A 115343-nucleotide genomic window follows, 5' to 3' on the forward strand; every position below is an offset into this window, starting at 1 on the left:
TTCTTCCTTCGTGACGCGGGTAGCTTCACCGGGCGTCTTCACCTACAGCATGACAAAAGGAGCGATCAATACCTTTACGCTGCTGCTGGCTAAGCAGTTGGGGAACCGGAATATTACGGTCAACTCCATCCAACCCGGCATCATCAACACCGAGATGAATGAAGGAACTTTGAGCGGTCCCGACGGACAAAAATATGCGGCAGGCCTATCCGTTTTCAACCGTTGGGGAGAACCCGGAGACATTGCGGATATCGCCGCCTTCCTCGCTTCTCAGGACAGCCGCTGGGTAACCGGTCAGTTGATTGACGCAAGCGGCGGTTCGCATCTTTAAAAGCCGGGCAAGCCTATCTAGCAACAACATATATGATATATAAAAGTATGGATATTAAAACATGGAAAACAACACGAGTGCAGATCAATACGTGTTGTTTTCCATGTTTGCATTGGACTATTTCGGTTGATCGTATTGTTAGGTCGCTTCCACAATATAATTTTTCGTCACTTATGGTATAGTTCACCGTGTATGTTCTTCAACTATCCTGCCCGTTAGCTAAATAGGCAGCCAATGATTTCGGCTGCCTATTGTCATAGTGCTATCGTTTCCAGTTAGCGGAATGACCTGTCTGTAAACTATGATATGGTTCAGCGCTGGCTGAAGGGGTAAGTGTTTAAGGCTATCCTGAAAAGGATGGATTTTTCATTGAAGAACATGCCTTACTAAGCTAACGTTTTTGCACGTACACAATGTTGAAAAGAGACTGAACCTTTTATTCGGATTCCATCCGCAATAATGTCAAGAGATCATCGAAGATTCCAGGTGTTGTGAATACGACATCTTCACCATAGAGTTCATTAGGGATGCCATCAGGCACCGCTTGTACATGGCAACTCATTGCTCCAGCCTCCCGTGCAATCAAGCCTGCAGCGGCTACGTCCCACGGTGAAAGACTTTCCGTATGCGCATCTAACTTTCCGGACGCCACATAACAAATGTCTACTGTTGGTGCGGCAAAACGCCTAATGTCACGACAGTTTCTTCTGAGTCTGTTCACTCTTTCGATTGCTGGCTGCACTTTTGCTGGATCATGCGGAAAACCAGTGCCAATGACAGCATCTAGTAGCGAAGTACATTTACGAATTCGTAAACGCTCACCATTGCAATAGGAGCCTTCCCCTTTAATCCCCACATAAGTACAGTTCAAATCTGGCGCATATACTGCTCCTGCCAGCACTACGCCATCAAGGGCAAAAGCCAACGAAACGCCGTAATGCGGCAGGTTCCGAGAAAAATTAACTGTGCCATCTAAGGGATCAATCACCCACACTGGACCGTCAAACTTGAAATTATCCCAGTTATGTACTCCATCTTCCTCCGAAAGAATTCGATGACCTTGAAATGTCCCCATTATGGCTTCTTGAATGATTCTTTCCGACAGCAAGTCAGCTGATGTCACAAGTTCACCCGCATCCTTGTAATTCACTTCAATTTTTTCCCGGCTGCGCAATTCGGAAATTCTATCACCCGCTTTTGTTACAACCTGTTCTGCAAACAACGCTAATTCTCGAAGGTCGAACTTCATTTTGTTCCCATTCCTCCTTACAGTGCTTAATCTTATTTTCAGACATAGATTATATTCGTGCCCCTGTACCACATCCCTTTTTAAGGATTCATTTTCAGGAGGACTACTTCAACCAACGTAGAACTGAACTGGAAGACGGAGCTGGACATCAATTCAACATAGGTGAGAACGGCATCATCGTCTTGCTTGAAGTTGATCCTTATCATAATTAACAGCAAGTTTTTCGGGTGGGGGACGGGCAAGATTTGCTTGCGAGGTATGAGATTCAGGACACAGTAAGGCTAGTTAAACAAAAGCAGCCGATCGTGTTGAAATCGGCTGTCTTAATGTTTTTGAGCTGTCGTTTCCCGTTAGTCATACATGCAGCGCTTGCGCTGCACCAGAGATGATGAAAATGGGACTACAAATTTGTCTATACTGCTACTATGACTGGGAGAGGAAGGTGGATAAGCTATGGTGCCTACGAGCCTATCCGTTAGTCTGACTCCAACGATCACGGTGCATCACAGATTGTCGCTCCCTATCGGGAAGCACTCATGGGAGATTAATCCTACTCTGATTGTTGCACCAGCCTCTTACCTAATTTGAGCTTAATGAAAACAAGGAGCAGTTCTGCCGTGGCAAACTGCTCCTTGTTTGATTCAACTATCCTTCATCTTTAACTCAAGGATTTACTTTGTTTCGGACGAATCAGATTGTTCACTACGGAGGACTTCATGCGTTATTTTCAATTGGTTCTGTATTTCAAACAGCCATAACCCTCCCCCTTTTTTTTAATAGTCTTTATTTGACACCATTCAAAATTTAGGAATAGCTTCTTTTTGTGCATTTGAAATAAAAAGGGAGTATATTGTATTTTTGTCGAATTTGCAGTAATAAACATATGAGAAGTAATGAATACAAACAAGTGTTTCCTGTCACGTCAATATACATAAATCAATGCATACAAGTTAGACCAGTTAAAAAAATCGCGTTTCCGTCCTAGCTTCGACACGCTGCAGAAAAAAAACAAACCCGCCAGCATGTTTTAGCTCGGCGGGTTATTATGCCCGCTTCTCAAACCTCACCGAATAAAATAAACACCAACTAACCTCGTCTTACGTTCTGCACACTGTCATTCGCACTCATAATATTAGATACATATCGCTGATGTTCAGAAAATGATCAGAGCTTTGGGGTTTAATAAGAGAGTATTTTGATAATCAGGGCCTCTAGCCCCTCTAAAGGAGGAAAGAATGGATCAAGAAAAAGCCATAGATGATTTTGCCAAGCATTTGATTGAACAATACCCCGGCAAACATGATGGGAGGTTCCGCCGGGCTGCAGTTCTTGGCCGGATAGAAACCATGTCGAAAGCGATGCGGGTACACATTCACTTCAAGTTCTCTCCGACCTGCAAGCCGTTTTATTGCCCACCTAATCGTAGGTATAGCCATTCGTTTTGTTGGATGCGTATCGGTAACAAATAAGGCTTTACAGGAATCCTCACGGCTGGCCAGGTACTTCTTTAACCATACTTTGCACTCTGTTGTAAAGTAAACTTCTCTTCTCTTTGCTTCGATCCCTTGCCATTAACGATTGCTGAGCAGTTCTCCCAGTTTAGATCTTCGATGTTGATCTTTTCTACCTCCCCAATCCGGCAGCCGGTGCTGTAGAGAAACTCAAGCAGTGCTCTTTCCCTGAGTGACTCACATGAGATTTTCAAGTGTATGACGTCTTCCTCAATCAAAAACTTAGGAATGCGCTTATCTAATTTGGGTTCTCTCAACTTTAGAGAAGGATTTGAAGTCAGATACGTCTCTTCATAAGCATAGCGGAAAAGAGAACGAATAAAACGAATCCGATGACCAAGGCTGTTTGGCTTCAAACGAACTGCTTGTTTTGTCAAGTACTCCTTCAGTATGGTTAACGTTACCTCTGTGACATCGAGATTACCTAGCTCCAGCACTAACATCTTGTGCTGTAAGGCGTATGCTTTTAATGTTTTTGGACTGAACCCTTGAATGCGTTAGTCGGCCTCATACAAACTCCACAACTCATTTAAATTCATTACAAAACCTCCCTTTAGAAGCTATTAAATCTAGTTTGCTTCTAAGGAGAGGTTTTAATCTGCCCGCTGTATTAAACTAGCGTTTCCAGTTAGTTTAGTGAATCAAAGGAACCTCCTCCCTTCTAAACAGATAACCTTTCTAGGTACCGCGCTACAAGGGCCAGTCTCAATTTCACAGTGAGTGAGGCTATAAGGAGAGGCAAAACTGTTTCCCCATGAGTCACCCCCTACCACTGAACCTTTTGATCGCTTCCTCGGTCACCGGCTTGAAGAGGTTAATGAGGTTGCCGTCGGGATCACGGAACAACACAGCACGGTTCCCCCACGGCATCGTGGTCGGTTCCTTTACCCACTCGTCGACAAACGGCTTCAAGCGCTCGTATTCGGCATCGACATCATGGACGAGGAACTCGAGTATGACAGTGCGATTGTCGGCCGCCACTGCGGAACCAATGCCGAACAGCGGCACAGTATGGGAGTGACCGATCGCCAGGGTGCACGATGGCACAACGAGTTCGGCAAAGGCTGCCGCGGGACGTTCCGCTGAAACACCCATGACTCTCTCATAGAACTCAACAAGACGATCCACATCGTCGGTAATGATACGTACAGAAGCAAAATTCATAAAATACCATCCTTCCTATAATAAATGATACAGTATCTTATCAGGGCAAGAACAAGCTATCCACCCCATTATGATTACCTAATCGATAATAAACTAACGCTACTGACAACGTTATGTCAGTAGCATTTTAACATTTTCGGGTATTCTCTCTGCTAAAGTTGATACCCGTTTATATATTCTGCCTGTTAGCTTAATGAAGCGCCCACCAGTCTAATACTTTATTTTCTCAGTCTACAACTTTATTTTCCGAGTCTAACGCTTTATTTTTCAGTCTAATACTTTATTTTCTTTGAACATCAGGACTAAAAACTACATTATTACGTCTCAAAAAACCCCCTTATTATTACCATTAGTTAAATATTTTAGATAATAATCTAACTGACCCCAGTTAATAACAGTTCTTTCTCAGCAATTGGTTCACCATTCTCATAATAGGAAAGAGTATCTTCTATAATCGTAAATGCTTTTCGGTCCCGCCAAAGCTTACAAAGGAGCTCCGGCAGAAAGGCCGGCCCCAGCTTTTGGATTGTGATTGTTTGTGGATCTTCGCGTTCATTGAGATATATTGACAGGTCTGCATCCTCGATACTTCCTTCAGGGTCTAAGGAGACGCCGACCAGAGACGTGAAAATATTTTTCTTACACCTCAACTTGGTGCAGGAGGGTGTTTTACCGTTCGTCGTCTTCTTTATAGGTATCCAGATTAACAAAGGTAAGCCAAATAATGGTATAAAGAGCAATTTTATCTCAGTTGGCCAATCCTACATCAACCGTTCCGAGTTCAGTGCTTGGGTCAAGTAGGCGAATCAACATGCACAATTTAGACCAATACATGAGATGTTTTGGATTTTATTTTCATAAAAAGGAAACATAAACCATTATTTAGCGTCTATAAAATGGTAATAAAATTTTGGAGGTAGATTACACAATTGATGAGAATTGTATCGGGAATGATTATGATTAGCATGGTTATGTCTTTACTCGTTGGGTGCGGGAATAAAACAGATGACCAGCCAAAAAGCGAAAATGTTGCACAAAGCGAACATAAAGTTGAACCGAGTAGTACCACTCAAGGTAGTGTGAATGGCACACCAGCAGCCAGCAGTGATACAAATGAAAGTAATGAGTTGTCACGTTATTATGTTCCAGAGCAGGGGCAGGTAGGAGAGGTAAGCCAAAAAGAATTTGTTTGGAAATTGGATGATCTCACTCTTACCGCCAAAAAAACTTCAGATTCAATTACGTCAATGCAAGTGAAAAACGATGGCAATGAATATGATGTAGAAGTTCCGGAATTTATACAGCATAATATTAGCAATGTCGTTTCTGTTGCTTTATCTGCAAGCCATAATTATGTAGCCATCAATGTATTAGCAACTAATATAGGTCACCAGTTAATTGTACTTGATCTAACCAACGGAAAAAGCAGTTATATGAACAATGAAATTGATAAGGGGGAAAATTATGAATCGATTTATACTTATAACTGGTCTCCCAAGGATAACAAACTCGCACTTTCATACGGTTATTTAGGCTCATGTTCCTTGGCTGTTTATGATTTTGACAACAAAAAATTAATTAAATTGCCTGAGAAAGAACCATATATCGAAACACCATTCATTTTATGGGATAAGGACAATGATGGGATTGACTTTATTAACGAATATCCTTCAAATCAATATATGTTATATCGATACACAATGGGATCAGATCAGGTAAAAGTTATAACAGAGATATCAAAAAGTGAATTGTCAAAATATGATGGTTTAATTCCTGCTGTTGAAAGAAAATAAAGTTATAGACTGGATATGTTGGTCCCACGCGGCTTTTCGAATAATAAAACCGTCAGAGTAAAATAAGTATTAGACTTGGCCCAACTATAAAAACAGCGGTAGCCGTGGACGAGAAAATAAAGTCCTAGACTGCCGCTGTTTTGTTGAGCTATCCGTTGAACTAACGTTTCCCGTTAGCGTATCGAACTGTCTGGCCCAGTTAGACATATTTTGTCAGCCAATAGGTCCTGTTGAGTCTGATTACTCTGTCTTTAAGTTGTCTAGTTCATTAAGATATCAACGATTAAGATCAAAAGCTTTTTCTAGAGCAGCCGTATCTTCAAAGATTTGAAAAAACTTTATCTTCTCTTGTTCTATTTCACAAATGATTGCCCAATCACTCTCGAACACTTTCCCAGTTACGTTGACCTTAATGCGGAAATTCCCCCATGCACACGCCGCTTCCTGATTACCAATAAGTTTGTTTAGGACAAATCTCTCTATTTGCTCTGTTTCTGCTAATATTTTTAAATATTTTCTAACACCTTCTTTACCATGAAATGTACCATATAAAGGAATTTCCTTAGAGGTTTCTTTTTTAAGAATAATAAAATTCGCTTCCTCATGAACCATTTCAATCACTTTATCAATCTGTTTGCTTCCTAGTGCTTGAAAATAACTTGTTAGCACTTGTTGGGCACTTTGCATGATCTACTAATCTCCTTTCGGTATAGGCATAAGCTTTGCACACACCTTATTAACATATTTCACCATTATCCTGCCCGTTAGCCAACCATGCAGCGCAAAATCAGCGCTGCACCACAGAGAATGAAAATTTTCGCTTGGTATTTTATACTGGAAGTACGGCTGGGAGAGGAAGGTCGATGAACTATGGTGCGATTAGAGCCCATCCGTTAGTCTGACTCCAACGACCACGGTGCACCACTGAATGTTGCTCCCACTGGGAAGCACTCATAGTAGATTAATCCTATTCTGGTTGTTGCACCAGTCTCCAATCATGATGCCGTAGAAAGGTTGAATGGCGTGGATGTAATTATTGAACGGGCGTGCGGTATGGATGTCCATAAAGACAATATTACTGCATGCATCATGACACCTGAAGGAAAGGAGATTCAAACATTTTCAACTAAAACTGTATTTCTTCTTAAGTTAGTGGACTGGATTAAGGAGCACAGCTGTACTCATGTCGCCATGGAAAGCACAAGTGTTTATTGGAAACCTATTGTAAATTTAATTGAGGCTGAGGAGATCGAATTTCTGGTTGTTAATGCCCAGCATATGAAAGCTGTGCCTGGACGCAAAACCGATGTTAAAGATGCAGAATGGATTTGCCAACTCCTTCGCCACGGACTGATTAAAGCCAGTTTCATTCCAGACCGTAATCAACGTGAGTTAAGAGAGCTTGTTCGTTATCGTCGGAGTATCATCGAAGAACGTGCCAGACAGCATAATCGAATCCAAAAAGTATTAGAGGGAGCTAATATTAAGCTTGGTTCCGTTGTCTCAGATATTATGGGAGTTTCCTCTAAAAACATGCTTTATGCGATTGCTGAAGGTATAGATGATCCTGAGCAACTGGCCAACATGGCCCTTCGGACACTAAAACGAAAAAAAGACGAACTCGAACTTGCCCTCCAAGGATACGTAAGCCCCCATCAACGCCTAATGATAAAAACCATTCTAACTCACATCGACTTTCTAACTCAACAAATTGATATGCTGGATCAAGAAGTTGCACGGCGAGTAAATCCTTACCAAGAAGATATTGAACGATTAGACTCAATTCCAGGCATATCAACACGAATGGCCGAACAAATCCTGGCTGAAATCGGTACTGATATTAAAAACCAGTTTCCAAGCGCAGCTCATATGTGTTCCTGGGCAGGACTTGTTCCTGGCCATAACGAAAGTGCGGGCAAAAGGAAATCGGCTAAAACCAAAAAGGGCAATAAATATTTGAGATCAGGCTTAACCGAAGCAGCTCATTCCGTAAAAGGATCTAAGAATTACCTTGGCGCACTGTATAGGCGTACAGCAGCGCGAAAAGGAAGGAAACGAGCAGGAATTGTAGTCGCTCATGCCATGTTGAGAATCTCCTATTACCTTCTAACTCGTAAAGAAATGTATGTTGATCTAGGGGAAGACTACTTCGATAAGCAAAGGGAACAGTCCATTGTGCGACATGTTTTACGCAGACTTGAAGGACTAGGCTACTCCATTACTATCACTAAACCAGAAGGCTCTTGATCTATATAAAGCTGCAATAAAAAGCTATTCAGGCGCTCTCCCCTTTAAAAAAACGAACGAGTTGCGTCTTCTTTAGTGCTGCCTTTTTCCACACTTTGGTGCAATGAATTTTCATAGTAGTTCAATCAAAACCACCCGTCAAACGGGTGGTTTGCTCTGAGGCTATAAGCCTCTGGTGCCGGCTAGCGTCTAAAGGCGCTGGCTTTCACTTCGTTCAAGCTACTATGCCTTTGCCTCTTTTGCCTACCCCTGAAGGGGTGCTTGGACTACCGGCTACCCCTTAAAGGGGTTTCGTACTCTTTCACACTCAGCTTATCCAGCGCAATATCGTGAATTTCCTGCTCTTGGATGTATTTCTTAATTGTTGCCTCGTTGAGTCCTACGGTGCTTACGTAATAGCCTTCCACCCAAAAATGACGATTTCCATACTTATACTTTAAATTTGCATGCTTATCGAAGATCATCAGCGCACTTTTCCCTTTTAGTTATCTCATAAAGCTAGATACGCTCATTTTCGGTGGGATACTGACCAGCATGTGGATATGATCTGGCATGAGGTGTCCCTCGATAATCTCTACCCCTTTATAGCCACAGAGTTGCATTAGGATATCACGGATACTTTCCTTGTATTGATTGTAGATCACCTTTCGTCTATACTTTGGGGTGAATACGATATGGTATTTGCACATCCATTTGGTGTGTGCCATGCCTTCTCTGGCTTGTGCCACAAAAAACCACCTTCTCCTTTCGTTATACATAGTAGCTTGAACACTCCTATTATAACGCTCGCATCAGGTGGTTTTTTGCTATAAGCATCACTACACCACCCGCATAGCGGGTGGTTTTTTGTTTCGCGCGTTTCACGCACTCAACTGCCGATTTTCCTTAACTTACAGGAAATCGGCTCTTCTATTTAAGGAATTTACTCAGTCTCTTTGAGCAATCTTATAGTCTATACTAATATCACCACCATTAGGCGTTGCTGAAGCTTTAAATTTATATTCGCTAGCGAAGTGACCAACTGGAGCAAAAATGTGGCCACTCTTACCTGGCGCGAAAGTGGCTTCAGATCCTCCATTAATTGTAATTTTAACGCTTACATCCCCAGTATTATTAATCCAGAAATTTACGTTTTTCCCATTAGCACTTGATAATTTGTATGAAGTCGAAAATCCTGTTCCTGAATAAGAGCCACTTGAAACATCCATGTCAAAAGGTTTAATCACTCCACTTTCAGTTACATAATTTTCCGACGAACTTTCAGTCGACTGCGCAAAAGTCGGTAAAGTACCAACTCCAGTAATTAGAACAACTGCAAGAGTAGATGACACTACTCCTTTGAAAACGGACTTAAGATTCATGATATAATCTCCTCCAATATTATGTTTAAAATCCATATTTTAGATTTATATCACATACGATACCATAGAAAAACATTCCTTTAAATACTTTATATACTCTATTCTTGACTTGTTTCGTTAAGAGAGTGGACAGATGAGTTGTATTACAATTTCTGAGACAAGGGGGCAAAAAAAAATTATTATGCCTGCAGTTCTTCTTTTGATCTACGAACCACAATTATACCTCCAATTAACTTGTTCTTATATTTTAAAAGATCCTTCCGGATCTCTAAGCACAAAAAAAGCCCTGCTTCACATTTAAATAAGCAGTGAGCTACGACTCTGAGTACAACTCCTTCATTCCAGGTAAACTGGATCTCCACGTAGTAACCCGAACAATGTCTATGTTCAAATCGATTTCATTCCTGCAGACTCTTTTGAATCGCGCAGATCTCCGTCTCTGTCGAATTCTTATCGTCAGAGAAAATTAGTAGAGGGCTTAGCTTAGTATTGCCATTTTCCTGATAAAGGCGAAGGCAGTCTAAACTAAGCCTAATTGAGTCGGCGGGAACTCCGTGGCTGAGAAGTATATAGCAATCACATAAAAACGATAAGGGGATAGAAAATATGAAAAAGATTTGGATGAAGAGGATTTTGGCGGTAATCATCTTTTTGACTACATGGGGGGATCGGGGGGATCGGTTGGATCTGCAGAAACTGGGATCCAAATTAGATTTCCCACCCTAGAAGTCTATGTAATTCACTCGGATCGAATCGACTCCATTTCCGTCTTAGCAGCTCTACAATAGCCGCTGCTTCCCCGGCTAACAGAGACTTATATTCGTAAAAAGTCTCGCCGCCGCTCTCCCAAGCCCTAGGTACAAAAACGGCTGGTCCACAGACACTTACCTGAACCGATCCAAAAGACAATGTGAAATTAACCGGCTTGCGGGTAAGAGCTGCTGAATCTCCAACAGCCATATATAAATCATTACCAAGCTTCCTATGACCGCGCCAGGACTCCCCAAATAGCTCTTGCCCATATCCGCCATACAATGACGGAATATCCTTAATTACCGGTTCCTGTCCCGGCAGCACTTCTACCACTTTATTCATATTCAACCACCTTTCGCAGATTTGATAAGGCTCAGAACACTGTCAATTGTACCCCTATCTAATCCGGATAGCCAAGCAATCGTATCATGCTCTTCTTTTATAAGGCTTCGCCCTATGCACTACACTTCCTTTCATGTGACAATCAATCTTCCACGTATTCCCTCACAATTTTGTAAAAAGTATTCTTCTTCAGATTCAGCCTCTTCATAAATTCCACAGCCGAAAGCTCATTATTTTCCCAACTTTTATAGTGCGCATCCCATCAAAACCGATGGTTCCCTGTGGATGTGGGGGAAACTACAATGGACAGTTAGGTAACGGCGACAAGAGCTTTGAGGATGAGACATGGGTTGTTTTCAGCGATGCCAACAGGCACGAGATCGAACTGGAATTAAACCATTTGGGGAGATATAAAATCCGGCACAGCGCATATGAGACTTTCAATCAGCCGACTATTGATGAGTTTTTGACAGCTGCCGACCGAAGATCTGCAGACTCATCTGCACAGCATATTGACGATACGGTTTAGTTCGTCAGTAGTCGGAATCGAATTTTGCAAAATCCAGATCTAGAAAAGTTAAGACTGGTACTTTTTTACTATATAATTAAATGTAATATGTGTATAAAATATTATTTAATACAAAATATTACATAAGGGCGATTTGTGTTGCTAGGATTAAAAAAATTGTAACTGTTCAGCCTGTTATGATCCTTATTTGACAGATAGCACAAATAGAGGTACTCCATTACGGAACTACCTCTATGGAAACAGGAATGTACAGACATGTAATTTAAAAAAGTAACTATCTAAAGGCGGAATAGTTACAAATAAATTTAATAAGGAGTGCTTGATCATGCATCTTAAGTCCGTTTTCAAAGGAGTAGTATCATCTGCTCTGGTAGTTTGTCTAATTGCTGGAACTAGTAGTATACCTGCTTTTGCGGAGTCGACTGAAAGTTCGTCGAAAGATTATGCAGCTAAAAGTGGCAGTTATTCAGGAACTGAATTTCAGGCTACATATCCATTAAAAAAGAGTAATGGGGCAAAAGTAAACTTCTGGATTAAAAATACTGGGAATGTAAGCGTAAGAATCAAAATTAATGGAGATCAGAAAAGAACTCTCGCACCAGGTAAGAGTGGCCACATTAGTGCTCCAGTTGGTTCCTTAAGTAGCGAATATAAATTTAAAGCTGTACCAACGCCTAATGGTGGTGATATTAGTATAGACTATCGTATTGCTCAAAGAGATTAAATTTGATGCTTAAGATATTTTTAGTTTTTTATAAGGCTCCTGAATCCGAGATGGTAATTTGGTAATTCAGTGCAGACATAGAGTAAAAAAAGAGTACGTACTAGACTTGAGGAGCTTATGCAAAATGCTCATGGATGAAAGCTAGGAAAATAAATACCTAAATTAATCAAAACCACCCGTCAACGGGTGGTTTGCTCTGAGGCTATAAGCCTCTGGTGCCGGCTAGCGTCTAAAGGCGCTGGCTTTCACTTCGTTCAAGCTACTATGCCTTTGCCTCTTTTGCCTACCCCTGAAGGGGTGCTTGGACTACCGGCTACCCCTTAAAGGGGTTTCGTACTCTTTTACACTCAGCTTATCCAGCGCAATATCGTGACTTTCCTGCTCTTGGATGTATTTCTTAATTGTTGCCTCGTTGAGTCCTACGGTGCTTACGTAATAGCCTTCCACCCAAAAATGACGATTTCCATACTTATACTTTAAATTTGCATGCTTATCGAAGATCATCAGCGCACTTTTCCCTTTTAGGTATCTCATAAAGCTAGATACGCTCATTTTCGGTGGGATGCTGACCAGCATATGAATATGGTCTGGCATGAGGTCTCCCTCGATAATCTCTACCCCTTTATAGCCACAGAGTTGCTTCAAAATGTCTCGTTTACTCCTGAATCCGAGATGGTAATTTGGTAATTCAGTGCAGACATAGAGTAAAAAAAGAGTACGTACTAGACTTGAGGAGCTTATGCTAAATGCTCATGGCACAAACAGCCTTCCCGAAGGAAGGCTGTTTTGTGTGACGTCCCGGAAGGGATTCGAACCCCCGACCGTGCGCTTAGAAGGCGCATGCTCTATCCAACTGAGCTACCGGGACAAAAGTGAAGTAATTGATTCCTAAAACATATGTATTCACGCAACGTTCTCTATTATACCGCATTCAGATTTTTTTTTCAAGGCTGCAGCAATATAATTTACTAAAATGCGGCGAAACAGCAACGGAAGCACAGCAGATCAGCCTATCCTCACCAGTCACCCTCCCACAGCATTTCTGTCCCCGGGGCAGAATCAGCAGCGGTCAGCCGCTCACCCTAATCCGTTCTACCCCCGGGGCAGACTGCGGCAGTTTTGCCGCATCCAATCGCCGATTTCAGGAGTCACTTGTGGAAATGCTGTTCCAGCTGCTTTTTCAAGTCGCCGAAGATAAGCAGTTCGCGCTGGAATTTGGAGCGTTCATCCTCGGGGCTCATAATGATGCTGCCAGTAAAAGCACTGGCCGTCACATCCTGAAAAGCGTCATGCAAATTGTTATCAAACCAATCGGTCGCAGTATTTGCGTCATTCGTCAGAATGCGCACAATTTCATATCCTTCCTCGCGCTGGTCTTCAACAATGTACACCAAAAGTGCGGAATCGCCTACAGCTCCCGGCAATACGCCCACTTCTGCACAAGGCGCGCCGTCGTATTCGGTCATTCTGCGGATTTTGGCGTCTTTAATATAATACACTTGTCATCCATCCCTCCTGGCAAATTTCCCTCTCCCTTAGTGTTCGGATAAGGACATACATTTTATCCCTTCCTTCGGCATATATCTGTATTACTTGGCAAAAAAGAAACAAGTGAAATCGGCTGCGCCGTCCTTAAAGGACCGCATCCATTCAGCGAGAAATATAAGGATAATTTATTGCGTGGAGCATATAAATTCTTATATTTGGACAACAATCGCACAAAAGAGAGGATGAACCATCATGTGCGGAATAACCGGATTTATCCAGTGGCGCGGCGACCTCACACAGCACTCGCAACTGCTCGTAAAAATGACTGAAACCTTGGCCAACCGCGGGCCGGATGCGGCCGGAACCTGGATTTCAGGGCCCTGTGCCTTCGGTCACCGCAGACTAAGCGTTATCGATCCCGAGAACGGCGCACAGCCTATGATCGCCCGCCATGACGATAAGGTGTACGCTATTGTGTACAACGGCGAATTATATAACGCCCCCGAGCTCAAAAAGGAACTGAAACAGCGGGGACACCATTTTCTCACCGAGTGCGACACCGAAGTTCTGCTGCACGCCTATATGGAGTGGGGACCGGACTGCACCGGGAAGCTGAACGGAATCTTTGCATTTGCCGTCTGGGACGGTCTGCGGGACCAGGTATTTTTGGCACGTGACCGCCTGGGTGTGAAACCCCTGTTCTATAGCCGGGTGGACGATGTTTTTGTCTTCGGCTCCGAACCTAAAGCGCTGCTCCAGCACCCCAAGGTACAACCGAAGGTAGGACCGGAAGGACTGGCGGAAATCTTCATCATCGGTCCGGCCCGCACTCCGGGACATGGGGTATACAAAGATATATTCGAGCTTCGTCCAGGTCATGCCATGATTTATAGCCGGGAAGGCCTGCGCAGCTATGCTTATTGGAAATTAGAAAGCAATCATCACACGGAAAATGAAGAAGAAACAGCCTCCAGAGTGCGTGAATTGCTGCAGGATACACTGGAGCGGCAGCTTGTCTCCGACGTTCCGGTCTGCTCCCTGCTGTCCGGGGGGCTTGATTCCAGCGCACTGACCGCGCTCGCTGTGGATTATTACAACCGCACCGGTCAAGGCCGGGTGGATACCTATTCCGTCGATTATGTCGACAACGACAAGCATTTCAAAAGCCACACCTTTCAGCCCGGCGCAGACGGTCCGTGGATTAAGCGGATGGTTGATGAGTTGAACACGAATCACCATTATGTAGCCTTTGATACACCGGAGCTGGTAACGGCGCTGGACAATGCCCTGGAATCCCGCGATTTGCCGGGGATGACGGATGTGGATTCTTCGCTGTATCTATTTTGCCGTGAGATTAAAAAGAACGCGACCGTGGCCATCTCCGGCGAGGCGGCGGACGAGATTTTTGGCGGGTATCCCTGGTTCCACCGGGACGAGATGCTCTCCTCCGGCACGTTCCCCTGGTCGGTAGCCCCCAAAATGCGTGCAGGTCTATTGTCGCCGGAAGTGGGGGAATGGATACGTCCACTGGAATATTTAGGTGACAGATACAGCGATGCGGTAGCGGAGGTGCCGAAGCTTGACGGCGAGACCGGCAAGCAGGCGCAGATGCGCGTAATGTCCTATCTTAACATCACCCGCTTCATGCCGACACTGCTGGACCGTAAGGACCGGATGAGCATGGGTGCAGGACTGGAGGTCCGCGTGCCGTATTGCGACCACCGGCTGGTCCAGTATGTATTCAACATCCCTTGGGAAATAAAAACCGTAGGTAACCGTGAAAAAGGCATTCTGCGCAAAGCACTCGAAGGCATCCTGCCGGATGATGTGCTCTACCGTAAAAAAAGCCCTTACCCCAAAACCCATAATCCGGCCTATTTAAATGCCGTTCGGACTCAGATGCTGGGCATTCTGGATGATTCCACTTCGCCCATCCTGCCGTTGATTGATGCAGCCAAGATCCGTGAAATCGCTGCCTCTCCCGAATCCTCCAGCAATCTGCCCTGGTTCGGCCAGCTGATGTCCGGCCCGCAGCTGTTCGCTTACCTCGCCCAGGTTAACCTGTGGCTGCGCAAGTATAACGTATCTATCGGGTAAATTGCTAAGCTCTCTGCTCTCTGCACATCCAATAACTGCAAACAGCAAGCCCCCATCCGGAGGCTTGCTGTTTGTAGTTTCCTATTATAAGAGGCTTGCTCAGAAATTAAAATTATCCGGGTCCGGACCGAACCTGTGGTTCTGGTTCAGGTTCTCAATCGCCTTAACGTCATCGTCGCTAAGCGTGAAGTCGAAAAATCCGGCGTTCTCTGTGATCCGCTCTGCATGAACCGATTTGGGAATGGTAATGACACCCTGCTGCAGATCCCAGCGCAGGACAATTTGAGCGACAGTTCTGCCATATTTGCCGGCCAGCTCTTTAAGCAGCGGCACATCCAGATTGCCCTGCATCAGCGGACTCCAGGCCTCCAGCTGAATGTCATGCTGGCGTGTATATTTCAGCAGCTCGCGCTGGGTCAAGAGCGGATGGAACTCCACTTGATCGACCACAGGCACCACACCTGTATCGTCGATAATATCCTGCAGATGATGGATCTGGAAGTTGCTCACCCCGATGGATTTCACGAAACCTTCCTTTTGCAGATGAATAAGCGCCTTCCAGCTCTCCCGGTACTTGCCGGCGACCGGCCAGTGAATCAGATACAGATCAATTACATCGAGTCCCAGCTTGCGGCGGCTGACTTCAAACGCTTGTAATGCGGATTCATAACCTTGATCAGGATTGCGCAGCTTGGTCGTAATGAACAGTTCCTCCCGGGGCACTCCGCATTCACGGATGGCTTGTCCGACGCCTTCTTCATTATTGTATCCAGCTGCCGTATCAATGCTGCGATAGCCTGTTTCCACTGCTGCTTTTACCGCGTTGATAACTTCCTCACCATCTTTGGTCTGCCATACGCCCAGTCCCAGCCACGGCATAGTTACTCCGTCATTTAATGTAGGTCCACCCGAAAACGGTCCGTTCAATTCACTCATCGTTAACCCTCCAAGCCTAATGATATTGATCTAACTTCCTTAACCTTAAAAGAGGCCGCATAATCAGCCGATGACCAAAATCAGTATAGCAGATTACTCCCCAGGTCCAAAATACCGCTCTGGACAGGTAAATCAGAATAAAAAATAAGTGCAGTCTGATTTCACAGTCTGCACTTATTTTAGAATACGCTTATTTGTCGATCAGCTTGAAATCGTCAAAATGGAATTCCGGGGATACGATGCAGGAGACCAGCACCGGCTCGTCGCCGAGCACACGGGCTGCCTGCCATACTCCCGCCGGAATAACCACCTGCGGCTGCTGGCCGGCGGCGATGTCGAGACCCAGGATAACCTCGGTAACATCCTCCGGCTTGTCACCGCTGCCTCCCAGGCTTAACACAATCGGGCTGCCGGAATGCCACAGCCAGATTTCGGAAGACAGTACCGTGTGCCATTCCGAAGTTTCGCCCGGATGAAGCAGGAAATAAATCGAAGAAGCTGAGGCTCTGGAGCCCGAATAGCTGCTTCCCAGTGTTTCTTGCGGGATATCAAAGGATGATTTCCAAAGTCTTTTGTACCATCCGCCTTCAACGTGAGGCTGCAGCCCCAGCGCTTCGACCAGCGGAGAAATTTCTTTTTGCGTCACAGTATCGTCTCCTTAAAGTTTTGCGAAGCAAAACTGGCTTCGTAAGCTTACGCTTAAGTTTTGCTTTTACTTTAACGGAATGTGCCGCAATTGTCTAATCCGCTTCCGTTTATTTGCTGTCCTTGCTCGCCTTAAACACCTCGGCAATGGCCCCGAGACTGCCCAGCGTTTCAACGGCGCTGGTCGGCAGGAACACCTTGTTGGCAGGACCCTTAGCGATTTCGCCTAACGCTTCAAAAGATTGATAAGCCAGCACACGCTCATCCAGCCCTGCGCTGGCGATCAGTGCGATCCGCGTCTTCTCCGCTTCGGCGACCGCCTGAATCGCTTTGGCCTGGCCCAGTGCTTCCAGCTCCTGCGCCTGGCGGAAACCTTCCGCTTGACGGATACGCGCTTCCTTATCGCCTTCCGCTTTCAGAATCTTGCTCTGCTTATCCCCTTCAGCACGCAGGATCATATCCTGTTTGGCGGCTTCCGCCTCCAGCACAATCGCCCGCTTGCTGCGTTCTGCCTTCATCTGCTTATCCATCGCTTCCTGAATGTCCAGCGGTGGCTTGATATCAATAACTTCCACACGCTCGATCCGCACGCCCCACTTTTCAGTCGCTTCATCCAGAGCCAGGCGGATATCCGAGGAGATTTTTTCCCGGCCGGACAACGTTTCATCCAGCTCCAGCTTCCCGATAATCTGCCGCATCGTAGCTGTGGAAATGTTGCGCACACCATATACATAATCGGAAATTCCATAAGTCGCTTCTTCCGGACCAACCACCTGATAGAAAATGATCGTGTCGATCTGCACCTGCACGTTATCCTTGGTGATTACGGTTTGCGGCGGCACATTGGCCTGTTGAATCCGCAAATCATGGTAGGTCCGCACCTGATCAATAATCGGAATCAGAATATTCAGACCCGGTGTAAGCAGCCGGTGGAATTTACCGAGACGCTCCACAACCCCTACCCGCTGCTGCGGTACGATTTTGATCGTAAGCGCGATAAAAACGACGACGACAGCAATAACAATACCGATAATTGCCCATTCCATTAGTACTTATCCCCCCATCGTTCTACTTCGATAATCGTGTTGCCTCTTCGGATGACACGGACTGCCTGATCTTTACCCAGAGCTTGAACCGAGGTTGCGCTCCAGGTGTCACCGCCCACTTTGACTTGCCCGTATTGTCCCGGCGCAATCGGCTCGACGACAATACCTTGTCTTCCGACGATCTCTGTCCCTGTATCCTTAAAGCCCCGTGAGTTGCGGAATCTCGCGACCAGCGGTTTGGTGAAAAAGGTCAGGACGAGGGCAACCAATGAACCGACGACCACCTGCAGCAAAATCGCCTCAGGAAACACAAGTGAGATCAGACCAGCTGCCAGAGCACCTATGCTTAGCCAGAGAAGATAAAAAGTAAGCGCAAACATTTCAATCACAAACAGAACGCCGGCTGTAATCAACCAAACTATCCAAGCCTCCATCGGTGAATCCACCACCTTCCGCTATATACTACTATAACGAAATAAACGGCATAGCGTTGCATTAGTTTTATCAGGGCTGGGACACAGCCATGCTTTTTCATTATATTTCAGCCTGTGGAAGGTTATGAGCACCACAATCAGCCTTCTTCATATAAATCCACACAATTCCCACATTATACAGGAAGACGGGCTGGTGAATATGACATAATAAAAAAGCTTACAGATCGAGGCGCAGCCTTCTCCGCAAGCTTTTTTTGCTGTTCAGATGGAATTTAGTGCTAAATCAGCTGCCATAGAGCCTGCGTTACCGCCGGTTCCCAACCTTGCAGCGAGGTATGCGACTGCAGGCAGATGTACGTATTGCCGCTGTAGCTTACCTTATCGCCTGCTGTATAGGCCACTCCTGCTGCCCAGGCAGATCCCCCGGGCGTTGCCGTCGGGCTTACTGTAGCTGTTGGCACGAGTGTTGCCGTTGACACTGGCGTTGCAGTCGGACTCACCGTAGCCGTTGGCGCCGGCGTGGTGTTGCCGCAGGTGCCAATCACTTTCCAAACCCCGAATGCACCGCTCAGATCAGGGCGTTCCCCCTGTGTCCACCACTGGGCTTCATACAGCACACCTCCATAGGAAGCCTGCTGGCCCTTGGTGTAGATGGTTGCCGCGTTCCAGGCCGCCGCTGTACATTGCCCCGGTGTTGCCGTTGGCGTTGGTGTTGGTTTCACAGTAGCTGTTGGTGTTGGTGTCGGTGTTGATGTCGGTTTCACTGTGGCTGTTGGCGTTGATGTCGGTGTAGCCGTTGGCGTTGACGTAGGTTTCACTGTGGCTGTTGGCGTTGCAGTTGGTGTTGGCGTCGGCACCACTCCGCCGCCCAGATCGGTGTTCAGCTTGTTTTGCAGTGTTTTGTTGCGGTCGCCGCTGGTCTCCCAGAACATCGCTCCTGCCAGGCCTTTGGTTTTGATATAGCTGGTTTTATAGCCGATGGACTCGGCGTCATCATAGCTGATGAAGGTTTGTGTAGACGGATTGTAGAGATAAGGAACTTTTGAAGTGTTGTTCCAGTAGCGGGTATAGCCGTTTTTGTTAATATAGTTAGCTTCGAGATCGTAGAAATCATAGTTTCCCTTTTCCCATGTGCCTGTGGACGAAATACCGGCCGAAACCTGATATTGCCCGTTTCCTGTACTCGGCGCACCACCCCAGCCGCGTCCGTAAAACGGCATGCCCAGGACAAGCTTATTCGCCGGGACTCCGCTTGCGAGATAGCTTGTGACAGCCTTGTCGATATTGTAATTCGCCGGATCGGTCAGACCTGATGAGGCTGCTGCCGGGTCATAGTAGAGCGGAGCATTGTGTCCTGTAGTCGTGTTCCAGCTGCCGTTGAAGTCATAGGTCATAATGTTGATCCAGTCGACAACAGCAGCAATGCCGCTAAGGTTGTTATTCTGAACGTAGGCAGGGCTTGCACCAGAGGCAATGGTCAGCAGGTAGGTTTTACCGTCAGCGGTTCCGGCCGCATTCAGCTTTTCACGGATTTTCTGCAGCAGCAGCACGTAATTCTGCTTATCCTCCGGACGGTAGCTGTTGCCTGCAAGGCCTCCGCTGACCGGGTATTCCCAGTCCAGATCGACACCATCCATTTGATATTTGCGGATGAAATCGACTGCGGAATTTGCGAATACTTCACGGGTCGCTGCCGTAGCGGCAACATCCGAGAACCGGTTTGACCAGGTCCAGCCGCCGACGGATATCACCGTTTTAAGCTTCGGGTTCTTTTCTTTCAGTTTCCATAGCTGCTTCAGATTGCCTTTAATCGGATCATCCCACTTGTCATCCCCAAAGCTTTTCTGGGCATCAATCCAGGGATCACCCAGCACTATCGTTCCATTCGGAACACTGATCGTTTGGCCTTGCTCATTTTGACAGGTCCAGGTGACCGGATTGGGTCCGCTCGGGTCAGGATTGCCGTGAACCCCGTTCCAGCATATATCGGCAAACGCATAGTTGATTACATTCATTTTACTGGGATCGATATCCGTTACGTTGTAGGCTCGCCCATAGGCAGCCCAGGAAGCATAATAACCGACGAGCTTGTAGCCCGCAGCCGCATTTGCAGTTTTGACACTGGTGCCTAGCGTTGAAAAGAGTGCAATCACAAGAGCAACGGCCATACCAAGCGCAAAGGTTTTACGAAATCTGCTGTTTGTCGACCTCATTTTCATTTACCTCCTCGGTTCAATGCATAGCCAGCAGTCCTCTTTACAGACAAAGCTCCCCAAAGTCACCTCCTGGTTCGGATTCACCTTCATCCAGTGTCTCTATCAGATTCATGAGATCAGGATGGTAGATTAAGCACACAAAAAAAGCGCAAGAAAAAATAATCTGTGCTCTTAATCTCGTATTGCTGTTCATGGGTTGCAATCCCGGTAATGTTGTCCGGGACAATGCTTATGCCTACAAAATAGTTGGGAGGGATGGTGTACATGGAATAGGAGGATTCATAACATAAGAAGGATGAAGGCAATCTAATTGTCATATAAAGCACAGGATTAAGCTAGGGGGAAATTTCCATAGTCAGGGGGGAATATCATCTAATTTCCAGTTTTTTCGGCAGTATCTGTCCCCTATTTGAGGAAGGTTTAGAATTCCGGTGACAAAGGTGTTCCCTTACGCTCCGACAGTTCAAGAGGTGATGGTATCCTTTGCCACCAGATGCGATTATCCTGTCAACTACTGCATTTCCAGCTCTGCATCACTCCAGTGAAGCTGGACGCCATGTTCTAGTAAGAGCTGCTGGTAAGCCTTGCGATGGTCATCCGATCCATGAACCTCACGCGGCAGAACTTTATTTGTAATGGCGTAAGAGGCCAGAAGTCCCGCAGCTTCACCAATGTTCCATTCGGTTGGATGAAGGCGGTAGCAGCCGTTTGCGATCTGGGTCATTGAGATATTTTTGCAGGCCGGAAGCAGGTTCGTGACGCGAATAGGGATCAGTGAGCCCAGCGGAATTTCATACGGATGATTGGGGATGTAGAACGTGCGCTGGGATACGGTCGTGGGATGAAGATCCAGATGATAACTTCCAACGCCCACACTGTCCTCATAACGCATAGGTCCCGCTTCACCGCGCAGCTCCTTGCTCACATCCAGCTCCGTCACCGTGTAGAGTCCGCGGATCCTTCTTGCCTCACGGATGTAGGGAGACTTCGCAAGCCCGTCCTCTGTCCCAAGTACATCTCCCCGCAGCCTCACCCCCGGATACCCCTTCCCGCCATCCAGTCGGGGCGCTTCCGTCTGAAGCCAATAGACAAGTGACAATGTCAGCTGTCTGGCTCCTTTCAAATGCCGTTCACGTTCCCCGGGAGGCACTCCGATCAGCGGACCGGCATAATAATCGTTCAGCGCCCAGTTCAGCAGGGTGACTTCACCGTCATTGAGCGGCAGGCTCCAGACCGTAGGATCGACAATCCTCCGGTAATCCCACAGCGATACAATCCCCTCGTCATTGGGAAACATGGTGAATTGCTTCAGCTTCGTCGTATCACTGGCATCGGAGGCGTACCAGCTGAGAATGGGATACATTGAAAAGGAAGGCACATATTGAAGCCAGTAGTCATAGTCCTCAGGACGTTCTATCGTAAAATCACCGCCTGGTACATAATCGACGGCAGCGACATGGGTAATCGACTGCATATCGAGCGGGTCCGCTTCATCCAGCGCATGCGGTTCCCCTGTCTCATGGCGTGATTCAGCGCCGCTTCGATACTCCACCCCCGCAAGCGGCAGCAGATCGCCGCATTCCGTCGCATCCAGATAATACGCCCCTTTAAGCTTGATCTCGGTTCCTTTCACGGTATGTAAGACCATCACCGCCGTAACCTCATCGCCTGCCGTCTCGGCATGAACGGGAACCGTATAATAGAGCACTTCAATCCGTCCCGAATGTACATAAGGAGCCAGCATTTCATGCAGAACGCTGAGTGCAACCTTCGGCTCATGGGCAAGCCGGCTGACCCAGCCGTTCCCAGGATTGAGCAGCGGATTGTTTCTGGCAGACTCCGTAAGCGGATAGTTCCGTCTGTAATACTCCCGCACCCTGTTGCGGAACTCCCGGTAGGTAGCCGTGCTGCCGGAGTTCTCGATCCAGCGGTGCTCATCCGGCGGAACCGCCTGTGAGGTCAGCTGTCCCCCCAGCCAATCCGTTTCCTCAGTTAGGATTACGCGCAACCCTGCCTTGGCTGCGGCGAGAGCCGCGGCAGTTCCTCCAAGGCTCCCGCCGATGATGATCACATCACTTTGTTTCACTTGTCCGAATGTCATGCGGTATCCTCCTCCTCATATCCGTCCGGCAGCTGCCGGAAACAATCCAATGCAAGCTTGGCTGCGCCGAAGCAGCCTGCCCGGTTCCCAAGCTCCGCCGCTGTAAGGATGCCGGAAAGTCCCTCGCCTTGCAGCCTGTTTTTTAGCAGCGGCCACCAGACGTCCCGGTCATGAATAACCCCGCCGCCAATCACGATAAGCTCCGGATCGAGCGTAGCTCCAATATTGTCCAAGACTACCGCCAAATCAGAGGTGTAATGTTCGAGAACCTGCAGGGCATCCTGATCACCCCGCCGTGCGTCGCTCATAAGCTCCGCTCCATGTTCATACGCCCGGCCTGTCAGTTCATTCCCGAGCCGCAGCAACGCGGAACCCGAGATGTATTGCTCTACACAACCCCGGCGGCCGCAATTACAGAGCCGGCCGCCGGGAAACAGGACACTGTGCCCGAACTCTCCGCCGCTCCAGCGCTTTCCCCGGTTAAGCAAGCCTTGAATCATAAGCGCTCCGCCTACTCCGGTACCCAGCGTGAGCATGACCAGATTGTGCCTTCCGCGGCCTGCTCCCTGCCAGGCCTCGCCCAGCAGTGCAGCGTTCGCATCATTATCGGCGGCTGCAGGCAATTTGTAGGTATCCTCCGCCCAACCGGCAAGCTGAAGCCCCTGCCATCCGGGTAAATTATCGGTGGCATACACCACTTCACCCGTGTCTGTATTTACTCTGCCCGCCGAAGCAATCCCGATGGCCTGAACCGGACAGGCTTTTAGCAGTTCGCAGACCACAGCATTCAGCTTGCCGAGTATTGCCTCCCGGCCCTGCCATGCTTCCGTATCGCGACTGGCTTCCGCCCATACGTTTCCGATCTCGTCGAGCACCAGCCCTTTAACGGCTGTCCCTCCGATATCCACACCGATGACCCGTCTCATCCTCGCATCCCTCCTAATAGCTCTCGTATCTTTCGATGGAGAGCCAGATGTATTGAGGCTGCGGCTGCACCCTCAATAAATACGGTCAATGACAGCTCTTGCCGTCCGTTCCTTCATGTTCTTCGTCTCATCTGTATGCCTGCGTTCCAGTCCCTCACAGATCAGGTCGATAATGAACAGCTGGGAGATCTTCGCACCGATGGACCCGCCTTCCAGAGGCGACTCTTTACCGGCAGTGAGAAGAACGATATCAGCAATAGACGCGATGGGGGACTTCGCGTAGTTGGTCATGGCAATGATCTTCGCCCCGTTCTGCTTCGCCTTCATTAACATATCATTGGTATCCAGAGTGCTTCCGGAAACGCTGATGCCGAAGGCGATATCCCCTTTGCCCATCGTTACTGCCATCATCGACTGGATGTGGCTGTCCGCTATGGCCTCAACCCGTCTGCCGATACGCAGAAAGCGATTTTTGGCATCCAGTGCGGTAATCGCCGATGAGCCTACCCCAAAAAACTGCACATGGCGCGCCGCATCAATTTGATTAACGGATTCTTCAAGCTGTCCGCGGTCCAGCATGCTCAGGCTGGATTGGAGGACATCAACCATAGATTCGTAAAGATGCGTCGGATAATCCCCGTCTCTGCCTTCACGGCCGGACAAGGCTTGCTGCTTTGGCAGCCCTTGGGCAAGCATAAGCTTGAAGTCCTGGTAACCCTTAAATCCGATTTTGCGGCAGAAGCGCATAACCGTGGTTTCACCGGTGCCGGCAAAATCCGCAAGCTCCGTAACCGAAAAATAGATGATATTATCCGGATGCTCAAGTACACAACGGGCCACCTTCTGCTCTGATTTGGTCATGGAAGGATAATACGTATTAATCCGATCCGTCATTTCCATCGTTAACAGCCACCTTTCTAATTGCTGCCATAAATCGCCCGGTAATCAGCTGGGGTCTTGTAATGGCTGAACCCACAACTACCGCATAAGCTCCAAGCTCCAGAGCCTGCTGCACCTGGGCGGGTTCATTCATTCTGCCTTCCGCAATAACCGGGATGGACAAACGATCAACAGCGCTTTGCAGCAGTTCAAAGTTAGGCCCTTCCTGCTGCAGGGAATACGTCGTATAGCCCGAGAGTGTGGTCGAGACGCAGGTGACCCCCAGCGCTTCTGCATGGACAGCCTCCTCCAGAATCGAAATGTCGGCCATCGAAGCCGTGCCGCTCCGGTGCAGAAAAGCGACGATTTGCTCCAAGGTGCTGTCTCCCGGTCTCTTCTGCCTTGTCGCATCAAAGGCGATCATATCGGCCCCGGCCTCCAGCAGTTCGTCAATTTCTCTTAGTGTTGGTGTGATATATACTTCCGAACCCGGATAATCCCTCTTGATAATGCCGATAACCGGCAGCGAGACGGCACTTTTGATCGCCCGGATGTCTGCGGAGCCATTTGCCCGGATGCCTACAGCCCCTCCTTCCTCGGCGGCGGCTGCCATGCGTGCCATGATTTCAGCACCATGCAGCGGTTCACCCGGAAGCGCCTGACAGGATACAATTAGTCCATGACGCAGCTTCTGCAATATCGTATTCAGGGTCCCCACCCTCTCTCTAGTAGTCTATTGTTCCTTGGATTCCCCGGCTGGCACAAAGCGAACGGAGAGCCCTACCTCAAACATCCGGTTCCAAGGCATGTAGCAGTCTGTAATCTCTACCGTGCCCCCGGGACCATCGATTCTTGACGCCAACTCCTGGCGCAGCCGCTGTTCAACCAGAGCCGAGACCTTTCCCCGCTGCCCGTCGAGCAGATATTTGCCGCAGCCCAGCTCCTCGATTGGACCCTCACTAAGTTCCCCGCGGACGACTGAGCAATAGCATACATCCTCAGCATACCGGAGACCAAGGAAGTCCAAATGCTCTTTTGTGCGCCCGTAATGCAGATAGATCATAGCCTGCGAAATGACCGTCCCCAGTGTGTTGGAGCTTGTATTCCAGGCGGCATAACCTGCGAGTTCAAACAACATTCCCTTTTCCCGCAGCATCTTGACCAGCTTCTGGTCACCGCCATTGGCATAGCCGACATCGGCAACGGCAACGGGCTTGCCTTTATGTTTCATTATATAATCGCCGTATTCCACAAGCTCCATCAGGTTCCGGTACACATCATAGCTGAAAAAAGACTGATGCTGCGATACCGCTTCCATCATTGTCTCTCCCGGCGTATTCAGCAGCAGCACAAGATCCGCCTCCCGGGCACTCGAAGCAATCAGGCCTCCAGCAGCGGTAATCTGGTACTTCAGCGTCTCATAGAAAAAGCGGTCCTCGAACAACGGAGTGACGAATGCTCCCTGCACCGAAGACAGCCTCGGATAAATGAGCGGCACTGTTCCTGTAGTTTTATTAATCATCCGTGCCAGCAGCGTGCAGCCCACCTCGTCTGCACCGGGGTACATATAGGCTTTAAGCTCCAAATCAAGCTCCGTAATCCGCGCGCGGACCTTCTGCTGGTCTTTGGCTGTATGCCCGAAGGGTGCCGAGTCATCCTGCGGGAAAATCAGGAACTCGATAATACCATCCTTCACCAGCTCCAGCACCAGTTTATTCGCTTCAATATTAATGCTGCGCCGTGCGAGGTAATCATCCAGTATTTCCTGCGGAAGCCGGGCTTCAATCTCAGCAAGCTCCTGCAGTTCCTCTCCTGATGCGTTGCCGAGCTCCTTGCGGTGGCCAATAAAACCTTTGCGGAAAATTTCCCGGCCCCAATCGGCATAATAATCCGGCTCTTCGTCGGACAGCGAATACTGCGGGCAGCGCATAATAAGCTGAAAGGCATAAATGACCAGCTTCGGGTGCAGCCGTTTGAGATCCCGCAGTTTATCAAGTTTTGCGGCAAGCTCCTCCAGCTGCAAGCTATGCAGTCTGGAGGGGATAATCCCTCCGTACAGCAATGTATCCAAAGCGACCACCGCACCGTCCGCCTGGGAGCAGGCCTCTTCAAACCATCTCCATAATCCGTCCGTATCTCCGGGACGCTTCTTCAGTCCCATCAGCTGCATCGGGGGACGCTGCACCTCAAAATCTGTTCCCCTAGCCAACAGAGGGGGGAACTCGTAATTACAGGGCCGCTCATCCAGCGGCACAAATGCGATTGTGTATGAATTCGCCATTCTTACCCCATCCTTTCTATCTGATCATTGAATCCCCTTGCAGGGTCAGCCGGTACCCCTTCTTAGCCTTTGATCGCACCTGCGATACCTTCCATATAATATTTCTGGGTAAATAGAAAGACTACAATAATAGGAATGACCGATATCATCGTCCCTGCGGCAATCCAGCCGAAGTTATACGAAAATTGGCCGTTCAGGTACGTAAGCGCGGCAGCCAGCGGATATTTCTCGGGATCATCCAGGATGACAATCGGCCACAGGAAGTTATTCCAGAACGCCATGACTTCCAGCAGCACAATGACGGCAATCCCCGGTTTGACCAGCGGCAGAACGAGCTGCCAGAAGATGCGGAGCTCTGAAGCGCCGTCCATTTTCCCTGAATCCCTGATATCCGACGGTATGCCCAGAAAGGTCTGGCGCATCAGAAAAATATTGAATACCGACACAGCGGCTGGAAGCACAACCCCCAGATAGGAATTGCCTAAGTGAAAAGCCTGAATGGTCAGATAATGCACAATCATTGCCGTGGAGGAGGGAATAATCATGGTGGCGATCAACAGTGTGAACACGAAATTCCGGCCTTTGAAATGAAAGACTGCCAGCGGATACGCCGTCGTACTGGCCAGCAGAACATTAAACACCACCCCAAGCACAGCAATAATGACCGTATTCGTAATATAGCGCGGAAAGGACATGAACTGCCAGACCTGCACGTAGTTATCAAAATCAATGAACGTCGGCAGAATGGCCGGCGGGCTGGAGAACACATTTCTGCCGGGCATCAGTGACACACTGAGCAGCCAGAGGAAAGGGCCCATCATGAACAGGGCCAGCAAAATTAACAGAAGGTAAATGACGGAATAACGGACTCCATTTTTCAGCTGTTTGAATGATCTGCTCGTTGTGTTCAATATGAATTCACCCCGCCTTTCCGGTTAAAGCGGAACACCAGAATGCTAAGCGCCCCTATAATAACGCTGACTATCAGACCAAGCGCGGATGCATATCCGAAGTTGAACTGCTCCAGTCCCTTTTGAAAAATATACACGCTGGAGGTCAGCGTCGAGGTTCCCGGCCCGCCTTTGGTCAGAATGTATACCTCATCGAATACCCGGACCGCCCCCATAACCGAGATTAGCGTACAGAACAGGATATGAGGTCTCAGCAGAGGAATCGTCACATGCCCAACGAGCCTCAGGGGACCCGCCCCATCTACTCTGGCCGCTTCATACAAATCCGAGGGAATACCCTGAAGACCTGCCAGATACAGCATCATGTAATAACCGAGACCTTTCCACATGGTGATGAACATCAGGACATACAATGCGGTGCTGCTGCTCGACAGCCACGAGACCTGCCCGTCGATGATTCCGGCTTGGATCAGCAGATAGTTAACCACACCATTGTTGCCCAGCAGCCAGCTCCAGATGAGCGCAACTGCAACCATCGAGGTCACAACCGGAATATAATAAGCCGCCCTGAACATCTTCACACCCGGAAGACGGCTGTTTACGAGAATAGCCATCAGAATGGAGATGACCTGAATAATCGGAACAATAAGGACATACACCAGCGAATTCCATAACGAGACGGTAAAATTGTGATCCTGAAAGGCTCTAATGAAATTCTCGAAGCCTACATAACGAGTCTCGGCAATGACAGAATAATCGGTAAATGCAAGCGGAATTCCGTAAAGGATCGGCCAAAATGTAAAAATGGCGAGAAACACAAGGCCCGGCGTCATAAACGCCCAAGCGCTGAAAGATTCCGAGCGCACCCATCTCTTCATTCGATATTCCTCCCTCCCTCTGTACTGCAGCATATAAAGGGGAGGACAGCGCCTCCCCGCATCTCTAAGCGGTTTACGAACCCTGTTTAATGATTCCGTTCACTTCTTTTTCCACAGCATCCAGCGTTTTTTTGATATCTGCCCCGTTGAGCAATATTTCCTGCAGTCCGCGGGCAAGCGCGGAGTTGATATCGGAGGCGCTTGGAACGCCGACCATATAATCGGTAGCCTTATCCAAACTTTGCGATGAGACAACCTTGGCTTCCGCTTCAAGCGTGCCGTCAGATTGGGTGAAGAATGGATCCGTAATGGAAGCTTTGGATGATGGCAACGTATTGGCAACCTTGGAGAAGGCTGTCTGATTGTCCGCATTGGTCACAAAAGCTGCAAATTCAACAGCCTGCTCCGGATTCTTCGATTTTTGCGGCACAACCAGATCCATGGAATTAGAGAGCCGGAGGTTGGCTTTGCCTGTAGGCAGTTGAACCGCAATCGTGTTCGCATATACTTCCGGCGCCGAGGTCTTGATAAAGTTGATAAAGGTCGGGCCCGACAACTGGAAGGCTACCTGTTCACCGGAGAAATACTGGATCTGCTTTGTGAAATCCGCATCTTCCTTCAGGACCACGCCTTCTTTCATTAGATCGCGCATTTTGGAGATCATGGCTTCAGCTTCCGGCGTATTGAAGGCTGCGGCCGTCTTATCTTCATTCAGAATGGAGATTCCATCAATCGGAAACAGCTTGGATACGAGCTGCTGCGCATATCCGGCGGCTCCGGTCTTTTGATGAACCTGACGGGCCCATTCAATCAGCTCATCCCGGGTTTGCGGCGGATTGGACGGATCCAGACCGGCTTTTTCCACAAGCTTTTTATTCATGAACAGAACTTCCGTGCCTGTATACCATGGAAGCGCATAGGCCTTGCCGTCAAGCACGGTAGAGTTGTAGATCCCTTCAAAATAAGAACCTGCTTCTTCCGCTGTAAGATGATCCGCAAGATTCAGCAAAGCACCTTTGCTTCCCAGCTGGCTCGCAAATTCTGTGTTCAGATTCACTACATCGGGGCTTTTGCCGCTGGCCGTGCTCGTCAGCAGCCGTTGTGAGATGGCATCGTAAGGATAGTCTTTCCATTCAATCGTTACACCGGGGTGGCTTTCCTCGTATTTCGCAATCAGATCATTGAAATAATCATTGAAGGTAGGCTGAAGGGCAATCGTCCAAAATTCCAATGTGACAGGCTCCGATTTGGGCGTATCGGTCTGTTCAGCAGAAGGTTCTGCCCCGTTCGCAGAAGTGGTTGGAGCAGGAGCATTCCCATTCCCTCCACAGCCGGCCAGCAGCATAGACAGCGCCATCACGACTAGCAGTGACAGAATAAAGCCTGATCTGTTAGTTCTCACACAAAATCCCCCTTAATAGTGGTATAAGACGAGAGCCTCAATCATGTTACCTTTTCTCACTCAGCCCTCTCTTTCTTAGGAGTATAGCAGATAAAGGAAAAATAATGAAGTATTTTTTCATAAAAATAAATAAAAAAGAAATAATCTTTCTTTTCTGGTGTAAACGGTTTCAATTCTAGGTATATCAGGGTAATAATAAAACAACCCGTCTGCAAAATTCGCAGACAGGTTGTTTTCACTTAACGTATAGGAGAAATTTATTCTTGCGACTTTTTCACCACATGTCAATTTACCTGCCGCAATATTATCAGATCAGTATTAATTTGTCCTGCTGGCTCTTACTGGCGGAAAGCCGCAAGCTTCTCGGTCAGCAGCCGCAGCGCCATCCCCCGGTGGCTGATCTGCTGCTTCTCTTCCAGCGTCAGCTCCGCCATTGTCTTCTCAAATTCCGGCAGATAAAAAAGCGGATCATAGCCGAACCCGCCGCCGCCGGCAGGCTCAGAGGTAATCCAGCCCTCTACCCTGCCTTCAGCGGTAAGCTCTTGTCCATTTGCAGGATCGTACAGCGATAACGCGCAGACGAACCGGGCCGTGCTGAGCAGCGGCTGGCCGGTATCCTCGCCCTGCTTCAGTTCTTCCAGCTCGTTCAGCAGCTTAAGGTTGTTCTCACCGTCCTCTGCGCCTTCACCCGCATAACGTGCCGAGTAGACTCCCGGCCTGCCGCCAAGGGCATCCACACAAAGACCGGAATCATCCGCCAGAACGGGCAGTCCCAAGGCATCGCCTACGGCTTTTGATTTTTTCAGCGCATTTTCGGCAAAAGTAACCCCGTCTTCCACTACATCCGGCAGAGCGGGATAATCAAACATACTTTTGACCTCCAGCCCAAGCGGTGCAAAAGCATGCTGGAATTCGCGCACCTTGCCTTTATTTTTCGTCGCAACAATCAGAATTCCGCTGGCGGTCTTCATACTACACCTCTCGGCCCGGCTGGCCGGACGGTATTTTGAGGGCGATGGGACCAAGCACTTCTTTTTGCACGTCGATCAGCTCGTAAATCCCCTTCTCGCCCAAGCCCAGCAGCTGGTCCAGCTCCTGACGGGTGAACGGCCGCTCTTCGCCGGTGCCCTGCACCTCCACAAAAGCGCCTCCGCCCGTCATGACCACATTCATATCGACCTTGGCTTTGGAATCCTCTTCATAGTTCAAATCCAGCAGCGTTTTGTCGCCAACCACACCGACGCTGATTGCCGCCAGATAGTCCGTAATCGGGAATACGCTCAGCTTGTGCTGGAGCGCAATTTTGTTGATCGCAAAAGCCATCGCTACAAAAGCACCCGTAATAGAAGCCGTCCGTGTGCCTCCGTCCGCTTGAATGACATCGCAGTCCAGCGTAATGCTGCGCTCGCCGAGCGCCTGCAAATTAACAACCGAACGCAGCGCCCGGCCAATCAGACGCTGAATTTCCATCGTCCGCCCGGTAAGCTTGCCGCGCGCCGCTTCACGCTGGTTGCGTGTCTGCGTGGCCCGGGGAAGCATGGAATATTCGGCGGTCACCCATCCCTTGCCTTGTCCTTTAAGAAAAGGCGGGACCTTCTCGTCCACCGTTGCCGTACAGATAACTTTGGTGTCCCCCATCTCAATGATTACGGAACCCTCCGCGTATTTATTCGTTTGGGTTGTTATTGTCAGCGGCCGGAGCCCGTCGTCGTTACGTCCGTTTGATCTCATGTTTTCTGCCTCCTGCATCTTTGTGTAGCTAAAGTTTGTGTGCTGCCTGCCGGAAATCACTGCATTTCTTAGATTTCCGCAGAAACGGATAACATCCCGGTTAAGGACGTTATCCGTTTCTGCTTGGCAAACTTTATTCTACCAAAGAGTAGGCACAAAAGCATCTTTTCAGCCTGCCGGATGCATTTTATAACGGCAGCTCGTTCACATATTCCGGAGCGGAAACCGGCTTGCCGTAATCAACATTATTGCTTCCGGTGACTGTCTCCTTGCCGTTCAGGCGAATCTGGACGGGAGCATCCTCAGCATTTTGCGCGACTGTCAGCACTACGGATTCCAGAAACTCATTGGGAACATTTTTGCCGTCCGCAAACATATCGTCGGTCAAAGAGACTGTAACTACACCATTCTGCCCCGCTTTCACCGAGTCGAGCACAGTTTCCTGGGTCATTACCATCTCCAGTCCGTTTCCGGATTCCGGTCCGGCAATTAATTCGTTCAAGGCTGCTTTCAGCGGCTCTTCTCCCGCGGGTACAAACCGGGTTACAGGCACATAATACTGATGAACGCCATCAGGGGCTGCAGCGGAAAAATAAACCGTAACTGCGCTGGAATTCATCAGCGGTGTTCCATGCTTCGGCAGATTAATGCCCATGCTGCGTGTCAGCGCGCGGTCCAGCGGGATGCCGAGCAGCGGCATTTCCGTCAATTTCTTGCCTTCCACCCAGAGCTGCACGCCCTTGATGCCCTCCTGGCCGGTTAATGTCCAGGTAATTGCTTCGAGAATTTTGCGCTCCTCCAGCGGATCGTAGTCGTTAAAGGTAGAGTTGAACTCGACAACGGCCAGCTTATCTTTATCCACGGAGACACTCTTCACTTCCGTACCGGCAGGAAGCACACCCTGAAAACCTTCAGGCAAAGACGAAGCATAGGCTCCCTTGCTGACCAGTGCCGTGAGCGAATCCTTCAGCATGGCAGAACTCTCGCCTTTAGGCAGGTTAAGCGATACAGGGGCAAGCAATCCGTTGCCATCTTCAAGAAAGACGGTTGTCCGCTCCCCGGCCTCTGCCGGTGCGGCTGCTTTGGCATCCTTATCAGCTACAGCTTCTTTTTCTTCCGAGGCAACCGGTGCGAACACCCCGGAATCCAGCTCGGTAGTTCCGCTAACCTCCAGCATTTGCGCCTCAACTTCTCCCGGCGGCGGATCAACCGCTGCCGACTCTGAGCCAAACAGACCGCAGCCGGACAGTGCAAGTGGAACCGTCAGCAGACAAACCGCCGAAAGATTGCGGATTTGCTTCATATGTTTCATCAATAATTACCCCTTTCAAGGTTAATACCAGATTGTACTGCTATGTATACGAGCCCTCTGTCCAAAAAATAACAACGGCTTATCCTAAATTATTGGCCGTAAAATAATTGGCAGGGAAGTCACTACACTTCCACTTCACAGAAATAGTGCACCTGCTGGACATTGACTGCCAGAATCTGTACAATCTCACTACCTTCAGATTTTTTCGAAGGGAAAGAAAAGGAAATGATAAGAGGCAATAAAACTACTACTTACTATGAGGTGACAGATGATGGCTGATGCAAAAATCCCTTACAGTCTCAACAGCAAGGCCGTTGCGGAAGCAACTAAAGTCTGGATGCACAAACGCGGAGTGACCGTTACAGAAATTGCCGAGCTGGTCATGCTCCTGCAAAAGAAATATTATCCGAATCTGACGATGGAGGAATGTGTCCATAACGTCGAGATGGTGCTCAGCAAACGTGAAGTGCAGAACGCAGTGCTGACCGGCATCCAGCTGGATGTACTGGCAGAGGAAGGCAAGCTGCTTACTCCGCTGCAGGACATGATTGAGAACGATGAAGGATTGTACGGCGTCGATGAAATCCTCGCTTTTTCCATCGTGAATGTGTACGGAAGCATCGGCTTCACCAATTATGGTTATGTAGATAAACTGAAGCCCGGCGTGCTCGAACGGCTCAATGACAAAACGACCGGAGAGATCCATACGTTCTTGGATGACATCGTAGGCGCTGTAGCCGCTGCCGCCAGCAGCCGCATCGCCCACCGCAAACAAGCCGAACGCGAACAGGAGCTTGGCCTGCCCCATGCACCCGAGGATGTTGAAGAAGCCGCCAAGAAACCAGCGGCTGGCAGCGACTTGCCGGAGTGAGCATCAGGGATTAATTCAAGATTCCTTGAAGAATAGCAGCAACTATAAAAAGCCATGCCACAGTGCAGCGGAAATATCGCGCTCACTCTGTGTCATGGCTTTAAGTATTGTTCTCTATTAGCTTTGTTGCGCTATTGCTTGCTTATTCCCGCCAGCCCCGCCCTCTTCACTCCGCGCGCGGCAACGTCCTGCCGCCGCTTGAGCTTAAAGCAGCTCTACGGGTTCAGAGCAGCGAACAACGTGCTGCCACCCGTCCCGGGAGCAGGCTCTATTACTGCCGCCCGCTCCCGGCGCACCAGCTCGGCGAGATGCGCCAGCGTCTCGCCCATGGCAAAGCGCAGCTGATGCGCGCTGGTTACGCGGCTGCGGAACATAGCCTCGCAGACGGCGAATCCGCTCAGCGGGCCTTCACCCAGCAGGGCGGCTGTGGCATCCAGCCGCTCCTCGTGATGGCGGAGCAGGCTGTCCAGCCGCTCCGCAAAGCCGGCGAACGGTTCCCGGTGCCCCGGGAACGCCACCGCCACCGGGTAGCTGCGCAGCGCACGCAGCCCCTCCATGAAGGTCAGCAGCGGCTGCGGATCGCTGCCGGGCTGCAGGCTGACATTGGGCGAGATTTGCGGCAGCACAGCATCGCCGCAGAGCATAAGCCCGCTGCCGCCGTGATAAAACGACACATGTCCCGGCGCATGCCCGCCGGTAACCAGCGGCTGCCACTCACGGTCCCCCATCGGAAAAGGGGTGGCAGCATTTATATAGGTTACCTCCGGCTGCGGGGTTACCTCGGGAAGGAAGCCCTCCAGATGCTCCCTGATCCCCTGAATCAAAGGCTCCGGCATCCCATGCCGGAGGAACTGGAGCGGCAGCGTCTCGTTCAGAGTGGCCTCCGCTCCCCAGGTCATCCGGGCTTCCGCATGAGCCCGTTCCGATATCCACACCTTGCTGCCGCTGCGGGCTTGCATCCAGCCGGCCAGTCCGTAATGGTCGGGATGATGGTGTGTGACAACAACACTGTGCACCTTGTCCCAAGAGAAGTCCAGTTCCTGCATAACCTCCTGCCAAGCCAGCTCCGCCTCAAGCGTATGCGGGCCGGGGTCAATCACCGTAAAGTTGCCGTCCCGGTCTGGCAGTAAATAGCTGTTCACCTGGCGCAGCGGCGGAGCCATCGGCACCGAAATCTGGATAATGCCGCTGTCTCTTATCTTGATTTCCGGCTTTCGCATGGAATCTTCGCCGCCTCCTCTAAGTCTTCTTCCCGAAACCATCTAAGTCCGGATCCCCCGGAAGATCATCCGGGTTGAGCTTTCTGCATCATAGTCGCTTTCATCGTAGCAGCCATGCACAGCTTCGAGGTGCAGTTCTGCGGCTGCGATCATCTTGCTGAACTGTTCCAGCGAATAGAGCTTTACCCGTTCATGGTAGCGGCGGGGCGTCTGATCTGTTTTGGAGGTAAGAATGATGTCTTTCATCACATAACCGTTTTCGATCCGGCGTGACTCATCGATGAGATTGTCTCCATCCTCACGAATGGAATGTGGTACAAGATGGCGGATCACATAAGCAGGGTTAAGGAAATCTATAATAAACTTGCCGCCCGGCTTAAGCATCCGGTGAATTTCCCGCAGTACCTTCACCTGTTCCTCATCCTCTTCAAAATAACCGAAGGAAGTAAACAGGTTAACCACTGCGTCAAAACCGCCATCCAGCGGCAGTTTCCGCATATCGGAGCGTATCCAGGTCACCGATCCGGCTCCCTTCTGGGAACGCGCCTCCCTCAGCAACGCCTCGGATAAATCTACACCGGTAACCTCGTACCCGGCCTCCGAGAGTGCCAGCGAATGACGCCCCATCCCGCAGCAGAGATCCAGCACTTTGGCGCCATGGGGAAGCGCAAGCCAGTCGATCATCTTTTCCACTTCGCGGCGTGCCCCTCCGAAGTCCCTGTGTCTGTAGACAATTAAATAGTCTTCTCCAAAGCTCTCTTCATACCACTCACTCATGATTTCTCTCCTCCCTCAGCACCTGCAAAAACCTCTCTATGTATGCTAATGTACCGCAATTGTAACCCCTTTTGCCGGCAAACTCAAAAAAGAGTCGCCATTTCGCCATACTTCCCGCGCCATGGCAACTCTCTGCTTATTCAACGTTGACGCTGCAGATATACCCTTGCCTCATAAGGACGAAGCTTCAGGTTCCTTAGATCTTCCTCTTTGGAAGGGGCATAATTGGAGATCAGCAGCTCCAGCTTCTCCGGCTGGAATTCACCCGGAAGCTCGAACACCGGCTCCTGGCCATAAAAATTCAAAATCACCAGCAGCCGCTGCTCCTCCAGCGTACGGGTATAGGCATAAATCTCCGGATGCTCCTCCAGCAACAGTCCATATTCACCATAAACGATCACCTGATGACTTTTCCGCAGCTCAATCAGCTTTTTATAGTAGTTAAAAATTGAATCGGGATCTTTGACTGCACTAGCCGCATTTATCTCCTTGAAATTGGAGTTCACTCTGATCCAAGGCACACCGGTTGTGAAGCCCGCTTCTTCTCCATCATCCCATTGCATCGGTGTGCGGGCGTTATCCCGGCTTTTTTGGTGTATGGCGGCCATAATGTCGGCTTCGGGTACGCCGTTTGAACGCTTTTCCTCATAATAATTGAGTGTTTCCACATCCCGGTATTCGTCGATGGATTTAAAAGCCACATTCGTCATGCCGATTTCTTCACCCTGATAAATGTAAGGCGTACCCTCCAGCATATGAATAAAGGTGGCCAGCATTTTGGCCGAAGGAACACGGTAGAAGAGATCGTCGCCAAACCTCGATACCGAACGCGGCTGGTCATGATTGCATAAATAATTGGCGTTCCAGCCCCGGTCATGCAGGACGGTCTGCCAGTTGCTGATGATTTTTTTGAGCTCCGTCAGGCGCCAGGGAACCACATCCCACTTGCCTCCGCCCGGTGAGGCGGCATCCAGATTCATATGTTCAAACTGAAAGGTCATGTTCAGCTCCCGGCGTCCGTCCCCGACATAATCCAGCGCCTGCTCCGGCCCGAGGCCCGAGGTTTCGCCAACCGTCATAATATCGTAGAAGTACAGCACCCGATCATGCAGATTCTGCAGCAGTGTGTGCACATGCGACAGGTTAGAGAACATATCATAGGCGCGCACCGTCGGCGTTCCGCCCGGATTATGCGCATCAGGGTAACCCTCCGCCTTCACAATGTGGGCGATCGCGTCAAACCGGAACCCGTCGACCCCTTTTTTCAGCCACCACTGCACCATTTCATGCAGCTTGTCGATTACCACAGGATTTTCCCAGTTCAGATCCGGCTGATATTTGGAATACAGATGGAGATAATACTCGTCCGTCACCGGATCCAGCTCCCAGACCGTGCCGCTGAAATAGGATTCCCAGTTGTTTGGCGGACCGCCGTTTTTGCCTTTTCTCCATATATAAAAATCCCGTTTGGGATTATCCTTCGAGCTTCGCGATTCAATAAACCACGGATGCTCATGGGAGGTATGATTTAGCACCAGATCCATCATCAGTTTCATGCCGCGCGAATGCATCTCACTGAGCAGCCGGTCAAAATCATCCATCGTCCCGAATTCCTTCATAATGTCGCAGTAATCACTAATATCATAGCCGTTGTCATGGTTTGGCGATTTATAAATCGGACACACCCAGATGACATCGACACCCAGATTCTGCAGGTAATCGAGTTTGGAAATAATCCCGCGCAGATCGCCTATGCCGTCACCGTTGCTGTCCATAAAACTGATCGGATAAATCTGGTACACGACGCTTTCTTTCCACCATTTAGGGTTCACTCCGGTTCCCTCCGCTTCCTTCAATTCCTGTAGTTTAAGATCCTGTCTCCGGCGAAACCGGCGCGGCTTCGCCCGGACATATTAATATATCTTAACCACACTGGAAGAAGACGATAACAACTCTCTTCTGTTATATGAATTATAAAAGGTGAAAAGCTCCTTTCGGAAGTCTTTCCACCCTTTTATCGAACTGTATAATCCCGGACATACAGTGTATGAATATACTAACTCAATTGCTTAATCACAATAGATGCATTCACGTTGGCTTGTGTGCCGCCAGCCAACGTCTGCAGCGTGACTGCTGCGGAGGAGCTGTGATTTCTCAGGGTCAGTACATCGCCGGAAGAAAGGGCGAATATGGCCTGCCCCGTGTTCTGCTGCGTACCCGCACCTGAGCCGTACACGGTGCCCGGAACGAGCGCGCCATTTACGAATAAGGCAAATTGACTTGGTTCTACACCCGATACTGAAAAATTAACTTCATAAATGCCTGCATTCGCAACCGAGATTGTAGTCGTTCCCGGGGCATGTGTAATTCCAGGTGTAAGGAACCCGTTGGTATCAAAAGAAACATCCGCCTCGATCGGCACAACCTGCGCTCCGAGGTTATACACATATCCGAACTGGGCTATCCCCCCTGCGGCACCCGTTGCACCCGTTGCTCCTGCTGGGCCCGCTGCGCCGGCAGCTCCTGTCGCTCCGGTGGCTCCCGCTGGTCCGGCAGGACCTGCCGGTCCGGCAACTCCGGCGGGTCCCACTGCGCCTGCGGCTCCCGTTGGACCTACAGGTCCCGGGGCTCCGCCTGGCCCTACGGGTCCGGGCGCTCCTGCGGGTCCGCCTGGTCCTACAGGTCCGGGTGGCCCTGCTACTCCGGCAGCACCTACGGGACCCGTTGGTCCTGCCGGTCCTGCTGGTCCTGCGGGTCCGCCCGCGCCTACAGGGCCCGTTGGCCCTGCCGGTCCCGGGAGGCCTACCAACCCGGCGGCTCCCGCGGCTCCGGCGGCCCCCAATGCTCCGGCGGCTCCCGCTGCACCCAATGCTCCCGCTACTCCGGCAGCACCAAGTGCTCCTGTCGCGCCAACTGCACCTAAAGCGCCGGCGGCTCCAGCGGCGCCCAATGCTCCCGCTACTCCGGCAGCACCGAGTGCTCCTGTCGCACCAACTGCACCTAAAGCGCCAGCAGCTCCGGCGGCGCCCAAAAGTCCGGCGGCTCCGGCAGCGCCTAATGCTCCAGTCGCTCCCGCTGCCCCGAGTGCTCCGGCGGCTCCGGCGGCTGCGAGCGCTCCAGCGGCGCCTACAGCACCGAGCGCTCCAGCTACACCTGTCGCTCCCACTGCCCCTGCTGCGCCGGCGGCGCCGAGTGCTCCCGCAGCTCCGGCCGCACCTGCTGCACCCAGTGCTTCTACAGCTCCTGCCGCTCCCAATGCTCCAGCGGCTCCAGCGGCGCCTAATGCCCCCAAGGGAATATTAACGCGAACGATTTGCTTTTTGACGATAATTTCCTTACAGTGGCATTTTCGGTTTACTGCACATTTTGTTTTTCGATGTTTTTTTCTTGGCAAGGGGCAAGCCATATCCGGTTTCTTGCATCCCCGCTCCTTAGTCTTATGCTCAGAGCGACCCATCCTCAACACCTCCAATAGACTTTATGTATACTACTCCATTCACCTATTGAAGGGCATAGACATCCGTCTCGTAGGCAATTATATATTTTTGCGTTTTTAGCCTTGTCACCTCCGTCTTCAGCTAATAGAACCGAACTCTCGGCGACAGCAAAAAAAAGGACTATTCTATTGCAGATTCTGCAATGAAAGTCCTTTAGTTTCAAACGAGATCTGTATTATTCCTTCTACCCGCAAAATCCCCAACCTACAGCAAACCCACCATCTTTAATCCTTCATAAATCCCGTTCTCGCTGACATGCTTGGTGACATAAGGAGCCACGGCCTTAACCTCATCCTCCGCATTGCCCATCGCGATGCCATGACCGACAAATTGCAGCATCTCTACATCATTGAGGCCATCGCCAAAAGCATAAATATCTTCCTTCTTCACCCCGAGATGCTTCATCATTTGGGCAATGCCGTTAGCCTTCGAGCCGTTGCCCGGCAAAACATCCATACAGAGCGGATGCCAGCGGATAAATTTGAAGCCGGGGTAGGCTTCCGCATACATATCCTGACTCTCCTTCGGGCAAAAGATCATCGCCTGATAAATTTCATTCAGCAGAAAATACTCCGCATCATGCGTCGGAAAGGCCAGCTTCAGCGATCCTATGCTCGTCTGAATATACTCATGCTCCGCAACGTTCACCTTCATGTCAATGGCATCAATATAGGCTACCGGCTGATCCTGCTTCTCGGCGAACAGCGTAAGCTCCTTCAGGGCAACCGTATCCAGCGGATTGCGGTAAATCACTTCCCCCTCAAAAACAACATATTGTCCGTTAAGCGAAACATACGAATCGATCCCCAGCTCTTCCCGCAGATCCTCAAACATGTAGGAGGCTCTCCCTGTAGCGATGGCCACATGATGGCCCCGTCGCTGGAGCTCCGCGATAGCTTCCTTGGTGGAGGCAGGCACCTGCTTATCCTCATCATAAATCGTACCGTCAATATCAAAAAAAATCGTTTTTGTAGTCATGGCTCTCCATCCTTCTTGCTTTCTCTATGAATCAATCCTGCTCAGATTGTAGTTGCTTACAGTAAGCTATGCAAGTTTTCAACAATAAACGCTGTTTTTTTACAGCAGAAGAACGTTCTGAACAATAATACCCGCCAAAAAAAGCAAGCAGCGTTCCGCCTCCACAAAGGAAGCGGTATGCTGCTTGCTTCATCACTTGCTCCAGGTGCTCAAACCGCATTCTGGGCCCGCTGCTGTTCCTCCATCAGCCACTGCACCAGCAAATACTCCGGAACGGTGTCTTTTCTGGCCTCCGCGTATACGCGGACCCGTTCCAGCAAACGCCCCGCCGTGTCGGCATTCACCTCAAGTCCTCTCTGTTCCAGCACATGGATTACACCATTGCTCCCGGAATGTTTGCCCAGCACGAAACGGTGCGTCCGCCTTACCTCCGCAGGATCAAAGGTCTGATACGTACTTTTCTGCTTCATCAGCCCGTCCACATGGATTCCCGACTCATGCGTAAATGCCAGCTGCCCCACAATCGGCTTCGCATCGCCGACACTGCGCCCGGAGGCGGCAATAACCTTATCCGCCAAACCCTTAAGCAGCTCCATCCGCACACCGCTCTCCCCGCCGTACAAATGCCGCCAGGCCATGGCAACTTCCTCCATGGCCGCGTTGCCCGTGCGTTCGCCAATGCCGGCTACGGTGGTGCTGGCCCAAACCGCACCTGCGGCAATGCCGCTAAGTGTGTTGGCGCATGCCAGCCCGAAGTCATTATGGCAGTGTACTTCCAGCTCCACATCCGCGGGAACCGCGCCGAGCAGCGTGCTTACCCGCTCCGCCATCTGCCCGGGATGATGGGCAGATACGGTATCCGCATAACGGAACCAGCGGATTCCTTCTTTATACAGGCTGTTCACCAATTCAACCAGGAAGTGCATATTCGCTCTGGAGGAGTCCTCCATCCCTACTGACACCGTCATTCCCAGCCTGAGTCCATGCTCCGCCGCACGAAGCAGCTTGTTCAGCCCCTCAGCCGGCGTCAGCCCAAGCTTGCCCTGAAGCTGAATCTCCGAGACCGGAATGGACACATGGCTCCAGTTCACTCCGGTACTGCGCGCCTTGTCGATATCGCCAAGGACCGAGCGGTTCCAGGTCGTAAGCTTCATGGGAAGCCCCAGTTCGGCGATTGCCGCAATATCCTCCTGCTCCCGCTTGCCCATGGCAGGAATGCCTACCTCTGCCTGCTCTACTCCGCACTCCGACAGCAACTTTGCGATTTCCAGCTTTTCCGCCCTCGTGAATGAAACTCCAGCCGCCTGTTCACCATCCCTAAGTGTCGTGTCACATAGCTTGAGACTTTTCACGGTTTACCTCCTTCTCCGCAGCAAGCGCAATTCGGATTACGGGTAAGCCCAACGCTGTAACAGGCGAAGTCGAGTGAGCTGAAGCGATGCATTACGCCCGCATAAGTTGTCCCTACCCTTGTAATCCATTTTACGGCTTCCAGTGCTGCCAAACAACCCGCAATTCCGGACGTAGCTCCCAAAACTGGAAACCCGAACGGTTCCCACTGCGGCTGCAGATCTGGATATAGGCATTCCAGGCAGGGCGTTTCCCCGGGAACAACAGTGGTAAGCGAAATTTCAAAGCCGTACATCGCAGCTTCCACCATGGGCGTCCCGGTATCCACACAAATGCGGTTCAACGTATATCTCTCCGGAAAATCATAGCGGGCGTCAATCACAACATCGGCGCTCTCTACCCAGGGTTTAGCAATCTTATATTCAATTTTGGAATTATGCCCTTCGATCTCCACATGCGGATTCAGCCGCTTCAGCTGCGCTGCCGCCGTGCTTATCCGTTCCATGCCCAGGTGATCGCTGTCCATAAGAATCTGCCGGTTGAGATCCGGTGCAAGGATGATTCCCTCATGGGCCAAAATAAGCTTGCCGACGCCAGCCGCTGCCAAATACAGTGCAGCCGTTCCTCCAAGTCCGCCGATTCCGGCCACCATAACCGTCGCTTCCTTCAGCGCCTGCTGTCCGCTTTCTCCAAGCAGCTTCAGCTGCCGGGCATACCGTTCCAGCTCCAAACCTCCGGCAAGCTGCTCCATCCCCGTCTCCCCCCTGCGACTGATATTCGTTTACTGGCTAGCCCTCCAGGCTAAGCAAACCGTGCAGGGCCGTAATTTCCTTATATTTATGCAAAAAAACCAGCCCTTCCTCCACACACTCCACCCCGTAGCGGATCAGCTTCTCTTCCGCCGTGAACGGAAAGGGGAAACCGGCCCGCAGGCTTTTGAGAACGAGGATCACCCGGCCGGTGTACAGCAGTCCGCGCCCGAAGCCTTCTCCATTAATCTCGGCGGTGCTCTGTACGATAACGCCGCTTTTTTCTTCCATCACGCCGGCGACGGCCTGAAAGACGAGCGGCACCTGATGCCGCACTTCCGGAGATACGGCACAGTTAAATTCCGACTTGCTTTTATCCTCGGCGGAAGCCAGAAACTGCTTGGCGATCTTTGCCTGCGGCGTAAAGGAAGCGTATTTGCCAAAGAAGTCTTCCGTATCCAGCAGATAGCATAAACGCCGGACAAAAGCATCCGCCGTATCCGGTTCCAGCGGCTTGTGGCTGGAGCGGCTGCGGCGTTGTATTGCCGCGCCTTCTTGTGCCGCTTCTCCTGACAGACTAATGTTCGTCTTAGCCATGGGTTCCATCTGCTCCCTCCCCTTCGCCTTCTTCTTCCGCCCGCAGCACCTTAGCCAGCCACATGGGCGGTTTGCCCTGAAGCATTTCCACCAGCCGTTTCACCTGCTCATCAATCGGACTGCCAAAGGGTACCTTCACCGGCATAATCTTGCGGCGGGTGACCCTCGCCGCTGCGGAGGCCCCGATCTGCATAATGAAGATCAGGGTACAATCACCTATCGCCTCCAGGCGGCTGTCGATCCTGCCTGCTTCATCCTCATTGAGCAGGGCGGGGAGCTTGCGCAGCTCCAAGAGCTCTCCGCCATTTTTGGCCACATTGTAAACAGCGAACATTGGACTTTGCCCGAAATGGGCATTTACACGGTTTCCGTCATCTGTGGCGAACGCTACCTTCACGGCGCTCAGCCTCCCTTCGCATCAACAAATTCCCAGCTTTATTACTCCATTCCATAGCACCCCTATAGCCGACCGAAACGGACATATACGCCCCAAGCTCGCTCCAGACCGGAAAACCAGCTGCCAGAAATGCAGCTTCAATACGTTCTGCTCCTGCGATCCCATGCGAGTTGCTGATCCATAAATCCGCGTCTTTTCCGAGCACCTCAGCATCATCCAGATCACCTACCCATACCTCCCGTTCCATACCTGCAACAATCGGAGTCTCATAGGATGCAATCAGCGACTTTTGTTCCATGCCCAATTCCTCAAGCCAGCTTGAGACGGAATACAGATGATCCGGCTCCAGCGCAGCCACCACCGACATTCCGGCAAATTGGAAATGTGCATCCAGCATGCTGTCAAGCAGATTCTCCCGCTGCCAGCAATAACGGAGCGGCACCGGCTCGCCGCTGATCTGATGCAGGAAATGCAGCAGATCATCTGTTGCCTTGAGTCCCATGGCTCCACTAAATACCTTGTAGGGTGTGCCCAGTGCATTGTGCAGCCTCCTGGCCGGACGTTCCATGCTGGCTCCGACGGCAATCGTAAGACCGGACTGCAGGCTCTGCAGCATGGAATCCAGCGGCACACCGCCTCGGGTCAGCGGGGAAAACCCGGTCAGCAGATGGCCGGACAGCGAGGTGGATATATCCGGTACAGCAATAACGTCAAATCCGAAGGAGGAGATCATTTCCTTCAGCTCCATCACATCTGCAGGTGTCAGAAAGGAACCCGGAAGCAGCGTAATCTGGCGGGTATTTACATTCCTTGAACCCCGGTGTCCAACCTGCTGGATCATCTCGTCGATCATTGCCTCCACTGTAGTGCCGAACCCTGACTCCAATGAGCCCCGAAAGTCGGGCAGCACGACAGAGAACGCCAGCCCGCCGCGCATATTGCGTTCCCGCTTATACATCTTGAGCAGGCTTTGGTAGTCCACTCCGGCCACATCGGTCAACTCCGTTCCCACAATGCCGATAATATCGGGCCGGTGCTTGCTCAGCACAAGATTGAGCGCCTCCTCCAAATTGCGGTTAGCATCGAAAATAACATCCATTTCCTGCAGCGCCGAGGTCTGTACGGCGATTGGCTCGCGGAAATGCCGGGTAAGCAGCGCTTTGGGAAAAGCGGAACAGCCTTGGGAGCCATGGATCAGCGGCATGGCGCGATAGCAGCCTTGAAGGGCCAGAACAGCCCCCAGCGATTGGCCAATCTTGATCGGGTTGACCGAGGCGGGCTTTTTTCTCCGGTTAACGGTCATAGGGCGGGGCCTCCTTATCCCATGGAGCAGGACTGGAGGCCAGCTTCCAGATTGGATTCGCCAGGGAATACGTCAGCTCCTTGGCCAGCCGCAGCAGCCCCTCATACCCGGCGTAAGCCTTGTGCCTCTCCTGGTTGATATCAATAAAAGGAATTTGCTCCTTCATCGCCACATACATATTGCGCCCGCCGGCGATCATGATATCAGCTTTACGTTCCCGTACAGTTTTGAGAATCCGGCTCGCACCGCCTTCCGGAATATATTCGGTGTCATCCCCTACCCGGTCGGCAATACGCCGCACATCATCCTCTGTGCTTTTGTTCGTGCCCACTCCAACCACCTGAACACCCAGTTCTTTAAGTGCGGAAATCACGGACCAGCTTTTAACACCGCCGGTGTACAAAACCGCCTTTTTCCCTTTCAGCAGCTTGCGGTACGGACGCAAATCCAAGGCCAGCCGGCTTTCTTCACGCTCGGTCAAACGGTCGACCCGGCGCTCCATTTCACGGTCATTCATCAGATACGCCATTTGGCGCAGGGAATACGTCGTTTCCTTGGCCCCGTAGAAAGAGCCCTCGAAATAAGGAATGCCATATCTCGACTCCATCTCTTTGGCAAGACCGAGCAGCGCGCGGCTGCAGACCACCATATTTACCTTGGCACGGTGCGCCCAGGTAATCTCCTTATATCTGGCATCTCCTGTAATACGCGAGGTTACGGCGATTCCGGCACTGTTCATCAGCTTCTCGATATCCCACATTTCACCGGCAATATTATATTCACCGATCAAATTGACACCGAGCGGAGTTCCCGGCTCCGGTTCACCTGTCCCGATCACATACTGCAGCAGAGCATCACCCGCCAGCCGGTTGCCCAGATTCTTGCTGCCGACAAAACCCGGGCTGTTCACGGGAATAATAGGGATATGCAGACGTTCCCCTGCCTCCTTGCACACCGCATCCATATCTTCGCCGATCAGAGCCGTCACACAGGTTGAATATACAAATATTGCCGGAGGCGCAAAGCGCCCGGCAATATAGTCGATACTTTCCTTCAGTTTCTTTTCCCCGCCAAAAATAATATCGGAATCGTTAAGATCCGTAGCGAAGCCATACTGGGACAGAGAAGGCCCGCTGGACAACGCCCCTCTGCTCTCCCAGCTGTTCCCGGCACAGGCAATCGGACCATGGACAAGATGCGCGGCATCCATAATCGGCAGCAATGTGATTTGGGCTCCGTCGAAGGAGCAGCCTCCGGCCGCTTCACCCGGTTTGGGCCGCGGACAAGGCTTGGATTTGGGGGAGAGGCTCCCGCAAGCCTCGGAATCAAATTCGTCTTTTCGCACAGGGTCCATCGGCTCTTCATCTCCTTCGTTAAAGGTGGATGCTTACTACAGGCAATCCTGCATCTATGAAACAGGAGAGCGACTATCCGGGGAAAACGAGAACGCCGGGAACTTAACTATTTTATATTCATAGAAATTCATGTGTTTTCTCTTACCGTACCAGATCAAAGTTGAACCCGGAATGGTTGCGGTCAAGCTCATCCAGAACAGTATTTACGATCAGACTGAGCAAATTCAGTGCACCTTGGTATCCAAGAACCGGATAACGGTGCATGTGATGACGGTCAAAGATTGGGAACCCCACCCGGATCAGCGGCACATTTGCATCCTTGGCTGCGAACTTCAGATGCGAGCTGCCGATCGCCAGATCCACCGGATCGTTCAGCAGCAGTGAACGCATATGCCACAGGTCTTTGCCGATATAAACGGCAGCTTCCGAGCCGTACGGACTGGAGGCCAGCAGCGCCTCGGCTTCCTCCTTGAATTTCACATCATTGAAGTCCACATCCCCATTCGAGCAGACGATATGCACAGGCTCCATACCGGTTTCCAGACAGAACCCGATGAGTCCGATGAGCAGGTCGGGATCACCGACCAGTGCCACCCGCTTGCCATGAATGTAAGGGTGGCTGTCCATAAGGGCGTCTACTACCCGGCCGCGTTCTTCAGTAAGCGATGCAGGCACCGGAAGACCTGTCAGCTCACTGATGGTATCCAGCAGCTTGTCGGTTCCTGTAATGCCGAGCGGTGTGGACATCGCAGCGACCGGCTGCTTCCAGGTTTCGCCGATATAATCCTGCGTCTTTTTGAGCGTGTATTTCTGCAGCGACAGCGTAGCGAGCGCGTTAGCGGCCAGAGGCACATCATCAAGCTTCGTTCCACCGTAATAATATTCGTATTCTCCCGTAGCCGGAGAGTCATAGTTGCCGCTGTGATCGCCAAGGAACGTATATTTGGTATCAAAGGCATTCAGAATTTTACGAATTTCCGCAAAGTTGCCGGTGTATGGCTCGAAACCGAGCATAACATTCAGCTTCTCCCCCGTTTCTTCGCCGCTTCCCGGTGTAGCCTGAATGCCTGAGCGGTCATACAGATAGCTGAGGATTCCTTTCAGCATCGAATCATACCCGGTGATGTGTGATCCGACAAAGCTTGGCGTGTTGCAGAAAGCAACCGGGAAGTCTTCCGAAATCACACCCTTTTGACGGGCATTGCCGATGAAGGAGGACAGGTCGTCGCCGATAACCTCGGCCATACAGGTCGTACAAAGCGCAACCATCTCCGGTTTGTAGAGGGCAATACTGTTCTCCAGGCCGTCAATCAGATTGCTCATGCCGCCAAATACAGCCGCATCCTCGGTCATGGAAGAAGAAACAGCAGGGGTAGGCTCTTTGAAATGACGGCTTAGATGGCTGCGGAAATAAGAATTGCAACCCTGCGAGCCGTGCACGAAGGGCAAGGTCCTCTCAAAACCGAGCGCGGCCATGATCGAGCCAAGCGGCTGGCAGGCTTTATGCGGATTGATGACAACCGCTTTACGGTTAAAGTTCTTCTCCATATACTCCGCGGATTGAGAGTACGCAAGTGCTTCAGCTGTTTCCTGCTCGCTGCAGGGCGCTTCGAACTGCCTTTTATTCTCCCGCTGCTGCACGAAGCGGTCTTCCGAGAACAAAGAGTTATAATCCGGAATCTCCAGTCTGTCTTTACTCATATGCTCGCCCCCTCTGCCTGGACTTTTTCCTTCTTGCTAATCAGATTCCACACCGGGCTGTTCACGGTCATATCCATGTCTTTGGCAAAAATCTTGAAGCCGTCGAAGCCATGATACGGACCGCTGTAATCCCAGGAGTGCATTTGGCGGAACGGAACCCCCATCTTGTGGTATACATATTTCTCCTTAACCCCCGAGCCCACAAGGTCAACATTCATTTTCTGTGCAAGCTCTTCCAGTTCATACGCCGTTGGATCATCCATAATGATCGTGCCTTCCTTCATCATCGGAAAGGTCTTCTCGTAATCATCTTTATGGGCAAATTCATAGCCGGAAGCCACGATGTCCATGCCGAGATCCTCATAAGCGCCGATCGTATGGCGGGAACGCAAGCCGCCGATCATCAGGAGCACTTTTTTATTTTCCAGCCGCGGTCTGAATTTATGAATAATGGCATCCATTTCCGGTTTATGCTTCGCGATCATCTTCTCGCAATTCTCCTGGATCGTCTCGTCAAACAAAGCGGCGATGGCGCGCAGGCTCTCATATGTTTTGGAAGGGCCGAAGAAGTTGTATTCCATCCAAGGAATACCGTAGGCCTTCTCCATATGCTCAACCATGTAGTTCATGGAGCGGTGGCAGTGAATCAGGTTAAGCTTCGCTTTATGGGCAATTTCCAGCTCATTCAAGGTACCGTCGCCGGACCACTGGGCAATGACGCGAAGACCCATTTCTTCCAGCAGGATACGGGAAGCCCAGGCATCACCGCCGATATTATAATCGCCGATAATATTGACATCATAAGGGCCGGTTTCAGCCAGTTCAGCTTTGCCGAGCACGAAGTCACGGATTGCATCGTTGGCAATATGATGGCCCAGGGACTGGCTCACACCCCGGAACCCTTCGCAGCGCACCGGAACGATCGGCATCTCCAGCTCGTTGGCCATTTTTTTGGATACTGCTTCAATATCATCGCCGATCAGACCGACCGGACACTCGGATTGAACAGAAATCCCTTTGGCGAGCGGAAACATCTCGGTAATCTCACGCATAATCACTTCAAGCTTCTTATCTCCGCCGAACACGATGTCCGTCTCCTGGAAATCACTTGTAATCTGCATGGCGGTAAAATTGTCGATCCCAAGCGTCCCGTTGGCATAATTGCGGCGGGTCCCCCAGCTGTATTGGCCGCATCCGATAGGGCCATGGCTGATATGAACCATATCCTTGATCGGTCCCCATACGACACCTTTAGACCCTGCATAGGAGCATCCGCGCGGCGTCATAACGCCGGGACGGGATTTAATATTGGACTTCAGCGCACATGTGCCGCAGGTTTTCGCTTCTTCCGTATTGATCTGAAAATGCTTTTCCCGGTCTTTCTTCGCTTTTTTGGGGTAGGCTTCCAGCACTTCTTCAACCAGTTTTTTATTCGCCTCGATATCCAGTCCCATTTGCTGACCCTCCTTTTCGTGGTGCAGGAAGCCTAAGCCGCCTGCGTGGTTTCTCGTGCCACAATGAGCGATTCCGGTGAATCAGCCGTCTCTCCACTCCCGTTCACCGGATTTCGCGTAAACTCCCGCCTGCTGCTTATTGGCCGGAAGCCTGCAGCTTCTGGATGGCTGCTTCCTCGTCTTCGATGATGCCGAATTCCATCAGCAGTTCCTCCAGCTCTTCCATCGTAATCGGGGTCGGAATCGTCAGCATTTTATTGTTCAGAATCTTCTCCGCCAGGATTTCATATTCCTTGGCTTGAGCATGCTCCGGATTATATTGGGCAACGGTCATTCTGCGCAGCTCGGCATGCTGAACCACATTGTCGCGCGGCACAAAGTGAATCATTTGTGTATTCAGGCGGCGGGCAAGCTCCATAATGAGCTCGTCTTCACGGTCCGTGTTGCGGCTGTTGCAGATCAGGCCGCCCAGTCTTACACCGCCGCTGGTGGCATATTTCAAGATACCGCGTGCGATGTTGTTGGCAGCGTACATGGCCATCATCTCCCCGGAACAGACGATGTAAATCTCCTGCGCCTTGTTCTCGCGGATCGGCATTGCGAAGCCGCCGCATACAACGTCGCCCAGTACGTCATAGGATACGAAATCCAGATCGGAATAAGCGCCTTCCTGCTCCAGGAAGTTGATTGCCGTGATGATCCCACGTCCCGCGCAGCCTACGCCCGGTTCAGGTCCGCCGCATTCTACGTTAATGATGTCGCCGAAGCCGGTTTGCAGTACATCATCCAGTTCCAGATCCTCTACGGAGCCAAGCTCAGCCGCCAGATGAAGCACGGTTTGTTGAGCTTTGGTATTCAGGATGAGGCGGGTGGAGTCGGCTTTGGGATCGCAGCCTACGATCATAATTCTTTGTCCGAATTTTGTAGCCAGCTGAGCCAGGGTGTTTTGTGAAGTTGTCGATTTACCGATACCGCCTTTACCATAGAAAGCGATTTGTCTCATTTTTCATCATCCCTTCGAAATGTTTATATTTTCAAAATAAGAGCTGTACTTGACGCTTTCGAGAATAGCTTCCTGTATTCCACCTTTGCGGACGAGAGGCAATACTCCGGCTTTGTTCAGGCTGACCCGGGGGCCTTCGCCGATACCGGAGCAGAGAAGAATGCGGCAGTCACTAAGAATGGAGATGATTTCCTGCAGCGTGGCGGCTTTATCGCCGTTGCAATCTGCTTTGCCGTGGCAGTACGCCTGGATCTTACGGACACCGAGCAGCTGTACCTCCGCTCCGTCGGTATCGTACACCAGGAATTCGGTCGCATGCCCAAAATGCTGATTGACCTTGTCACCGCCTCTAGTAGCTACAGCGACTCTAATCTTGGGAGCATTCTCCTGCATGTGTCTTGCTCGCCTCACTTTGACGCGCTCGCGGATTTTGGCATCCAGATCATGTTGGAACTGCGCCCTGGCTGCTTCATTGATTGCCGGATCGTCCTCCATCGCCTCCAGCGGGAAATCCTGGTTGCGGTCCTGGCCCAGCAGTCCAATGGCATCGGCCCGGCATTGCCGGCAGTGGCGCATAACCTTCATGCCGTCACGTCCAAGCAGCTCCTGCAGATTGTGCAATTCCTTGGGACGGGGTGCTTTGCGTCCGTCCGCTTCATACTGGCTGCCCGGCGCGATAATCAGCGGAGTTACATTATGCAATGTGGCTCCGAGCTCTTTTACTCTTTTGGACACTGCAGGCAGATGATGATCATTGACGCCCGGAATCATAATGGAGTTAACCTTAACCAGAATTCCGAGCTTCGCCAGCATTTCAAGACCTTGAAGCTGGCGGCTGATCAGCAGCTCCGCCGCTTCTCTCCCTTCGTACCGCACTCCCTCATCGAATACCCAAGGATAGATTTCGCGGCCGACATCCGGATCAATGGCGTTGATGGTAATCGTGACATGGCGGATGCCCAGCTCGATAATCTCATCCACATGCCGGTAAAGTGTAAGTCCATTCGTGCTAAGGCATAAGGACACATCCGGCACATGTCTTTTGACCCGGGCAAACGTATCGAAGGTCTGCTCCGGATTCGCCAGCGGATCTCCAGGTCCGGCTACACCAACCACCGAGAGCTGCATAAGCTGCGCTGCAACCCCTTTTACCTTGCGTTCCGCCTGCTCCGGCGACAGCACCTCACTGACCACGCCCGGCCTGCTCTCATTCACACAGTCGAACTTGCGGTTGCAGTAATTGCACTGGATGTTGCAGGCGGGAGCAACCGGGATGTGCATTCTGGCATAAAACCGGTGGGCTTCCTCGCTGTAGCAAGGGTGGCGGCTAATCTCCTCCTCTGCTTCATTTGCTATACACGACGACGGCTGCATTTTTCCCACCTCCTGAAAGTTTTGCGAGCTTTAACTCCCTTGAATCGCTTCGAGTAAAACTCGCTTCGGAAGCATATGCTTTGTTTTGCGGAGCTTAACATCCTGAAATCTTTACACTTAGAAGACTTTAAGCATGATCGGAATTAGTATGTTATATTTCATAACTCCAAACTTACTCAACCGCTTTGATTAATCTCATAATATTTTCAAACCCCCACATCGTCAATTGTATTTAAGCTAAAATAGCCTTATTTTTCCTTACGTTTGCAGTTTCGTCATACTATATGTAAGTTTACATTACATATATGTATCATGTTTCCGTTTCCATCTAAGTTATTTTTCATTGAGAATTAATTTCAGGAAGCATTGACATTAGTCTTCCGGTCATATATGATACTTTTAGATCAATCCTGCAACCAATAAAATTTAATATATCCCGTAAAGGGGAGTAGCTGTTAAATAAAGTCGTCAATACGAGAATATGAGGATATTCTCCGGCTTTATTGGCAATGAACTATTGTTAGCGAGACCTTTACCAATCAGGTTACCTTTATTCCAAAGGATAATCTGTTTGGTAAAGGTCTTTTTTATATAAATTTGGTTACACTATTGGTATTGCAGGGTTATTTTTAATATGTTCATCCAAATGAGGGGGAAACAGCAATGGATTGGGGATTATTATTGGAGTATGGCTGGGTATTGCTCGTTCTTGTAGCACTGGAAGGACTACTCGCCGCAGACAACGCACTTGTCCTGGCAATTATGGTAAAACATCTTCCCGATGAGGAACGTAAAAAAGCCCTCTTTTATGGATTGGCAGGGGCATTTGTCTTCCGGTTTGGTTCACTTTTTGTCATCTCGTATCTCGTCGATATCTGGCAGGTACAAGCCATCGGCGCACTCTATTTATTGTTTATCGCGGGGAATCATATTTTCCGAAAAGTGCTGTTCAAGAAGCCGGTCACTGACGAAGCTGCTGAGAGCGGCTCATCGGCTGCTGTCGATAAGAAGAAAAGCGGCTTTTGGTTTACAGTATTTAAGGTTGAAGTTGCTGACATCGCTTTTGCCGTCGATTCCATCCTCGCAGCGGTTGCCCTTGCGGTAGCACTTCCACCGAGCGGACTGGGCCACATCGGCGGCCTTGACGGCGGACAGTTCCTCGTCATCTTCGCTGGCGGATTTATCGGACTGATCATTATGCGTTTCGCGGCTTCCTACTTTGTTAAATTGCTGCATTCCCGTCCGGGCCTTGAAGTTGCTGCCTTCTTCATCGTTGGCTGGGTAGGGGTTAAGCTTGCAGTAATCACCCTGGCTCACCCGTCGCTGGGTGTTCTGTCCGAAGACTTCGCCCACAGCACCTGGTGGAAAGCGACCTTCTATGTAGTGCTGGTTATCATTGCCGTTACGGGATGGTTCATGAGCAGCCATAAAGTTGAAGAGAACGTTGGAGAAAACCCGGTTAAAGAAGTGGATAAACAACTGGGTAAATAAGCTTTAAAATACAGCCACAAACAATAACCCGAAAGATACACCTTCTGAACAGGTGTTCATCTTTCGGGTTATTGTCATTTATCCACGTTTTTGCTATTAATCAATAAAACCGAGCTGGATGGAGATCTCGTGTAGAGAATACAACTATTCCACGGATTCCAGCAAGATTCGGCGTCAAAAATATGCGGAGAGTCATTGCCTGGCTGTCTTTTTAACACTTATTGACCTATGATCTGATCGGTCTTTCCTTGCAGTTCCACTAGCTTCATAATCACCGAAGCAGCCGCTGCTTTCGTTACCGTCTGCTGTGGATTAAACTTACCGTTGTCATCTTTTAAGAGTCCCAATTTTACAACAAGTGCTACAGCTCCCTTATTGTTTATAGCTGAGCTATCACTGAACTGGCTTACAGTCACGTCTTTATCAAGATAAGCTGTGAGTTTGTTGTATTTCAAAAAATTAGCCAGCAGAACAGCAAGCTGTTCCCGGGTTAATTTACCCTCTACTTGCAGGACTTCATCCTTGCTGATCCACTTACGATCAGCTGAATAATTTACAGCATCATAATATGGATTCTCAGGCTTCACGCCTGCCACTGGTTTTCGCTCATTATTACTATAAAAATTACTGAAATTCGGATTAGAAGCTTTGGCAAGATAGGTTAACCAATCACCTACAGTTATTTCTTGATCCGGGTTCACTTTACCGTCGGCATCCGGAGTAATGACATGACGGCTTACTAATTCTGATAATTCTTGCTCTGCTGCGTGGCCTTTAATATCCGTTGCAGATAGTTGAATATCTTGCTGTCCGAGGTATTCATAGACCGCACCCCACTTTCCAGTGGTCGCATCTAGAACTTGATAGAAACCATTAGATTCATCGACGACTGTATCATATACCAGCTTCACCTTTGGTGTGACATAGGTATTATAAGTATTGTATCCACCAACCTGAGTATACTTCAGCTTTGTTTGATATTTAAGTTTATAACTTTCGAGCGCTTCCTTCTTGGAAATTGTAGCTTCAGGCTCTAATGTGATTTCATCGATACCGTTTATCCGATTCCCCATGTAAGAAACCAGTCTGCCGTAAAGATCCAAGCTTAACGTAATGGTACTGTCACTCACAGGAATCCCTTTATGATATCTAATAAACTGGTATCTGTATCCTGACCCGTCTGAAGTCTTACTCAAATTATCTCCGTATTCTACAAGCTTTAGCTTCTGGCTCGCCTGAGGGTATAGACTATTAATTAAACTAAGCGCTTTCACCTTGGCTTCAGCCTCACTAAGCATCTTCCCTCCAGCTGGAGCTGGTTCTTCTTTCTTAGTTCCTTGAATACCGTAGGCTTGAATCTGGTACTGCAATATTTCACCAGTCTTTGCATCTATCTCTGCAGAGGATTGTTCTGGATAGCCAGCACCAATGAACCCTTCATTTCCACTACCACCACCCCAGTATAACTGCCAGATCTTCCGATTCGTATCCTGAAAGTCATTTCTCAAGGTTTGCGAGATCAATTTTCGATCTGCTGGAATATAAGCAACCTTTTCCACAAGCTGTGCCGCTTCTTTTGCAGAAAGCTCTGTATTAGAACTTCTTGCCTGAAAAACATCCTTACTCTTCACCACTTCTGAATACGCAACTTTATTGGATACCCATTCTTTACCTTCATTATCTATCCGCTTGCCCGTCAATGCATCGATAGGATATAGAGTCTGTTCAATTGGACGCCAGCTTAGAATCCAGTTGTTAGGCCTTCCGTTCTTATAAATAGGAGTGTAAAAAAGACCCACATCAAATTGTTCCGCAAATTGCTTTTGTGCTTGTTCCAAGGTAATCTTCGGCACTGAAGACGGATACTCAAGCCCTTGCGAAGACTTAGAGAATTGCGTTACATTTCCGTTGCCATCTACAATTATGTTAATACTATCCGATCCAGAAGGAATACCATTCTTCAAGATACTGAAGTTATATCCATATTGAACAGGGCCGAATAAGGTGTTTGTGTAATAATTATAGCCTGCATTCTCTTCTAATTTCAGATCACTGCTCTTAACGGCTGAGGCTGCTTTAACCACAAAAGCTTTTGCGATCTCCAATGCTTGAGTCTTCGATATCTTCGGCGGATAATAGGATTCATTTTTCTCCTGCGAGAATGAGAGGTAGGTATTGATTATATCCCCATTATTGGCGTCTACCTCACTGCTGAAGCCATGCCCGATATTCCCTTCTTGAATCTGCCATTGAATATTCCAGATCATTTGATTAGTTGAAGCCGGATAGCTTTGGCTAGATCCCAGTTGAACATTGTTTACGGTTGCATCTTTTAGGGCTGGAAATAGCTCTCTTAACTTTGCAATGGCTTGCTCCTGTGTAAATTTAGCCTTTGTTGCATCGGCTTCAGTAGCCGTAGTCGAAGTAGGAGTCGCTGATTGCGTACTACCCTGCGTTACCACAGTCTCGCTACTATCAGATATGTTCTCGGCTGCAGCCAAGTCTGGGGGTAACAACAATGCGAGTGCCACTGAAGCGATTAATACCGTTTTAGCTGTTTGATGAACAAAAAGAGCACTATTGCTTTTCAAAAGAATTCATCCTCCTCTAACACGTGATTCATTATTATACCAGATATTCCCTTTCATTTTCCATAATTATTTAACGACAGGAAATTACGACATTTATGTGATGCAAGCTAAAAAAAGCTCCCCTTTGCCTAAACTCGACTAAGGAAAGCTATAGTTATATCTCAAATTAAGTTTAATTCCGCCACTTCATAAACTTATAATCCAGTACATCCACCAGCAGGAAGAGCACAAATCCGACCAGGCTGAACAGCATAATGCCCGCGTACATCTCCGGATAATCCAGCCGCAGCCAGGCATCCATAATGAAAAAGCCCATGCCATGCTCCGTCCCGTAAATCTCAGTGAAGAACAGCACGGAAATCGCAGTCCCTAGTGAAATCCGGATCGTGCTGAGTATAACCGACAATGCGCCCGGCAGCGTCACATTCCAGAACTTCTGCCCCGCACTTGCACCGATGCTGGTTAGCACATCGTAGGTGCTGTCAGGAATCGCCTTGACTCCGTCACGCACGGAGATGATGACCTGAAAGAGCAGAATCAGCATAATCATCAGCACTTTGGAGGTTTCGCCAAGACCGAAGAACAGCATCACGACCGGCAGCAAAGCAATCTTGGGAATGGGATAGGTCAGGTACACGACCGGATCAAGCAGCCTGTTCCAGACCGGTGAGCGGCCCATCAGCAGGCCGATCAGCAGACCGATCACCAGCGCCAGTGCAACACCTTCAAAGATCCGCAGCAGACTATAGCCGACATTCAGCAGAACCTCCCTGGCCCCCAAATGAAACATCGCGTTATACACGGAGCCGGGGCTGGGCAGGATGGAATGATTCATCAGCAGATAGGCGATATACCAGATGATATTCATACACAGGAATACTAACAACAAACGCAATACGTGATGAAGCCGCTGTTTTTTCACCATTTCTCCTGCATTACCTTTCTGATTTGCTTGGTCTGCTCGAAAAACTCATTGCTGTCCCGCTTGTCCTCATGCTTCATGCCAAACACAGCGGTATTGTCGAGAATTTCCGGGGTGTCCTGTTTGACCGATGGCATGACGATAATTTTCTGGCCCAGCAGAATCGCTTCTTCCACATCATGGGTCACAAACAGTGTCGTAGCCGGGTGAGCCTGCCAATTATCCAGAAAAATCTGCTGCAGCGCTTCGCGCGTAATGACATCGAGCGCTGAAAAAGGCTCGTCCAGCAGCAGGATTGTCGGCAGAATGGCAAATGCCCTGGCTATCGCTACCCTCTGCTGCTGGCCGCCGCTCAGCGAAAGCGGATAACGGTCACCCAACTCGGAAATCCCCATCGACGTCAGCCAATGATGAATCTGCGTTTCCCGTTCTTGCTTGCTGCCGCGCGCAGCCCTGGTAATCTTCATCGCAATTCGAATGTTGTCATGAACGGTCTTCCAGGGCAGCAGACCGTAGTTCTGCGGAACAAGGCCAATCAGTGTTTCTTTGTCATGCACGGATTTCCCGTTGAACAGCAGCTCGCCCTGATAACCCGGCAGCAAGCCGGCAATCGCCCGCAGCAGTGTAGATTTACCGCTGCCCGAGGGGCCGATTATCGTATAAATACCATGCTGCGGCAAATCCAGATTGACTTGTCCCAAAGCCGGTTGTCCGTTTTTATATTCAACCTGAAGCTCTTTAATACGGAGTCCGCTACTTCTTAAACTGGACATCGGAGATCACTTCTTCAGCCGATATATTTTTGGTCAGCAGGCCTTTTTCCCGTGCCCAGGCAAATGCCGCCTCAACTTCCTTCACATCCACCTGATAGGCAGGCAGGTACTCAGGGACTTTAATTTCATCCTTCAGTGTATCTGGGTAGCCTACTTCTTTGATAATAAGATCAATATATTCCGATTGGTCATGGGATTTCATATATTCCACTGCCTCATCATAGGCCGTGTACATATCGCGGATGGCTTGTCCCTTGGCTTCGATCGCACTTTGCGGGAACGCCAGCACGAACGGATTCACGCCTGCCGATACCGTAGAGCTAAGTACGCGCAGTCCGGCGGTTTTGCCCATGGTGACGAATGGTTCAGGCAGAACAGCCGCATCGGCTTTTTTATTCTTGAGCAGCTCCAGCCGTGTCGGAATTTGCGGAACCTCGGTTACTGTAATATCCTCTTCCGTCAGACCTGCCTGTTTCAGCATCATAGCAACGGTATATTGGGTAGAGGTATTCTTGGACAGAATAACCGTTTTGCCCTTCAGATCCTTCACTTCCTGAATTTCGTCATTCCCGGTCAGCAGATCAAACTCACCTGTTGTTGTACTGGTAATCTTCACGTCCAGACCGGCCTCGTTGTAGATGGAAATCGCCACCAGATCAGCGCTCAACCCGTCCACCTTGCCGGCTTGGAAGGCCACATCACGGTCCTTGGCACTCTTAAAGGTCTGGATATCCAGATTGACGTTATGTTTCTTGTCGAAACCTTGCTCGTGGGCAATGATGAAAGGAATGGCATCAATTGAAGGCAGCAGACCAAGCGACACCGTAACCGCTTCAGCCGGTGTATTCGTGTTCGCCTTTGCTTCCCCTGCAGCAGCGGCTCCTGTATTTTTCGACACAGTATTATTGCTTGAAGTTCCGCAGCCAGCGGCAACCATACTGACCGCAGCGACCAGCATAAACAGCATCATTACTTGTTTCCAGTTTTTTCTTTCCATGAATCTCGTAGCCTCCATCTCTTTTTCTAGTACTCTTGCCATGCGCATTAATTCACATATAGGCATGCAAAAACCGTCATGCTCCCCCATGAAGCATTAAGTAATTGCAATTTTACACCCATTGCCCTATTTTGTATATTTATAAATTGAAATAAATTGTTATCACGCTCTCCTATGAATATTTCCCGTAGTCTTTAATAGTGACTTTCGTCTGGCACTCCACCTCAACTTCAGGATATACCTCTCGCCAATTCAGAGCTTTCCACTCCTTGTAGGACAAGCTGTTTCTGACATGCACACCAATTCCGAGACTGTCCACGTTATACTGCTGCATTTGCTGGACCATTTTCCGGGCTCTGGCTGTAATATATTCTGAAATCTGCTTCTCCAATTTCTTTTTGCTCTTCTCCTCATCAAGCTTCTGCTGTCCGGTATATTCAATCACTGAACCCTGGATCGAAGCAGAGAGATCAATCTTAAAACGTCCATCCCCCAGATGGTGCACTTTGACCTTACGCTTGTTTAACAAGGAGCCGAACATGACAACAACCTGTTTGCCGTCCTCTTGCCCTAAACTAATTGCGATTTCGCCTTGTCTCAGATCATCACGGAACAGGCCGAAGATAATCCCGTCATCAACTGGAATTTTCGTGACATAACGGTCCTCCTGGAACAAAGCAATCCCGTCAATAACCGCCTTGTTACCGGCATCCTTTACTATAGGAGTAACGGGATCAATACCGTCATCGTTGTAATCCCTGGAAAATTCATAAAAAGTGGTTGCCGGGATGCTGTTACCGGCAGCCTCTTTCTCCAGCATATGGGTAATATAACGTCCGGTATCTGTATGCGGCTGAAAAATTTTGGTCAACAGTTCTCCAGCATCCCCTTCGACGACGGTTGCTCTGACCCCGAGCGCGATGGAAGGATCGCGCAGCAGAGTATCGATATAATTCTCCACACCTGCTCTTGCCAGCTTCTCTCCGAATAAGGAATCTCTTAGCTGTCCGCTGACTACCTTCAGATCGGTCTGCCTGGAGAAATGCAGCCGGGCTTCCTTGATGCTGTCCACTTCGGTACTCAGCAGTTCCCGGCGGATGGTGGAGTTAGGATCAATTACCGGAATGCAGGAGGTCACCTTTAACTTGTTATTCTCCAACAGATCATAGCTCGATGTCTGCACCATGCCCAGCTTTTCGAGAACCCGTTCATCGCTTTTACAGCCGGTTAACAGCAGCAAAACAGCCATTGAAATGAACAGCTTATTATTCATGAGAGCTCCTCGCTTTTCCCTGAATTAACAGCACTATAAGTAATAGAATCGGAAACCCAAAGGCAATGCCAACTGCCGCATAACCCAGATTGGTGATCCAGACGTTAACCTGATCCAAAGTCTTCGGAATAAAAGAGATACAGTAAGAAACAGCCATCATTACAAATACCAGCACCGATGTCTTTAACTTGGGTACAATTCTCTTTATAGCCTCCTCTGCCGCCCACCAGTACATCACTACAGTCATCAAAATTAAAAAGAGAAAAAATCCGTAGAGCAAATTTTCCAGCCGCTCAATGAATGGAAGCTGGATATAGGCCAGCAAATCAAGCACGGGATACAGCAGTCTTTTCAACTGGCCCAGGCTGAAGAAGCCGAAACAAATAAGAGTGAGACAGAGGTAGCTCAGGGATAACATGGCGTTGCCGACATAGATGGCGGCCATCGACTTTTTCGTTTTTTCCACGTAAGGAAACAGCAGAATGGACAGCTCATAACCCAAAAATGCGGCATACACTTCAATTCCCCCTTTAACCTGGTCATGTCCACCCTGGAGAATGAACGGAGTAAATCTCCCCCAGCGGAAGGCTGGAAAAAACCACAGCAGCAGCAGCAGCATCCATGTCGTCATCCAGAAAAAAAGCGTTGCTGATTTAGATATTGTAAATAGCCCTTTGATAAGCATTAGAAAAAGAAGTAGGTCTATAGCAAGCTTAAAGATCATCGGATTCGTAGTCGGGAAAGAGAGCATCTGAAATAAAAGCACATATTTTTTCCCGATCATGCAGCCGAAGATCAACCAGACAGACGCTAAGCACATGTAAAAAGGATAGAGTATCCCCTTAGGAATAGACTGTTCCATGATCTCAAAAACGGAGCGTCCCTTTCCCAGCCGAAAGACCAGAGTAATCAAATAAATATTAAATGACGACAGCAGGAAACAGGGGATCAGAACCAGCCAGCCGTTCGTGCCAAAATAATCGGCCAGACTGCGCGGCAGCGTAAACATCACGATCCCTGCCTGTGTCATATAGACCAGGACGGTAATATGAAAAGGGCGAAGTTTGTCCATCATAACCTGCCATTCCTACTTTCTGTTTTTTTGCCTGACCGGATTGGACGTTTGTGCCTGTGAGGGCCGGGTTCTTAACATAGAGAACGGCGCGCGGATAAATACATCCTTCCAGTCACCAGATTTCATAGGTGCTATAGGAATCATATAGGATGAGCCCAGGCTGGTCAGGCTGGATAGGTGAATCACAATTAGAGCGATCCCCATCACAAGTCCCATATTCCCCCATATTCCGGCAAGAATGATAATCCCGAAGCGGATCAGACGGATGGAGGCACTCATCATATAGCTGGGAATGACAAAAGAGGCGATAGCGGATGAAGCAACAGCAATAATAAGCACATTACTGGTCAGTCCGGCCTGCACTGCCGCTTGTCCGATAACAATACCGCCTACGATCCCGATCGTTTGTCCGATCTTGGTAGGAAGACGCGCACCCGCCTCCCTCAGCAGTTCAATCATGATCTCCATAAGCAGCGCCTCATATACAGGTGGAAAGGGCACCTTACTGCGCGATTCCGCCAGCGTTCTCAGCAGCGCTTCGGGAATCATCTCGTAATGAAAGGTGGTTACGGATACATACATGGATGTAAAAGTGATCGTAATGATCAGAGCCAGTAATCTCAATAGCCGCAGAGCCGTCCCCAAAGTCCAGCGTTGGTAGTAATCATCCGGGGAGGAGAAAAATTCAAAAAAAGCGGCCGGAGCACTGATGACTGTCGGGCTGTTGTCAATAATCGTGATGATCCGCCCGGCAGCCAGCTTGGATACAGCAACATCCGGCCTTTCCGTGGTCAAAAATTGGGGGAACACCGAATTCGGCCTATCTTCGATGAATTGGGTCAACGTGCCCCCGTCATTAATTGCATCTGTTTCTATTCCTTGAATCCGCCGCTCCAGGTCCTCAACAAAGGCCAGATTGGCAATATCCTGAATGTAAAGAACATACACACTTGTTTTGGATACTTCACCGACAGAGTACTTCCTGATTTTTAAATGTGAGCTTTTTATTCTGCTGCGGATTAAGGAAAGGTTTGTAAAGGCTGACTCCACAAAAGCATCGTGGGGACCCGCAATAATGGTCTCCGTCTCCGATTGCTGAACATTGCGGGCCTCCGGTTTATAAGCATTCAATAAATAAATGCTGTCCCGGTGAGAGACAGCGACACAGCCCTCCAGGATGCCGATAACCGCCGCTTTGCTATCAGTCACTTGAAGGAATTGCGACTGCGTGAACAGTTGTTCGGCTTCTTTAAGCTGAATGCGGGAAAACGGCTCCAGAATTTCTTTGATGAACAGGGCATTGTCCACAATAGCTGGAAAGTACACAATATCCGTCTGTATCTCCGGAAAGGTCCGGTGAATCAAATCGGCACATTGATCAAATTCTTTAAGAATATGTCCCAGCGTAAGGGTATTCTGCGGGCTTGAATCCATAATATTAACCACGCCTTCACCATAATATTTAAGGTAGTATCCCCAAAATTTTCATTGATATTTATGAATGCGCAGGAAACAGATGCTCTGAATCGAGATTGTCTCCCGCACAAAGACACCACTCTTTCAGGAAGATACAAAACCTTTTAAATATCTATTTCCAGCTATAAATTTTGTCTTTTTCCCGTGGACACCTCTTTTAAAAGCAGATCAGTCATGCTATAATGTAAGCGTAACCAAAGTAATAAAAATCTATTGATTTCATCGCTCAAGGAGGATGAAGGAAATGCTTGAAGGACTTAAGGAAATTAAGAATTGGGTATCGGGTATTTGGCAGCCATGGACCGTTTCAGGAGAGGAAGATTACCGGAACATGGAATACACCGTGCAGCGGCATCTGCACACGCCGCAAACCCCGAGCCCGCTTACTTATGAACAAGAGTCACGCATTAAGACCATCAAATATCACTAGCCACATCAGCTTTCAGATACAGCTTGACTAACCTGCTTATGAAATTAGGCCGCCATATCCGGGACTTAAGCTTCCGGAGCTGACGGCCTTTTATTTACGTTTCCCATTATAACTTCCAATCCTCCACATCATCATGCCGTAGATCGATCTGCTCCCCGGTTGGGTTCACAAGGTAAACCGTATCAGGGATATTATTATAAATTTTACCATGCCAACTCCATTCTCCATAACAAAAAACCTCCCCTCATCCCTAAGGATAAAAGAAGGCTTAAACGCGTTACTTCCGAAGCATTTGTGTTGATGGGTGGTCCATTCGCGAGTAGCTATTCTCGTTTCTTCCCAACTGCGCCAAGATAGATAACAAATTCTTCATCACCGTCTAATTCTAAAATCTCATCAATCAGCTTTTGATCATAAATTCCAATTGCGCAAGCACCTGCACCGATAGATTCACTGGATAAATAAAGGTTTTGGCATACATGTCCAACATCGATGAGGATTTTTTTGTGAGCTGAAATATCATACTTCCATTCGGAGCGATATGGTGTTGTACTCCATGCAAACAGGACAGAAGCCTTTTTTGCAAAGTTAGGGACAAATGGCTGATCTAAAGTTATAGCATCAATCTTCTGTTCAAGTTCATCTAATTCAAACATAAATAATAGCTTATGTTCGACAGGAAGGTATCTGTAGATTCCTTGTTGAATGTCTTCTACCCGCATAATAATTAAATAGGTTTCAAATGTGTGTGTCGCCCCACTGCAGGGTACAGTTCGCAGCGTAAGTCCGTTCTTATTAATACCAGTAATCCCTTGGGTAGCCCATAATAAATAGGATAACTCATCCAGACTTAAAGTTTCCGCAGAATAAAACCTTGTACTTCTTCTTTGATTTATACAATCAAAAATGTTTTCTTTACACACAACGTCTTTGCTGGCTTTTGGCAAATCAATAATTAGTGATTTCGAACCTATGGGCTTAACAATGGGTGGTTGTACAAGTCCTTTGATCTTATCTGTTTTTATATGTTTAAATTCATCAAAATTAGATTTTAGAAAGCGCCTTTGTGATTCGTATCTTGTCATAACAGATCCTCCTGAATTACCTTAATAGCTTTAATTTATCATGTCATAAAAATTAGTTTGTGATCTAACTCACTATTCAGTTGTTTTGGTGAGTAAACAAAAAACCTCCCCTCACCCCAAAGGGTAAAAGAAGGCTTAAACGCATTCATCACTGCGAAAGCACGGCAGCTATATTTTCAGCTCCCCAAGCTTGATCAGCTCGACAACCGCTTGCGAACGGCCTTTTACGTTTAGTTTTTGCATGACGTTGGAGATGTGGTTGCGGACGGTCTTTTCGCTGATGAATAACAATCCGGCAATATCCCGTGTTGTTTTGTCCTGCACGAGAAGCTCGAATACTTCGCGCTCACGATGCGTCAACAGAAATTTGCTATGATGTTCGTTCCCTTTCAATGGTGTCACCCCTCCTTGCTCGGGTTTGTTTGGTATAACAAGGTAAAGGGATACAGTCAAATCATACTATGTATGGGGCATGTTAATGGTGCTGCTGCTGCTCTAAAATGGGCAGTAGCGGAGAAAGGGATCAGGACAAGGCGTCCCATACTTTTTTATATCGAAAAAGCCGCCTCTAGGCGGCAAAATAACAGGCATCACCGGTCCGTCACGCCCTTTCGGTAACGCCGGTTTATCCGGTAAGCTGTTGCAACTCCAGTGTAATTTATGAAATGGATTCCATAGCAAGCGTTTTTATTCGTGAGGTTTCCCAGGGGAGATGTGATAAAATAAAATCATTATACCCCTGACTCAGGAGGCTCTGCGCCGATGGCAAATATAAAAGAAATCGCCCGCATCGCCGGTGTTTCCGTAACAACCGTGTCGCGAGTGCTTAATAATCATCCCTATGTCAGCAAAGACAAAAGAGCCGCTGTGCTTGATACCATAGAACAGTTAAACTACACGCGGAATATGAACGCCGTACATCTGATTACCGGCCGTACCGGTGCCGTTGCTGTGATCCTGCCGTTTATCAACTTCTTTTATTTCTCCATTGTCATGGACGGCCTTGCTCATGAGGCACTGCTCGCGCAGTACCGGCTGATTCTCTGCCAGACCAATTATTCACCCGAGGAAGAGCTTAAGGTGCTTGAAATGCTGCGCAATAAAGAAATTGACGGCGTCGTTATCGTATCCACAGCACTTCAGCCCGAAGTCATTGAGGAATACACCGCCTACGGCCCGATTGTAACCTGCCAGAACAGCGGGGAACGCCGCTTCTCCTCTGTGTATATTGAGCATTACGCTGCTTTCCGTCACGGCCTGCAGTATTTGATTGGCAAAGGATACCGTAAAATCGGCTACTGCGAAGGCAGACAGAATGGCAGCAGCTCCTCCATCCGCCAATCTGCATTCCGTGAGTTTCTTGCCGAGAACAAGCTGCCGTTTCAGGAAGCATGGATGATCTACGACTGTATGACCGAAGAACACGGGGCGGCCGCAGCGCGCTCGCTGCTTGAGATGCGGGAGCGGCCTAATGCGGTTATCGTTTCCGGCGACCATGTTGCAGCCGGACTGATAATCGAGTCACGCAAGCACGGGCTGCGCATACCGGAAGATCTGGCAGTGATGGGCTTTGACAATCAGCCGATCGGCCGGCTGCTGGAGATCACTACAATTGATAATCAGCTATACGAGATGGGGGCCTCCGCCTTCCGGATTATCCATGAACAAATCCGCGGGGACAGTACGCTCCCGGTGTACCGCAAGCTGGCATACCGGATTATTGAGCGTTCTACAGTTTAAAGGAAGCCTTTCTGAATTGCCTATACCAGAGCTCATATACGATTAAATACTTGATCGCCTCCCATCCGCAGCTTTACTGGTGCCTGGATGTGCTTTGCTTCCGCCCCTGTTTCAGGGGCGGATTTTTATTGCCTTTTTTCAGCTATGAGAAATATCACATTTTTTTGTTGACAGCCACTGTGCAGGGATTTATGATAATTCCAGCATAATTGATAACGATTATCATTTGCATACAAGTTCTTACAATAGAAAAAGGGGTGTTTTGATTGAAATTTAGTTACGCTGTTCCCGCCGGGCTGCTGGCTGCTTCCATTCTGTTTGCCGGCTGCAGCGGCAATGAGAACAATAATAATACGGATAACAATAATGAGGCTGCGGTAAATGGCAGCGCAGTTACAGCAGCTCCGGTTACTGCCGCCGATTTCTCTTCAGCCATTGAGCAATACCGGACCTACGTCATTGAACAATGTGACGAATTCGTCAAGCAGACGGAAAACTTTACGAACGCCGTCAAAGCAGGAAGTCTCGACGAAGCGAAGGCGCTGTATGCCCCGGCCCGTATGTACTATGAGCGGATTGAACCGATTGCCGAAGCACTCGGAGATCTTGATCCCAATATCGATGCCCGTGAAAATGATGTGGATGCGGCCGAATGGCGCGGTTTCCATAAAATCGAACAGGCCCTCTGGCAAAACAGCACGACTGACGGCATGACTGAAGTCGCCGACCGGTTGCTGAAGGATGCCCAGCTCCTGCGCGCCAAGGTGGAAACAGCAGAGATTGATGCGAATCTGCTCGTTACCGGTGCAGTCGAGCTGCTGAACGAAGTCTCTTCCTCCAAAGTGACCGGCGAGGAAGAACGTTATTCACACACGGATTTGTATGATTTTGTCGCCAATGTAGAAGGTGCGCAAAAAATCTACGAGCTGCTGAAACCCGAGCTTGCCAAAAAGGATCCAGAGCTCGAGCAGACCATCGGCGAACGGTTTACGGCACTACTGGACGAACTCGCTCCATTTAAATCAGGCGACGGCTATGTCTCCTACGAAACACTCAAGGAAGACGAAGTGCGCAAGCTGAGCCAGAATCTGGATGCCTTAGCTGAACCGTTGTCTAACATGGGGACTATTCTAGGAGTGTGACCGGATGAAAAAGCAGCCTGAGGAAGAATTCAAAAGTGAGCAAATGTTAAATAAAAAGCTAAGCCGCCGTGACATGCTGCGGCTTACCGGCGCCTCCGGGCTCGGCCTGCTGCTGGGTGGCACAGGTGCAGGAGGACTGATGGCCGCGCGCCAATCCGCTGCCAAAACACCCCCAGCATCATTGGATCCTGCCGCCGATACCCTCCCGTTCTACGGAGCACACCAGGCCGGAATAATTACACCTGCACAGAACTTTCTGTGCTTTGCGGCGTTTGATCTGACAACAACGAAGCTGGACGATGTGAAAAAGCTGTTGAAGTCATGGACAGAGGCTGCGGCGGCTTTAACCTCCGGCAGTCTGATCGGCAATGTCAACGACAATCCCAATCTTCCGCCGTCCGATACCGGAGAAGCCGATGGCCTGACCCCCTCCCGGTGTACGCTAACGTTTGGGGTGGGACCGGCTTTTTTTGATGAACGATTTGGGTTAGCCCCGAAACGTCCATCTTCACTTGCCGACCTCCCAGCCTTCACGGGAGACAGCCTGGAGCCGCAGTGGTGCGGCGGAGATCTTTGTGTACAGGCTTGTGCTGATGATCTGCAGGTGGCGTTCCACGCCATACGCAATCTCGCACGGATTGCCCGCGGCACAGCCGTGCTGCGCTGGACCCAGGAAGGGTTCCAGCGTACAGCGGGAGCCGATCCGAAAGGAGGCACCCCGCGCAATCTGCTCGGCTTCAAAGACGGAACAGGCAACCCCGATGCTACAGACGATGCCGAAATGCGCAAAGTTGTGTGGACCAGCAGCAGCGATGGACCTGCCTGGATGAATGGCGGCACTTACATGGCTGTACGCCGTGTGCGTTTGCGCATTGAGATCTGGGACCGCTCGACCTTGAGCGACCAGGAAGCGACCTTTGGACGGCATAGGCACAGCGGCGCACCGATCGGAGCCACTGATGAATTCGCCGAACTTAAACTGGACGCTGCCGATGCTTCCGGCAAGCCCGTCATCCCGCCGGATTCGCATTCCGCGCTGGCCCATGGTGACGGCACGATCAAAATGCTCCGGCGCTCCTACTCCTATTCCAGCGGAATGGATCTTAAAACAGGCCAGCTGGATGCGGGTCTTCTGTTCATCAGCTTCCAGAAGGATCTCATTAAACAGTTTGTCAGCATCCAGCAGCGTCTGTCCAAAAACGACCGGTTGAATGAATATATGGTTCATACCGGCAGCGCGGTATTCGCCTGCTTCCCCGGTGTCCGCGAAGGCGGGTATATCGGCGAAGCCCTGCTGGGCTGAACACGAAAACACAGCATGAGTTAGCAACCAGCATACTGACAGTCAGATCCGTTCAGCCTTCCCGGATCTGACTGTCCATTATTGAGAGGGGACACTCCCGATGTTATTTGCTAGACAGTATAAATATGGCTTGCCGCACACAGCGCTCCACCCGGCGAAAGCCAAGGGTAAGCTGGGCCTGATGCATGAAAGTGGGACGGGATTGGCGCAAGGACACGAGCCAGTGCTGGTGCATGAGTGCAGACTGGAAAGCACGGGCACCAAACGGATGCCGATGTCTGCGCGCGGGGCAAGCCTGGCGCATGGACACGCTCCAGAGCTGGTGCTCGAATGCAAGCTGGAAAGCACGGGCACCAAACGGGTGCGGATGCCTGCGCGCGGATTGCTGCCCGCGCTGAAGGCAGCCGTTCTGTTCGGCTGCCTCTTCGTGCTGCTGCTCTGCAAGCCAGCAGCTGCCACGGCGGCGGAAGACGGCCGGCATGACGAGCTGCTGCCCGCAGTTGGCAGCGCGCTCGTCGAAGCCGGCCAGGGCCGCTGGGATGCGGCCGCCGCCGATGTAGAGTCGTTCGCGGCGCTGTGGCGCACCGCGAACAGTGGTACGCCGGACCCGGCACTCGCCGGTCCGGCTGCCGCTGTAGACGCCGCGCTCGCTGGCGCGGCGGAAGCCCTGGCGGCGGGCGGCGGCACGCCCGCCACAACCGCGCTGTCCACGCTGGCCAAAAGCGTGGACGCGTACGTCACCGCCGCCTCCGGCACGGGCGGCGGTAACACCAGCGCCGCCGGGCTCGAAGCGGCGGCGAAGCTGTTGCCCGCGGCGGAGCGCACGCGGGATGCGGCGCGCAGCGCCGACTGGAAGGCGGCGGCGGAAGCCTACCGCGCCGTCGTGAACGGCTGGACGCCGGCGGAGCGCGGCATCCGGGCCGACAATCCCGCCGTCTACGGCTTGCTGGAGACGAAGATGAGCCTGCTGCGCGTTGCGCTGCAGGCCGAGCCGCTCCGCGAAGAGGCGGTAAAAGCGGAGGCCGAAGCTTTGTATACGCTGCTGGCCGACTACAGCGCAGGCAAGGCGGTTGACACGGGAGACGTGTCAGCGCAGCCTGCTTCGATCGGGGGGCTGATCAGCTACCTGAAGAAAGCTTCAGCAGCAGCAGAATCCGGAGACAGTCCCGGTGCGGCGGGAATCATGGAACAGTTTATTGCAGCCTGGCCTTCAGCCGAAGGACAGGTGCAGATCGCATCACCCAAGGTGTATGCGAATATCGAGAACGAGAGCGCAGCCGTTACCGGTGATTTGTTGTCCGATCCGCCGAAGCTTAATCAGGCGCTGGCCACCATGGACACGATGCTCGCGGAGCTGACTCCGCTGGCCGGTGACACAGCCTATACGGCCTGGGACGCCGCATTGATTCTGCTCCGCGAGGGCCTTGAAGCGATTCTCGTACTTTCCGCCTTGCTGTCCTATGTGAAAAGAGACGGCGGCCCCAAGACCCAGCGCTGGGTCTGGTCTGGTGCTGCGGCAGGTCTCGCCAGCAGTATAGGCCTGGCTGTTCTGCTAACCTACACCCTTTCACAGGCAGCCTCCGGAAGCGCGCGTGAGCTGATTGAAGGGATTACCGGACTTGTGGCAGTAGTAATGATGCTCACGATCGGCCGCTGGATGCACAGTAAATCGAACGCCGCTGCATGGAATAAATATGTCGGGCGGCAGGTGGACGGTGCGCTGGCTAAAGGCAGCCTATGGTCTTTATTCTTCGTAGCTGCGCTGGCCATTCTGCGTGAAGGGGCCGAAACGACCATATTTTATGTGGGAATGGCGCCATCCATCGCAACCTCACAGCTGCTGCTAGGGATTGGAGGCGCGCTGGTCGTCCTGATCATTCTGGGGTATGCCATTATTGCCCTAAGCGCCAAGCTGCCGATCGCTGCCTTCTTCCGCGCAGCAACCGTGCTGATCTACTATCTGGTCTTCCGCTTTCTCGGCGAGAGCATCCACTCCTTACAGGTAGCCGGGAAACTGCCGGCACATGTGGAGAATGGGCTGCCGTCGGTCGGTTGGCTGGGGTTGTACCCAACATGGGAGACATTGCTGCCCCAAGTGCTCATTCTGGCGTTTATTCTCTGGGAAATGCTGCGCAGCAGGTCTGCGGGCAAATCACGGACAGCAGGCTGACACTAAGCAGCCGGGACAAATAAAGGAACCATGCTGACGCTTTTTACTGCAGATTGTACAATAGATCTTTTTCAGCATCAAAAAGTAATCTGTGTATTCACTACAGAAGAATATACGGGTAACCGTCAAGATAGCCTTTACAACTCTATTCCGATGCACAAAAGTGTCCATTCGGCATTAAATAATGTTTGCTGTTTTGACTACATTGGACTTGCTCAACTGTGCGCATTTTCCAGCGTATCCACAAACTTAATGTGATTACAGCGGGAAATATGCACGTTAATTTTTAACGAATACTGCTTATCAACTGAATTACGTGAATTCTTACCGCTAATATTGACAAATATCCCAGTTAGTTGGATTGGAGAGTTATTAGCGGGCGAATTTCCCATTAAATTCCTCATTTGCGGTCTAATGTATTTTTAGTGCTATCTTTTCCCGCTAACTGAATTTGGAGCTGTAACACTTACCAGATTACACCTCCAATCTGATCTTCTGACCCAAGACCCACACGGCAGTTAGCATTTAGCATTTAGCAGTTAGCATTTAGCATTAAAAATTTCCAGCCAGTCATCTTCTCAACAAGGAAGCCGACTGGTTTTTTTATGTTTTATTGTGTTTTTCCCATAAATCCCTGCACTGCTTCAGACTTAGGAGGCTAATTGTAGGAATCTCCCCCTTGCAACGCTTGGAGATTTGTTTTATTCTAAGTATGAAAATAATTTTCTTATAATTATGTATAATAATAAAAATAATTTCAATCACTGAAATTATTGCATTCATTCACACAAAGAAAAGAAGGTGGAGCTTATTTCTCCTATCCTGCATGTCCTGGAGCACGAGAAGGGAAAGCTATCCCAAATGGAACGCAAGCTGGCGGAACGCATTCTGGCCTCACCAGCGGAGATTGTCCATATGGGCATCACGGAGCTGGCGGAGCAATGCGGTGTCAGTCCCGCGACAATTACAAGGTTTTGCAAGGTGCTGCATTTCAAAGGCTTCCCCGATTTCAAGGTTAAGCTGGCTTCAGAAATTGCCCATAGCGATGCTTCGCCGCAGGAAGGCGGCTCCTCTTATCAGGATATTGTCGCGGGCAATCCGCTTTCGGTCATTGTCGAAGCAATGCAGGCCAATCACCTGACTTCAATCCGGGACACCACCTCACTACTCGATCTGGAGCGGCTGCAAACAGCCATTGATGCATTGTGCCGGGCACGCCGGGTTGATCTCTACGGGATGGCAACCTCCTCTATCGTTGCACAGGATTTCTATCAGAAGCTGATCCGCATCGGAGTGAACTGCACCGCTTTTGCCGACTCACATATGCAGATCACTTCCGCTTCTTCGCTCTCTGCCGGCGATGTGGCGTTTGCGGTCTCCTATTCCGGGGAAACCCCGGAAACAATCGACGCCTTAAGCTGTGCCGGAGCCAGCGGTGCAGCCACGATCTCGCTGACTTCTTACGGCAGCAGCACGCTGGCCACCCTGGCGGATATCCCGCTGTTCTCCTCCTCGCTGGAGCAGGGAATGCGGCGGGGGGATATGGCTTCGCGGATTGCGCAGCTGCATATCATTGACATCCTGTTCACCGGAATGGTCAGCACCCGGTTTGGCGATTTCATTCCCAAGCTGGAGCAATCTTATCTGAATGTCCAACATTACCGTCATAAACGGGGAGGTTAATTCAAATGAACATTTTAAAATTCCGCAATGAAGAAGAATTCGCCCAGACCGGCGCGAACCTGATTGCCAGCCTGCTGCAGAGCAATCCCAAAGCCGTACTGGGACTGGCTACCGGCAGTTCACCGGTCGGCGTCTACGCCAAGCTGGTAGAGATGCACCGCAAGGGAAATGTCAGTTTCGCCAAAGCCTCTTCCTATAATCTGGATGAATATGTGGGTCTGCCAGTGGATCATCCCCAGAGCTACCGCAGCTTCATGAACGAACATCTGTTCAATCATGTCGATATTGATCTTACCCGGACACATGTCCCTAACGGAAATGCGGCGGATCTTACTGCCGAATGTCTCGCTTATGACAAAATGCTCGAGGATAACGGGCCGGTGGATCTGCAGATTCTGGGCATCGGCAGCAACGGCCATATCGGGTTCAATGAGCCGGATGCCAGTCTTAGCAGCGGCACGCATGTCGTGGACCTGCTGGAAGAAACACTGGAAGCCAATGCCCGCTTCTTCGACCGGCTGGAGGATGTGCCCCGCCAGGCGGTAACGATGGGCATCGGCGGCATTCTTAAAGCAAGGCAAATCGTGCTGCTGGTGCGCGGAGAAGAGAAGGCAGAAGCAGTCAAAAACGCGCTGGAAGGTCCGATCACGACACAGTGTCCTGCCTCCCTGCTGCAGAGCCATCCCAATGTGGTCGTTCTGCTGGACGAAGGAGCTGCGAAATGGCTGAAATAAATAAAACACCAGGCGTGCTGCTCTACGGAAAAGTGCTGACTCCCTCCGGCCTGATTGAAGAAGGCGTGATCGCAGTATCAGAAGAGGTTATCCAATATGCAGGAGAAGCCGCCTGGCTGCCGGAAGCTTACGCCCACTGGCCCGCAGGCACCCAAGACAAGAGCGGGCTGCTGATCCCCGGATTCGTTGATGTGCATGTGCACGGCGGCGCCGGTTACGATTTTATGTACTCGGATCAGGCATCGCTGGATATCATCACCCGGTTTCATGCTTCACATGGAACAACCGCCATGCTGGCCACCACCATGACCGCAGCCAAGAAAGACATCGACCGTGTTTTGTCCGAAGTGGCTGACTATCGCAAAGGCGGCATGCCATTCGCCCAATTGGCCGGAGTGCATCTGGAAGGGCCGTTCATCAGCCCAAAATGGTCCGGGGCCCAAAATCCTGAGCATATTGTCCCGGCAAATATCACATGGCTAGAAGCGTGGGAGAAGCAATATCCGGGAATGATCCGCCAGGTTACCCTGGCACCGGAATGTGAAGGCGCACTGGAAGCAATTCTCTGGTTGCGCAAGCATGGCATCACAGCAGCTCTCGGACATACCAATGCTACTTTCGAAGAGATTATTGCAGCTGCGGACGCCGGCTTAAACCAGGCGGTGCATATGTTCAATGCCATGACTCCGCTGCATCACCGCAAACCGGGCACAGCAGGTGCCGTACTGTTTGACGAGCGGATACGTGCTGAGATTATTGCCGACGGCATTCATGTGCATGCTGCGGCGATTAATGTGCTTTCCCGGCTCAAAACCCGGAACAATCTGATGCTCATCACGGATGCCATGTCGGCAACCGGACTCAGCGACGGTGAATATACAATCGGTGACCTGCCGGTAATCGTACGGGAAGGCATTGCCACACTGAAGGATAACCCTGATGCGCTCGCCGGAAGCACGCTAACCATGATTCGCGGTTTCCGCTATCTGGTACAGGAAGTGGGACTCAGTCTTCAAGCAGCCTCCAGCGCCGCAAGTCTTACCCCAGCCATATCACTGGGGAAGCAGCGTTTCATAGGTTCGCTTGAAGCAGGAAAACGCGCGGATATCCTGCTGCTGGATGATAATCTTGAACTGAACAGTGTATGGATCGGCGGACGCACAATCTCCACCGATTCACCGGTTATCTGAGCAGAAGTACTGCCAGGCATATAAACTGAAATGCAGCCATCCAGACCGGAAGCCGGTAGGATGGCTGCATTTATTGTAACGGCCCATTGATGGAATAATCCCGTTATTTCTCAGGCATACTAGCTCAGGCCGAGAGCAGGATTAATATCCGCTGCGTGTTGGGAAGATGCGCTCGACCATCGTCCGGAATTCATTGGCAAATCCTTTGAGCGGATGGCCAGCACGTACTTCTTGGGCATAAAAGTCAGCCCGTTGCACAAAGTCCGGATTGGCCGACACGTAGACGTTGTCTATGCTCGGATTATACTTCTTAACCTCAGCAGCAATCTTGTCCTTCATCTCCTCGGTAACATCTTCATTGTCAGTTATTTTATTGCTGTTATTTGGAGCAACGCTGCGGATCCCGATTCCCGTCCCCATGCCACCATCAATATCGCGCTTCATCCGGGTTCCATCGACCCAATTGCTTCCGGACAGGATACCGTTGTTGCCGTTGCCAGGGTAAGCCTTGGGATTAGCTGTACCTATCCCTCCAACAGTACCGGTACCGGTCAGGCTCTTCGGTACACCAGCCATCGAACCTCCTGTACCGGTCATGCCCGGATTGCCCGTCACTGTTCCTCTTCCCCGATTGCCCATAATCGGTCCAGTTGCCCTGCCTTCTCCGGGGTTCACTGTCATTCCCGGACCGTTCAGCATGCCGGTCGTGTTGTTGCCGAGCCCGCCGCCATAGCTGTAAGGACGTATTTTATCCGTACTTTTCACATGCATTCCGCCATCAGCCCTGTGGAAGGATACGGCGACATAGGCGCTTTTTCCAGCAATCATTACATTTGCCGTGCGTACCTCCGGCATCGCCGCAATGCGGTCGGCGAGCTCCTGGCTCATCTCCATTTTGTCGAAGGCATTGTTCCGCACAGAATTGGTATTAATGCGGCCATCGTTCATTTTCCGTACACTTTTTGTCTGAACATTAGTTCCATTTGCAGAGTTATTGTCACCGCAACCTGTAATACTGACCATGCCCAGAAGCAGCGCGGCAGAGACTGACATGCTGATCTTTGATCGCAACATGAACTCATCCTCCATCTCATTAAATTATGATGTATGCAGCGTAACAATCGTTAGCATGGCCTCCACCGGTTCAAGCTATCCTGAAAGGATTTGGTACTCTCTCCCCTGCACCGTCACATGCGGGGAAACATTCGCGTATCTTATAAACAGTAGGCCGTATTCACAAGCGAGCCGTGATTCTCCGCAAAGTAAAGTCAGGAGGGGTGAGCATGAAGGTTTTATTTACGTTTTATGTACCCAGCGGCGGGGTGGAGACACTCAACAAGCTAAGGTGCGAAAGCCTGCAGCGCAGCGGTATTGAATGCCATGTTCTATACCTCATGCCGGGGTCTGCAAGCCAGAATATCACAAACTTCCCCGTGTTTATCACTTCCCGGGATGAAGAAATCAAGGAATTACTCGATACTCAGCACTATGACGCCATTATTGTTACATCGGATTATTTGTTAATGGAACGTCTGCGTTGTCTAGGCTATGAAGGCATTCTGATATACGAAGCCCAGGGGCTCGGAAAACGGGCTGATGCGGAGAGTTTGATTATAGAGGCCGTACCTTATCTGAGAGCCCACTGCAATGCTGTACTTATACCTCCTACCGATCATTTACTGGAGCTGTTTATTTCTGTCTGTCCCTGGCTCCACCGGTATGTAATCCCCAATATCGTGGATGTCCAGTCCTTCCGGATGATCCCCGGTGAACCTCCCTGCCATCCGGTAATTGCCTGGGTAGGCCGGCTTGAAAACAACAAGAATTGGAGCGAATACTTGAAGATCGCCCATCAGATCCGCCTGCACAAACCCGCTCTGCATCTGTGGATGTTCCATGATCCGGACCTTGCCTCCGAGGAGCAAAAGCAGCTGTTCCATGAGGAACTGCACGCTTTAGGACTGAATGACCGGCTGAATGTATTTACCAACATGCCCAACCATATTATGCCCGTCTATTATTCCTCCATTGCCGGTTCCGGCGGCTTTCTGCTATCCACCTCCATTACAGAAGGATTCGGGTATGCAGTTGCCGAAGCCATCTGCTGCACTTGTCCTGTACTTAGCACCGATTCGGACGGTGTCCGGTCTTTTATTGTTCATAATCACTCCGGCAAATTTTATCCGCTTGGCAATGTGGAGCAGGCTGTCAGTGAAGGCCTGGAGCTGATGGATAATCCTGCACTCCGCAGCCACATCCGCGAGCAGGGAAGGCTCCATATGATTTCACGCTTCGGCTCCGAAAGTTATGCCCATTCCTTTCGTGAGATGCTCAACTCCTTTTCCATCTTTTAACGGCCGATGCCAAAAGAACCTTCAATCCACCGGAAGACCGTGGAAATGAAGGTTCTTTGTGTGTCTTGAACAAATACTCAACCCAGCCTCGATACGATCTCATACATCTCATTCTGAAAGATTTGCACGCTTTTCTCCCAGGTGAAACGCAGTGAGTCACTCTCTCCTCTTAGGGCAATGCGCTCGCGCAGTTCTTTGTCCCTGATTAAAGTGATAATATCATCGGCCAGACGGTTTTCATGCCGGTAGGACATCAGACAGTTGTGGCCGTGGACACCGTATTCGAGATTTCCCCCGGAATAAACCGTAACTAATGCAGCCCCGCAGCGCATCGCTTCCAGACCCGGCAATGAACCGGTATCGTACGTGCTGGAGCTGACAAAAATGTCGCTTTCATTATAGTGGTAGCACAGCTCCGTATCGTTTGAAGGCGTGCGTACATGATAACGGTCATCGGCGAGCAGAGTCTGGAGTGCAGCGGATTCGGCATATTCCCCCGGCGGTGTTATCAGATATAATTCAATCTCCGGATGATGCGCCTTGACCAGATTGAGCTGCTGCAGCAGATAGTCCTGTTCCCGGTGGCCGGAGAACCCCCCTTCCGGCTTGCGCATAATTGCAGAGACTACCAGCTTGCCTTGCGTGTTCCGCCTGTGTGTATTATAAAAGTCAGGATTCACCCCAATCGGCACGATCCTGCCTTTAATCCCATGATTAATCCGGACAATCTCCTGCTGCCACCGGGACAGCACAAACAAATTGCGGGCAATATGATAAGAAGAGAAGGACTGATTATTATCCGGCAGAAAAGTCGGTTCATAACATAACGCCAGGCGAATATGCAATCCCTTGCCCTGTTCACTGGCCCGCTGCGCCACAGGCACGGTAGTGTAGTAATTCGAAATAATGACATCGCTATAAGGAAAATCGTCCTCTGACAGCTGGCTGAAGCTGGAGTAGAGGACCTTGCACTTCATATCATATTCGACAATGCCGTGATTGGGCATAAGAATGATCACTTCATGGCCGATGATTGCCAGACGGTTGGTAAGTTCTGCGAGCATACGCTGCGCCCCGCCCCTGGACAATGTCAGAATCGGGAATGTCAGTCTCATTTCCCTCTCTCCTTTCTCAGCAGCTGCGCGAGAGATCTATGATGCTTCGCCTGCACCATTTTAATCTCCTTGTTCTGCGCTTCACTGTGAATCACAGAGCTCATCTCCTTGTGTATACGATAATCAAGCAGCGGCTCCTCAATATAAGACCAGTGGTAATGCGGCAATATACGCAGCCACAGGTCATAATCCTGTGTATATAAAAAGCCTTCATTAAAAATGCCCACGGTGCGGAAGATATCCATATCGAGCAGAACAGAGCTGCCGTTAACCGGACAGCCCGTCATCATGGTCGCGATAAGCTGGCTTCTATCCGGAAAGGGGACCTTTACGACCTCGGAAACACGGTCCCCTTGTTCATTAATATAATAATAGGCGGTATGGTTAAATGACGTTCCTGTGCTGCGCAAAGCCTCCATCTGCAGCCGGATTTTATCGGGATGAAACAGATCGTCAGCGCTTAACCAAGCAAAATAAGACCCGCTGGCCGCCTTGATACCCAGGTTGAGCGCAGATGCGGTGCCGCCGTTTGATTTGTGAAAGTACTTAATCCTGTCTCTGTAAGGAGCCAGCTTCTCCGTATGCAACAACGATCCGTCATCCACTACGATAATTTCAATATCCGGGTAGCTCTGGGCCAGCACACTTTCCACTGCTAGATCTACGTAAGGGCAATTGTAGAAGGGGATGACCACCGAAACCTTGGACTTATTCTGATTCATGCGCTCACCTCCTTCCCGAAGTATTGTTTATACTGTCTTGCAGGCAAGCAAGGCATCCAGCGGCTCATGATCCTCTCCGAACGCTTCCCGGAAGGCCGGATTCTCTGCATGGTGAAAGCCTTTAAGCACGGTTACCGAGTAGCCCAGCCCCAGGAAATCCTCCGGTTCCCAGCCGCTCCAGTGTTTTTGATAGTACTCTCCCTGCAGGTGAAAATGATCTGTCCCTTCCTGCGGAAAAAATCCGCGCGGAGTGAACACCACCACACGATTGGTGGCGATCAGCTCCGCTTTTTTGAGAAGCTCCATTCCTTCCTTCATGGAGAAATGCTCCAGCGAATCGATTAATGTCACCGCCGAGAACGTACCCGGCAGAAAGAGCTTATCAATATGGCTGGCATCGGCATGCACCGGGATAATATGCGGCGAGGTATATTTGCGGTGCAGCAGATAAGGCCTGTGAATATCCAGGCCGACTACCAGAGCAGCTTCATAGCGTTCAAGCAGAGTACCGGTGCCGCTGCCGATATCCAGAATGCTCTCGGAGAACTTGAGATACTCCAGCAAGACCGGCAGGAAATCTTTCACTGCAATTTCCCGGTACATAGGCTTCCCCTCCCTATAATTAATTGCATGAGTCTAACCGCCCATAGAGGTGATCAAACCGCGGAGCAATCCGTGATAACGGGCATTGGTCGCGGCGGCTTCAGCCATAATCACATCATAATGCTTAAGGGTTCCCATGCCGCTGTGGCGGCGGTACGCCGTTAAAGACTGGTTCAGCATAATCGGAGGATATCCGTTCAGAATCGCCCGGAGCCACAGATCATAATCATGCGTGTAGGGCAGTGCTTCATCAAACAGACCGATAGCGCCGAACAGCTCCCGCTTGAACATTACCGTACAGCCGTTAATCGGATTTCCCTGAAGAAAGCAGCGTAAATAGTCCAGGTGATTCGAGAATACCGCCGCCGCGTTCATTTCGGTCAGTTGTGATTCTCCGTTGATAAAATTAAAGTTCGTGTAAGTGATAAGCAAACGGTTCTGTTCCATGAACAGAACCTGATTGTTGATCTTGTCACGGTAGAACATATCGTCAGAGCTAAGCCATACGACATAGTCTCCTGTAGAATGTTTGATGCCGTGGTTCAGTGCGGAAGCGGTACCCCCATTGCTTTTGCCGAGATAATGAATCTTGGGCAGATAGGGCATAATCCGGTCCATATGAGCTGTGGAGCCGTCATCGACGACGATGATCTCATAAGGCTGCCAGGATTGGGACAAGGCGCTATGCAGCGCCTGTTCAATATAAGGACAATTATAAAAAGGAATTATCACCGATACTTTTGGATTCATTACATCCTTCCTTCCCTACTGACACGATAAAAGTCCACAATATCTGCAAGCGACTGCTCAAGCTGGATTGCCGCACTCCAGCCGAGTGCAGTTACATTGTCTTCAGATGTTTCAGGTTGCGTGACCGAACCGGGCAACACTCCGGAGTCTGCTTCCGCAGGAATCCCGGCTTCCGGACCCCAGTCCATTCCAACGGGTACCACGGCATGAGCCAACAGCTTCTCCGCGATCTCCCCCAGCGTGCGCTGCTTCCCGGAATCGATCCGGTAGACCTTTCCTGTCTCTCCCTTGCGCAGGATATAGTCATAGGCCCTTACGGCGTCGCGCACATCCAGAAAGTCCCGTAATTCAATCCGTGAAGAAAGCCTGAAAGGCGGAATCTCTTCGTCCGTACCTGAGGCGGCTTCACTCCGCACAATATGCTGAGCAAGCAGGGAGCAGAAGCCGGTGGAGGGGCCGGGGCCGATCAGGTTGCAAGGCTCCGCCAGCAGCACGGGTTGCTTGAACAGAGTTCCCCAGGCGAGCGATACCAGTTCCTCCAGTGTTTTGCTGAGGCTGTAGGGATGCGGCGGACCCACATCGGTTCCGGGTCTGTACTTGAGCCGGGAGCCGGCCACCAGAATACGGCTGGCCGGCTGGGCACGCAGCGCCTCAAGCAGATACAGGGTTGCCATAACATTCGTCTCCATATAAAGCAGGGGATCCCGCCACGACTCCGGTACCGAATTTCTGCCTGCCAGATGCAGCACTTCGTCTGGCTGGACCTGCCCGATCATGGCATGGACCGCCTTGCGGTCGCTTAAATCGCAAACATATTGCTGAACCCCCTCCGGAAAAACAGCGGACTCCGCTGCCGGATGGCGCACTACAGCGGTCACTCCTGCTCCGCCAGCCCTGAAATAGGCAACGGCGTGCCGGCCGGTAAAACCGGCGGCTCCGGTAATCAGCAGCTTCCGCCCCTTCATGTGGACTCCTCTGAGCGTTGCATCCAATCAGCCAGCTCTGCCAGCATTTCCGGATAGGAAGGCAACTGGATCTGGACATCAGCTCTTGTGTTTACCAGTGTACGGTCCTGAATATGCACAACTTCGGGAATGATCTCAACATCTTCCTTATGAAATGCATACTGCAGATGCCGGAGCAGTTCATATTTACTGACCGGTTGGGGATGGGCCAGATGAATCAGGCCGGATACCTCTGATTCCAGCAAGCCATCCACTGCCTTGGCCAGCTCGAGTGTTGTCACGCCATTCCACATGACCCGTTCATAGCCGGAGACCGGCCCTTTCTGGGATAGAAACCACTCCATCAGGCCGATGCCGCCGGAGCGGATTTCCGGTCCGATAATGGAGGTGCGGATCGTTAAATGGCCGGGCGCACGGATCTCTCCGAGACTCTTGGTAATCGCATATACAGAAGTGCCGTCAGGCGTATCATCCTCCGTGTAACGGCCCCGTGTTCCTTCGAACACGCAGTCGGTACTGATGTGGATCAGCCGGGCATGAACGGCATCCGCCGCACGGCGCAGCCGGTGGGGAAGAAATCCGTTCACATGGTAGGCACCAATCCGGTCACGCTCAGCAAATTGATTCAGTACTCCCAGCGCATTGATAATGCAGTGGGGGGAGACGATTTCGACCAGTTTCTCCACGCCGGCGATATCGTCGGCATCTACATACAGCCCGCCAAGATCACTCTTATCCCGGGTTGTATGGAAGACATGATGTTTGCCCTGGCGGCGAAAATACGCCGCCAGCATATGACCCGCCATACCGTTTCCGCCGAGGATAAGCAGCTTCATTGGAGGAAACCTCCCCGGATCAGGATATTCTTGATCTCCTCCTGGTCCATCAGGTTGGTCTCCGAGCTAAAGCTGTTGAAGGAAACATGCGGATAGCTGCTGTAGTGGGCTTTCAGCTCCGGCATATCCAGCGTAGGGAGAATAACAAGATACTGCTCATCGTAAACGACGGTGGTCAAGCTCTCGAAGTCGCTCATCAGGATTTCATGGATTTTCTCACCGGGGCGGATACCTGTTTCAACAATGCTTACATCACGTCTTCCCGAGTTTTCAATCAGCACCTCGGCCAGATCGACAATCCGGCAGGTCGGCATCGTCATGACGAAGATTTCTCCGCCGATGCTGACCTCGGACGCTTTGAACAGCAGGGTGATGGCATCGCGCAGGGTGAAGAAGAAGCGGGTCATTTTCATATCTGTAATGCGCACCTGGCCCTTATCCTTAATCTGCTTCATGAACAGATGGACCACGCTGCCGTTCGTCCCCAGCACATTGCCGCCGCGTACGGTCACAAACCGTGTGCCTGTGCCGAGCAGGTTCGCGTACACAAACAGCTTTTCGCCGATCGCTTTGGTCATGCCGTAGAAGTTGGACGGATTGGCCGCTTTATCGGTGGAGATGTAAATCGCTTTTTCTACATTATTGGCAATAGCTGCTTCAATGACGTTCTGGGTGCCGACGACATTCGTCTTGAGCGCTTCATACGGCTGATCTTCGCACACCGGAACATGCTTCAGCGCCGCAAGATGGAACACATAATCCACGCCGCGGCATGCGGCCACAAGAGCATCTTTATCACGGATATCGCCGATGATGAAGGTGAGGCGGCTATCCTCATATTCGCGGCTCATCGACACCTGGGCTGACTCGCTGCGGGAGAAAATTACGATTTCCTTAGGATTCTGCGGCAGAAGCTGCCGGATGAGTTCATGCCCCCAGGAACCGGTTCCGCCTGTGACCATAATCCGTTTATTATTGAACATGCAGGTTCCCTCCAAGCAAAAATTTAACTACCTTTGCCGAGACATCCGGTGTCTTGTAGCCTTCCGGTGCCTCCCATTCCGGACTCAGCGACGTCATCAACCGGGTACAGCGCAGAATGCTGTTCTGCTCTACTCCCGACACTACATTACTGCCGCAATCCACCGTCTCCGGACGTTCTGTCGTCCTGCGGATCGTTACGGTCGGCACTCCCATCAGGCAGCACTCCTCCTGGACGGTTCCACTGTCGGTAATTGCACAGAGGGCATAACGTTCCAAATGGACAAAATCGAAAAATCCGAAAGGATCATGGAATTCCACAAGAGGGTTCATCTTTAGCGGGAATTGCTCCGTCAGCTTGGAGCGTGTGCGGGGATGGATACTGCAGATCAGGCGGATTCCAAAATGTTCAGCCACAAGGCACAGGCCGGACATTATTTGCAGCAGTGCTTCGGGATCATCGACATTCTCGGCGCGATGGGCAGTGACTAGAAAATAATGGCCTGCCGTAAGATTCAGCCGGGCCAGAATATCGCTGGCTCTAATTTGTTCTTCATAATGTGTAATGACCTCGTGGATCGGATTGCCGGTTAATATGATACGCTGGCTGGGAAAACCTTCACTCAGCAGATGCCGTTTGCTCTGCTGCGTATATGGCATATTAATGGTCGAAACGGCATCTATGACACGGCGGTTTTTCTCCTCCGGCACTTTCAAATCGTAGCAGCGGTTCCCCGCCTCCATATGCACGACCGGGATACCCATGCGCTCCGCGAGAATTGCACACAGCGCACTGTTGGTATCTCCGAGCAGCAGCACCCGGTCCGGCTGTTCTTTGAGCAGAATGTTTTCCAGGCTTCCGAACATGGCGGCAAGCTGCCCGCCAAGCCCGGCTTGCTTATCCTGCAGCACATAATCCGGTGCCCGCAGCCCCAGCTCTTCAAAGAATATCCCGCTGAGACTGGCGGTGAAGTTCTGTCCCGTATGCACCAGCACATGCCGCTCCGCATGCTCATCGAGCAGCGGAATGATGACGCTGAGGCGGATGATTTCGGGCCGTGTGCCCAAAATCGTCATGATCTTCATGGGTTCACTCCCCTACCTTGTCTGAGTATAACTTGCTGTATTTCACCCACTGCGGGGAGGTGCACCCGCAGTGTTCACACCGCTTTGCGGCGGCTCTTCCCACGCCGGCGTGCGCGGCTGCCTGTGCGGCGGGATTTGCCGCCGCTGCCCTTCCGGCGTGCCGGCCGCGCCGTGCGCCGCTTGCGGCCCGGGCGCCCGCTGCGGCGCGCCCGGGCTTTGGCGCGGCGCAGCTTGCCGCGCCGGAGCCTCGCTCTGCGCAGCCGTGTAGCGCGGCGCGAGTGGCCCTTGCCCGGCGCCGGCGGCGGTGGCTGCTCCGGCGGCGGTGGCGGTGGTTCCGCCGCCACCACGGGTTCGCTGCTGCCCGGCGCTTCGCCTACGGGCAGTTGCACAGGCGCACCGCCGGAGAGCGGCTCGGCGGGCTCACTGCAGATTGGCAGCTCTACCACCGCTGCCGTGCAGTAACGGAGCTGCCAGCGCTCCGCCAGCCCCAGCAACCGTGCCCTGTAGGCCGCCGGGCCGTATACGGCATCAACGCGCTCCCGCGACTGGCTGCCGATGGCCGCCGCCAGTCCCGGCTCCGCCAGCAGCACCTTTACCCGGTCAGCCAACGCCTCGATATCCTCCACCGGAGCGAGTTGGTTGCCGCAGCCGGCCATGTGCAGAATCTCCTGCAGCCCGCCGGAATCATAGGCGACCACCGGTTTGCCGAAGGCCATTCCCTCCAGGGCGGTCATGCCGAAACCCTCACGGATCAGGCTGGGAACAACCAGCAGATCCATTGCGCAATAGGCCGAAGGCAGACATTCTTCATATCCCGCGAACTTGAACCGGGAGGTCAGTCCCTCCAGCTTCACCTTGCGTACACAGCGGTCATAGTAGTTTTTGTCTCCGGGAGTACCAATGACGAGATACTTCGCCTTCGGATACTGCTCACTGACAAGGACGGCCATTTTGACGAAATGCTCCAGCCCTTTCTCCTTGTTGATGAAAGAGGAAATATACCCGATCAGCGGTTCATCCGGAGACACCTTGAGCTCACTCCGCCGTTCCCCCCGGAGCTTGCTCCAGGCTTCCATCATCAAATCTTTATCATTCCAGGACGGCGGGAGCTGGGTTACCTTGCCTTCGCGGATATCCGCCGGGAAACAGGCCGCAGCCGTATGCGAAATTGCCAGAATTTCATCGCTGTTCCTGTGGATCAGGTCTACACTAATCGGGGTGAACTCATTGTCCGTAATCGTCTCGGAAATCTTCCAGACCACTGGGATGCCAAGCGACTTCGCCGCCATTGCCGGCAAAGCATGCACACAAGTGCTGGAGATAATAAATGCCGGACGCAGACCAGCCAGCCAGTCTGTCATTTCTAGATATTCCCGGCTTTCCTGGAATTTGCGGATATCCGCTTCCAGTCCGGCATAAGGAGTGTACATTCCGTAGACGAGAGGAATCGACAGCAACACTACATTCAGGCCGAAGCTGCGGGCCTGGCGCGTCAGCTTGCCGTCCTGGGGCGCTACGAGAATACAGTTAAAGTATGGAGACAGCTCCCGGCCGAAGAACAGCAGCAGCTTCTCCGCACCCGTAATACTGCGCGTATTGGAAACATGGGAAAAGAGGACGATTGTAGCTTTGTCGGCCATGGTGTTTCGGCGCTCCTTGGCAAGAGGCCTCGAGCGACCATTCACCTCCCTAAAAGTTTTACGAAGCATTAGCTACGGGACAGTTCTTCGTGTAAAACTTGCTTCGAAAGCACTGAATCACTTGGAGCAGTGCTCTTTGCAGGCAAACGCCAAGGTCAGGTTACTTCACCAGTATATTGAGAGGGCACAGATGCCGGCACGACACCTGTCCCCTGATATACGCACATTTCCTGGTATTTTGTCCCCTTATCGGTTAGCCATAGATTATGTTCAACAGCTGATTCAGGCGTTTCGTGTAGGTATGATCCTTCAGGGTCCGTTCAAAAGCGCGCAAGGCCATTTCCCGGCGCTCTTCTTCATGAGTTAGGTAATAGTGGACTTTTTCCATCAATTCCAGCGGGCTGGAGAAGGTGTCGATTTCTTCTCCGATCTTATAGAAGGAGCCCATATCATCTCTGGCATCACTCAGCTGCAGAGTGCCGCTGGCCGCGATCTCGAAGGTGCGCGGGTTAGGTGAAGCCGCGGGAATAACCAGCGCATTGTTGTTGGCATCCTCGTCCACATGGGAACGGTGAAGGTTTATGACAATTTTGGAGCCGCTGTACGTGGTGGCTGTCTCCTGCGGCGACATCCACTTCCCGACTTCAATGCGCTCTCCATAGAGCTGAGCCTCGGGCAGACGATCCCACCAGATGCCGTTGATCACAGTGTTGTAGCTCATCAGCTCCGGCATAATATTGCGGAAGAACTCAATCCGGTTCCAGTAAGCGGAGCCGATGAAGCTGATATCCCGGCATACCGGAGAACGCCCCGTCGTCGGACGATAGTGCTCCCTGTGGGCGGCAAAGGGCAGGTAATGTACTTCTGTGCAGCCGAGGCCACGGTAGATTTCCACGCAATTGCGCTCCAGGGTGAACACGTAGTCGTAATGCGTCACAATTTTCATAGTGAAATCGGTGTAATACGGATCATCGGTCAGCCAGATCGCCGTCTTGATGCCTCTGCTCCGCAGGACGGAGAGTTGCTCCAGCGGCAAATCAAGGCCGTCCAGCACCAGCATCAGATCGGGGCACTGCGCCGTGGCGAGCTCAACAAGATCCTGGCGCACATCGGTAACCGTGACCTGTACAGTTAATTTCTGCAAGGCGTAAAGTACCGCATCGTCCAGTGGCGAATACGGGTAGCCTTTACCCGAGGCTACGTACATGACATGAATCTTGCGTACCGGAAGCGGCGCTTCCGGACGGCCGTCCAGAATGGCGAGCCTTCCCCGTAAGTAGCCCTCGTCATATCCTACCTTGAAGCCGGTCAGCCGTCCGCGCAGCTTTTCTTCTTCCGCAGGGCTCCGCGGCATAGGCGGTGCGGGCATAATAAATTCAGTCTTCATGAGTATTCGCTCCTTCATCCCATTTTGGAATTCACACTTGTGCAGTAAGAACATTCAATAATTGAGGCAAACGCGCCATAAACGTATGGTTGCGCAAGGTCGTCTGCAGCCCCCGCAATGCAATCAGGCGGCGCTCCTTCTCATGAACCAAATAGTATTCGATTTTGCGCTGCAGCTCTTCAGCAGAGCCAAAGGTCTCCATGTCAAACCCCGGCCGGTAGAAGCGGTCCAGATCTTCACGGATATCGGTCAGCTGCATTGTTCCGCAAGCACTGATTTCATAGGTTCGAGGATTGATAGAACGGGACGGCAATTGAAAGGAATTCCGGTTATCCTGTCCCCCCTCCCATGGACGGTGAATGTTGATGACCAGCTTTGACCCGCTGTAGTAATTCGCTGTTTCCTCAGGCGGAATAAATCCGTCCTTAATGAAAGGCGAGAGCTCCTCAAACTGGGTCAGACGCTCCCAGAACCCGCCGGCGATCAGCACCTTTTTGTCCTTCAGAAAAGGAGCCAGCCCATCAAACAGCTCCGTCCGGTTGCGGAAGGCGTTGCCGATAAACACCACATCATATTGATATTGCGGATCGGTGCGGCGCGGATAGAACATTTGCGGATTCACACAGAGCGGAAGATAATGAACAGAAGCCACCCCAAGTGAGCGGTAGAATTCCACACAGCCCAGCTCATGCGTAAACACATGGTCGTAATGCTGGCTGATAACAGAAGTATCTTTGGTAAAATAAGGATCATCTACAAACCAGATTGCCGTAGAAATACCCAATTTTTTGATTTCGGTAATTTGCTCCAAATGGTTCTCGGGAAACACATGCAGCCCGTTCATGACAAGTACCGCTCCCGGCATTTCGCGCGCCGCAACTTCCAGCATGGTTTCCGGATCGCTTAAGACCAATTCACTGACCAGCTGTCTAAGCGCCTCCGTTACACCTGCGTCTATGGCTTGAAATCCCTGGGGAACGTACATCAGCTTAAGCGGGCGGCACTCCTGCCCTGCCTCCGGAGAATTCAGGCGTTTCACGGCTTCACACAAACCAAGACGGTATCCCTCCTGATATCCGTCCCTATATTCCTGCGGACGCTCTGTTCTCTTTTTAACTTTCACGGCTTTCACCCTGCCCCGTCATATTCTCAAGACAATATAACTATATGCGGAGTCAGCGTACGCCTCATGGACACCTGTCTGTATTACGGCGAAATTGGCTGATGCCCCCTGTCATCCACCCGGGTTGCCCGAACCTTTGCAGAATTTATCCACTCAGGCTACACTGAAGACAAGCCAATTGAGCGTGCAAGATATCATTCGTAAGTAGGGAGAGTGGGAGAATGAATGCAATGAATAATGCCATGCTCTACGTCCGCCATGCGGAGCTGCTTCGCGATAAGGTTCCTTCCTTCCGGACTTATCCGTTTCATTTGCCGGCGGTGCGCGACCTCCATCGTCTGGAGTTTCAGAAGCAGGTTACTTTTCTGGTAGGGGAGAACGGAACGGGAAAATCAACCTTGCTGGAGGGAATTGCGGCGGCATGGGGCTTTAATCCGGAAGGCGGGACACTCAACTTCTCATTTAACACCCGGTCTTCACATTCACATCTGTATGAATTCTTTCGTATTGCCAAAGGGGTACGGCGTCCAAAGGACGGGTTCTTCCTGCGTGCGGAGAGTTATTACAATGTGGCGACTTATATTGACGAATTGGATGAAGAGCCTAAGGCAGGCAACTTCATCAAGGATTCCTACGGGGGCAAGTCATTGCATGAGCAGTCGCATGGCGAATCCTTTTTTTCCACCTTTGTTCACCGTTTTGGCGGCCAAGGGCTCTACATTCTCGACGAGCCGGAAGCTGCCCTGTCCCCGCTGCGGCAGATGTCGCTGCTGGTGCGGATGCATGAGCTGGTGCAGCAGCATTCGCAGTTCATTATCGCGACACATTCACCTATCCTGATGTCTTATCCGGGCGCAGATATCTATCTCCTGGGAGAGGAAGGCATCCGGCAGGCCGCATTGGAGGATACGGAACATTACACTGTGACCAAGGCGTTCCTGAACGACCGACAAGGCATGCTGCGCGAGCTGCTGAGCGACGGCTAACTGGCGTTATCTGGCTTATCACAGTGCCAAGAGTATCCCCAAGCAGACTAAGCGGAAAAAAATACCACAATAGTGAATACGCTCGCTATTTAAAGCTTGGATCATGACACATATTGTGGCACACGCCCTCTCATTTTGCCAAGTGACAACGCTTGCGTGATTTCAAGTGCACTTCTCCTCTCATAATTTCCTGTACATAAAAAAAGACACCCTAACGGCTGCCGTTAAAGTGTCTTCATCTATAAAATTGCTTCCTATTATACTCTAGTAGAGCTGATCGTCCTTGTCCGTGAGGCAATCGGTATACTCGTTCAGTAGAGCATCCAGCTTTACGGATTGGCGAAGCACTCTTAAATCATTCATTCCATACTCAATGGCCATTCTATTCAATTCCTGTCTTGCCTGTTCAATTCTATCCTTGTGTTCATCATTTCCCATAGCGGCCCCCTTATTGGATGAGGCTGTTTCAAGCCGATTTCTTGTTATTTACTAAAGTTCCAAACACATTGTATTCCATAATCAGTTAAGGGTCAATTCCTCTGCAGAAGGCCAAGTTGGGTAAGTTTTCAGCGCCTAACGTTTTTGGCCTGTAAAGTGTTTTCCTGCGCCTACGAGCTTATGTACTACCCAGCCCAGCATAGCTACGGCCATCATATCAAAGCACACATTGAACAGGAATAAATGCTTGCCGATATCCGCACGTCCGTCGCCCAGGATCGGTACCAGAAAGGAGAACAACCCGATCAGGCCCAACAGCATCATCAGCTCACCGGCTATCCGTCCGCGTAATTCGCGGGTACGGAAATATTCGAACAGCACTCCGCCGTAATACACCAGATAGAACAAAACGAGGAAACTGAGGGTATGCGGAATGTGGTTGTTTTTAAACTGACTCCAAGCACTGTAAGTATAGGCGAGTGCACCTGCCGGCTTATTCTCGCTCTTCTCATAGCTCCCTAAATAATAAGGGCGGATAGACATGCTGTTCTCAGCAGCGTATTTCATATTGTCTATCAAGCGGGAAGGATGTTTTAAATAGAAGAACAACACGTCCTTATGGGACATCCGGTCATAGAAATCCGGCGTCAGTGAAGGATCATCCTGCTTGATGGCTGTATCTCCCTGAAAATAATTCGTACCCGCCAGCACCTCCAGCCGCTCCGGCAGCCCCAGATCGCGCAAATCCCCCCGCACATCCGGCGACTCATTCAGAATCCCGAAAAATACCGTTTGATAGAGATTGATATGTTTCAGTTCCTTGGGTGCCCCCACATACATAATGACTGACACAAGAAATACCGCTACCGCAAACCACCGGGCCAGCTTTTTCCAGTTGCCTGATCCCTTGAGTGCGGCCATCCGCAGGAAGATCAGCGCAAATGTTATGCCCACCGGCGCGTTCTGGATTTTGGAGCAGATCAGGAACAGCACGGCAATAAAGAACACTGTCAGCCCTTTGGGGGTAGGCTGTTCCTGCCCGGCAAGTCTCAGACCCAGCGCAAATGTAAGCAGCATAAACACCATCGACACGGGTTCGCCGAACAGCGAATTGAAATAAGCCAAATATCCGATGTCATAAAAAACAAACAGCATTCCCGCACCCAGCACCAGTCCCGTAATGTAGGAACGGCCTGTGCCCAGCTTAACAATCAGCCAGGTGGCTGCCAGCAGCAGGAGGGCATAAACGGCACCCAGCAGGCGAATATCGAAATAGCTGCCGTGGAAAAGGCCGGAAATGAGCCTTGGCACCAGCACCAGCAAAATTTGCGACGAAGGATAAAACCCCCGGAACAGATTATTATAAGAAAATCTGGAATGGCTGAAGCTGAAAAAGCGGTCAGCATAACCTTCCACAGCCTCATAGTAATTCAAGCCGATCGTATTCATCATACGCAGAAAGTCGCCATTGTCGGCAACTCCGACGAACGGCTTCAGGAACAGCAGATAAATAATCAGCCCGCTCCCGGCAAGAGCCGCCAGTACCTCTGCCTTCAATAGTCTTTTCATAGTATCCCCCTAGCGCTGCGGAAGCAGCTTCACATATTCATCAGACAGGCCCATCAGCTTCAGAATATAGTCATAGTCTTGTTTGTATGAACTGAAATCCTTCACAGGCTCCAGCGTATCCAGCGAAACGGCTTCACCGTCTTCGAAGCCTTTACCCGGCACGAACATAATTTCATCATTAAAAAAGGAACCCGTGGGGAGATAGTAACGCATGCCCACTACATTATGGTCAACATTAAGCAGATCCTGCCCGAACGCCGTATAACTTTCTTCTTTCAGCGGAATCCCCAGCAAATTGGCCAGAGTCGGAACGAAATCCATTTGGCCGCCGGTCCGGTCCACGACCCGCCCCTGCTCCATGCCCGGAACATGAATAATAAGCGGGATGTTGAATCGGCTGACCCGCGAATCATATTTCATTCCCAGCGCAGTTTCCACCTGCTCCGGCGGCACATCCTTAGGCTGCAGTCCAAAGTGATCGCCGTACAGCATCAACACGGTGTTCTCCCACAGCCCGTTTTGCTTCAGTCCTTCAATCAGCGTCCCGATGGCATAGTCAGTGTAATTGATTGCCGTTAAATAATCGCCCAGCATGGTATCCTGCAAATCCTCCGGCAGCGTTATTCTTTTGGCAGCATCAGGGATCTTGAACGGGTGGTGGCTGGAGGCGGTTACCAGCTGAGCATAAAAGGGTGTCCCTTTCTGCTGCAGCTTCGCCAGCTCATCAACCGCTGTAATATACAGCTGCACATCGGAAGCGCCGAAAGCATTGAAATGATCATTGGTATAATGGCCCTTATCATAATAGCCGTTAAAGCCCAGCGCCGGATACAGCTGATTGCGGTTCCAGAACCCCACCTTGTTCACATGAAAGGTGTAAGCTTCGTAGCCTTTATCCCGCAAAAGACGGGGCAGACTCGGCAGCTCCCGGTCTCCAAAGCCCGTTGACATCGCAAGCGTGCCTATCGGATAGATCGAGGTATTACTCATAAATTCAGCGTCCGAGGTATTGCCCGGACCAATCTGCTGATAGACATGCGGAAAATAAAAGCCCTCTCCCGCTAAGCGGTTCAGCACCGGCGTTAATTCCTGACCGTCCAGCGACTGATGCAGCGGAAAATTCTGAAAGGCTTCCATCTGGATGACAATTACATTTTTGCCCTTTTGCGAGCCGAACCAATCCGGCACCGTCCCCGGGGCCTTATCACTGTATGGATAAGACGATTGAAGTTCCGTTACTTTGGTTATGGTATCCTTGATATCTCCGGTTCCAATCAGGCCATTATCCTCCTGGGCTTTGATCGCAGCCACCACTTCGTAATTCAGAAATCCGGCGCTCTCCGCCTGAACCAGCTCATTGGTAATTCCCTTTGCCGCATGTACGGAGTAGACCGACAGCGAAGCGCCGCCTATAATGGCGACAAGAATGACGATCAGTTGGGCTCTCCGCCCACGGGGAGACCGCCAGCTCCGCACCGGATAAGCTGTACCTCTCCGCCATCTGCGAATCAACGCGTACAGAATCATGATCACAATATCGGCAAAAAACAGGTAATCAATGTACTCGATGGTCGATTCCACGCTCTCTTTTACCGCAAAAACCTGATTCAGCTCATAGAAAGCCAAATAGGTTGGAACCGACCCGAAATGGTTAAAATAGACACTGGATGCAAACAGCAGCAGCGACAATATTCCGTTAAAGCTCCAGTAGACCGCCGTCTTCATCCGTCCCGGTACAATCAGCGCCATAACCCCCATAATTAGCAGAACCGGAGCAATATCCGCCGCAATCCATTCCCAGGAGATCCGGTCGAAAAACAGTATTCTCAGCAGCAGCAGCTTCAGCCAGATCAGTCCGGCCACAATAAAGAAATGGGCATGCACCAGCCCAATTTTGTTCTCGCTCATTAGTTCTCCTTATTCATCCGTAATCTCTTTTGTAAATTCTGCTCTTATTTTCAGTAAAATATCAGATTTCTCTAGTATAGCAAACTTGTTATGTATATCAAAGAGGGATGCGGCCTCATGCAGGCACACATCCCTCTTCATAATATATTGAATTCCACCCTTATTAAGGATTCATCTCACGCTTCACCTTAAAGCTGTACATGACCCCTTCAAGATTATAGGAGGCCTCGATTGCCGGTGCCGTTCCCCCGCTCTCAAAGGTAACAGTTCCTGGCCTCGGCTGATTCTTGACCAGCGTGTAGTCCTCCAGCCGAATACCGAATATTCCATCTGCAACAGCTGCCGCCGCGCTCTGCAGCTTGGCATTCTCCATGTCCAGCAGCTTCTGGTCCTGTTCGGTACGCTGCTCAGGACTAGCCGGATCGGCTGGGGCCAGCGACAGATCGGAAATCTCCAGGACCGCATGCGTAACATAATTCATCGTTACAAACCAAGATGAGAATACATCCGGTCCATAAAACAAAGTGATTTCCCCATCCCTTCCCTCTACCGTGTTGCGGGCTGCTTTATTCAGCTTAACCGTGCCACTTCTTAAATTGCTCATCGCATTCAGCGCGGTCTGCTTCAAGTCTTCCCCTACCTCCTCCTGACCCACGTCAAAGTAAGCCCGGTCATATTTCCCGTTCACATAACCAATCTGCGCCGCTCCCGAGAACAGGTTCTCGCTCACCTGTGCAGCCTGATTGGGGATACGCCCGTAATCCACAATCCGTGTCGACCTATCCGCTTTGAACTCTCCTTTATATCCAAGCTCCCGCAGTTTCTCCTTGGCCTTGCCCAGCATATCGTCATCAATTTCTTCAGGACCGAATATAGCGCTCATACTGTACATCATCACTTTCCCCGTCTCCGTGCTGACCCAGACATATGCAAAATTTTCGCCGTTTCTAAAAACAACCCGGACCTGATCCGCTCCCGCCTGAGGTTCTATGCTTTGAAAGGGCAGCTTCTTGCCGAGCTGCTCCTGCATCGTCTTCTCTGCCGTCTTGATCATCCCGGCCTCCGTAACGTCAGCGGTTTCTTCATGCTGATAGGAAGGACCGGCGGTGTTTCCTTCGCCAAAAGGTCCGGTTCCCAGGTAAAACACCCCTGCTCCCACAAGCAGCAGGATGCCGGCAGCGGCGGCTATGCCCGCACGGAATTTAACTCCTTTCCGTTCCTGCTGCGGCTCGCCTTCCTTCACCCGGCGCATAACCTTACCGGCATGCACCTCCGTAAATTTCGCCTCTTCGAGTGGCCCTTTTCTAGCCCGTTCATACCACTCAGGCTCCCGTTCCCGCATCACTCTAACCCCCTTATACTTTCCTGGACTTTACGCCGCGCACGGTGCAGTCTGGATTTGACGGTTCCCGGAGATAACCGGGTCAGCTCGGCAATTTCTTTTACCGACAGTTCCGCTCTTAAATCGAGCACCAGCACTTCACGGAATTTATCCGGCAGCTTCATAATAATGCTCCAAATGTCGTCGATATGGCGGTTGCCGAGATACTCCATCTCCGCCGAACGGGTAATACCGGTCTGTTCCAGCACGAACCCTTCATTGCCGGAGCCGGAAGGACTCAGGGTTTGAACTCCGCCCCACAGGCCTGATCGGAAGAAACGTGATTTGCGGTAGGAAAACACCGTATTGCGCGCAATCGTGAACAGCCAAGCCTTCAGCGAGGAAGTTCCCCGGTAGGTCCCGATCCGGTAATAGCATTTGACGAATACCTCCTGGGCCAGATCATCCGCCTGTTCGGAATTGCCGGTGAGATAATAGATATAATGCCAAATATCCTCGCCATACAGGCTCATGATTCGCCTCAGCTGTTCTTCATCCATTGTTTCTGCAGCTTTAAGATTATCGAGTTCCAATACATTCACCTCACTACATATGACCTCACTGCCAGCTAACGGGTTCCCGTTCGGCCAAATTTCTTTAGGGATGCAGCAAAAAAAACGGAAGGCCGCAGCCTCCCGCCAAAGGATAGGGTTGATCAACGTTTTCCGATTCAAACGGTCAATGCTTCAGCCCAGCGGAGAGTGCGCCAGCAGTCTTTGAATAGAACGGTTGGCCTCATGCAGCACAACCTCCTTATCTACCGTCTTCAACAGGCCATGATCCATCACGATTTCACCGTCGATGATTGTCGTCTCCACATCTGCCCGGGTGGCGGAATAGACAATACGGGAAATCGGATCTACATCAAAGGAGGGGAAGGTATGAAAGTTGTAGAGGTTGAGAATCGCCAGATCGGCTTTTTTGCCTACCTCGATGCTGCCGATCTTGTCTTCCATGCCTACCGCCTTGGCCCCGCCGATGGTCGCCATCCGGAAGACACTTCTTGCATCCATCGTGGTCGGCCCATGCTGCGGTTTCTGGATGATTGCGGCGAGCCGCATCTCATTGAACATATCCAGGTTATTGTTGCAGGGCGCACCGTCCGCACCTAGACTGAGATGGATGTGGGTCTCCAGCATCCCCGGTGTATCGGCGATCCCGGAAGCCAGCTTCAGATTGGAGCCCGGACAGTGGCTGACATGCACCCCGCAGTCCCGCAAAATCTTTTTCTCCTCGTCATCCAGCCACACACAATGCGCGAGAATCAAGCGATCATTCGCCAGCCCCAAATGATCGAGGTAGACGACATTGCGCATGCCGGTCATCGCCTGGACAATCTCGATCTCCCCCAGATTCTCCGAAGCATGGGTATGCACCTTAACTCCATAGCGGGCCGACAGATCCCGCACTTCCTTCAGCAGCGGCTCCGTGCAGGAGATGACAAACCGCGGCGAGAAGGCGTACTGGATCCGGCCCCCGCCATAGCCATGCCATTTCTCCAGCAAGTCCACGCTCTCCTGAAGAGAGGCAGCCGTCTCCTCCTGCAGGGCTGCAGGAACCTCGTCATTCTTCTGATCCATCATCACCTTGCCGGACAGGGCGCGTATGCCGCTCTTGGCTATGGCCTGGAAAGCATAGTCCGTATGGTTCACCGTCTCCATATCCACAATGGTCGTTGTGCCGCTGGAAATCAGCTCCCCTATACCCAGCATGGCGGAGTAATAGAGTGATTCCTCATCATGCGCCGCTTCCAGCGGCCAGATCCGCTTGCGCAGCCAATCCATCAGCTCCAGATCATCGGCTTTGCCGCGGAAGAGCGTCTGGCATAAATGAATATGCGTCTGTACAAAACCGGGAATGACCGTACGGTTCTTCGCGTCAATGACCCGTTCACCGTCCTGCGGCTGCAGCCCGCTGCCGATTTCCACAATCAGGCTGTCCTTAATGCGGATATCCCCGTAAAGAATCTCCTCCTGCTTGTTCATCGTAATAATCTCCGCATGTTTGATCAGTATGTTCGCCATGGTCCGATTCCCCCTTGTCAGATAATAGTTAGCTGCTGCAGATAACACAAAAAGGCCACAAAAATATGCCGCAGCATATTTTCGTAGCCAGAAATTTACGGTTCCCGGTAGAGACCCTTAAACCAATTATTAAGGATATACGAAAGAAAAGACTATTCAATTACTTTCTGAATAATCCCATCATAAAGTAAGGATAAGTTTGTTGTCAACTAAAGTTACATATAAATGCGGAAATTCTTAAAAAATGATGAAAAGATCCTTAAAAAGTCAGTGAAACCCTCTTAAACGTTAACTAACATTACATAAAATACGTTTTTACAGGAAATATTCCTTAAGCTTGTCCGTCCAGTTTCGCTTCGCCTTCCAGCACCTTCTCGAATACCGGGAAATTCGCTGTGCGGCCGGGGAACGAGACTTCACCCCTGCGCTCATAGCCAAGTCTGGGATATAAGCTAAGCGCTATGGTATTCTTCATATATGTATCCAGCCGGATGCTGCTGTATCCGCAGTTCACAGCATGCTCCTCGGCAAAAGCGGTCAGCTTCCGTGCAATGCCCTTGCCCTGCACCTCCGGATGAACAGCCAGGCGATGCATGATTAAATGCCGTCCCTGCTCCTGCGACCAGCGAATCTCCCCGTACTGCTCCGCCTGATTCTCATCCAATACAATAATACCCGCAATGGCTTCATTGTCGATATAGACATACAGTGTGCCGCGCTCGATATCAAGACCGATAACTTCCCGGTTAGGGTAGCTCTCATCCCATTGGTCGCTTCCGCCGGCCTGCATAACCTGTACACATTTGGCAATCAGCTCCATAATCTCCCCGACTTCTTCTCTCAGCGCCTTCCGAATCTTATTACCGCTCATGTGTACCCTCCACTTTCTATCGACTTTTGAATCCGGCAAGGATTCTGTAAAGAAGTCTACCATAACCGGAAGCACAATCAATAGACCAGAGCTTTCCAACTGCTCCAGAGCGGGCGGATCAAAGGGAAGCGGCCTATAGAGGAGTAGCGGCGGTTTAACCTTCACCAGCCCTCTAATTGGCCCCTTACCCTTTGGCCTTGGATGTCTCAGCCCAGCTCCAGCTTATGCCCGTCCTCGAAGCCCTTGGCGAAACCGGCGTCGAACCCCACGTTGTATGCTTCGGTGTAGCCCTGCTGAAAGGCGTCTCCCGGCGGCGTTTCCGTAGGGACGCCAAGATCCGGGGGGAGCTGCACTACCTGAGGCGCCGGAGGAGCTTCAACCACTGGGACCACCTGCACAGGTACCATATGCACTGGCGGCTGCACTACCGGCTGAACTATCGGCTGCACAGAAGGATGCACTACCTGGATTTTCTGCACAATCCGGCGGCGTTGTCTTCTCTTCTTGCGCACCAACAGACCTTTTGGGGCTCTGCCATAACGAACTCTGCGGCTGCGGCCTCTGCCGATCCTGGCCTTCCGGGATAGCAACAATGTTCGTCTGCGGGTTCCCCTGCCTGAACGCTTGATAGCTTTCTTCCTCTTCATTCTTCTACTCCTCCTGTACTCCATGCACTCTTGAGGTTCCTCCTGCACATGTCTTGCTCAGCCATGGTGCAGCAGGAATTCCCCGTTTGGGCTGATGCAGCGAAATGCCGGACATCATCCGGCACATGGCGCTTTGGTACTGGCTTAGGATTCTGATATTGTCACTTAGCTTGCGGGCTGTCAGCTCCGATTGCCCCGTTATTTCGGCGATGCTCTCCAAGATCGCGGCGAGTGCGGCCTGGCTGCGGGCAATGGAGCGGATCATCTCCAGCTTGACGGCGTGTTCGGAGAGAAGCCCGCCGCTCATTTGTCGTCGTCCCCGAAATTAAAGCCTTCACCGGACATGCCGCCAAAGCCTTCGCCGCCGCCTTCTTCCTCACCGCTGCCCAACACTGCCTTTAAATTGCTGTACAGCCCATTCTCCAATTTCGTCAGCCCTTCCACCATTTCCACGATCACTTCATGAATGGAGAGGGATTGCTTCAACTGCTCTTCATGGGTATCGAACGCTCTAGCGTGGATATGATGCTGCGTCCACTGCTTCACCTTTTCCGCTTCCACCGCTTTGGCTTCAAGAATCATCGCGATGTTCCACTGGATAGTAGCGGTCGACTCCAGCATTTGCAGATAAGCCTTTTCTCTGCTCATCTTCCGCCTCCTGCTCTTTTAATCGCTACTCTTCTTCCTGACCGTTTAATTCCTTGATGACTCTGCCTACCCCTTCAGCCATCGCTTCTTCCAGATCGGCTATCGCGTTCAAGTACGCAATAATATTCTTGTTAACCTGACCGTGGCTTTCTACCAGCCCGCTGAATCCGCCAAAATCAGGCTCCGCATCCGGCAGATCATGGACTATTTGCGACATACGGACGGCAACGTGGCGTTCGGCGTCAAGAATCCGCGCCATCTGTTCGTGCGTATGGGCCATGTGCTGCAGCACTTTTGTTATTTTATTCTGCACCTTCATGTCTCCTTTGCTCAAACGCCCTGCTACAGCATATGCGGCAAGCGCCTTGACGGTGCGGAGAACCGGTGTAACTTTGAGGAGGCCTGAAGACTTTTGCTAAGAATAGGCGGAGATTGACAGCTGCGGAAAGTCAGATTATTCTGAGGATGAAATTGAATTTTTTACCATACACAGATTAGAATCAGTTCCTGACCGGATTGGAGGTAATGTATGAAACTGGCAGGCAACCGTCTGGATTTGCAGCCTTTAACCGCAGCGGAGCTCTCGCTCGCCACAGAGAATTATGCTGGGCTAAAGCAGGCTCTTGGCCTGAACGCTGCCGGTGCCTCCTTGGACGAGGAAATGCAGTATGCTATGCGGATCAGGCATTCCAGAGTGCAGCAGGATGAGGAAAATTACCTCTGGCTGACCAACTGGGCCATTATTCAGCGCAAGCACCAGCAGATTATCGGGTATATCATCCTGAAAGGCTGTCCGAATGAACAAGGTGAGGTCATTATAGGCTACTGCATTGACGAATGGCATTGGGGAAAAGGCTATGCTACAGAGGCAGTGCGGACTATCAGCGAATGGATCTTCAGCGATCCCAGGGCGCAATGGATTATTGCTGATACGGAAAAGGATAATTGGGCTTCTCATAAAGTCCTGGAACTTCTGGGCGCGCATATGTACCGTGACACGGGCGATTTGTTCTGGTGGAGAATTGCGCGGCCGGCTAATCCTGTATCTTCCATTTCATAATCTGCAGCCAAACCTTCATTTCTTGTATAATGAAAAACACGCCGCCCTTAAGGCAGCGTGTCTTTCAGCTTCTCACCCGCTTCACGCAGTGACTGGAATGTTCCCGCATCACTCCACCATTCCTTAAGCACATCATAGCTGAGCATGCGGTGGGCAGCGTAAATGTTGTTCACATCGGTAATTTCCAGCTCCCCCCTTTGGGAAGGGGACACGCGGCGGATAATATCGAACACGGCCTCATCGTACATATAAATGCCGGTTACACAATAGTTGGTCTTCGGGATCTCCGGCTTCTCTTCGATGTACGCAATCAATGCTGAATCCTCGCCGTCAAATACCGGAACGCCGTATCTACGCGCATCCTCCACCGGCTTCAGCAGTACTTTCGCCGTGCCTTCGGGCTGCTGAAGATAGCTCTGCACGTAAGGCGTCAGATCATCCATAAAAAGATTGTCACCCAGCAGCACGATAAACCTTTCACCCGGAAGAATAAACCCCTCCGCCAGCTCCAGCGCTTCCGCGATACCTCCTGCGGCTTCCTGAATTTTGTAAGTCAGAGATACGCCAAATTCCGCACCGCTGCCCAAAAAATCGGTATACTGCCCCGCAGACTGCTTGCTGATGACCAGGAGAATATCGGTTATACCCCCCCGGCGCAACCGGTCTATACCGTAACACACCATAGGATATTTGCCGACCGGAAGCAAATGTTTGTTCATAAGCCGGGTCAGCGGATAGAGTCTTGTTCCTTTTCCGCCCGCCAATATGACTCCTTTCACTTACTTTCCTCCTCTTTATCTGTGTCTTTAGTCTTCGGGTCAACATTTCAGAAGAACTGTGCCGGATCCATATGCCATTTATCTATAAAAATCCTGCGGTTTCGCTCCACAAGCTCCTTAAGTGCAGAGGAGTATACCTCCTTGAAGCTCGCGCTTCCTTCATGATGCACCAGGCAATCCCCGGCAATCAGCAGCCGGTAGCCACACAGCCGGGCGCGGAGGCAGTAATCATCATCCTCATAATGTCCAGGTGAATACCGTTCATCCAGCAGTCCAACAGTGTCCATCAGCTCTCGTTTGAACAAAAAGCATAAGCCCACCAACCGTCTCGTCTCTATCCATTTCGAGGGATCTTGGAGGTTGGCCTGCCGGGCCTCCGCATGAAAACCCGGTATATCACTGTATGCAGTCTTGACCTGCTGCTGGCCGCTGGCATAGTTGGTCACGGGACCGGCAATACCAACATCCGGTGCGCTGTATAGTGCTGCCTTAAGGTTCCGTAGCCAGCCCTGCGAGACGACAACATCATTATTCAGCAGCAGCAGCTCATCTCCTGAAGCGAGTTGCATCCCCATATTGCAGGCTACGGGAAATCCGCAGTTCTCAGGCAGGGAGATAAAGGTTAGATTATTGGTCCGGCAGTACATGTCGGTACCATCCTTCGAAGCGTTGTCGATCACAATGATTTCATACGGCGTTTCGGTATAGGCCCGGATGGCTTCCACACAGGTCCGCAGCAGTTCAAGTCCGTTATATGTCGGAATAATGATACTGGTCATTGTCATAACCGGTTCCTCCAGGCAGCCATTTGCCGGCGCTGCTCCTGCAGGCGTTCGCCGGAGAGCACTCCGCTCGCTTCCCTGTGCGCAATAACCGCCTGCAGCGCTTCCGCATGATCGCCAATAATCAGCTGTTCCACCGCGTTGCCGGCTCCCGTATTCCCTTTGCGCAGCCGGTTATGCTTGATGACATTAACCGTTCCGGCCTTCTCCACCCGCAGCCGATTCAGAATGGAGAGGGCTTGCGCTTTCGGGGGAACCATCAGTTCACGGTAACCGATGGTTTCCAATGCACGGCGGGACAAGGCATGGGGAACAGCGGTCATAGAGCTCACCCCGAGATCACTCCGGCCTAGAACCCCGTTTAAATACAGCTTGCAGCGGGTGACATCATCACTTGCGCCAAATGGCGGCAGCAGGCCATCCAGATCATTAAGCGCAACATCAATTCCGCTGTCTACAGCTGCCGCAAAAAGGGCCAGCTGCCGGGCCGGAATGCTCATGTCTCCATCCAGAAAGAGCAGAATATTCCCCCGGCTGAGCTTGGCGCCAAGCGCACGCCCCACATCATGACCGGCCGATTCGGGGCAATGTACGACCGTTGCCCGTGTGCACATTCTGGATTGCTGAAAGCTGTTGTCGCTGCAGCCGTTCAGCACCACGATGATCTCCGCTGGCTCCAGAAGCTCCACCTGCTCCAGGAGACCGGGCAAGGTACGCGCCTCATCTCTTGCCGAGATGATGACGGACAGCAAGCCGCGCAATTTCGGAAGCATCCGCTGCGCTTTCCCGGCAGCAGATGCTTCTGCCGCCGTGCGCCGGACAGCAGAGCCCCGGGCTGCGGATAATCCCGCTCCCGTAAGCCGTCCAAAGGAGCTGCCAGCCCCGGATGAACCTGCTCCTCTTTTATTAGATGCTGACTCTCTGATGCCCGGAATACCTGCTCCGCTCCGGCGGGGAGAAGTGCCGGCGGAAAACGTTCTTCTCCGTTTCGAACGTAATACGGTCTTATAGCCAGTAGCCATTACCTCACCATCTCCCTTCGCCGGGTGCCGTCGCTGAATCCCGCCCTCTCCCCCTTGAGTTCGAGCAGCATAGACACAGCATCGAGGTGATCCCTGAGAATAATCTCCTGCAAGGGGTCCCTTCCGCCGCGCTTGCGGCGGACAGCATTCAGTTTGCCAACAGGCACTTTATGCACTTCCCTTACACTCAAGCCTTCCAGCAATGCGCGGGCATAAGCCAGCGGCGGCCTTGACAATAGACCGCTCCCCAGCACATTAAGCGCCTTGCGGCTGAGCGCATGGGGAACCGCCGTCAGTGAATACCCCTTCAGGTCGGAACGTCCGAGCATAATGTTCAGTGCATACTTGGAGAGCACCACAGGATGCGGAACCCTGCTGCGGATCGGCCCGGAATAATCATTAAGCGCTACATCCGTCCCGCTGCGGATCGCACTTACGAATGGACGCAGCTGCGCGGCGGGAATGACAAGATCCCCATCTGTAAACAGCAGGACCTCCCCTTTGGCCGCATCCGCTCCGACACTTCGGCCAACATCGTGTCCAAGCGGCTGCTCGAAAGAGATGACATGGGCACCCATAGATTTCGCTATTTTCGCCGTTTTATCGGCAGAGCCATTAACAATCACAATAACCTCACAGCGCGGATGAACACCCCTGGCTCCGGCAATCACACTGGCAATCGTCCTGGCCTCATTCATAGCCGGAATAATAACAGACACGTAAGGCTCGGGATGATTCTGTGCAGGACGTACAGCTACGGGCCGCACTGGCCGGGAGTTCCGCCGCGCTGGTCGAGCTGCCCGCCGCCCCGTGCGGCGGGCAGCTGTTCGTTTATGCTTCAAGCTCATCCACCTTCCTTGCAGGGCATACTGCGGGGCTTAGGGTTACATCACAGTCTATGTAATCCGCTTCTCCGGGTAACGGCGGGTGTCTCCCTTCACACACAAATTTGGACAGATGTCATCCATCCCGCATTCAACCGACTTTTTCGGGCGATAAACACAAGTGGAAACGGCTTCGCCGTCCTTAAAAGGACAGTATCCGTTTCAGCGAGAAATAGAAGGATAATTTATAGCATGAAGCATATAAATTATCCTTCTATTTGAACAAGAGCGCAGCCGGCGGCTGCGCTCTTAGCCGCTTTTTCAGCGGCTCTGTATTTAATCGAATACCCGGTTCTCTGGCGGCTTTGCCGGAGGCGAGCCAAGTGCAATCCAGGATAACACTCCATAGAAATGCTGGGTTTCACGCAGGCGGTTCACCAGGATTACAGCCTCTCCGCCGGCTCTCGTTTTAAGCGAGGCGTGAAAGAACGGCTGGTTCGTCATGGCCACAAGCACATAGCCGGTATGGCCAAAGCTTTCGTCGAAGGAGACAGTGACCTCCACACTCTCTGCATCGCCGTTGAACATGAACGCCGTCATTCCGAACTGCTGCAGCACCTCCCGGTTTCCGGCGCTCTGCACCGGACTGAAGGAGAGATGCTCCGCCCCCACCGCGCCGCGGGCCAGATGGTCACCGGATACCGCGCCGGGAGCAATATGGTAGCCCTGCACACTTTCTTCCTCCAGATGGCGGGATTGAACGGCGAAGGAAGCAATTTTGGTTGCATCCACCGCTTCATCCTGGAGTCCGTCAGTTCCAACCGCACTCTCTGCGAGCTGCTCGGCACCAACACTGCCGGAAGCCAGTTTCGCTCCGGTAATGCTGCCGTCAGGGAGGAGGTCTGCGCTGCGGACCTCTGGGGCCAGATGCTCCAGCTTGATGGTCTCGGGAAGCAGGTGACGCTCCTCCAATACTCCGTCTGCGAGATGTTCACCGTACACGCTCTCCTGCTGGAGATGCTGTGAACCTACCGCTCCAGCCGCCAGCTTCGCGGAGCTGACGCTGCCGTCCGGCAGCAGCTCTGCGCTGCGGACCTCTGGGGCGAGATGCTCCAGCTTGATGATCTCAGGAAGCAGGTGGCGTTCCTCCACTACTCCGTGTGCAAGATGTTCACCATACACGCTCTCCTGCTGGAGATGCTGCGAACCTACCGTTCCGGCTGCCAGCTTCGCGGAGCTGACGCTGCCGTCCGGCAGCAGATCGGAGGTCAGGGTCTCCTTCGCAAGATGCTTCAGCGTAATGCTTCCGGGCTGGATGTGCCGGCCGTCCACGGCTTCGACCGCAAGATGTCCGCCGTATACACTGCCCGGAGCCAGCTGGAAGGAGCCGACGGAGCCTTGCGCCAGCTTTTTCCCGCCGATGCTGCCGTCAGGGAGCAGGTCTGCGCTGCGGACCTCTGCGGACAGATGCGCGAGCTTGATAATCTCGGAATTCAAGTGGCGTTCCTCCACCACTCCGTCCGCGAGATGTCCTCCGTTCACACTCTCCTGCTGGAGATGCGGCGAACCTACTGCTCCGGCTGCCAGCTTCGCGGAGCCGATGCTTCCGTCAGGGAGCAGTTCTGCGCTGCGGACCTCTGCGGCCAGATGCTCCAGCTTGATAATCCCGGGATTCAAGTGGCGTTCCTCCACTGCTCCGTCCGTGAGATGTCCTCCGTTCACACTCTCCTGCTGGAGATGCTGTGAACCTACCGTTCCGGCTGCGAGCTTCGCGGAGCCGATGCTGCCGTCAGGGAGCAGGTCTGCGCTACGGACCTCTGCCGACAGATGCGCGAGCTTGATAATCTCGGGATTCAAGTGGCGTTCCTCCACCACTCCGTCCGCGAGATGTTCTCCGTTCACACTCTCCTGCTGGAGATGCGGTGTGCCTATCGCTCCGGCTGCCAGCTTTGCGGAGCCGATGCTGCCGTCAGGGAGCAGATCGGAGGTCAAGGACTCCTCCGCCAGATGCTTCAGTTTGATGCTGCCGGGGCGAATGTGCCGGCCGTCCACGGCTTCGCTTGCAAGATGCCCGCCGTATACACTGCCCGGTGCCAGCTGGAAGGAGCCGATGGAGCCCTGCGCCAGCTTCTTCCCGCCAACGCTGCCGTCCGGCAGCAGATCTGCGCTGCGGACCTCTGCGGACAGATGATCAAGCTTGATGATCCCGGAATTCAAGTGGCGTTCCTCCACTATTCCTTTCGCGAGATGTTCTCCGTGCACGCTCTCCTGCTGGAGCTGCTGCGAACCTACCGCTCCTGCCGCCAGCTTCGCGGAGCCGATGCTGCCATCCTGCAGCAGATCGGAGGTCAGGGTGTCCTCCGCCAGATGCTTCAGCTTGATGCTGCCAGAGCGGATATGGCAGCTGTCCACGGCTTCCATGGCAAGATGCCCGCCATATACGCTGTCTGAAGCCAGCTGGAAGGAACCGATGGAACCTTGCGCCAGCTTTTTCCCGCTGATGCTGCCGTCCGGCAGCAGATCTGCACTGCGGACCTCTGCGGCCAGATGCTCAAGCTTGATGATCTCGGGATTCAGGTGGCGCTGCTCCACGACTCCGTCCACGAGATGTTCTCCGTGCACGCCCTTCTCCTGGAGATGCTGCGGACCTACAACTCCTGCCGCCAGCTTTTCTCCACCGATGCTGCCGTCCGGCAGCAGATCTGCACTACGGACCTCTGCGGCCAGATGCCCAAGCTTGATGATCTCGGGATTCAAGTGGCGATCCTCCACGACTCTGTCCGCGAGATGTCTGCCATGAACACTCTCCTGCTGGAGATGCTGCGAACCCACCGCTCCCTTTGCCAGCTTCGCGGAGCTGATGCTGCCGCTCGGCAGCAGGTCGGAGGTCAGAGTCTCCTCCGCAAGATGCTTCAGCTTAATGCTGGCGGGGCGGATGTGCCGGCTGTCCACGGCATCAATCGCAAAATGTTCTCCATGTACGCTGCCCGGAGCCAGCTGGAAGGAACCGATGGAGTCTTCCGCCAGCTTCTCCCCGCCAATGCTGCCGTCCGGCAGCAGCTCTGCGCTGCGGACCTCTGCGGACAGATGCTCCAGCTTGATGATCTCGGGGTTTAAGTGGCGCTGTTCCACTATTCCGTCGGCAAGATGTTCTCCATATACGCTATCCGGAGCCAACTGGAAGGAGCCGATCGAGCCTTCCGCCAGCTTTTCTCTGCCGATGCTGCCATCAGGAAGCAGCTCTGCGCTGCGGACCTCTGCGGCCAGATGCTCCAGCTTGATAATCTCAGGATTCAGATGGCGCTCTTCCACCACTCCGTCCGCAAGATGTTCTCCAAATACACTCTCCTGCTGGAGATGCTTCGAACCTACCGCTCCGCCTTCCAGCTTCGCGGAACTGATGCTGCCGTCCGGCAGCAGCTCGGAGGTCAGGGTCTCCTCTGCAAGATGCTTCAGCTTGATGCTGTGAGGGCGGATGTGGCGGCTGTCCACGGCTTCGACCGCAAGATGTCCGCTATATACGCTGCTCGAAGCCAACTGGAAGGAGCCGATCGAGCCTTCCGCCAGCTTTTTCCCGCCGATGCTGCCGTCAGGGAGCAGATCAGCGCTGCGGACCTCTGCCGTCAGATGCTCCAGCTTGATGATCCCGGGATTCAAGTGGCGCTCCTCCACCGCTCCGTCCGCGAGATGTTCTCCGTTCACACTTTCCGCCTGGAGATTCTCCGAACCTACCGCTCCGGCCGCCAGCTTCGCGGTGCTGACACTGCCGTCCGGCAGCAGATCAGCGGTCAGGGTCTCCTCCGCCAGATGCTTCAGCTTGATGCTGTGAGGGCGGATGTGGCGGCTGTCCACGGCTTCGACCGCAAGATGTCCGCCATATACACTGCTCGGAGCCAGTTGGAACGAACCGATCGAGCCTTCCGCCAGCTTTTCCCCGCCGATGCTGCCATCCGGGAGCAGCTCTGCGCTGCGGACCTCTCCGGCCAGGTGATCCAGGGTGATTTCTCCCTGCTTGATATGACGGCCTTCCAGTGAATCCTCCGCCACATGACTGGTGCCGATACTGCCTGGAGAAAGATGGAGGGAAGATACGGCACCTTCGGCCAGCTTGGAACTGCTAATGCTGCCATCCTGGATTTGGATCGATGAGATGGAGCTAGGAATAATGTGCCCGTTGCCAATAGACATCGGACGAATATGTGCGCCGCCGACACTTCCCGGGGCAAGATGTCTGCCTTGGACAGCCGTGTCGCTGATCGACGCGGGGCTAACCGACCCTGGTGTCAAATGCTCCGCAGCCACCGATAAGGCTGCCAGCTTGGCGGAAGTAACACTGCCATCAGCCAGCTTGGTGGAGGTGACCGCCAGATCACTGAGCTTATCCGTTGAGACACTCTCCGGCGATAGCTTCAATGAAGTAACCGCATGATCGGCCAGATGATGCGGCTGCACGGCACCTGCGGCGAGATGTACTTCCTTCACCGCGCCGGAGGCAAGCTTGTCGCCCGAGACCGAGCCGGACTGCAGAGCCGAATTCGTCACGCTGTTCTCACCAAGATGTCTGCGTTCTATGGCGCCTGGCGCCAGATGTTCAGAATCCACTACGGCATTCTGCAGTACACGGGCGCTGACACTGGCATCGGCAAGATTTTTTTCCTCCACCGTACAGAAGGCGATATGTTCACCACTCACAGCTTCACGGGCAATTGCGTTTCCGGTGACCGCACCTGCAGCCAGCTTGCCGGCATGAATGCCCCCGTCCGCCAGCTTGGCGGCGGTAATGCTCTTCGCGCGCAGATGCTCTCCGGCCACAGCTTCGCTTGCCAGCTGTTCTCCGGTAACCGCACCGGATGCGAGATGAGCCGTCAGCACCGACTGGCTCTGCAGCTGCTCCGATCCGACCGATTCCTTGGCCAAGTGGGACTGATCTACAACTTCACGCTGCAGGTGGAGCGAGGTCACAGCCTGCATGGCAAGCTGCGGTCCGCGTACTGCGGATTTGGCGATATGCCGTGTAGTGACCGCTTCATCCGCCAGTTTATTCGGCAGGATGCTCTGATCGGCGATTTTGGAGGAGGTGACCGCCTGCTCCACGAGCTGTACCGTCCCTACCGCACCTTCCGCCAGCTTCACAAAAGAAATGCTGCGGTCCGCCAAATGGCGGGCAGTGATTTCTCCGTCGCCGATATGGGTGCCATTTACGCTTTCCGGACTTAGATGCTGGCTGCGTACAGCCTTCTCTCCCAGCTGCCGCGTGCCTACTGCGGCATCCGCAAGATGTCCGCTGTCAATGCTGCCGGACTGGAGCTGCTCCTTGCCGATAAGACGGCCGGCAAGCTGCTCAGGCCCGATGGCTCCCGGCGCCAGATGTTTCGCCGTGATGACGCCTTCGCTCAGATGGCGGCCCTCAATCACGGCATCGCCCAGTTTGGCTCCGCTGATTTCGCCGTCGGCGATTTTATCGCCGGACACCGCCTCGTCAGCCAGTTTGGAACGGTCGATACTTCCGTTCGCCAAATGTCGGCTGACAATGGTGCTGCTTAGAATTTTTTCGCCGGTTATGGCTCCATCTTCCAGCAAGTCGGCAGTAATCAGCAGCTCGCTCAAATGACGGCTGGCAATGGACCGGTCGGCAATTTGTTCTCCCCCGATGATCCGGTCAGCCAGCTTCTCCGGGCCGATGCTTCCGTTCTTCAGCTTCTCGCCGCTGATCGAATGATCCAGCAGCTTGCCGCCGTTTACACTTCCTTCCGCCAAATGCTCGCCAGTTATCGATTCAGGGGCAATCTTCGAGGACGTTATCGCCTTGTCCGCGATATTGATGCTCTGCACCGCATAATCCTGCAGCCAGGGAGTACCGATAATCCCGAATTTCAGCTTAGAGCCGTCAATGGTGCGCGGAGCAATCTTCTGGCCGGTAACGGCCGCATCGCACAGATCATCGGTATATACGGGCTGCAGGCGCTCTTTTTCCAGAACAGGCAGAACGGGCTCGGGCGCGTGGACAACCACCTCCTCAATCTGGAGTGTTTCTTCTGCTGCCGGCACCTCCAGCAATTCTTTATCCGGGGCGGCAGGTACGGCAGGTGCTGCAGGTACGGCAGGTTGTGCCGGCGGCTCTGCAATAACTTCTACCGTGCCCACACCACTAACCTGCAGGGCCCGGTCTGGCGGATCCACCGCCTCGCTGACGGGTGCTTCAAATCCCCCTAGCACCCTTGGACTGCTTCCCAGCATACTCAGTTCTTTTTTATTGGGATTATCCACGTAGTAGAGTCGCTTCTTGGAACTGTGTTGTTGATTCCTTTTGGAGCTCTTCACAAGCAGTCTCCTCCTTCCATCTGTTGTTTCTTCTAGGCATCATATGCAGTCCAGTGGGCGGATGACACCATTTGCAGCAAGGCTCCCTGTAATCAATCTGCAAGTAAATCGGCTTCGTCTATCTTTTGAAAAAGGGCTTCTGCCGCCGCGCATTCGTCCACCCTGAAGGCCACGTACAAACATACAATGAGAACATAAGGGCTACAGCCGTAACTACAGAAGATAACGGGAGGAACGAACATGGGGCAAAAGCTCGTGGGAATACTGCTAAATGCCGCTATGCACCGGGGCGTTCCCCGGCTAAAAACGGGACAGGAGTCGCTGGAGAGCTATGAGGAGGCGGCTGCCGCATACGGATTGACCCCCTGCTTTTTGAAGCTGTCCGACATTGATACGGAATCCGGATACAGCATCGCTTATATCAAGGGAGTCCAGGGATATCGCAGAGCCGTAATCCCCACACCGGGTGTAATCCATAACCGGGCAATTTACAGCCAGGACAGCAGCGGAATCGAGCGGCTGCTCCGGCAGGGCCTTTTGATATACAACACATGCAACCGTTACGGGAAAGAACAGATTCACGGGCTGCTGGAACAAAACGAAGGCCTGCAGAGCTATCTGCCGGTTACAACAGCGGGGCTCCCGGGTCTTAAGGAGATGATGGACCTCTACCCCGACCTCATCCTCAAACCGTGCCGCGGCAGTATCGGCAAAGGGGTCATGCGTCTTACTCACTACAGCGGACGGAGCTGGACCTGGAGTTATCTGCCTTCACGTTCTAGCCGATGGGTAAGCACCTTCGTGGATCAGGATGTTTTACCAAGGATGCTTCGGGCGCGTCTCGCCGCTGAATCCTATCTGGTGCAGGAACGTATCCCGCTGGCTGAAATCGGCGGACGCCCCTTCGATCTCCGGGTCACGGTACAACGCGGCTGGGGAGGAACTTGGCAGGTGACCGGCATGTTTGCGAAGCTGGCCGCTCCTGGCGGGTTTGTATCCAATATCGCACGGGGAGGCGAAGCGCTCAACGCCTCATATGTGCTGGATCAGGCCTTTCCGGGGGAAGCTGCAGCATACCTTCGAATGACAGTGCAGACTCTCAGCCTCGCCATCGCACGCGAGCTGGAGCACAGTCTTCCCGGGCTTGCCGACATCGGGCTGGATATCGGCATCACCCGGAACAGACGGATTTACTTCATTGAATGCAATGGCCGTGACCAGCGTTATGGCTTCCTCAAGGCAGGACTCAGAGGAACCTGGAAAGAAAGCTACCGCAGGCCAATGGCTTACGCCCGGTTCCTGCTCGAAGACGCCTCCCGGTATAACTCTTATTGATTTGTCTCCTATTCTATGTCAATATAATTCAGAGCGGATAAGGCCCCGGGTATGGGGCCTTGTTGCTGCATGATGGAAGGGAGATGTTCATGGTTAAACAATTACTGCGGCTGATGACGGAACTGTCCTCGCACAGATGGCTTTCCCGGTTGATGGGGACTTTTTCCCATAGCAGACTCAGCCGTTTTTTGATCCCGGTATTTATTAAGTCCTATCATATTCCCGCTGCTGAAGCGGAGAAGCAGTCCCGACAATATCGTACACTTAACGAGTTTTTCAGCCGGCGGTTGAAACCGGGGATGCGCCCTGTCGCAAGCGGGGACAATGTCGTAGCCAGTCCGGTGGATGCGATGATTACCGCCATGGGTGAGATTCATTCCGGAACAATTATGAATGTAAAAGGACAGGATTATGAGCTGGAAGAACTGCTTAACCACTCTCCGCACCTGGAGCTGTACAAGAAAGGCTTTTTCTTCGTGCTCTATCTGAGCCCTACGGATTATCACCGGATTCACGCGCCCCTCACCGGGCGTAAAGTCGAGAGTGATCATATCCGCGGCCGGGCTTATCCTGTCAATGAATTTGGCATGAGACATATGAAGGGTGTGCTGAGCCGCAACGAACGTCTTATTACTTATATCGCGGGAGCGAATGGGGAAGCAGCGGTTGTAAAGGTAGGCGCAATGAATGTCAGCAGCATCCGCTACACCGATGAACAGGCCATGGAATGGCAAATCGGCGATGATCTGGCTTATTTTGAATTCGGCTCAACCGTAGTACTGCTGCTGGAGAGCGGCACCTTTACCCCAAGGGCCGGGCTGACAAGCGAGACCAAGGTCAAGATGGGGGAACTGCTGGGAACCTTGCAGCGTCATCTTTAACATTTCATCCTAACCTAACAACGAACATATAAGGGTACTCCGCAAGCCTTGAACAGGGCCGGAGTATCCTTTTTCATTGAGCTGATATTTATTACAAATTTTAAGCATTTGGCTGATGTTTCCTCTTGATTATCAACATGATCCCTCCGATATACATGTAGGAACATACATACATCAGGGGGAACTTTTACATGAACAAATCGAAAGACCGGCTTGGCAAATTCACTAACTTATCTTTAAGGATCAAGCTTCCCGGGCTGATTACCCTGTTGGTAATCGCCAGTGTGCTGGCTATATCCGTTTCAGTGTACATTTTGGGCTCGGAACTGCTGCTCAAAAAAAGCAAAGACGAGATTACCGCCAACGCCGACCGGATCGGGGAAGGCTTATGGACTGCCGTGCAGCTGCAGAAGGAGGCTTCCTATCTGATTTCATCGCAGGAATTGTTCCGCGCGCTGTTGAATCTGCGGGAGGAGGGAACGTTGTCCGAAACCGAGTTCTTTTCCGGGAAAAACCCTTATTACAGTGCCTCCAATGAGAAGCTTGCTACAATCCTGAAGAACACAAGGGGCAGCCAATCTATGATCATCCTTGATGCCAAAGGAACCATTGTTGCCGGAAGCAATAAAGAGACCGTCGGCGAATCACGCACAGACAGGGAATATTTCCAGAAATCCATAAAAGGCGAAGCTTTTATCAGCGATGCAACAGTATCCCAAAGCACAGGAAAGTTGATTATAGCTTTTTCCCGGCCGATTAAAGATTTAAGCGGCAAGGTGATCGGCGTGTATTCATCCAACATGAGCTCCGAATTTTTTATAGATAAATTAGGAAAAATTCAAATTAACGGCCAGGGCCAGATTGAAATTCTGAGCCGGAGCGGAATCGTGCTGTACAATTCGAAAGATGAGAAAAGAATCGGATTAAAACCCGAAGGTACCGAAGCTCTGCTTAACCTGCAGGCGAAAGACGATATCCTCACAGGAGAAAGTGATCTCGGAACAGAATATCTCCGTTACAACAAGATTCCAGATGCCGACTGGATAGTATCGGTCATTGATTCTTACGAGGATATCAAAATGCCGATTATGTCCATGCTTAAGCAGATTGTTGCCATTTCCATACTGGCCGTGCTGCTCGTTAATGCGATCGGTCTGATAGTATCCAGATCGATCACACGGCCGATTGTGCAGCTGAGCAAATTGTTCAGACAACTGGCCTCAGGCGACCTGCAGGTTACTGCCACAGGAAAATATAATAGTGAATTCAAGGAGCTTGCCGACAGCTTTAATACGATGGCTCAGCAGAACAAATTGCTGATTACGAATATGAACACCTCCATTTCCGTGCTTAATTCAAGCACCAAGGCTCTGGACGAGTCCTCCAAGCAGACAGCCAAATCGATCGGCGAGACAACGGTAACCACTGCAGAAATTGCCACAGCTATAGAGTCGCAGGCGCATGATACCGAGACGATTGTGGATAAATTCCTCAGCTTCGGCGAGAAATTCGTCTCCATGAATGAAAAAGCCCAATCCGTCAAAGAGCGGGCCGATGAAATTATTGAAGTCTTCCACAGCAGCAATCAGGTTGTAGAAGAGCTGTCCAATATCAGCGAGCAAAACGATGAGGAAGTACAGAAAATCTCTGCGATTACCCTGAAGCTGCAGGAAAGCTCGAGCAGTATCGGCCAGATCACCGGAGCGATCAGCAATATTGCCAAGCAGACAAATCTGCTTGCACTAAACGCCTCTATCGAAGCGGCAAGGGCCGGAGAATATGGACGGGGATTTGCCGTAGTTGCCACTGAAATCCGCAAGCTGGCTGAACAGAGCTCCATCCAGTCCAATGAAATCAACGGGATCATCGGGCAGAATCTGGCCTTCGTACAGGAAAATCATCAGAGCGTGCAGCAGATTAAGGATATTTCCACACAGCAGGACGAATATGTAGGCAGAACCCGGCAGGCCTTCCATGCCATTCACCAGAATATTACGGATATCACCGAACAGATTAAGAGCATGGCTGATGACATTGCCCTTATGCAGCATGACAAGGACGAAATGCTGGAATCCACGCAGAATCTGTCTGCATCGGGTGAGCAGGTTTCGGCCTCAGTTGAAGAGGTTACGGCCACAATGCATGAGCAATCTTCTATGGTTCACCGTTTAGCCGATATGGTCGAAACAATTGACGGGTTAACCAAAAGCCTGGCGGAGGCCGCCTCCAAATTCAAGCTGGAATAGCAGTACATCTTCACCGGAAAGCAGCAAAAGCAGCAGGTCTCTGTTACAGGGACCTGCTGCTTTTGGGTTTCATGAATGATTTCGTTTAGACAACGCCCGAATATCGCTACTCCGTTACCTTGCTCTGGTTAGCCACCTCACGGGCTTTGGCCTGCACCTCTTCGGGCACGCCGAGATAGAAACGGCTGATCGGCTTCACATCGTCATCCAGCTTATAGACCAGCGGAACACCGGTCGGAACATTAAGGTCGAGCAGCGCTGTCTCGTCAATGTCCTCCATAAATTTGATCAGCGCCCGCAGGGTGTTGCCATGTGCCGAGATCAGCACCCGCTCTTTCTTGCGGATCAGCGGCACAATCCGCTTGCCCCAGAAATCGCCGACGCGGTGAACGGTATCCTCCAGGCTCTCGCCGCGCGGGATATCCCCGGAGCGCACCTCCTTGTAGCGGATATCGTTTCTGGCATAACGCGGGTCATCGGGTTCCAGCAGCGGCGGACGGACCGACAGGCTGCGCCGCCAGATATGAAGCTGCTCTTCACCATATTTCACCGCAGTCTCACTCTTGCTCAGCCCCTGCAGCGCACCATAATGGCGCTCATTCAGCTTCCAGGATTTCTGTACGGGAATCCACAGCAGATCCATTTCTTCCAGCACATAATTAAGTGTCTTGATCGAACGTTTCAGTACAGAAGCGAAGGCCAGATCGAACGTGTAGCCTGCTTCTTTTAACAGCTTCCCGGCCGCTTTGGCCTCTTCTATTCCCTTTTCCGTCAGATCGGGATCGCTCCAGCCTGTGAATAAATTCTGACGGTTGTACTCGCTCTCCCCATGCCGTATCAATACGATTTCATACATATTCTTTCTCCCTCCTTCAGCCATTGGTTTGGTCATTTTTTCTGCTGCTCAGTATATGAATTCAGCTGCTCACCGTGCTTTCTCAGGATTGGGCTGAACAATTGTACGCTCATACAAAAACCTCTTTATCCTTATGCCCCTGCATAGATAGAAGAATACACCCCAGTACCGCAAGACAGAGCCCTGTATCTTCTATTCAGAAAGAATCCGCTGTACCCTTTTCTTCTACATGCCAGTCTATGAACCATGAACCATTCAAAAAACCGGACGCCGCAAGGCCCCGGTTCTCCACTTGTATTTGATACTGCCCTTGTTGTCAGAACCAACAGTCTGTAGCTGCCATGTTATTCTGCTTCAAGCGTCTCCAGCGGTTTCGAAAAACCCCGGCGCCTCCACCTTTACATTCACTATTGCATATTCTGCGTCCTCTAAACATCAGTTATGTTCTCCCTTCCAAGCTGCTATGTAAATCGTCGCATACTAAGTTGCAACGTATTTACCCTTGCAGCAAAAAGCTGAAACAAAAGGAAAAATCAGCGGATTTCAGACGGACTTTTCCCCGTATGCTGCTTGAACTGGCGGCTGAAAAAGAAAATATCGCGATAGCCCAGTGCATCGGCCACCTCGGTGACATTCATCCCGGCATATAGCAGCAGGTGCTGGGCCCGCTCAATCCGGGCACGGATGACATAGGACTGGACCGAGGAGCCTGTAATCTCTTTGAATTTGATCGAAAAATACCGTGGCGACAGCCCCGCCCGGGCTGCCAGATCCTCTACCCGGTGCGCCGCTCCGGGATGCTGGCTGACGTAGTTGGCCACCTCGTGGATGACCTCAGCCAGCTGATTGCTGACATGCCGCTCTACCGGCATCACCCGGTCCTCGCGCAGCAGATGAATCATCAGCTGCTTCAAGATCAGCCGCCCCTCCTCTTCTGCAGCGTAGGTCTTCACCAGGAACAGGCGGACATAACGGGCGAGCAGATGCTCGAATTCCACTGTTTCGGTCAATTCACGGTAAGGCTGGGGAATATCCGTGACCTCTTCGGTTACGTCAAAATGAATGTATGTAAGCACTAGCGGCTTTTGCGGATTATGGGTCGCATACGTAAAGTCGCCCGGACGGAACAGGAAGCAGCTTCCCTTTCCTACCTTGAAAGGCACTCCGCTGCGCACAACCGTACCTTCTCCGCTCCAGACATAGAACAGATCATAA

General features: G+C 51.3%; 100 protein-coding genes, 1 tRNA gene, 2 pseudogenes and 1 riboswitch (2 of these 104 cut by a window edge). Of the genes and pseudogenes, 23 read left to right on the top strand and 80 right to left on the bottom strand.

Features of this window, described 5'->3' with window-relative positions:
* Positions 1-331 carry the end of an SDR family oxidoreductase gene (locus tag NSS79_RS27940; RefSeq protein ID WP_342437004.1) on the top strand. The gene continues 434 nt to the left of window position 1, outside the view, so the window shows 331 of its 765 coding nt (coding positions 435-765); its start codon lies beyond the left edge, outside the window; it ends in the stop codon at positions 329-331.
* Positions 332-767: 436 nt separating this feature from the next.
* On the opposite strand, the gene NSS79_RS27945 is transcribed toward NSS79_RS27940, so the two are convergent.
* Positions 768-1580, bottom strand: a complete 813-nt coding sequence (locus NSS79_RS27945) for an inositol monophosphatase family protein (RefSeq protein WP_342437005.1) — start codon at positions 1578-1580, stop codon at positions 768-770.
* 1235 nt (positions 1581-2815) lie between these two features.
* Here NSS79_RS27945 and NSS79_RS27950 point away from each other — a divergent pair.
* Entirely contained in the window at positions 2816-3049 is a 234-nt protein-coding gene (locus NSS79_RS27950; protein ID WP_342437006.1) for a hypothetical protein, read from the top strand.
* Between the two features lie 38 nt (positions 3050-3087).
* Here the strand turns inward: NSS79_RS27950 and NSS79_RS27955 are convergent, their stop codons facing one another.
* Together NSS79_RS27955 and NSS79_RS27960 are read right to left on the bottom strand one after the other, a co-directional pair.
* The gene (locus NSS79_RS27955; protein WP_342437007.1) at positions 3088-3468 is read right to left on the bottom strand and encodes a tyrosine-type recombinase/integrase; all 381 of its coding nucleotides are present in this window, start codon (positions 3466-3468) and stop codon (positions 3088-3090) included.
* 382 nt (positions 3469-3850) lie between these two features.
* Entirely contained in the window at positions 3851-4255 is a 405-nt protein-coding gene (locus NSS79_RS27960) for a VOC family protein (RefSeq protein WP_053325236.1), read from the bottom strand.
* Between the two features lie 929 nt (positions 4256-5184).
* Between NSS79_RS27960 and NSS79_RS27965 the strand changes: the two genes are divergently transcribed.
* Positions 5185-6048 (top strand): hypothetical protein, encoded by an 864-nt coding sequence (locus NSS79_RS27965; RefSeq protein ID WP_342437008.1) that lies wholly within the window; start codon positions 5185-5187, stop codon positions 6046-6048.
* A gap of 276 nt (positions 6049-6324) precedes the next feature.
* On the opposite strand, the gene NSS79_RS27970 is transcribed toward NSS79_RS27965, so the two are convergent.
* Positions 6325-6735, bottom strand: a complete 411-nt coding sequence (locus tag NSS79_RS27970; protein ID WP_342437009.1) for a nuclear transport factor 2 family protein — start codon at positions 6733-6735, stop codon at positions 6325-6327.
* A 336-nt stretch (positions 6736-7071) separates the two neighbouring features.
* On the opposite strand from NSS79_RS27970, the gene NSS79_RS27975 reads away from it, so the two are divergent.
* Positions 7072-8295, top strand: a complete 1224-nt coding sequence (locus tag NSS79_RS27975) for an IS110 family transposase (RefSeq protein WP_342437010.1) — start codon at positions 7072-7074, stop codon at positions 8293-8295.
* A 266-nt stretch (positions 8296-8561) separates the two neighbouring features.
* Here the strand turns inward: NSS79_RS27975 and tnpA (NSS79_RS27980) are convergent.
* From tnpA (NSS79_RS27980) to NSS79_RS27990, 3 genes and pseudogenes are all read right to left on the bottom strand, one after another.
* A pseudogene (gene tnpA, locus NSS79_RS27980) lies at positions 8562-9002 on the bottom strand (IS200/IS605 family transposase).
* 219 nt (positions 9003-9221) lie between these two features.
* Positions 9222-9656: a hypothetical protein gene (locus NSS79_RS27985; protein WP_342437011.1), complete on the bottom strand. Its 435-nt coding sequence runs from the start codon at positions 9654-9656 to the stop codon at positions 9222-9224.
* Positions 9657-10364: 708 nt separating this feature from the next.
* The gene (locus NSS79_RS27990; RefSeq protein ID WP_342437012.1) at positions 10365-10751 is read right to left on the bottom strand and encodes a hypothetical protein; all 387 of its coding nucleotides are present in this window, start codon (positions 10749-10751) and stop codon (positions 10365-10367) included.
* A gap of 854 nt (positions 10752-11605) precedes the next feature.
* On the opposite strand from NSS79_RS27990, the gene NSS79_RS27995 reads away from it, so the two are divergent.
* Complete coding sequence (locus tag NSS79_RS27995) at positions 11606-12004, top strand: hypothetical protein (RefSeq protein ID WP_342437013.1); 399 nt, start codon at positions 11606-11608, stop codon at positions 12002-12004.
* A 306-nt stretch (positions 12005-12310) separates the two neighbouring features.
* On the opposite strand, the pseudogene tnpA (NSS79_RS28000) reads toward NSS79_RS27995, so the two are convergent.
* From tnpA (NSS79_RS28000) to NSS79_RS28010, 3 genes and pseudogenes are all read right to left on the bottom strand, one after another.
* Positions 12311-12667 (bottom strand): annotated as a pseudogene (gene tnpA / locus NSS79_RS28000) (IS200/IS605 family transposase); the annotation flags it as partial.
* A 131-nt stretch (positions 12668-12798) separates the two neighbouring features.
* A tRNA-Arg gene (locus tag NSS79_RS28005) sits at positions 12799-12872 on the bottom strand.
* Positions 12873-13152: 280 nt separating this feature from the next.
* On the bottom strand, positions 13153-13503 hold the full coding sequence (locus NSS79_RS28010) for a hypothetical protein (RefSeq protein WP_038595886.1): 351 nt from the start codon (positions 13501-13503) through the stop codon (positions 13153-13155).
* 241 nt (positions 13504-13744) lie between these two features.
* Between NSS79_RS28010 and asnB the strand changes: the two genes are divergently transcribed.
* A complete protein-coding gene (asnB, locus tag NSS79_RS28015; protein ID WP_038595887.1) occupies positions 13745-15589 on the top strand; it encodes an asparagine synthase (glutamine-hydrolyzing) in 1845 nt (614 codons plus the stop codon).
* A gap of 99 nt (positions 15590-15688) precedes the next feature.
* Here asnB and NSS79_RS28020 read toward each other — a convergent pair whose 3' ends face one another.
* From NSS79_RS28020 to NSS79_RS28095, 16 genes are all read right to left on the bottom strand, one after another.
* Entirely contained in the window at positions 15689-16525 is an 837-nt protein-coding gene (locus NSS79_RS28020) for an aldo/keto reductase (protein WP_341095898.1), read from the bottom strand.
* 190 nt (positions 16526-16715) lie between these two features.
* Complete coding sequence (locus NSS79_RS28025; RefSeq protein ID WP_076110749.1) at positions 16716-17171, bottom strand: cupin domain-containing protein; 456 nt, start codon at positions 17169-17171, stop codon at positions 16716-16718.
* 109 nt (positions 17172-17280) lie between these two features.
* The gene (locus tag NSS79_RS28030) at positions 17281-18216 is read right to left on the bottom strand and encodes an SPFH domain-containing protein (protein WP_038595892.1); all 936 of its coding nucleotides are present in this window, start codon (positions 18214-18216) and stop codon (positions 17281-17283) included.
* Positions 18216-18650, bottom strand: coding sequence for an NfeD family protein (locus tag NSS79_RS28035; RefSeq protein WP_342437014.1), 435 nt, complete (start codon positions 18648-18650; stop codon positions 18216-18218). The genes NSS79_RS28030 and NSS79_RS28035 overlap by 1 nt, the downstream gene beginning before the upstream one ends.
* A gap of 278 nt (positions 18651-18928) precedes the next feature.
* A complete protein-coding gene (locus NSS79_RS28040; RefSeq protein WP_342437015.1) occupies positions 18929-20863 on the bottom strand; it encodes a glycosyl hydrolase family 18 protein in 1935 nt (644 codons plus the stop codon).
* Positions 20864-21377: 514 nt separating this feature from the next.
* A complete protein-coding gene (locus NSS79_RS28045; RefSeq protein WP_342437016.1) occupies positions 21378-22967 on the bottom strand; it encodes an FAD-dependent oxidoreductase in 1590 nt (529 codons plus the stop codon).
* Positions 22964-23893 carry an ROK family protein gene (locus tag NSS79_RS28050; protein ID WP_342437017.1) on the bottom strand — a complete coding sequence of 310 codons (930 nt, stop codon included), beginning with the start codon at positions 23891-23893 and terminating at the stop codon, positions 22964-22966. The genes NSS79_RS28045 and NSS79_RS28050 overlap by 4 nt, the downstream gene beginning before the upstream one ends.
* Before the next feature lie 72 nt (positions 23894-23965).
* The gene (locus NSS79_RS28055; protein ID WP_038595897.1) at positions 23966-24793 is read right to left on the bottom strand and encodes a MurR/RpiR family transcriptional regulator; all 828 of its coding nucleotides are present in this window, start codon (positions 24791-24793) and stop codon (positions 23966-23968) included.
* On the bottom strand, positions 24771-25490 hold the full coding sequence (locus NSS79_RS28060) for an N-acetylmannosamine-6-phosphate 2-epimerase (protein ID WP_342437018.1): 720 nt from the start codon (positions 25488-25490) through the stop codon (positions 24771-24773). Before NSS79_RS28060 ends, NSS79_RS28055 begins: the two co-directional genes overlap by 23 nt.
* Before the next feature lie 15 nt (positions 25491-25505).
* Positions 25506-27053, bottom strand: a complete 1548-nt coding sequence (locus NSS79_RS28065; protein ID WP_342437019.1) for a DUF4127 family protein — start codon at positions 27051-27053, stop codon at positions 25506-25508.
* 62 nt (positions 27054-27115) lie between these two features.
* The gene (locus tag NSS79_RS28070) at positions 27116-27964 is read right to left on the bottom strand and encodes a carbohydrate ABC transporter permease (RefSeq protein WP_341095915.1); all 849 of its coding nucleotides are present in this window, start codon (positions 27962-27964) and stop codon (positions 27116-27118) included.
* Complete coding sequence (locus tag NSS79_RS28075) at positions 27961-28842, bottom strand: sugar ABC transporter permease (RefSeq protein ID WP_342437020.1); 882 nt, start codon at positions 28840-28842, stop codon at positions 27961-27963. The genes NSS79_RS28070 and NSS79_RS28075 overlap by 4 nt, the downstream gene beginning before the upstream one ends.
* Positions 28843-28915: 73 nt before the next feature.
* Positions 28916-30244 (bottom strand): sugar ABC transporter substrate-binding protein, encoded by a 1329-nt coding sequence (locus NSS79_RS28080; protein WP_342437022.1) that lies wholly within the window; start codon positions 30242-30244, stop codon positions 28916-28918.
* Positions 30245-30582: 338 nt separating this feature from the next.
* Positions 30583-31215 (bottom strand): XTP/dITP diphosphatase, encoded by a 633-nt coding sequence (locus NSS79_RS28085; RefSeq protein WP_342437023.1) that lies wholly within the window; start codon positions 31213-31215, stop codon positions 30583-30585.
* A 1-nt stretch (position 31216) separates the two neighbouring features.
* Positions 31217-31975, bottom strand: a complete 759-nt coding sequence (gene rph, locus NSS79_RS28090; RefSeq protein ID WP_342437024.1) for a ribonuclease PH — start codon at positions 31973-31975, stop codon at positions 31217-31219.
* 187 nt (positions 31976-32162) lie between these two features.
* Positions 32163-33287 (bottom strand): GerMN domain-containing protein, encoded by a 1125-nt coding sequence (locus NSS79_RS28095; protein WP_342437025.1) that lies wholly within the window; start codon positions 33285-33287, stop codon positions 32163-32165.
* 271 nt (positions 33288-33558) lie between these two features.
* Here NSS79_RS28095 and NSS79_RS28100 point away from each other — a divergent pair, with 271 nt between their 5' ends.
* Entirely contained in the window at positions 33559-34158 is a 600-nt protein-coding gene (locus NSS79_RS28100; protein ID WP_076110813.1) for a phosphatidylglycerophosphatase A, read from the top strand.
* A 215-nt stretch (positions 34159-34373) separates the two neighbouring features.
* Here NSS79_RS28100 and NSS79_RS28105 read toward each other — a convergent pair whose 3' ends face one another.
* From NSS79_RS28105 to nifB, 15 genes are all read right to left on the bottom strand, one after another.
* Positions 34374-35378, bottom strand: a complete 1005-nt coding sequence (locus NSS79_RS28105; protein WP_342437026.1) for an MBL fold metallo-hydrolase — start codon at positions 35376-35378, stop codon at positions 34374-34376.
* Positions 35379-35420: 42 nt separating this feature from the next.
* Positions 35421-36155, bottom strand: a complete 735-nt coding sequence (locus tag NSS79_RS28110; RefSeq protein WP_342437027.1) for a class I SAM-dependent methyltransferase — start codon at positions 36153-36155, stop codon at positions 35421-35423.
* Between the two features lie 140 nt (positions 36156-36295).
* Positions 36296-37987 carry an alpha-glucosidase gene (locus tag NSS79_RS28115; protein WP_342437028.1) on the bottom strand — a complete coding sequence of 564 codons (1692 nt, stop codon included), beginning with the start codon at positions 37985-37987 and terminating at the stop codon, positions 36296-36298.
* Between the two features lie 224 nt (positions 37988-38211).
* Positions 38212-39612 (bottom strand): collagen-like protein, encoded by a 1401-nt coding sequence (locus NSS79_RS28120; protein ID WP_342437029.1) that lies wholly within the window; start codon positions 39610-39612, stop codon positions 38212-38214.
* Positions 39613-39856: 244 nt separating this feature from the next.
* Complete coding sequence (locus NSS79_RS28125; protein WP_342437030.1) at positions 39857-40630, bottom strand: Cof-type HAD-IIB family hydrolase; 774 nt, start codon at positions 40628-40630, stop codon at positions 39857-39859.
* A gap of 209 nt (positions 40631-40839) precedes the next feature.
* Positions 40840-41982: a homocysteine methyltransferase gene (locus tag NSS79_RS28130; RefSeq protein ID WP_342437031.1), complete on the bottom strand. Its 1143-nt coding sequence runs from the start codon at positions 41980-41982 to the stop codon at positions 40840-40842.
* The gene (locus NSS79_RS28135) at positions 41979-42731 is read right to left on the bottom strand and encodes a HesA/MoeB/ThiF family protein (RefSeq protein ID WP_342437032.1); all 753 of its coding nucleotides are present in this window, start codon (positions 42729-42731) and stop codon (positions 41979-41981) included. Before NSS79_RS28135 ends, NSS79_RS28130 begins: the two co-directional genes overlap by 4 nt.
* A gap of 37 nt (positions 42732-42768) precedes the next feature.
* Complete coding sequence (locus NSS79_RS28140; protein ID WP_342437033.1) at positions 42769-43335, bottom strand: DUF269 domain-containing protein; 567 nt, start codon at positions 43333-43335, stop codon at positions 42769-42771.
* Positions 43319-43723 (bottom strand): nitrogen fixation protein NifX, encoded by a 405-nt coding sequence (nifX, locus tag NSS79_RS28145; protein WP_342437034.1) that lies wholly within the window; start codon positions 43721-43723, stop codon positions 43319-43321. The genes NSS79_RS28140 and nifX overlap by 17 nt, the downstream gene beginning before the upstream one ends.
* On the bottom strand, positions 43698-45026 hold the full coding sequence (nifN, locus tag NSS79_RS28150) for a nitrogenase iron-molybdenum cofactor biosynthesis protein NifN (protein WP_342437035.1): 1329 nt from the start codon (positions 45024-45026) through the stop codon (positions 43698-43700). Before nifN ends, nifX begins: the two co-directional genes overlap by 26 nt.
* Positions 45016-46380: a nitrogenase iron-molybdenum cofactor biosynthesis protein NifE gene (nifE, locus tag NSS79_RS28155; RefSeq protein WP_342437036.1), complete on the bottom strand. Its 1365-nt coding sequence runs from the start codon at positions 46378-46380 to the stop codon at positions 45016-45018. The genes nifN and nifE overlap by 11 nt, the downstream gene beginning before the upstream one ends.
* Before the next feature lie 142 nt (positions 46381-46522).
* Positions 46523-48082 carry a nitrogenase molybdenum-iron protein subunit beta gene (gene nifK, locus NSS79_RS28160; protein ID WP_342437037.1) on the bottom strand — a complete coding sequence of 520 codons (1560 nt, stop codon included), beginning with the start codon at positions 48080-48082 and terminating at the stop codon, positions 46523-46525.
* On the bottom strand, positions 48079-49536 hold the full coding sequence (nifD, locus tag NSS79_RS28165; protein WP_342437038.1) for a nitrogenase molybdenum-iron protein alpha chain: 1458 nt from the start codon (positions 49534-49536) through the stop codon (positions 48079-48081). Before nifD ends, nifK begins: the two co-directional genes overlap by 4 nt.
* 136 nt (positions 49537-49672) lie before the next feature.
* The gene (gene nifH, locus NSS79_RS28170) at positions 49673-50539 is read right to left on the bottom strand and encodes a nitrogenase iron protein (protein WP_038595941.1); all 867 of its coding nucleotides are present in this window, start codon (positions 50537-50539) and stop codon (positions 49673-49675) included.
* Between the two features lie 6 nt (positions 50540-50545).
* Positions 50546-51913: a nitrogenase cofactor biosynthesis protein NifB gene (gene nifB, locus NSS79_RS28175; RefSeq protein WP_342437039.1), complete on the bottom strand. Its 1368-nt coding sequence runs from the start codon at positions 51911-51913 to the stop codon at positions 50546-50548.
* Positions 51914-52576: 663 nt separating this feature from the next.
* On the opposite strand from nifB, the gene NSS79_RS28180 reads away from it, so the two are divergent.
* Positions 52577-53404, top strand: coding sequence for a TerC family protein (locus tag NSS79_RS28180; protein ID WP_342437040.1), 828 nt, complete (start codon positions 52577-52579; stop codon positions 53402-53404).
* Positions 53405-53622: 218 nt separating this feature from the next.
* Here the strand turns inward: NSS79_RS28180 and NSS79_RS28185 are convergent, their stop codons facing one another.
* From NSS79_RS28185 to NSS79_RS28215, 7 genes are all read right to left on the bottom strand, one after another.
* The gene (locus NSS79_RS28185) at positions 53623-55995 is read right to left on the bottom strand and encodes a YcdB/YcdC domain-containing protein (RefSeq protein WP_342437041.1); all 2373 of its coding nucleotides are present in this window, start codon (positions 55993-55995) and stop codon (positions 53623-53625) included.
* A 172-nt stretch (positions 55996-56167) separates the two neighbouring features.
* On the bottom strand, positions 56168-56920 hold the full coding sequence (locus tag NSS79_RS28190; RefSeq protein ID WP_038595950.1) for an ABC transporter permease: 753 nt from the start codon (positions 56918-56920) through the stop codon (positions 56168-56170).
* On the bottom strand, positions 56914-57690 hold the full coding sequence (locus NSS79_RS28195) for an ABC transporter ATP-binding protein (protein ID WP_342437042.1): 777 nt from the start codon (positions 57688-57690) through the stop codon (positions 56914-56916). The genes NSS79_RS28190 and NSS79_RS28195 overlap by 7 nt, the downstream gene beginning before the upstream one ends.
* The gene (locus NSS79_RS28200; protein WP_342437043.1) at positions 57671-58687 is read right to left on the bottom strand and encodes an ABC transporter substrate-binding protein; all 1017 of its coding nucleotides are present in this window, start codon (positions 58685-58687) and stop codon (positions 57671-57673) included. Before NSS79_RS28200 ends, NSS79_RS28195 begins: the two co-directional genes overlap by 20 nt.
* Positions 58688-58859: 172 nt before the next feature.
* Positions 58860-59960 (bottom strand): Ger(x)C family spore germination protein, encoded by a 1101-nt coding sequence (locus NSS79_RS28205; protein WP_342437044.1) that lies wholly within the window; start codon positions 59958-59960, stop codon positions 58860-58862.
* Positions 59953-61035: a GerAB/ArcD/ProY family transporter gene (locus NSS79_RS28210; RefSeq protein WP_342437045.1), complete on the bottom strand. Its 1083-nt coding sequence runs from the start codon at positions 61033-61035 to the stop codon at positions 59953-59955. Before NSS79_RS28210 ends, NSS79_RS28205 begins: the two co-directional genes overlap by 8 nt.
* 12 nt (positions 61036-61047) lie before the next feature.
* Positions 61048-62469 (bottom strand): spore germination protein, encoded by a 1422-nt coding sequence (locus NSS79_RS28215; protein ID WP_342437046.1) that lies wholly within the window; start codon positions 62467-62469, stop codon positions 61048-61050.
* Between the two features lie 286 nt (positions 62470-62755).
* Between NSS79_RS28215 and NSS79_RS28220 the strand changes: the two genes are divergently transcribed.
* Positions 62756-62941 (top strand): hypothetical protein, encoded by a 186-nt coding sequence (locus NSS79_RS28220; RefSeq protein WP_038595962.1) that lies wholly within the window; start codon positions 62756-62758, stop codon positions 62939-62941.
* A 323-nt stretch (positions 62942-63264) separates the two neighbouring features.
* On the opposite strand, the gene NSS79_RS28225 is transcribed toward NSS79_RS28220, so the two are convergent.
* Together NSS79_RS28225 and NSS79_RS28230 are read right to left on the bottom strand one after the other, a co-directional pair.
* Positions 63265-64026: a SagB/ThcOx family dehydrogenase gene (locus NSS79_RS28225; RefSeq protein WP_342437047.1), complete on the bottom strand. Its 762-nt coding sequence runs from the start codon at positions 64024-64026 to the stop codon at positions 63265-63267.
* A gap of 168 nt (positions 64027-64194) precedes the next feature.
* On the bottom strand, positions 64195-64419 hold the full coding sequence (locus NSS79_RS28230; protein ID WP_019908812.1) for a LuxR C-terminal-related transcriptional regulator: 225 nt from the start codon (positions 64417-64419) through the stop codon (positions 64195-64197).
* A gap of 369 nt (positions 64420-64788) precedes the next feature.
* Between NSS79_RS28230 and NSS79_RS28235 the strand changes: the two genes are divergently transcribed.
* The 8 genes from NSS79_RS28235 to nagA all read left to right on the top strand — a co-directional run bounded on the left by NSS79_RS28235 (position 64789) and on the right by nagA (position 73988).
* Positions 64789-65766: a LacI family DNA-binding transcriptional regulator gene (locus NSS79_RS28235; RefSeq protein WP_342437048.1), complete on the top strand. Its 978-nt coding sequence runs from the start codon at positions 64789-64791 to the stop codon at positions 65764-65766.
* Positions 65767-66032: 266 nt separating this feature from the next.
* Positions 66033-66908, top strand: a complete 876-nt coding sequence (gene efeO, locus NSS79_RS28240; protein ID WP_342437049.1) for an iron uptake system protein EfeO — start codon at positions 66033-66035, stop codon at positions 66906-66908.
* A gap of 4 nt (positions 66909-66912) precedes the next feature.
* A complete protein-coding gene (gene efeB, locus NSS79_RS28245) occupies positions 66913-68211 on the top strand; it encodes an iron uptake transporter deferrochelatase/peroxidase subunit (protein WP_342437050.1) in 1299 nt (432 codons plus the stop codon).
* A 330-nt stretch (positions 68212-68541) separates the two neighbouring features.
* Positions 68542-68694, top strand: coding sequence for a hypothetical protein (locus NSS79_RS28250; protein ID WP_342437051.1), 153 nt, complete (start codon positions 68542-68544; stop codon positions 68692-68694).
* A 241-nt stretch (positions 68695-68935) separates the two neighbouring features.
* Positions 68936-70381, top strand: a complete 1446-nt coding sequence (locus tag NSS79_RS28255; RefSeq protein ID WP_342437052.1) for an FTR1 family protein — start codon at positions 68936-68938, stop codon at positions 70379-70381.
* An 810-nt stretch (positions 70382-71191) separates the two neighbouring features.
* Positions 71192-72064 (top strand): MurR/RpiR family transcriptional regulator, encoded by an 873-nt coding sequence (locus NSS79_RS28260; protein WP_342440457.1) that lies wholly within the window; start codon positions 71192-71194, stop codon positions 72062-72064.
* A 5-nt stretch (positions 72065-72069) separates the two neighbouring features.
* The gene (nagB, locus tag NSS79_RS28265) at positions 72070-72798 is read left to right on the top strand and encodes a glucosamine-6-phosphate deaminase (RefSeq protein ID WP_342437053.1); all 729 of its coding nucleotides are present in this window, start codon (positions 72070-72072) and stop codon (positions 72796-72798) included.
* On the top strand, positions 72786-73988 hold the full coding sequence (gene nagA / locus NSS79_RS28270) for an N-acetylglucosamine-6-phosphate deacetylase (RefSeq protein WP_342437054.1): 1203 nt from the start codon (positions 72786-72788) through the stop codon (positions 73986-73988). Before nagB ends, nagA begins: the two co-directional genes overlap by 13 nt.
* 141 nt (positions 73989-74129) lie before the next feature.
* Here the strand turns inward: nagA and NSS79_RS28275 are convergent, their stop codons facing one another.
* Positions 74130-75062 carry a YhcN/YlaJ family sporulation lipoprotein gene (locus tag NSS79_RS28275; protein WP_342437055.1) on the bottom strand — a complete coding sequence of 311 codons (933 nt, stop codon included), beginning with the start codon at positions 75060-75062 and terminating at the stop codon, positions 74130-74132.
* A 209-nt stretch (positions 75063-75271) separates the two neighbouring features.
* Between NSS79_RS28275 and NSS79_RS28280 the strand changes: the two genes are divergently transcribed.
* A complete protein-coding gene (locus tag NSS79_RS28280; protein ID WP_342437056.1) occupies positions 75272-76342 on the top strand; it encodes a glycosyltransferase family 4 protein in 1071 nt (356 codons plus the stop codon).
* Positions 76343-76419: 77 nt separating this feature from the next.
* Here NSS79_RS28280 and NSS79_RS28285 read toward each other — a convergent pair whose 3' ends face one another.
* The 11 genes from NSS79_RS28285 to NSS79_RS28335 all read right to left on the bottom strand — a co-directional run bounded on the left by NSS79_RS28285 (position 76420) and on the right by NSS79_RS28335 (position 87550).
* Positions 76420-77457, bottom strand: coding sequence for a glycosyltransferase family 4 protein (locus tag NSS79_RS28285; protein ID WP_342437057.1), 1038 nt, complete (start codon positions 77455-77457; stop codon positions 76420-76422).
* Positions 77454-78179, bottom strand: a complete 726-nt coding sequence (locus NSS79_RS28290) for a glycosyltransferase (protein ID WP_342437058.1) — start codon at positions 78177-78179, stop codon at positions 77454-77456. Before NSS79_RS28290 ends, NSS79_RS28285 begins: the two co-directional genes overlap by 4 nt.
* A gap of 27 nt (positions 78180-78206) precedes the next feature.
* Positions 78207-78782 (bottom strand): class I SAM-dependent methyltransferase, encoded by a 576-nt coding sequence (locus NSS79_RS28295; RefSeq protein ID WP_342437059.1) that lies wholly within the window; start codon positions 78780-78782, stop codon positions 78207-78209.
* A gap of 33 nt (positions 78783-78815) precedes the next feature.
* Positions 78816-79532, bottom strand: a complete 717-nt coding sequence (locus NSS79_RS28300; protein WP_342437060.1) for a glycosyltransferase — start codon at positions 79530-79532, stop codon at positions 78816-78818.
* A complete protein-coding gene (locus NSS79_RS28305; RefSeq protein WP_342437061.1) occupies positions 79532-80497 on the bottom strand; it encodes an NAD-dependent epimerase/dehydratase family protein in 966 nt (321 codons plus the stop codon). Before NSS79_RS28305 ends, NSS79_RS28300 begins: the two co-directional genes overlap by 1 nt.
* On the bottom strand, positions 80494-81333 hold the full coding sequence (locus NSS79_RS28310; protein ID WP_342437062.1) for an SDR family oxidoreductase: 840 nt from the start codon (positions 81331-81333) through the stop codon (positions 80494-80496). Before NSS79_RS28310 ends, NSS79_RS28305 begins: the two co-directional genes overlap by 4 nt.
* Complete coding sequence (locus tag NSS79_RS28315; RefSeq protein ID WP_342437063.1) at positions 81330-82316, bottom strand: polysaccharide biosynthesis protein; 987 nt, start codon at positions 82314-82316, stop codon at positions 81330-81332. Before NSS79_RS28315 ends, NSS79_RS28310 begins: the two co-directional genes overlap by 4 nt.
* Entirely contained in the window at positions 82306-83400 is a 1095-nt protein-coding gene (gene wecB, locus NSS79_RS28320; RefSeq protein ID WP_342437064.1) for a UDP-N-acetylglucosamine 2-epimerase (non-hydrolyzing), read from the bottom strand. Before wecB ends, NSS79_RS28315 begins: the two co-directional genes overlap by 11 nt.
* Before the next feature lie 74 nt (positions 83401-83474).
* Positions 83475-85040 carry a glycosyltransferase family 4 protein gene (locus NSS79_RS28325; protein WP_342437065.1) on the bottom strand — a complete coding sequence of 522 codons (1566 nt, stop codon included), beginning with the start codon at positions 85038-85040 and terminating at the stop codon, positions 83475-83477.
* A 253-nt stretch (positions 85041-85293) separates the two neighbouring features.
* Positions 85294-86394, bottom strand: coding sequence for a glycosyltransferase (locus NSS79_RS28330; RefSeq protein ID WP_342440458.1), 1101 nt, complete (start codon positions 86392-86394; stop codon positions 85294-85296).
* A 64-nt stretch (positions 86395-86458) separates the two neighbouring features.
* A complete protein-coding gene (locus NSS79_RS28335; RefSeq protein ID WP_342437066.1) occupies positions 86459-87550 on the bottom strand; it encodes a DUF3880 domain-containing protein in 1092 nt (363 codons plus the stop codon).
* Positions 87551-87771: 221 nt separating this feature from the next.
* Between NSS79_RS28335 and NSS79_RS28340 the strand changes: the two genes are divergently transcribed.
* Positions 87772-88536, top strand: a complete 765-nt coding sequence (locus NSS79_RS28340) for an AAA family ATPase (protein ID WP_342437067.1) — start codon at positions 87772-87774, stop codon at positions 88534-88536.
* 264 nt (positions 88537-88800) lie between these two features.
* Here NSS79_RS28340 and NSS79_RS28345 read toward each other — a convergent pair whose 3' ends face one another.
* The 11 genes from NSS79_RS28345 to NSS79_RS28395 form a co-directional block, all read right to left on the bottom strand.
* Positions 88801-88974, bottom strand: a complete 174-nt coding sequence (locus NSS79_RS28345) for an aspartyl-phosphate phosphatase Spo0E family protein (RefSeq protein ID WP_076110797.1) — start codon at positions 88972-88974, stop codon at positions 88801-88803.
* A 135-nt stretch (positions 88975-89109) separates the two neighbouring features.
* On the bottom strand, positions 89110-90543 hold the full coding sequence (locus NSS79_RS28350; RefSeq protein WP_342437068.1) for a hypothetical protein: 1434 nt from the start codon (positions 90541-90543) through the stop codon (positions 89110-89112).
* 9 nt (positions 90544-90552) lie between these two features.
* A complete protein-coding gene (locus NSS79_RS28355; protein ID WP_342437069.1) occupies positions 90553-92451 on the bottom strand; it encodes an LTA synthase family protein in 1899 nt (632 codons plus the stop codon).
* 163 nt (positions 92452-92614) lie between these two features.
* Positions 92615-93793, bottom strand: coding sequence for a hypothetical protein (locus NSS79_RS28360; protein WP_342437070.1), 1179 nt, complete (start codon positions 93791-93793; stop codon positions 92615-92617).
* Positions 93793-94374 (bottom strand): RNA polymerase sigma factor, encoded by a 582-nt coding sequence (locus NSS79_RS28365; protein ID WP_342437071.1) that lies wholly within the window; start codon positions 94372-94374, stop codon positions 93793-93795. The genes NSS79_RS28360 and NSS79_RS28365 overlap by 1 nt, the downstream gene beginning before the upstream one ends.
* Positions 94375-94518: 144 nt before the next feature.
* Positions 94519-95856 (bottom strand): 5'-deoxyadenosine deaminase, encoded by a 1338-nt coding sequence (locus NSS79_RS28370; RefSeq protein ID WP_342437072.1) that lies wholly within the window; start codon positions 95854-95856, stop codon positions 94519-94521.
* A gap of 64 nt (positions 95857-95920) precedes the next feature.
* Positions 95921-96019, bottom strand: a riboswitch (purine riboswitch).
* A gap of 168 nt (positions 96020-96187) precedes the next feature.
* Positions 96188-96727 carry a GNAT family N-acetyltransferase gene (locus NSS79_RS28375; protein WP_342437073.1) on the bottom strand — a complete coding sequence of 180 codons (540 nt, stop codon included), beginning with the start codon at positions 96725-96727 and terminating at the stop codon, positions 96188-96190.
* Between the two features lie 206 nt (positions 96728-96933).
* Positions 96934-97374, bottom strand: a complete 441-nt coding sequence (locus NSS79_RS28380) for a hypothetical protein (RefSeq protein ID WP_342437074.1) — start codon at positions 97372-97374, stop codon at positions 96934-96936.
* Positions 97375-97378: 4 nt separating this feature from the next.
* A complete protein-coding gene (locus NSS79_RS28385; RefSeq protein ID WP_076110804.1) occupies positions 97379-97681 on the bottom strand; it encodes a hypothetical protein in 303 nt (100 codons plus the stop codon).
* Positions 97678-98022, bottom strand: a complete 345-nt coding sequence (locus NSS79_RS28390; protein WP_341096009.1) for a restriction endonuclease subunit S — start codon at positions 98020-98022, stop codon at positions 97678-97680. The genes NSS79_RS28385 and NSS79_RS28390 overlap by 4 nt, the downstream gene beginning before the upstream one ends.
* Positions 98023-98047: 25 nt before the next feature.
* The gene (locus tag NSS79_RS28395) at positions 98048-98335 is read right to left on the bottom strand and encodes a hypothetical protein (RefSeq protein ID WP_038596026.1); all 288 of its coding nucleotides are present in this window, start codon (positions 98333-98335) and stop codon (positions 98048-98050) included.
* 216 nt (positions 98336-98551) lie between these two features.
* On the opposite strand from NSS79_RS28395, the gene NSS79_RS28400 reads away from it, so the two are divergent.
* Positions 98552-99082, top strand: coding sequence for a GNAT family N-acetyltransferase (locus NSS79_RS28400; protein WP_342437075.1), 531 nt, complete (start codon positions 98552-98554; stop codon positions 99080-99082).
* Between the two features lie 47 nt (positions 99083-99129).
* Here the strand turns inward: NSS79_RS28400 and NSS79_RS28405 are convergent, their stop codons facing one another.
* From NSS79_RS28405 to NSS79_RS28425, 5 genes are all read right to left on the bottom strand, one after another.
* Entirely contained in the window at positions 99130-99861 is a 732-nt protein-coding gene (locus NSS79_RS28405; RefSeq protein WP_342437076.1) for a sugar phosphate nucleotidyltransferase, read from the bottom strand.
* 47 nt (positions 99862-99908) lie between these two features.
* Positions 99909-100646: a glycosyltransferase family 2 protein gene (locus tag NSS79_RS28410; protein ID WP_342437077.1), complete on the bottom strand. Its 738-nt coding sequence runs from the start codon at positions 100644-100646 to the stop codon at positions 99909-99911.
* Positions 100643-101665, bottom strand: a complete 1023-nt coding sequence (locus tag NSS79_RS28415; protein ID WP_342437078.1) for a glycosyltransferase — start codon at positions 101663-101665, stop codon at positions 100643-100645. Before NSS79_RS28415 ends, NSS79_RS28410 begins: the two co-directional genes overlap by 4 nt.
* A complete protein-coding gene (locus NSS79_RS28420) occupies positions 101665-102513 on the bottom strand; it encodes a glycosyltransferase family 2 protein (protein WP_342437079.1) in 849 nt (282 codons plus the stop codon). The genes NSS79_RS28415 and NSS79_RS28420 overlap by 1 nt, the downstream gene beginning before the upstream one ends.
* A 312-nt stretch (positions 102514-102825) precedes the next feature.
* Positions 102826-108810 carry a WIAG-tail domain gene (locus NSS79_RS28425; protein WP_342437080.1) on the bottom strand — a complete coding sequence of 1995 codons (5985 nt, stop codon included), beginning with the start codon at positions 108808-108810 and terminating at the stop codon, positions 102826-102828.
* Positions 108811-109050: 240 nt separating this feature from the next.
* Here NSS79_RS28425 and NSS79_RS28430 point away from each other — a divergent pair, with 240 nt between their 5' ends.
* The 3 genes from NSS79_RS28430 (at position 109051) to NSS79_RS28440 (ending at position 113272) form a co-directional block, all read left to right on the top strand.
* Positions 109051-110145, top strand: coding sequence for a YheC/YheD family protein (locus NSS79_RS28430; protein ID WP_342437081.1), 1095 nt, complete (start codon positions 109051-109053; stop codon positions 110143-110145).
* 89 nt (positions 110146-110234) lie between these two features.
* On the top strand, positions 110235-111026 hold the full coding sequence (gene asd / locus NSS79_RS28435; protein ID WP_342437082.1) for an archaetidylserine decarboxylase: 792 nt from the start codon (positions 110235-110237) through the stop codon (positions 111024-111026).
* A gap of 191 nt (positions 111027-111217) precedes the next feature.
* A complete protein-coding gene (locus NSS79_RS28440; RefSeq protein WP_342437083.1) occupies positions 111218-113272 on the top strand; it encodes a methyl-accepting chemotaxis protein in 2055 nt (684 codons plus the stop codon).
* Positions 113273-113378: 106 nt separating this feature from the next.
* On the opposite strand, the gene gpmA is transcribed toward NSS79_RS28440, so the two are convergent.
* Together gpmA and NSS79_RS28450 are read right to left on the bottom strand one after the other, a co-directional pair.
* Positions 113379-114128 carry a 2,3-diphosphoglycerate-dependent phosphoglycerate mutase gene (gene gpmA, locus NSS79_RS28445; RefSeq protein ID WP_038596044.1) on the bottom strand — a complete coding sequence of 250 codons (750 nt, stop codon included), beginning with the start codon at positions 114126-114128 and terminating at the stop codon, positions 113379-113381.
* A 533-nt stretch (positions 114129-114661) separates the two neighbouring features.
* A protein-coding gene (locus NSS79_RS28450) for an AraC family transcriptional regulator (protein WP_038596047.1) crosses the window boundary here: on the bottom strand, positions 114662-115343 show its 3' portion. 104 nt of this gene lie beyond the right edge of the window; 682 of the gene's 786 nt are visible here — the last part of the coding sequence; the start codon falls outside the window, past its right edge; its stop codon occupies positions 114662-114664.

Origin of the sequence: Paenibacillus sp. FSL L8-0436, from assembly GCF_038593025.1 — a bacterium.
Classification (GTDB): Bacteria; Bacillota; Bacilli; order Paenibacillales; family Paenibacillaceae; genus Paenibacillus_AQ.

Excerpts from the sequence above, each read along its gene's own strand:
- NSS79_RS27945 (WP_342437005.1), bottom strand. The coding sequence starts at position 1,580 with ATGAAGTTCGACCTTCGAGAATTAGCGTTGTTTGCAGAACAGGTTGTA.
- NSS79_RS27950 (WP_342437006.1), top strand. The coding sequence starts at position 2,816 with ATGGATCAAGAAAAAGCCATAGATGATTTTGCCAAGCATTTGATTGAA.
- NSS79_RS27960 (WP_053325236.1), bottom strand. The coding sequence starts at position 4,255 with ATGAATTTTGCTTCTGTACGTATCATTACCGACGATGTGGATCGTCTT.
- NSS79_RS27970 (WP_342437009.1), bottom strand. The coding sequence starts at position 6,735 with ATGCAAAGTGCCCAACAAGTGCTAACAAGTTATTTTCAAGCACTAGGA.
- NSS79_RS27985 (WP_342437011.1), bottom strand. The coding sequence starts at position 9,656 with ATGAATCTTAAGTCCGTTTTCAAAGGAGTAGTGTCATCTACTCTTGCA.
- NSS79_RS27990 (WP_342437012.1), bottom strand. The coding sequence starts at position 10,751 with ATGAATAAAGTGGTAGAAGTGCTGCCGGGACAGGAACCGGTAATTAAG.
- NSS79_RS27995 (WP_342437013.1), top strand. The coding sequence starts at position 11,606 with ATGCATCTTAAGTCCGTTTTCAAAGGAGTAGTATCATCTGCTCTGGTA.
- asnB (WP_038595887.1), top strand. The coding sequence starts at position 13,745 with ATGTGCGGAATAACCGGATTTATCCAGTGGCGCGGCGACCTCACACAG.
- NSS79_RS28020 (WP_341095898.1), bottom strand. The coding sequence starts at position 16,525 with ATGAGTGAATTGAACGGACCGTTTTCGGGTGGACCTACATTAAATGAC.
- NSS79_RS28030 (WP_038595892.1), bottom strand. The coding sequence starts at position 18,216 with ATGGAATGGGCAATTATCGGTATTGTTATTGCTGTCGTCGTCGTTTTT.
- NSS79_RS28035 (WP_342437014.1), bottom strand. The coding sequence starts at position 18,650 with ATGGAGGCTTGGATAGTTTGGTTGATTACAGCCGGCGTTCTGTTTGTG.
- NSS79_RS28040 (WP_342437015.1), bottom strand. The coding sequence starts at position 20,863 with ATGAGGTCGACAAACAGCAGATTTCGTAAAACCTTTGCGCTTGGTATG.
- NSS79_RS28045 (WP_342437016.1), bottom strand. The coding sequence starts at position 22,967 with ATGACATTCGGACAAGTGAAACAAAGTGATGTGATCATCATCGGCGGG.
- NSS79_RS28050 (WP_342437017.1), bottom strand. The coding sequence starts at position 23,893 with ATGAGACGGGTCATCGGTGTGGATATCGGAGGGACAGCCGTTAAAGGG.
- NSS79_RS28055 (WP_038595897.1), bottom strand. The coding sequence starts at position 24,793 with ATGGAAATGACGGATCGGATTAATACGTATTATCCTTCCATGACCAAA.
- NSS79_RS28065 (WP_342437019.1), bottom strand. The coding sequence starts at position 27,053 with ATGGCGAATTCATACACAATCGCATTTGTGCCGCTGGATGAGCGGCCC.
- NSS79_RS28075 (WP_342437020.1), bottom strand. The coding sequence starts at position 28,842 with ATGAAGAGATGGGTGCGCTCGGAATCTTTCAGCGCTTGGGCGTTTATG.
- NSS79_RS28085 (WP_342437023.1), bottom strand. The coding sequence starts at position 31,215 with ATGAAGACCGCCAGCGGAATTCTGATTGTTGCGACGAAAAATAAAGGC.
- rph (WP_342437024.1), bottom strand. The coding sequence starts at position 31,975 with ATGAGATCAAACGGACGTAACGACGACGGGCTCCGGCCGCTGACAATA.
- NSS79_RS28095 (WP_342437025.1), bottom strand. The coding sequence starts at position 33,287 with ATGAAACATATGAAGCAAATCCGCAATCTTTCGGCGGTTTGTCTGCTG.
- NSS79_RS28100 (WP_076110813.1), top strand. The coding sequence starts at position 33,559 with ATGGCTGATGCAAAAATCCCTTACAGTCTCAACAGCAAGGCCGTTGCG.
- NSS79_RS28105 (WP_342437026.1), bottom strand. The coding sequence starts at position 35,378 with ATGCGAAAGCCGGAAATCAAGATAAGAGACAGCGGCATTATCCAGATT.
- NSS79_RS28110 (WP_342437027.1), bottom strand. The coding sequence starts at position 36,155 with ATGAGTGAGTGGTATGAAGAGAGCTTTGGAGAAGACTATTTAATTGTC.
- NSS79_RS28120 (WP_342437029.1), bottom strand. The coding sequence starts at position 39,612 with ATGGGTCGCTCTGAGCATAAGACTAAGGAGCGGGGATGCAAGAAACCG.
- NSS79_RS28125 (WP_342437030.1), bottom strand. The coding sequence starts at position 40,630 with ATGACTACAAAAACGATTTTTTTTGATATTGACGGTACGATTTATGAT.
- NSS79_RS28135 (WP_342437032.1), bottom strand. The coding sequence starts at position 42,731 with ATGGAGCAGCTTGCCGGAGGTTTGGAGCTGGAACGGTATGCCCGGCAG.
- NSS79_RS28140 (WP_342437033.1), bottom strand. The coding sequence starts at position 43,335 with ATGGAACCCATGGCTAAGACGAACATTAGTCTGTCAGGAGAAGCGGCA.
- nifN (WP_342437035.1), bottom strand. The coding sequence starts at position 45,026 with ATGACCGTTAACCGGAGAAAAAAGCCCGCCTCGGTCAACCCGATCAAG.
- nifE (WP_342437036.1), bottom strand. The coding sequence starts at position 46,380 with ATGGACCCTGTGCGAAAAGACGAATTTGATTCCGAGGCTTGCGGGAGC.
- nifK (WP_342437037.1), bottom strand. The coding sequence starts at position 48,082 with ATGAGTAAAGACAGACTGGAGATTCCGGATTATAACTCTTTGTTCTCG.
- nifD (WP_342437038.1), bottom strand. The coding sequence starts at position 49,536 with ATGGGACTGGATATCGAGGCGAATAAAAAACTGGTTGAAGAAGTGCTG.
- nifH (WP_038595941.1), bottom strand. The coding sequence starts at position 50,539 with ATGAGACAAATCGCTTTCTATGGTAAAGGCGGTATCGGTAAATCGACA.
- nifB (WP_342437039.1), bottom strand. The coding sequence starts at position 51,913 with ATGCAGCCGTCGTCGTGTATAGCAAATGAAGCAGAGGAGGAGATTAGC.
- NSS79_RS28180 (WP_342437040.1), top strand. The coding sequence starts at position 52,577 with ATGGATTGGGGATTATTATTGGAGTATGGCTGGGTATTGCTCGTTCTT.
- NSS79_RS28190 (WP_038595950.1), bottom strand. The coding sequence starts at position 56,920 with ATGGTGAAAAAACAGCGGCTTCATCACGTATTGCGTTTGTTGTTAGTA.
- NSS79_RS28195 (WP_342437042.1), bottom strand. The coding sequence starts at position 57,690 with ATGTCCAGTTTAAGAAGTAGCGGACTCCGTATTAAAGAGCTTCAGGTT.
- NSS79_RS28200 (WP_342437043.1), bottom strand. The coding sequence starts at position 58,687 with ATGGAAAGAAAAAACTGGAAACAAGTAATGATGCTGTTTATGCTGGTC.
- NSS79_RS28205 (WP_342437044.1), bottom strand. The coding sequence starts at position 59,960 with ATGAATAATAAGCTGTTCATTTCAATGGCTGTTTTGCTGCTGTTAACC.
- NSS79_RS28210 (WP_342437045.1), bottom strand. The coding sequence starts at position 61,035 with ATGATGGACAAACTTCGCCCTTTTCATATTACCGTCCTGGTCTATATG.
- NSS79_RS28215 (WP_342437046.1), bottom strand. The coding sequence starts at position 62,469 with ATGGATTCAAGCCCGCAGAATACCCTTACGCTGGGACATATTCTTAAA.
- NSS79_RS28220 (WP_038595962.1), top strand. The coding sequence starts at position 62,756 with ATGCTTGAAGGACTTAAGGAAATTAAGAATTGGGTATCGGGTATTTGG.
- NSS79_RS28225 (WP_342437047.1), bottom strand. The coding sequence starts at position 64,026 with ATGACAAGATACGAATCACAAAGGCGCTTTCTAAAATCTAATTTTGAT.
- NSS79_RS28235 (WP_342437048.1), top strand. The coding sequence starts at position 64,789 with ATGGCAAATATAAAAGAAATCGCCCGCATCGCCGGTGTTTCCGTAACA.
- efeB (WP_342437050.1), top strand. The coding sequence starts at position 66,913 with ATGAAAAAGCAGCCTGAGGAAGAATTCAAAAGTGAGCAAATGTTAAAT.
- NSS79_RS28250 (WP_342437051.1), top strand. The coding sequence starts at position 68,542 with ATGCAAGCTGGAAAGCACGGGCACCAAACGGGTGCGGATGCCTGCGCG.
- nagB (WP_342437053.1), top strand. The coding sequence starts at position 72,070 with ATGAACATTTTAAAATTCCGCAATGAAGAAGAATTCGCCCAGACCGGC.
- nagA (WP_342437054.1), top strand. The coding sequence starts at position 72,786 with ATGGCTGAAATAAATAAAACACCAGGCGTGCTGCTCTACGGAAAAGTG.
- NSS79_RS28275 (WP_342437055.1), bottom strand. The coding sequence starts at position 75,062 with ATGTTGCGATCAAAGATCAGCATGTCAGTCTCTGCCGCGCTGCTTCTG.
- NSS79_RS28280 (WP_342437056.1), top strand. The coding sequence starts at position 75,272 with ATGAAGGTTTTATTTACGTTTTATGTACCCAGCGGCGGGGTGGAGACA.
- NSS79_RS28285 (WP_342437057.1), bottom strand. The coding sequence starts at position 77,457 with ATGAGACTGACATTCCCGATTCTGACATTGTCCAGGGGCGGGGCGCAG.
- NSS79_RS28290 (WP_342437058.1), bottom strand. The coding sequence starts at position 78,179 with ATGAATCAGAATAAGTCCAAGGTTTCGGTGGTCATCCCCTTCTACAAT.
- NSS79_RS28295 (WP_342437059.1), bottom strand. The coding sequence starts at position 78,782 with ATGTACCGGGAAATTGCAGTGAAAGATTTCCTGCCGGTCTTGCTGGAG.
- NSS79_RS28300 (WP_342437060.1), bottom strand. The coding sequence starts at position 79,532 with ATGAATCCAAAAGTATCGGTGATAATTCCTTTTTATAATTGTCCTTAT.
- NSS79_RS28305 (WP_342437061.1), bottom strand. The coding sequence starts at position 80,497 with ATGAAGGGGCGGAAGCTGCTGATTACCGGAGCCGCCGGTTTTACCGGC.
- NSS79_RS28310 (WP_342437062.1), bottom strand. The coding sequence starts at position 81,333 with ATGAAGCTGCTTATCCTCGGCGGAAACGGTATGGCGGGTCATATGCTG.
- NSS79_RS28315 (WP_342437063.1), bottom strand. The coding sequence starts at position 82,316 with ATGTTCAATAATAAACGGATTATGGTCACAGGCGGAACCGGTTCCTGG.
- wecB (WP_342437064.1), bottom strand. The coding sequence starts at position 83,400 with ATGAAGATCATGACGATTTTGGGCACACGGCCCGAAATCATCCGCCTC.
- NSS79_RS28325 (WP_342437065.1), bottom strand. The coding sequence starts at position 85,040 with ATGGCCGACAAAGCTACAATCGTCCTCTTTTCCCATGTTTCCAATACG.
- NSS79_RS28330 (WP_342440458.1), bottom strand. The coding sequence starts at position 86,394 with ATGCCGCGGAGCCCTGCGGAAGAAGAAAAGCTGCGCGGACGGCTGACC.
- NSS79_RS28340 (WP_342437067.1), top strand. The coding sequence starts at position 87,772 with ATGAATGCAATGAATAATGCCATGCTCTACGTCCGCCATGCGGAGCTG.
- NSS79_RS28345 (WP_076110797.1), bottom strand. The coding sequence starts at position 88,974 with ATGGGAAATGATGAACACAAGGATAGAATTGAACAGGCAAGACAGGAA.
- NSS79_RS28350 (WP_342437068.1), bottom strand. The coding sequence starts at position 90,543 with ATGAAAAGACTATTGAAGGCAGAGGTACTGGCGGCTCTTGCCGGGAGC.
- NSS79_RS28355 (WP_342437069.1), bottom strand. The coding sequence starts at position 92,451 with ATGAGCGAGAACAAAATTGGGCTGGTGCATGCCCATTTCTTTATTGTG.
- NSS79_RS28360 (WP_342437070.1), bottom strand. The coding sequence starts at position 93,793 with ATGCGGGAACGGGAGCCTGAGTGGTATGAACGGGCTAGAAAAGGGCCA.
- NSS79_RS28370 (WP_342437072.1), bottom strand. The coding sequence starts at position 95,856 with ATGGCGAACATACTGATCAAACATGCGGAGATTATTACGATGAACAAG.
- NSS79_RS28375 (WP_342437073.1), bottom strand. The coding sequence starts at position 96,727 with ATGAGCGGTAATAAGATTCGGAAGGCGCTGAGAGAAGAAGTCGGGGAG.
- NSS79_RS28380 (WP_342437074.1), bottom strand. The coding sequence starts at position 97,374 with ATGAAGAGGAAGAAAGCTATCAAGCGTTCAGGCAGGGGAACCCGCAGA.
- NSS79_RS28385 (WP_076110804.1), bottom strand. The coding sequence starts at position 97,681 with ATGAGCGGCGGGCTTCTCTCCGAACACGCCGTCAAGCTGGAGATGATC.
- NSS79_RS28390 (WP_341096009.1), bottom strand. The coding sequence starts at position 98,022 with ATGAGCAGAGAAAAGGCTTATCTGCAAATGCTGGAGTCGACCGCTACT.
- NSS79_RS28400 (WP_342437075.1), top strand. The coding sequence starts at position 98,552 with ATGAAACTGGCAGGCAACCGTCTGGATTTGCAGCCTTTAACCGCAGCG.
- NSS79_RS28410 (WP_342437077.1), bottom strand. The coding sequence starts at position 100,646 with ATGACAATGACCAGTATCATTATTCCGACATATAACGGACTTGAACTG.
- NSS79_RS28415 (WP_342437078.1), bottom strand. The coding sequence starts at position 101,665 with ATGGCTACTGGCTATAAGACCGTATTACGTTCGAAACGGAGAAGAACG.
- NSS79_RS28420 (WP_342437079.1), bottom strand. The coding sequence starts at position 102,513 with ATGAGCTTGAAGCATAAACGAACAGCTGCCCGCCGCACGGGGCGGCGG.
- NSS79_RS28430 (WP_342437081.1), top strand. The coding sequence starts at position 109,051 with ATGGGGCAAAAGCTCGTGGGAATACTGCTAAATGCCGCTATGCACCGG.
- asd (WP_342437082.1), top strand. The coding sequence starts at position 110,235 with ATGGTTAAACAATTACTGCGGCTGATGACGGAACTGTCCTCGCACAGA.
- NSS79_RS28440 (WP_342437083.1), top strand. The coding sequence starts at position 111,218 with ATGAACAAATCGAAAGACCGGCTTGGCAAATTCACTAACTTATCTTTA.
- gpmA (WP_038596044.1), bottom strand. The coding sequence starts at position 114,128 with ATGTATGAAATCGTATTGATACGGCATGGGGAGAGCGAGTACAACCGT.